The organism is Pseudorhizobium flavum (assembly GCF_044142885.1).
Classification (GTDB): domain Bacteria; phylum Pseudomonadota; class Alphaproteobacteria; order Rhizobiales; family Rhizobiaceae; genus Neorhizobium; species Neorhizobium flavum.
Genome location: NZ_JBIOKZ010000004.1, coordinates 56,704 through 169,760, shown reverse-complemented (window position 1 = coordinate 169,760; position 113,057 = coordinate 56,704). Strand labels below are relative to the sequence as shown.

General features: G+C 61.9%; 108 protein-coding genes (2 of these 108 only partly in view). 67 read left to right on the top strand and 41 right to left on the bottom strand.

From position 1 onward, the window contains the following. A protein-coding gene (gene glgX, locus ACEPP2_RS10290) for a glycogen debranching protein GlgX (RefSeq protein WP_152339391.1) crosses the window boundary here: on the top strand, positions 1–1,632 show its 3' portion. 447 nt of this gene lie to the left of the window's left edge; the window shows 1,632 of its 2,079 coding nt (coding positions 448–2,079); its start codon lies beyond the left edge, outside the window; its stop codon occupies positions 1,630–1,632. Positions 1,633–1,682: 50 nt separating this feature from the next. Here glgX and glgA read toward each other — a convergent pair whose 3' ends face one another. The 7 genes from glgA to ACEPP2_RS10255 all read right to left on the bottom strand — a co-directional run bounded on the left by glgA (position 1,683) and on the right by ACEPP2_RS10255 (position 6,341). After that, positions 1,683–3,161, bottom strand: a complete 1,479-nt coding sequence (gene glgA, locus ACEPP2_RS10285; RefSeq protein ID WP_395516647.1) for a glycogen synthase GlgA — start codon at positions 3,159–3,161, stop codon at positions 1,683–1,685. 255 nt (positions 3,162–3,416) lie between these two features. After that, the gene (locus ACEPP2_RS10280) at positions 3,417–3,689 is read right to left on the bottom strand and encodes a DUF2934 domain-containing protein (protein WP_142587355.1); all 273 of its coding nucleotides are present in this window, start codon (positions 3,687–3,689) and stop codon (positions 3,417–3,419) included. Positions 3,690–4,111: 422 nt separating this feature from the next. Next, the gene (locus ACEPP2_RS10275; protein WP_152339393.1) at positions 4,112–4,609 is read right to left on the bottom strand and encodes a YciE/YciF ferroxidase family protein; all 498 of its coding nucleotides are present in this window, start codon (positions 4,607–4,609) and stop codon (positions 4,112–4,114) included. An 81-nt stretch (positions 4,610–4,690) separates the two neighbouring features. Then, positions 4,691–4,876, bottom strand: coding sequence for a hypothetical protein (locus tag ACEPP2_RS10270; RefSeq protein WP_152339394.1), 186 nt, complete (start codon positions 4,874–4,876; stop codon positions 4,691–4,693). 21 nt (positions 4,877–4,897) lie between these two features. Further along, complete coding sequence (locus ACEPP2_RS10265) at positions 4,898–5,290, bottom strand: BON domain-containing protein (protein WP_395516541.1); 393 nt, start codon at positions 5,288–5,290, stop codon at positions 4,898–4,900. 61 nt (positions 5,291–5,351) lie between these two features. After that, positions 5,352–5,936: a cysteine hydrolase family protein gene (locus tag ACEPP2_RS10260; protein WP_395516540.1), complete on the bottom strand. Its 585-nt coding sequence runs from the start codon at positions 5,934–5,936 to the stop codon at positions 5,352–5,354. 204 nt (positions 5,937–6,140) lie between these two features. Next, positions 6,141–6,341, bottom strand: coding sequence for a hypothetical protein (locus ACEPP2_RS10255; RefSeq protein WP_395516539.1), 201 nt, complete (start codon positions 6,339–6,341; stop codon positions 6,141–6,143). A gap of 453 nt (positions 6,342–6,794) precedes the next feature. Between ACEPP2_RS10255 and ku (ACEPP2_RS10250) the strand changes: the two genes are divergently transcribed. Further along, positions 6,795–7,595 (top strand): non-homologous end joining protein Ku, encoded by an 801-nt coding sequence (gene ku, locus ACEPP2_RS10250; RefSeq protein WP_142587300.1) that lies wholly within the window; start codon positions 6,795–6,797, stop codon positions 7,593–7,595. Between the two features lie 4 nt (positions 7,596–7,599). On the opposite strand, the gene ligD is transcribed toward ku (ACEPP2_RS10250), so the two are convergent. Then, a complete protein-coding gene (gene ligD, locus ACEPP2_RS10245; RefSeq protein ID WP_395516538.1) occupies positions 7,600–10,140 on the bottom strand; it encodes a DNA ligase D in 2,541 nt (846 codons plus the stop codon). A 2-nt stretch (positions 10,141–10,142) separates the two neighbouring features. Continuing rightward, a complete protein-coding gene (gene ku / locus ACEPP2_RS10240) occupies positions 10,143–11,000 on the bottom strand; it encodes a non-homologous end joining protein Ku (protein ID WP_395516537.1) in 858 nt (285 codons plus the stop codon). Between the two features lie 172 nt (positions 11,001–11,172). On the opposite strand from ku (ACEPP2_RS10240), the gene ACEPP2_RS10235 reads away from it, so the two are divergent. Both ACEPP2_RS10235 and ACEPP2_RS10230 read left to right on the top strand, forming a co-directional pair. Beyond that, the gene (locus ACEPP2_RS10235; protein ID WP_082077705.1) at positions 11,173–11,679 is read left to right on the top strand and encodes a sigma-70 family RNA polymerase sigma factor; all 507 of its coding nucleotides are present in this window, start codon (positions 11,173–11,175) and stop codon (positions 11,677–11,679) included. 19 nt (positions 11,680–11,698) lie between these two features. Then, positions 11,699–12,208 (top strand): superoxide dismutase family protein, encoded by a 510-nt coding sequence (locus tag ACEPP2_RS10230; protein WP_395516536.1) that lies wholly within the window; start codon positions 11,699–11,701, stop codon positions 12,206–12,208. 16 nt (positions 12,209–12,224) lie between these two features. Here the strand turns inward: ACEPP2_RS10230 and ACEPP2_RS10225 are convergent, their stop codons facing one another. Both ACEPP2_RS10225 and ACEPP2_RS10220 read right to left on the bottom strand, forming a co-directional pair. After that, positions 12,225–12,947, bottom strand: coding sequence for a glutathione S-transferase (locus ACEPP2_RS10225; RefSeq protein WP_395516535.1), 723 nt, complete (start codon positions 12,945–12,947; stop codon positions 12,225–12,227). A 15-nt stretch (positions 12,948–12,962) separates the two neighbouring features. Next, positions 12,963–13,598, bottom strand: a complete 636-nt coding sequence (locus ACEPP2_RS10220; RefSeq protein ID WP_395516534.1) for a UdgX family uracil-DNA binding protein — start codon at positions 13,596–13,598, stop codon at positions 12,963–12,965. A 149-nt stretch (positions 13,599–13,747) separates the two neighbouring features. On the opposite strand from ACEPP2_RS10220, the gene ACEPP2_RS10215 reads away from it, so the two are divergent. Next, entirely contained in the window at positions 13,748–16,093 is a 2,346-nt protein-coding gene (locus ACEPP2_RS10215) for a glucose/quinate/shikimate family membrane-bound PQQ-dependent dehydrogenase (RefSeq protein ID WP_395516533.1), read from the top strand. Positions 16,094–16,143: 50 nt separating this feature from the next. On the opposite strand, the gene ACEPP2_RS10210 is transcribed toward ACEPP2_RS10215, so the two are convergent. From ACEPP2_RS10210 to ACEPP2_RS10200, 3 genes are all read right to left on the bottom strand, one after another. Then, the gene (locus tag ACEPP2_RS10210; RefSeq protein WP_395516532.1) at positions 16,144–16,419 is read right to left on the bottom strand and encodes a BON domain-containing protein; all 276 of its coding nucleotides are present in this window, start codon (positions 16,417–16,419) and stop codon (positions 16,144–16,146) included. Between the two features lie 55 nt (positions 16,420–16,474). Beyond that, the gene (locus tag ACEPP2_RS10205; RefSeq protein WP_395516531.1) at positions 16,475–18,391 is read right to left on the bottom strand and encodes a hybrid sensor histidine kinase/response regulator; all 1,917 of its coding nucleotides are present in this window, start codon (positions 18,389–18,391) and stop codon (positions 16,475–16,477) included. A 127-nt stretch (positions 18,392–18,518) separates the two neighbouring features. Further along, a complete protein-coding gene (locus ACEPP2_RS10200; protein ID WP_395516530.1) occupies positions 18,519–19,478 on the bottom strand; it encodes a LysR family transcriptional regulator in 960 nt (319 codons plus the stop codon). A 172-nt stretch (positions 19,479–19,650) separates the two neighbouring features. On the opposite strand from ACEPP2_RS10200, the gene ACEPP2_RS10195 reads away from it, so the two are divergent. From ACEPP2_RS10195 to ACEPP2_RS10145, 11 genes are all read left to right on the top strand, one after another. After that, positions 19,651–20,856: an ABC transporter substrate-binding protein gene (locus ACEPP2_RS10195; protein WP_142587291.1), complete on the top strand. Its 1,206-nt coding sequence runs from the start codon at positions 19,651–19,653 to the stop codon at positions 20,854–20,856. A 6-nt stretch (positions 20,857–20,862) separates the two neighbouring features. Next, positions 20,863–21,645, top strand: a complete 783-nt coding sequence (locus ACEPP2_RS10190) for an ABC transporter ATP-binding protein (RefSeq protein ID WP_395516529.1) — start codon at positions 20,863–20,865, stop codon at positions 21,643–21,645. A 1-nt stretch (position 21,646) separates the two neighbouring features. Continuing rightward, positions 21,647–22,348 (top strand): ABC transporter ATP-binding protein, encoded by a 702-nt coding sequence (locus tag ACEPP2_RS10185; protein WP_052639527.1) that lies wholly within the window; start codon positions 21,647–21,649, stop codon positions 22,346–22,348. Between the two features lie 2 nt (positions 22,349–22,350). Beyond that, positions 22,351–23,238, top strand: coding sequence for a branched-chain amino acid ABC transporter permease (locus ACEPP2_RS10180; protein WP_281976431.1), 888 nt, complete (start codon positions 22,351–22,353; stop codon positions 23,236–23,238). Position 23,239: 1 nt separating this feature from the next. After that, positions 23,240–24,238 carry a branched-chain amino acid ABC transporter permease gene (locus ACEPP2_RS10175; RefSeq protein ID WP_395516528.1) on the top strand — a complete coding sequence of 333 codons (999 nt, stop codon included), beginning with the start codon at positions 23,240–23,242 and terminating at the stop codon, positions 24,236–24,238. A gap of 99 nt (positions 24,239–24,337) precedes the next feature. After that, entirely contained in the window at positions 24,338–25,933 is a 1,596-nt protein-coding gene (locus ACEPP2_RS10170) for a GMC family oxidoreductase (RefSeq protein ID WP_395516527.1), read from the top strand. A gap of 16 nt (positions 25,934–25,949) precedes the next feature. Then, positions 25,950–27,011, top strand: a complete 1,062-nt coding sequence (locus ACEPP2_RS10165) for an enoyl-CoA hydratase/isomerase family protein (RefSeq protein ID WP_395516526.1) — start codon at positions 25,950–25,952, stop codon at positions 27,009–27,011. A gap of 171 nt (positions 27,012–27,182) precedes the next feature. Continuing rightward, positions 27,183–28,169: a thiosulfate ABC transporter substrate-binding protein CysP gene (gene cysP, locus ACEPP2_RS10160; RefSeq protein ID WP_395516525.1), complete on the top strand. Its 987-nt coding sequence runs from the start codon at positions 27,183–27,185 to the stop codon at positions 28,167–28,169. A 74-nt stretch (positions 28,170–28,243) separates the two neighbouring features. After that, positions 28,244–29,065 carry a sulfate ABC transporter permease subunit CysT gene (gene cysT, locus ACEPP2_RS10155; protein ID WP_395516524.1) on the top strand — a complete coding sequence of 274 codons (822 nt, stop codon included), beginning with the start codon at positions 28,244–28,246 and terminating at the stop codon, positions 29,063–29,065. Between the two features lie 2 nt (positions 29,066–29,067). Beyond that, the gene (cysW, locus tag ACEPP2_RS10150; protein ID WP_395516523.1) at positions 29,068–29,964 is read left to right on the top strand and encodes a sulfate ABC transporter permease subunit CysW; all 897 of its coding nucleotides are present in this window, start codon (positions 29,068–29,070) and stop codon (positions 29,962–29,964) included. Then, entirely contained in the window at positions 29,961–30,983 is a 1,023-nt protein-coding gene (locus ACEPP2_RS10145) for a sulfate/molybdate ABC transporter ATP-binding protein (RefSeq protein WP_395516522.1), read from the top strand. The genes cysW and ACEPP2_RS10145 overlap by 4 nt, the downstream gene beginning before the upstream one ends. A 63-nt stretch (positions 30,984–31,046) precedes the next feature. Here ACEPP2_RS10145 and ACEPP2_RS10140 read toward each other — a convergent pair whose 3' ends face one another. After that, entirely contained in the window at positions 31,047–32,483 is a 1,437-nt protein-coding gene (locus ACEPP2_RS10140) for an NAD-dependent succinate-semialdehyde dehydrogenase (RefSeq protein ID WP_395516646.1), read from the bottom strand. Positions 32,484–32,715: 232 nt separating this feature from the next. Further along, a complete protein-coding gene (locus ACEPP2_RS10135; protein WP_395516521.1) occupies positions 32,716–33,903 on the bottom strand; it encodes an acyl-CoA dehydrogenase in 1,188 nt (395 codons plus the stop codon). A 98-nt stretch (positions 33,904–34,001) separates the two neighbouring features. Here ACEPP2_RS10135 and ACEPP2_RS10130 point away from each other — a divergent pair, with 98 nt between their 5' ends. The 13 genes from ACEPP2_RS10130 (at position 34,002) to ACEPP2_RS10070 (ending at position 46,903) form a co-directional block, all read left to right on the top strand. Then, complete coding sequence (locus tag ACEPP2_RS10130) at positions 34,002–34,922, top strand: LysR family transcriptional regulator (RefSeq protein WP_395516520.1); 921 nt, start codon at positions 34,002–34,004, stop codon at positions 34,920–34,922. Positions 34,923–35,034: 112 nt separating this feature from the next. Then, positions 35,035–36,084, top strand: coding sequence for a dipeptidase (locus ACEPP2_RS10125; RefSeq protein ID WP_395516519.1), 1,050 nt, complete (start codon positions 35,035–35,037; stop codon positions 36,082–36,084). Positions 36,085–36,131: 47 nt separating this feature from the next. Continuing rightward, positions 36,132–37,772, top strand: a complete 1,641-nt coding sequence (locus ACEPP2_RS10120; protein WP_395516518.1) for an ABC transporter substrate-binding protein — start codon at positions 36,132–36,134, stop codon at positions 37,770–37,772. A gap of 18 nt (positions 37,773–37,790) precedes the next feature. Beyond that, the gene (locus ACEPP2_RS10115) at positions 37,791–38,852 is read left to right on the top strand and encodes an ABC transporter permease (protein ID WP_395516645.1); all 1,062 of its coding nucleotides are present in this window, start codon (positions 37,791–37,793) and stop codon (positions 38,850–38,852) included. Further along, positions 38,849–39,781, top strand: a complete 933-nt coding sequence (locus tag ACEPP2_RS10110) for an ABC transporter permease (protein ID WP_052639513.1) — start codon at positions 38,849–38,851, stop codon at positions 39,779–39,781. Before ACEPP2_RS10115 ends, ACEPP2_RS10110 begins: the two co-directional genes overlap by 4 nt. Continuing rightward, a complete protein-coding gene (locus ACEPP2_RS10105; protein WP_395516517.1) occupies positions 39,778–40,611 on the top strand; it encodes an ABC transporter ATP-binding protein in 834 nt (277 codons plus the stop codon). Before ACEPP2_RS10110 ends, ACEPP2_RS10105 begins: the two co-directional genes overlap by 4 nt. Then, on the top strand, positions 40,608–41,357 hold the full coding sequence (locus ACEPP2_RS10100) for an ABC transporter ATP-binding protein (RefSeq protein WP_395516516.1): 750 nt from the start codon (positions 40,608–40,610) through the stop codon (positions 41,355–41,357). Before ACEPP2_RS10105 ends, ACEPP2_RS10100 begins: the two co-directional genes overlap by 4 nt. 15 nt (positions 41,358–41,372) lie before the next feature. Beyond that, positions 41,373–42,281 carry a LysR family transcriptional regulator gene (locus ACEPP2_RS10095; RefSeq protein ID WP_281976444.1) on the top strand — a complete coding sequence of 303 codons (909 nt, stop codon included), beginning with the start codon at positions 41,373–41,375 and terminating at the stop codon, positions 42,279–42,281. Between the two features lie 117 nt (positions 42,282–42,398). Continuing rightward, positions 42,399–43,916 (top strand): ABC transporter substrate-binding protein, encoded by a 1,518-nt coding sequence (locus ACEPP2_RS10090; RefSeq protein ID WP_395516515.1) that lies wholly within the window; start codon positions 42,399–42,401, stop codon positions 43,914–43,916. Between the two features lie 159 nt (positions 43,917–44,075). After that, on the top strand, positions 44,076–45,026 hold the full coding sequence (locus tag ACEPP2_RS10085; RefSeq protein ID WP_395516514.1) for an ABC transporter permease: 951 nt from the start codon (positions 44,076–44,078) through the stop codon (positions 45,024–45,026). After that, positions 45,023–45,838, top strand: coding sequence for an ABC transporter permease (locus tag ACEPP2_RS10080; RefSeq protein ID WP_395516513.1), 816 nt, complete (start codon positions 45,023–45,025; stop codon positions 45,836–45,838). The genes ACEPP2_RS10085 and ACEPP2_RS10080 overlap by 4 nt, the downstream gene beginning before the upstream one ends. A 247-nt stretch (positions 45,839–46,085) precedes the next feature. After that, the gene (locus ACEPP2_RS10075) at positions 46,086–46,418 is read left to right on the top strand and encodes a DUF883 family protein (protein WP_052639506.1); all 333 of its coding nucleotides are present in this window, start codon (positions 46,086–46,088) and stop codon (positions 46,416–46,418) included. After that, complete coding sequence (locus tag ACEPP2_RS10070) at positions 46,418–46,903, top strand: hypothetical protein (protein ID WP_077549791.1); 486 nt, start codon at positions 46,418–46,420, stop codon at positions 46,901–46,903. The genes ACEPP2_RS10075 and ACEPP2_RS10070 overlap by 1 nt, the downstream gene beginning before the upstream one ends. Here the strand turns inward: ACEPP2_RS10070 and ACEPP2_RS10065 are convergent. Beyond that, on the bottom strand, positions 46,896–47,651 hold the full coding sequence (locus ACEPP2_RS10065; protein WP_077549790.1) for a Crp/Fnr family transcriptional regulator: 756 nt from the start codon (positions 47,649–47,651) through the stop codon (positions 46,896–46,898). The two genes, ACEPP2_RS10070 and ACEPP2_RS10065, sit on opposite strands and share 8 nt — an antisense overlap. Before the next feature lie 171 nt (positions 47,652–47,822). Here ACEPP2_RS10065 and ACEPP2_RS10060 point away from each other — a divergent pair, with 171 nt between their 5' ends. Beyond that, positions 47,823–48,143 (top strand): hypothetical protein, encoded by a 321-nt coding sequence (locus ACEPP2_RS10060; RefSeq protein WP_077549789.1) that lies wholly within the window; start codon positions 47,823–47,825, stop codon positions 48,141–48,143. Here ACEPP2_RS10060 and ACEPP2_RS10055 read toward each other — a convergent pair. Further along, positions 48,140–48,697 (bottom strand): RNA polymerase sigma factor, encoded by a 558-nt coding sequence (locus ACEPP2_RS10055; RefSeq protein WP_052642188.1) that lies wholly within the window; start codon positions 48,695–48,697, stop codon positions 48,140–48,142. The two genes, ACEPP2_RS10060 and ACEPP2_RS10055, sit on opposite strands and share 4 nt — an antisense overlap. A 2-nt stretch (positions 48,698–48,699) precedes the next feature. Continuing rightward, positions 48,700–48,879 (bottom strand): NepR family anti-sigma factor, encoded by a 180-nt coding sequence (locus ACEPP2_RS10050; RefSeq protein ID WP_077549788.1) that lies wholly within the window; start codon positions 48,877–48,879, stop codon positions 48,700–48,702. 167 nt (positions 48,880–49,046) lie between these two features. Between ACEPP2_RS10050 and ACEPP2_RS10045 the strand changes: the two genes are divergently transcribed. After that, entirely contained in the window at positions 49,047–49,841 is a 795-nt protein-coding gene (locus ACEPP2_RS10045; RefSeq protein ID WP_052639501.1) for a response regulator, read from the top strand. A gap of 313 nt (positions 49,842–50,154) precedes the next feature. Then, a complete protein-coding gene (locus ACEPP2_RS10040; protein WP_395516512.1) occupies positions 50,155–51,135 on the top strand; it encodes a sensor histidine kinase in 981 nt (326 codons plus the stop codon). Between the two features lie 226 nt (positions 51,136–51,361). On the opposite strand, the gene ACEPP2_RS10035 is transcribed toward ACEPP2_RS10040, so the two are convergent. From ACEPP2_RS10035 to ACEPP2_RS10025, 3 genes are all read right to left on the bottom strand, one after another. Further along, the gene (locus ACEPP2_RS10035; RefSeq protein ID WP_281976451.1) at positions 51,362–52,285 is read right to left on the bottom strand and encodes an ABC transporter permease; all 924 of its coding nucleotides are present in this window, start codon (positions 52,283–52,285) and stop codon (positions 51,362–51,364) included. Continuing rightward, positions 52,278–53,288, bottom strand: coding sequence for an ABC transporter permease (locus ACEPP2_RS10030; RefSeq protein ID WP_077549786.1), 1,011 nt, complete (start codon positions 53,286–53,288; stop codon positions 52,278–52,280). Before ACEPP2_RS10030 ends, ACEPP2_RS10035 begins: the two co-directional genes overlap by 8 nt. A gap of 148 nt (positions 53,289–53,436) precedes the next feature. Then, positions 53,437–55,146 (bottom strand): peptide ABC transporter substrate-binding protein, encoded by a 1,710-nt coding sequence (locus tag ACEPP2_RS10025; protein WP_395516511.1) that lies wholly within the window; start codon positions 55,144–55,146, stop codon positions 53,437–53,439. A 317-nt stretch (positions 55,147–55,463) separates the two neighbouring features. On the opposite strand from ACEPP2_RS10025, the gene ACEPP2_RS10020 reads away from it, so the two are divergent. From ACEPP2_RS10020 to recQ, 13 genes are all read left to right on the top strand, one after another. Then, positions 55,464–56,627: a M20 aminoacylase family protein gene (locus ACEPP2_RS10020; RefSeq protein WP_395516510.1), complete on the top strand. Its 1,164-nt coding sequence runs from the start codon at positions 55,464–55,466 to the stop codon at positions 56,625–56,627. 29 nt (positions 56,628–56,656) lie between these two features. Continuing rightward, entirely contained in the window at positions 56,657–58,504 is a 1,848-nt protein-coding gene (locus tag ACEPP2_RS10015; RefSeq protein WP_395516509.1) for an ABC transporter ATP-binding protein, read from the top strand. Between the two features lie 77 nt (positions 58,505–58,581). Beyond that, a complete protein-coding gene (locus ACEPP2_RS10010) occupies positions 58,582–59,532 on the top strand; it encodes a sugar-binding transcriptional regulator (RefSeq protein ID WP_077549782.1) in 951 nt (316 codons plus the stop codon). A gap of 144 nt (positions 59,533–59,676) precedes the next feature. Then, positions 59,677–60,990: an ABC transporter substrate-binding protein gene (locus ACEPP2_RS10005; RefSeq protein ID WP_077549885.1), complete on the top strand. Its 1,314-nt coding sequence runs from the start codon at positions 59,677–59,679 to the stop codon at positions 60,988–60,990. Between the two features lie 130 nt (positions 60,991–61,120). Then, positions 61,121–61,993: a carbohydrate ABC transporter permease gene (locus ACEPP2_RS10000; RefSeq protein WP_395516508.1), complete on the top strand. Its 873-nt coding sequence runs from the start codon at positions 61,121–61,123 to the stop codon at positions 61,991–61,993. Positions 61,994–62,002: 9 nt separating this feature from the next. Continuing rightward, complete coding sequence (locus ACEPP2_RS09995) at positions 62,003–62,827, top strand: carbohydrate ABC transporter permease (RefSeq protein ID WP_142587262.1); 825 nt, start codon at positions 62,003–62,005, stop codon at positions 62,825–62,827. Positions 62,828–62,838: 11 nt separating this feature from the next. Then, positions 62,839–63,837: an ABC transporter ATP-binding protein gene (locus tag ACEPP2_RS09990; protein ID WP_395516507.1), complete on the top strand. Its 999-nt coding sequence runs from the start codon at positions 62,839–62,841 to the stop codon at positions 63,835–63,837. Positions 63,838–63,856: 19 nt separating this feature from the next. Continuing rightward, entirely contained in the window at positions 63,857–65,338 is a 1,482-nt protein-coding gene (locus ACEPP2_RS09985; RefSeq protein ID WP_395516506.1) for a mannitol dehydrogenase family protein, read from the top strand. A gap of 10 nt (positions 65,339–65,348) precedes the next feature. Then, a complete protein-coding gene (locus tag ACEPP2_RS09980) occupies positions 65,349–66,059 on the top strand; it encodes an HAD family hydrolase (RefSeq protein WP_395516644.1) in 711 nt (236 codons plus the stop codon). A 46-nt stretch (positions 66,060–66,105) separates the two neighbouring features. Next, positions 66,106–67,686 (top strand): FGGY-family carbohydrate kinase, encoded by a 1,581-nt coding sequence (locus tag ACEPP2_RS09975; protein WP_395516505.1) that lies wholly within the window; start codon positions 66,106–66,108, stop codon positions 67,684–67,686. A 41-nt stretch (positions 67,687–67,727) separates the two neighbouring features. Beyond that, entirely contained in the window at positions 67,728–68,111 is a 384-nt protein-coding gene (locus tag ACEPP2_RS09970) for a YciI family protein (RefSeq protein WP_395516504.1), read from the top strand. Positions 68,112–68,179: 68 nt separating this feature from the next. Then, positions 68,180–68,914 carry a sulfate transporter family protein gene (locus ACEPP2_RS09965; RefSeq protein WP_152339440.1) on the top strand — a complete coding sequence of 245 codons (735 nt, stop codon included), beginning with the start codon at positions 68,180–68,182 and terminating at the stop codon, positions 68,912–68,914. Positions 68,915–68,993: 79 nt separating this feature from the next. Further along, positions 68,994–70,847, top strand: a complete 1,854-nt coding sequence (gene recQ, locus ACEPP2_RS09960; protein WP_395516643.1) for a DNA helicase RecQ — start codon at positions 68,994–68,996, stop codon at positions 70,845–70,847. Between the two features lie 3 nt (positions 70,848–70,850). On the opposite strand, the gene nth is transcribed toward recQ, so the two are convergent. Next, positions 70,851–71,630, bottom strand: a complete 780-nt coding sequence (gene nth, locus ACEPP2_RS09955) for an endonuclease III (protein ID WP_395516503.1) — start codon at positions 71,628–71,630, stop codon at positions 70,851–70,853. 43 nt (positions 71,631–71,673) lie between these two features. Here nth and ACEPP2_RS09950 point away from each other — a divergent pair, with 43 nt between their 5' ends. Next, entirely contained in the window at positions 71,674–72,150 is a 477-nt protein-coding gene (locus ACEPP2_RS09950; RefSeq protein WP_395516642.1) for a DUF2244 domain-containing protein, read from the top strand. A gap of 66 nt (positions 72,151–72,216) precedes the next feature. After that, positions 72,217–73,098 (top strand): methylated-DNA--[protein]-cysteine S-methyltransferase, encoded by an 882-nt coding sequence (locus tag ACEPP2_RS09945; protein ID WP_395516502.1) that lies wholly within the window; start codon positions 72,217–72,219, stop codon positions 73,096–73,098. A 143-nt stretch (positions 73,099–73,241) separates the two neighbouring features. On the opposite strand, the gene ACEPP2_RS09940 is transcribed toward ACEPP2_RS09945, so the two are convergent. Genes ACEPP2_RS09940 through ACEPP2_RS09930 form a run of 3 tightly spaced genes read right to left on the bottom strand, consistent with a single transcriptional unit; the run spans position 73,242 to position 74,820 of the window. Beyond that, on the bottom strand, positions 73,242–73,520 hold the full coding sequence (locus ACEPP2_RS09940) for a BrnA antitoxin family protein (RefSeq protein WP_395516501.1): 279 nt from the start codon (positions 73,518–73,520) through the stop codon (positions 73,242–73,244). Continuing rightward, on the bottom strand, positions 73,504–73,806 hold the full coding sequence (locus tag ACEPP2_RS09935; RefSeq protein ID WP_395516500.1) for a BrnT family toxin: 303 nt from the start codon (positions 73,804–73,806) through the stop codon (positions 73,504–73,506). The genes ACEPP2_RS09940 and ACEPP2_RS09935 overlap by 17 nt, the downstream gene beginning before the upstream one ends. A 30-nt stretch (positions 73,807–73,836) precedes the next feature. Continuing rightward, positions 73,837–74,820 (bottom strand): sugar-binding transcriptional regulator, encoded by a 984-nt coding sequence (locus tag ACEPP2_RS09930; protein WP_395516499.1) that lies wholly within the window; start codon positions 74,818–74,820, stop codon positions 73,837–73,839. A gap of 156 nt (positions 74,821–74,976) precedes the next feature. Between ACEPP2_RS09930 and tal the strand changes: the two genes are divergently transcribed. Further along, positions 74,977–75,936, top strand: a complete 960-nt coding sequence (gene tal / locus ACEPP2_RS09925; protein WP_395516498.1) for a transaldolase — start codon at positions 74,977–74,979, stop codon at positions 75,934–75,936. A gap of 56 nt (positions 75,937–75,992) precedes the next feature. On the opposite strand, the gene ACEPP2_RS09920 is transcribed toward tal, so the two are convergent. Genes ACEPP2_RS09920 through ACEPP2_RS09905 form a run of 4 tightly spaced genes read right to left on the bottom strand, consistent with a single transcriptional unit; the run spans position 75,993 to position 79,426 of the window. Then, positions 75,993–76,844: a metal ABC transporter permease gene (locus ACEPP2_RS09920; RefSeq protein WP_395516497.1), complete on the bottom strand. Its 852-nt coding sequence runs from the start codon at positions 76,842–76,844 to the stop codon at positions 75,993–75,995. After that, entirely contained in the window at positions 76,841–77,701 is an 861-nt protein-coding gene (locus ACEPP2_RS09915) for a metal ABC transporter permease (protein WP_142587249.1), read from the bottom strand. Before ACEPP2_RS09915 ends, ACEPP2_RS09920 begins: the two co-directional genes overlap by 4 nt. Continuing rightward, complete coding sequence (locus ACEPP2_RS09910; RefSeq protein WP_077549767.1) at positions 77,682–78,575, bottom strand: manganese/iron ABC transporter ATP-binding protein; 894 nt, start codon at positions 78,573–78,575, stop codon at positions 77,682–77,684. Before ACEPP2_RS09910 ends, ACEPP2_RS09915 begins: the two co-directional genes overlap by 20 nt. Continuing rightward, positions 78,572–79,426, bottom strand: coding sequence for a metal ABC transporter substrate-binding protein (locus tag ACEPP2_RS09905; RefSeq protein WP_395516641.1), 855 nt, complete (start codon positions 79,424–79,426; stop codon positions 78,572–78,574). The genes ACEPP2_RS09910 and ACEPP2_RS09905 overlap by 4 nt, the downstream gene beginning before the upstream one ends. 271 nt (positions 79,427–79,697) lie before the next feature. On the opposite strand from ACEPP2_RS09905, the gene ACEPP2_RS09900 reads away from it, so the two are divergent. Then, positions 79,698–80,930 (top strand): hypothetical protein, encoded by a 1,233-nt coding sequence (locus ACEPP2_RS09900; RefSeq protein ID WP_395516496.1) that lies wholly within the window; start codon positions 79,698–79,700, stop codon positions 80,928–80,930. A 55-nt stretch (positions 80,931–80,985) separates the two neighbouring features. Here ACEPP2_RS09900 and lysS read toward each other — a convergent pair whose 3' ends face one another. The 6 genes from lysS to ACEPP2_RS09870 form a co-directional block, all read right to left on the bottom strand. After that, positions 80,986–82,482: a lysine--tRNA ligase gene (gene lysS / locus ACEPP2_RS09895; protein ID WP_077549764.1), complete on the bottom strand. Its 1,497-nt coding sequence runs from the start codon at positions 82,480–82,482 to the stop codon at positions 80,986–80,988. Positions 82,483–82,501: 19 nt separating this feature from the next. Beyond that, on the bottom strand, positions 82,502–83,956 hold the full coding sequence (gene gltX / locus ACEPP2_RS09890; RefSeq protein ID WP_395516495.1) for a glutamate--tRNA ligase: 1,455 nt from the start codon (positions 83,954–83,956) through the stop codon (positions 82,502–82,504). A gap of 217 nt (positions 83,957–84,173) precedes the next feature. After that, a complete protein-coding gene (locus ACEPP2_RS09885) occupies positions 84,174–84,692 on the bottom strand; it encodes a hypothetical protein (protein WP_395516494.1) in 519 nt (172 codons plus the stop codon). Between the two features lie 155 nt (positions 84,693–84,847). Next, entirely contained in the window at positions 84,848–86,620 is a 1,773-nt protein-coding gene (locus tag ACEPP2_RS09880; RefSeq protein WP_077549762.1) for an SLC13 family permease, read from the bottom strand. A gap of 140 nt (positions 86,621–86,760) precedes the next feature. Continuing rightward, positions 86,761–87,504 carry a TerC family protein gene (locus ACEPP2_RS09875; RefSeq protein ID WP_210308248.1) on the bottom strand — a complete coding sequence of 248 codons (744 nt, stop codon included), beginning with the start codon at positions 87,502–87,504 and terminating at the stop codon, positions 86,761–86,763. A gap of 107 nt (positions 87,505–87,611) precedes the next feature. After that, positions 87,612–88,295, bottom strand: coding sequence for a TetR/AcrR family transcriptional regulator (locus ACEPP2_RS09870; RefSeq protein ID WP_077549760.1), 684 nt, complete (start codon positions 88,293–88,295; stop codon positions 87,612–87,614). A gap of 125 nt (positions 88,296–88,420) precedes the next feature. Between ACEPP2_RS09870 and ACEPP2_RS09865 the strand changes: the two genes are divergently transcribed. From ACEPP2_RS09865 to xylA, 5 genes are all read left to right on the top strand, one after another. Then, positions 88,421–89,608, top strand: a complete 1,188-nt coding sequence (locus ACEPP2_RS09865) for an HlyD family secretion protein (RefSeq protein ID WP_077549759.1) — start codon at positions 88,421–88,423, stop codon at positions 89,606–89,608. 36 nt (positions 89,609–89,644) lie between these two features. Then, positions 89,645–91,222 carry a DHA2 family efflux MFS transporter permease subunit gene (locus ACEPP2_RS09860; RefSeq protein WP_395516493.1) on the top strand — a complete coding sequence of 526 codons (1,578 nt, stop codon included), beginning with the start codon at positions 89,645–89,647 and terminating at the stop codon, positions 91,220–91,222. Between the two features lie 109 nt (positions 91,223–91,331). Further along, the gene (locus ACEPP2_RS09855) at positions 91,332–92,357 is read left to right on the top strand and encodes a LacI family DNA-binding transcriptional regulator (protein WP_395516492.1); all 1,026 of its coding nucleotides are present in this window, start codon (positions 91,332–91,334) and stop codon (positions 92,355–92,357) included. A 20-nt stretch (positions 92,358–92,377) separates the two neighbouring features. Beyond that, entirely contained in the window at positions 92,378–93,832 is a 1,455-nt protein-coding gene (gene xylB, locus ACEPP2_RS09850) for a xylulokinase (protein ID WP_395516491.1), read from the top strand. 27 nt (positions 93,833–93,859) lie between these two features. Continuing rightward, on the top strand, positions 93,860–95,170 hold the full coding sequence (gene xylA, locus ACEPP2_RS09845; protein WP_395516490.1) for a xylose isomerase: 1,311 nt from the start codon (positions 93,860–93,862) through the stop codon (positions 95,168–95,170). A gap of 39 nt (positions 95,171–95,209) precedes the next feature. On the opposite strand, the gene ACEPP2_RS09840 is transcribed toward xylA, so the two are convergent. Then, a complete protein-coding gene (locus ACEPP2_RS09840) occupies positions 95,210–96,082 on the bottom strand; it encodes an aldo/keto reductase family oxidoreductase (RefSeq protein WP_395516489.1) in 873 nt (290 codons plus the stop codon). Between the two features lie 109 nt (positions 96,083–96,191). On the opposite strand from ACEPP2_RS09840, the gene ACEPP2_RS09835 reads away from it, so the two are divergent. From ACEPP2_RS09835 to ACEPP2_RS09810, 6 genes are all read left to right on the top strand, one after another. Continuing rightward, positions 96,192–97,100 (top strand): LysR substrate-binding domain-containing protein, encoded by a 909-nt coding sequence (locus ACEPP2_RS09835; protein ID WP_395516488.1) that lies wholly within the window; start codon positions 96,192–96,194, stop codon positions 97,098–97,100. 185 nt (positions 97,101–97,285) lie between these two features. Then, on the top strand, positions 97,286–98,809 hold the full coding sequence (locus ACEPP2_RS09830) for a sugar ABC transporter ATP-binding protein (protein ID WP_395516487.1): 1,524 nt from the start codon (positions 97,286–97,288) through the stop codon (positions 98,807–98,809). Between the two features lie 4 nt (positions 98,810–98,813). Beyond that, positions 98,814–99,815, top strand: coding sequence for an ABC transporter permease (locus tag ACEPP2_RS09825; protein WP_281976477.1), 1,002 nt, complete (start codon positions 98,814–98,816; stop codon positions 99,813–99,815). A 64-nt stretch (positions 99,816–99,879) separates the two neighbouring features. Beyond that, positions 99,880–100,845: a substrate-binding domain-containing protein gene (locus ACEPP2_RS09820; protein ID WP_281976478.1), complete on the top strand. Its 966-nt coding sequence runs from the start codon at positions 99,880–99,882 to the stop codon at positions 100,843–100,845. Between the two features lie 80 nt (positions 100,846–100,925). After that, a complete protein-coding gene (locus ACEPP2_RS09815; RefSeq protein ID WP_395516486.1) occupies positions 100,926–101,978 on the top strand; it encodes a sugar phosphate isomerase/epimerase family protein in 1,053 nt (350 codons plus the stop codon). 13 nt (positions 101,979–101,991) lie between these two features. Beyond that, on the top strand, positions 101,992–103,164 hold the full coding sequence (locus ACEPP2_RS09810) for a Gfo/Idh/MocA family protein (RefSeq protein ID WP_395516485.1): 1,173 nt from the start codon (positions 101,992–101,994) through the stop codon (positions 103,162–103,164). Positions 103,165–103,216: 52 nt separating this feature from the next. On the opposite strand, the gene ACEPP2_RS09805 is transcribed toward ACEPP2_RS09810, so the two are convergent. Beyond that, positions 103,217–104,209 carry an HWE histidine kinase domain-containing protein gene (locus tag ACEPP2_RS09805; protein WP_395516484.1) on the bottom strand — a complete coding sequence of 331 codons (993 nt, stop codon included), beginning with the start codon at positions 104,207–104,209 and terminating at the stop codon, positions 103,217–103,219. Between the two features lie 270 nt (positions 104,210–104,479). On the opposite strand from ACEPP2_RS09805, the gene ACEPP2_RS09800 reads away from it, so the two are divergent. The 5 genes from ACEPP2_RS09800 to ACEPP2_RS09780 all read left to right on the top strand — a co-directional run bounded on the left by ACEPP2_RS09800 (position 104,480) and on the right by ACEPP2_RS09780 (position 109,479). Next, the gene (locus ACEPP2_RS09800) at positions 104,480–105,859 is read left to right on the top strand and encodes a GH1 family beta-glucosidase (protein WP_395516483.1); all 1,380 of its coding nucleotides are present in this window, start codon (positions 104,480–104,482) and stop codon (positions 105,857–105,859) included. A gap of 46 nt (positions 105,860–105,905) precedes the next feature. Beyond that, positions 105,906–106,649, top strand: coding sequence for an EAL domain-containing protein (locus ACEPP2_RS09795; protein WP_395516640.1), 744 nt, complete (start codon positions 105,906–105,908; stop codon positions 106,647–106,649). A 327-nt stretch (positions 106,650–106,976) separates the two neighbouring features. Next, a complete protein-coding gene (locus ACEPP2_RS09790) occupies positions 106,977–108,017 on the top strand; it encodes a methionine ABC transporter ATP-binding protein (protein WP_395516639.1) in 1,041 nt (346 codons plus the stop codon). Next, on the top strand, positions 108,007–108,675 hold the full coding sequence (locus ACEPP2_RS09785) for a methionine ABC transporter permease (RefSeq protein WP_281976482.1): 669 nt from the start codon (positions 108,007–108,009) through the stop codon (positions 108,673–108,675). Before ACEPP2_RS09790 ends, ACEPP2_RS09785 begins: the two co-directional genes overlap by 11 nt. A 27-nt stretch (positions 108,676–108,702) precedes the next feature. Then, positions 108,703–109,479 (top strand): MetQ/NlpA family ABC transporter substrate-binding protein, encoded by a 777-nt coding sequence (locus ACEPP2_RS09780; RefSeq protein ID WP_395516482.1) that lies wholly within the window; start codon positions 108,703–108,705, stop codon positions 109,477–109,479. A gap of 77 nt (positions 109,480–109,556) precedes the next feature. Here ACEPP2_RS09780 and trhO read toward each other — a convergent pair whose 3' ends face one another. The 3 genes from trhO to ACEPP2_RS09765 form a co-directional block, all read right to left on the bottom strand. Next, positions 109,557–110,495, bottom strand: a complete 939-nt coding sequence (gene trhO, locus ACEPP2_RS09775) for an oxygen-dependent tRNA uridine(34) hydroxylase TrhO (protein WP_395516481.1) — start codon at positions 110,493–110,495, stop codon at positions 109,557–109,559. A gap of 64 nt (positions 110,496–110,559) precedes the next feature. Beyond that, a complete protein-coding gene (locus tag ACEPP2_RS09770; protein WP_395516480.1) occupies positions 110,560–111,474 on the bottom strand; it encodes a CHAD domain-containing protein in 915 nt (304 codons plus the stop codon). Continuing rightward, positions 111,452–111,946 (bottom strand): CYTH domain-containing protein, encoded by a 495-nt coding sequence (locus ACEPP2_RS09765; protein ID WP_395516479.1) that lies wholly within the window; start codon positions 111,944–111,946, stop codon positions 111,452–111,454. Before ACEPP2_RS09765 ends, ACEPP2_RS09770 begins: the two co-directional genes overlap by 23 nt. A 152-nt stretch (positions 111,947–112,098) precedes the next feature. Between ACEPP2_RS09765 and ACEPP2_RS09760 the strand changes: the two genes are divergently transcribed. After that, on the top strand, positions 112,099–112,737 hold the full coding sequence (locus ACEPP2_RS09760) for a 2-dehydro-3-deoxy-phosphogluconate aldolase (RefSeq protein ID WP_142587225.1): 639 nt from the start codon (positions 112,099–112,101) through the stop codon (positions 112,735–112,737). 73 nt (positions 112,738–112,810) lie between these two features. After that, positions 112,811–113,057: the start of a tellurite resistance TerB family protein gene (locus ACEPP2_RS09755; RefSeq protein WP_077549738.1), read on the top strand. 455 nt of this gene lie beyond the right edge of the window; 247 of the gene's 702 nt are visible here — the first part of the coding sequence; it begins with the start codon at positions 112,811–112,813; its stop codon lies off the right edge, out of view.

Below are 113,057 nucleotides of genomic sequence, written 5' to 3'. Positions count from 1 at the left end.
AACGGTTTCGACTGGCATGAGGCGAACCGGCCCAATGTTCCCTGGGCATCAGCAATTGTCTACGAAACCCATGTGAAGGGCTTCACGCAACTTAATCCGGCGCTTCCTCAGGAACTGCGCGGCACTTTCGATGGCATGGGGCATGCTGCCTCCGTGGACTATATCAGAAGCCTCGGGATCACCTCGGTGGAACTGATGCCGGTTCACTACTTCCCGGACGACCAGCACCTCCTCGACAAGGGGCTTCATAATTTCTGGGGCTATAACACTCTTGGCTTCTTCGCGCCCGCATCCCGCTACTATGGACCGCGGGGGCTGGAAGGCTTCCGGGAGATGGTCAGGAATTACCATGATGCCGGCATCGAGGTGATACTTGACGTCGTCTACAACCACACGGCTGAAGGGAACGAGCTTGGGCCGACACTCTCCTTCAAGGGTATCGACAACTTCTCCTACTACCGGACGATGCCCGATCAGCATCGCTACTACATCAACGATACCGGGACCGGGAACACGGTCAACACGTCCCATCCGCGGGTACTGCAGCTGATCATGGATTCGCTGCGCTACTGGGTGCAGCACATGCATGTGGACGGCTTCCGCTTCGACCTCGGAACAATCTTGGGCCGCGAACCAGAGGGCTTCGACGAGCGAGGCGGATTTTTCGATGCGGTGACGCAGGATCCTGTCCTGTCGAAGGTGAAGCTGATCGGCGAGCCTTGGGACATCGGTCCGGGGGGTTACCAGGTTGGCGGCTTCCCGCCGGGCTGGGCAGAATGGAACGACAAATATCGAGACACCATCCGGGACTACTGGAAGGGCGACAACGTCGCGCCCGACTTTGCGGCTCGCCTGCTGGGGTCAGGCGATATCTACGACCTGCGCGGTCGCCGGCCCTGGGCAAGCGTCAACTTCATCGCCGCCCATGACGGGTTCACGCTGAATGATCTCGTCTCCTACAACGAAAAGCACAACGAGGCGAATGGCGAGGACAACAACGACGGCCATAACGACAACCGCAGCTATAACTATGGCGCTGAGGGCCCCACCGAGGATGAGGCCATCAATGGGGTTCGCGAGCGCCAGAAGCGCAACTTCCTGGCGACCCTCTTCCTTTCTCACGGAACACCGATGCTTCTCGGTGGCGATGAATTCGGCCGCAGCCAGATGGGAAACAACAACGGCTACTGCCAGGACAGCGAGATTTCCTGGGTCCGCTGGGAAGGGCTTCCGGAGACGAACGAGCAGTTGCGGGAATTCACCCGTCAGATCATCGCCTTGCGGAAGGAGCAGCCTATCTTCCGCCGTGAAAACTGGCGCGATGGAATGGAGGTTCGCTGGTTCAACGCGGGTGGGGGTGAGCAGCTTCCAGAACAATGGCAGGAAGGAACGACGCTCGGGCTGAACCTATGCCGGGCGGATCTCGATATGGAGGAAGGTCTCTGGTCCAATGTTCTCGTGCTTTTCAACCCGTTCGAAGGCACCGTCCCGTTCCACATTCCGCAGATGGGTGAAGGGCGTTGGATCCTGGAACTGACGACCGCGGATCCGTCGCTGCGAGGCGTGGAAGTAGAACAGGATCAGGAGTTCGAGCTCGAGGGCCGCACTCTGGTTGTCCTTCGGCGGGCCTGACTGTTCATGCAACTGATGCGAGTCAACCGCGCCCCGGGCGGTTGACTACTTCAGGAGACCGCTTTTGGCACAGGCCGCGAAGGCGACGTTTTCGATCGATTCATGAGCGAAGCGTAGACGGCGGCGTATTGCTGGGCACTGCGGTCCCAGGAGAACCTGGCCTTCATGCCCTGGTTCTGCAGTCTCGCCCATTGCTTCGGGTCCGCATAGGCTTCGATCGCGCGCCGCAGCGCCGTCCGCAGGCCATCGGTTGTGACCGGATGAAACTGGAACCCGGTGGCCACGCGTGCAGACATTGCTGCGTCATTCGCGTCGATGATGGTTTCAGAAAGCCCGCCCGTCCGGGAGACCACCGGCACGCAGCCGTACCGAAGCGCGTAGAGCTGGGTCAGGCCGCAAGGCTCGAAGCGCGACGGCTGGATGATCGCGTCGGCTCCGGCGTGTATGAGGTGCGCAATTGCCTCGGCATAGCCGATATGGACTGTCATCCGGCCGGGATGACGCCACGCAGTGTCCAGAAGCTGGCGCTCGATCTCCCGGTCTCCCTGTCCGCAGACTATGAGCTTGCCGCCACTGTTGATGATCTCGTCTGCGGTCTCTGCCAGCATGTCCATGCCCTTCTGCCACGTCAGGCGGCTGACCGCGGCGAAAACGGGCCCTGCGCCGTCTGTGTCCAGGCCGAATGCCTCCAGCAGATGTCGGCGGTTCTGGCGCTTGTTGCGAAGGCTGGCAGCGTCGTAGTTCACGGGTAGGTAGGGATCGGTGGCGGGGTCCCAGACCTCCAGGTCGATCCCGTTGACGATTCCACGAAGGACGTCGAGCCTTTGGTTCAGAATGCCATCCATGCCCATGCCAAAGCGAGGCGTCAGGATTTCCCTGGCATAGGTCGGACTGACCGTGGTGATGGCATCAGCCGTCTGCAAGCCGCCCTTCAGATAGCTGATGTCGCGGAAGTACTCGAGGCAGTCGGTCGCGTAGAGTTCGGGCCGCAGCCCCAGTGCAGGCAGAAGCGAGGCGGAGAATTGTCCCTGGAAGGCGAGATTGTGCACCGTGAGCACAACAGGAGTGGGTACCTCCAGTTCCCGCATGTAAACGGATGTCAGGGCGGTTTGCCAATCGTGAGTGTGAACAATATCGGGAATCCAGCCGGGGAGCGCTCCGCCCGCCACTTCGGCGGCTGCAAGGCTCAGCGCTGCGAAGCGTTTCCAGTTGTCGGGATAATCAACCCCCGTAGCGTCAACGTAGGGGCCACCGTCGCGTGCATAGAGGGCAGGGCAGTCAAGAACCAGCAGGCTGAGGTCTTCGATCCGCGCGTAGAGCAGAGAGGCCCGTTCGCCCAGCAGTTCATCGAAAACGAGCAGCGGCGGCGCCGTCCTGAGCTGCCTCATTACCGACGGATAACCCGGGACCAGTGAGAGTGTCTCGATGCCAAGTCGTTCGAGCGCCTTCGGCAGGGAGCCGGTGACGTCGGCGAGACCGCCGGTCTTAATGAGGGGGAATATTTCCGAGGTGACGGAAAGTACCTTGATGGCGCCAGAGGCACCTCTTCGCTTTACCCTGCCGGATGTTTCGGCCGTACTGACCGCGTCAGGATCCGCGAAAGAGAAGAATGCGTCCGTCATGCCAGCCTCCACCGTGCACTCGGCCGGTCCTGCCGAACGCGTGGATGGGGGCAAGCGTTCCAACGAAATGAGAGAAAGAGAGTCTTGTAGCGCACGGCACCCCACGCAGCAGGTAGAGCAGAGATTGCGGCGGCAGGTCTGCCGCAGCCGCATGTCAGGAGGTCAACTGCTGGTCGTCTTTTTCGTCCGCACAGCCTTCTTCTTTGGAGGAGGAGGCAGCGCCTCCGAACCCTTGCCTTCCGGCTTTGTGCTCGCCGGCTTCGCACTAGCCGCGGTGGACCGCGACGTCGCGCGTTTCATTCGGCCCGGCTTAAAGCTATCGAACTCTCGTTTCGCCCGCTCCCAGTGCTCCAGATCCTTTCCTGCCGGATATCCCTCCTCTTCCCAAAGTGAATAGGCGCGCTTGCGTACCCAGTCGTCCTCGTGATCCGCCATCAAGGTCTCCACTTATCGTGGACGAAGAACGATCACGGAAACTGAAAGTTCCTGCTGACGACGAATAATTCGAGGTCTCGGTTCAGGAAGGCGGAACCTTATGGGAGGTCGGGAGTTTAGGGCCCGCTGAAGGGAGCCGCCATGAACAATTTTTGCGATATCATACCTCACCCTGACGGGTGGACCTACGTCATGAACGGGATCGAGTCTCGTTGCTCATTTCATACCTATGAGCTTGCCGTCGCAGCCGCGAGGGTGGAGATGGCGAAGCGCAAGCACAGCCGCGTTTTTCGGCGTATGGAGCTTAATGGGGAGATGCTGCCAGTCCAGCCACCGCCGGGTTCCGGCCTGAATGCCTGACGGCACTGCAACGCCCAAGCAAAAGGCCCGGTTCAGCGTACCGGGCCTTTTCATTGCAGGGATCAGGCAGCCTTCTGGGCAGCGGAGTTGACCGCCGTCTTGGCAAGGCCCGTCAGCTTCTCGTCGGTCTTGCTTTCCTCCGCAAGCGTCTCCTCCAGAAGCTTTACTGCATCCTTCAGGCCAAGCTGCTGGGCCCAGGAGCGCAGCGTGCCATAGCGGCTAATTTCATAGTGCTCGACAGCCTGGGCGGCGGCAAGAAGGCCGGCGTCGAGGGCGGGCGTGTCCTTGAATTCTTCCATGATTTCTTCGCCCTCGGAGATGATCCCCTCAATGGCGTCACAGGTCTTGCCGCGAGCTCGTTTGCCGATGAGTTCGAAAACCTGCTTCAGGCGCTCGATCTGGCCCTCGGTTTCGTCCTTGTGGTCCTGGAAAGCGGCTTTGAGCTTCTCGTCCTGGGCGGCGCGCGCCATCTTCGGCAGCGCCTTCAGGATCTGACGCTCGGCGTAGTAGATATCCTTGAGCGTCTCGTAGAAAAGGTCGTCGAGGGTTTTCGTTGCCATGATTGCAAGTCTCCTGGGTGAATGTTCGGGGTTGATGTTTCCGCTGCAGATAACGAAGCGACCAGTTAAAAGTTCCGGGCCTCAGTTCTGCCTGTAGCTGGGTTCGCGACCACCTTCGGGCTTGTCGTACAGGCGCTCAACCGCCTCTTCCTGCCGAGCTTTCTCGACCGTCCCGATGCGTCTCTTACGCATCAAGCCAAAGGCGATGACGAGTCCCAGCAGGACAGGGCCTATCGCCACGATCACGAACCATAGTTTGTCGGCCATGTTCTTTCTCCTGGTTGATCCTCAGTGGTGCTCGCCAGCGATGTGCAGGTTGTTGGTGCATCCGTTCAGGCCATCGACCGAGCGACAGCAGTCCTCCGCGCGGCGGACATCATCGGCGCTTGCCACCGTGCCTTCCAAGGAAGCGATGCCGTCATTAACGGAGACCGTGATGCCGCGGGGATCCAGAAATGCGTCCTGCGTGAGAGCTTCGTTGACCGCGGTTTTGAGATCGCTGTCGGAGCGTTCGTATCCCTCCGGAGCGAGGCCACGTTTCTTCTCCTGGCCGCTGTCCTCGGCAAAGATATTCGCTTCTCCCTGCAGGTAGCCGCTGGGGCGGTTTTCGGCAGGTCCTTCCCAGCGCGGCCACTGCGAGGTCTCGCCGGGGCGTCCGGATTTTGGCTGTTCGTTCTTCATCGGAGTTTCTCCTTCGCAACGTCCATGCCGAGACAACCGGATTCCCCTCGCGAAGGTTCCTTCATGCCCACCAGTCGAGGACTTCCGGGACGCTTGAGAGGCGCAGCTGGGTCGAGAACCGGGACGCATAAACGCCGAGTGTTGCATCGTGCGTCGCGTCCGAGGTGCTGCAGATTGCATCCTTCAGAAGGATGATCGAGTATCCCAGATCGACCGCACCCATCACGGCAGCAAGGACGCAGACATCAGTTTCTCCACCGGAGATGACGAGGGTGGTGACATCCTGCCCGCGAAGATATCGATGCAGGCGGCCATCCAGCCATGGGGAATAGATGGGCTTGTCAAAGACCGTCGCGGGAGGAGCAAGCTCGCGCAGTTCCGGCAGTATGTCGACCATCTCGTCGCCCAGGACCTCGCGGGTCATCATCGGCCATTTCTGGTAGTATTCAAGCCAGGTCCCGGTGACATCGGCGGGATGAACGGGCGGTATGAAGCGAGTGAAAATGGTCTCAGCCGCGTGGGCCGAGGATAGTATGGCGACCGGGTCGCGGACCTTCTGCATCCATGGGACGTTCCAAGGGGTATCTTCGGCAAACAGCCTCTGCATGTCGACGCAAAGATGGCGGCAACGTCTCGGATCTTCCATTCTCTCCTCCGGATCGGACTGGCTCCGAACGAAGCGGACGGATCAAGGTTCCGAGCGGCTAGGGCGGTCACTCAAGAGAGAGAGAGAGAGAGAGAGAGAGAGAGAGAGGCTGCCGCGCCAAGGGACGAGCCGGTGTGAGGCCGCAAAGCCAAACGTCGTGGAATGAGAGATCGCTTGCCACGCGACCAGGCCGATAAAGGTCAGCTACTGCTCGTATTTCTCCCCGAGCGCCTTTTGAAGCTGCTGAGCGAGTTCCAGAAGACGATCGGGAACAGGCTCCTTCTCGATCTCGTGCAGGAGAACCGATACTTCGCGGCTGACGCGCCGCCCCAATCGAATTTCCGCCTCTGTACTGGGATCGATCTTTTTTTCCATTCCGACCTCGGACGATGCTGTGACGGTCATCGCCCACCTTCTGCACTAGAGCTTATCTCAGTCCTCCTTACAGCAATATTCCAATCTTCGGAAATCCCGAAAATGTCACAGGTGACAAAATGCAAAAAGGCGATCCACGGGAGTGAATCGCCTCGAGAAGCAGATCGCAGTGCCTCACCTGCGTGGGGGAGGAGGTGTTCCCGCTGGAATGGACGTAACCGTCGTGGCTACGGGGTCGCTCGCGGGGAAGGTATCTTCTAGTCCTTCCTCAAGTTGTTCTTCTAGATTTGCCGCGTCGTCCTTTTCGCGCGCCGAGGGGGTCGTGCGCTGTCCTTTGTCCGGCATCTTCTGCATATCTTGTTCTGTAGTCATAGCATGTCCTCCGTGCCTACTTGCTCCAGGGGAAACGTTGGCGTGCGATCTTGGTTCCGGAGGGAACCTCCGGTACCCACACGACGTTTGCGCAGCGCGTAGGAGACTGTCATGGCGCCCCGTTCGTTCTGGAAAGGCTATCTCAAGCTGTCACTGGTGACGTGCCGGGTAAGCATGACGCCGGCGGTTTCCGAATCCGGCAAGGTCCGTTTCCACAATCTCAATCGTAAGACGCACAACCGGGTGATGAGCCAGTATGTGGACGCAGTCACCGGAGAAGCGGTGGAGGACGAGGATCAGGTCAAGGGATACGCCAAGGGAGAAGATGACTATGTCCTGATCGAGGACGAGGAGTTCGACGATGTCGGCCTCGAAAGCACTCGAACGATCGACATTTCCACCTTCGTGCCGGTCGAGTCGATCGGCTGGATCTGGTACGACCGCCCGCACTACCTCGCGCCTGATGACGAGGTGAGTGCGGAAGCTTTCGCGGTCATACGTGAAGCGATGGCGAAGACCGGTACGGCCGGTATCGCGCGCCTCGTCATGTATCGCCGCGAGCGCGCTGTCCTTCTCATCCCGAAGGACAAGGGGATCGTCGTGTGGACGCTTCGCTACGGTGACGAGGTGCGCGATGCAGACTCCTATTTCCATGACGTCGGGAAGGAGAAGCCGTCTTCGCAGCATCTCACCATGATGAAGAAGTTGATCGGAGAGCGTACTGCGCGCTGGGACCCGAGCATGGCGGACGACCCTGTTCAGGATCGCCTGCTCGATATCATCGCTGCCCGCAAGAAGGGCAAGAAGGTGAAGAAGCCAGCGGAACCGAAGCAGGAAGCGCCCAGCAACGTCATCGACATCATGAGCGCGCTGAAGAAGAGCCTCGCTGCGGAACGCAAGGCCCCCAGGTAAGAGACTATCGCTTCTGGCGTTTTGTCCGAGACGTCTTGATCTCCGCCTCTGCTTCCCTGAAGTCGGCCCATGGATCCCTGTCCAACTGCTCCAGGCGGCTAGTCGCGTTGTTAACGGTGAAGTAGGCCGGGCCGATTGCCTGCTCCAACTCCTCCCAGGCGATCGGCATGGATACGGGAGCGCCGGGGCGGGCCCGCGTCGAATAGGGGGCCACAGCCGTGGCGCCTCGCCCATTGCGCAGGTAGTCGATAAGGATCTTTCCCTTCCGCTTTGACTTGGTGATCGTGGAGACATAGCGGTCGGGGCTATCGCCGGCCATGCTGTCGGCAAGAGCCTTCATCGCGGCCTTCACGTCCGGCCATTCCGCGTTGGGCTTTACAGGGGCGACGACGTGCAGCCCCTTGCCACCAGAAGTCTTGACGAAGCCGGAAAGGCCCATCGCCTCGAAGCGTTCGCGAACCTCATAGGCGGCTGCGATGACGTCCTCCCAGGTCGTTCCGTCGCCGGGGTCGAGGTCGATATTGACCATGTCCGGCTTTTCCCACTGGTCGATGGTCGAGCCCCAGGGATGGATCTCGAGCGTGCCGCCCTGGACGAGACCGAGCAAGCCGTCGAGGTCCCGGATGATGATATCCTCTTCGGAAGGATCGGCGGGATCCTTCGCCGTGCCGATATGCTTGTTCATGCCCTTCCAGGCATGCTTCTGGAAGAAAAGAGGTTTGCCGATGCCATCGGGACCTCGCACCAATGCAAGGGGGCGGTTGACCACGAACGGAGCCATGTGCCGCCAAACCTCGACGTAGTAATCGGCAAGGCCAGCCTTGGTCACGCCGGCATCCGGCCAGTAGATGCGGTCCGGGTGGGTGAGCGTTACCGTCCGGCTCCCCGGTTCCTTTTGGTCATCGCTGCTTGCCATGGCTGGACCGGCCTCTCGCACCACATCCCTTGCCTGCTTGTCCTCCCTCATACCACGAAAGGCGGCGTGTCTGATGTGAGCATCAGCAGTCCAGCCACGGAACTCGACTTCCGCCACCAGTTCGGGTCTGAGGAAGACGACATCCTTACGCTCGACCGCCGTCAGTTTCTCCTCGAACGGGCTCTTCGTGACCTTCAGCTCCTGCATCTGGCGGAACAGCGTCTGGGCGACCTTGTTGCTGTAACCGGTGCCCACCCGGCCAGCATGCTTCAGCTTGCCGTCCTGGTAATAGCCCATCACCAGCGAGCCAATGGCGCTGCTGGAGACAGAGGAGGGGACATAGCCGGCGACAACGAACTCCTGCCGCGCCGAGCATTTCGACTTCACCCAGTCTTTTCCCCGCCCGCCGCGGTAGGGCGCATCTCCGATCTTGGAGATGATCCCCTCGAGGCTGAGGCGGCAAGCGTGCTTCAGCACAAGCCCTCCTTCGTCATCGAAATGCTCGCTGTAACGCACGGCGTCGCTGCTGCCTGACAGGATGCCTTCCAAGGCCTGCTTGCGATCCACAAGCTTGGAGGCGGTCAGGTCGGCCCCATCGAGATAGAGGAGGTCGAAGGCGAAGAAGACCAGCCGATCCGTTCGCCCCTCGCTCAGATCCTGCTGGAGAAGCGAGAACTCGCTAGCGCCCGATCCGCCGTTGACCACCACTTCGCCATCCAGCACGGCCTGCTGCACCGGCAGGCGCTTGAGTGCATCCACGATCGCATCGCCGAATTTGTGGGTCCAGTCGAGGCCGGTCCGGGTCAGGAGCTTGGCGTCGCCACCGTTGATACGCGCCTGGACACGGTATCCATCCAGCTTGATTTCGTGGATCCATCGCTTTCCGGAAGGCGCACTCTTCACGAGCGTCGCAAGCTGAGGTGTCACGAAGTCAGGCAGCTCTGCCTTCTTCGCTCCCTTCAGCTTCGGTGAGTTGTTATTCTTGACGGGTCCATTCAGCGCCTCGTCCGAAGGAGAAGGGTCGGATGTCTTCGGTGGCGTTTTTCGCTTGGCCTTCGCCTTCGTGCCGCCCTGCAGTTCCTCGAGAAGCCGTCCGGTCTTCACGGACTTGGGAAGCTCCTCCAGGATGTCGGCATCGCCTTCGGCTCGCGCGAATTCGTCTTCCCCTTTGATGAGGAGCCAGTTCTCGCGCTTTTCACCACGGCGGTTCGCCATGCGGACGAGATGCCATCGACCCTCGAGCTTCTCCCCCTTGAGTTCGAACTCCATGTGTCCCTTGCGGTAACCGCGTTCCTGATCCCCGATCGGATGCCAGGTGCCGCGATCCCAGAGGAGGACCGAGCCTGCACCGTAGTTTCCCTGCGGGATCGTTCCTTCGAAATCGCCGTAGTCGAGCGGATGATCTTCGACATGGACGGCAAGCCTCTTCTCGCCCGGCACAAGGCTCGGGCCACGCGTGACCGCCCAGCTCTTCAGCACACCGTCCATCTCCAGCCGGAAATCGTAGTGAAGCCGGCGGGCTGCATGCTTCTGGATGACGAAGCTGTTTCCCCCGGACTTGACCTTTCTGCCCTTCGGCTCGGGCGAAGCCTTGAAGTCGCGCTTATCGTTATAGGTCTCGAGTGCCATGGTCAGCTCGCTTTCCTTTGCGGGGCGCGGGTCTTCGGCTTGCGGGCAGACTTGCTCTCCGCTGCTGTTTTCTTCTTTGTGCCTGAGCCGGAGCCGGCGCTCTGACGCAGCGCGTCAAGCAGGCTGGAGACCTTCTTGGGTTCGGGCTTCGGCTTCTTCGGCAGCTTGCGGCCTTCTATCTTCGCCTGGATGAGCTCGGTGAGCGCCGTCTCGTAGCGGTCGTCGAACTCAGTCGGATCAAATTCGCCTTTCTTGGTGGAGATGATGTGGCGGGCGAGGTCGAGCATCTCGCCTTCGATCTTGAACTCCGGGATGTCGGAGAAGATCTCCTCGGCGGCGCGAACTTCATAGTCGTAGTTGAGCGTGCTGGCGATGAGGCCCTCATCGCTCGGACGGATCAACAGCGTCCGCAGCCGGCGGAACAGCACGGTGCGGGCGAGGGCGGCGACGTTCTTCTCCTCCAGCCCCTTCCTGATCAGCGCATAGACATCCGCTGCGGTCTTGTCGGCAGGGGCGAGGTAGTAGGGGCGATCCAGGAAGATCGTGTCCACCTCTCCGCAGGGGATGAACGTTTCCAGTTCCAGCGTCTTGTCGCTGTTCGGCACGGCATCCTTTATCTCGTCGGGTTCGAGTATGACGTATTCTCCGCTCGCCACCTCATAGCCCTTGACGATGTCGTCATTGGCGACTTCCTTGCCGGTGTCGGCATCGACCAGCTGACGATGGACGCGGTGGCCGGTCTCGCGGTTTATGATGTTGAAGCTGACGCGGTCTGCAGTCGATGCCGCCGTGTAAAGCGCGACCTGGCAGCTCAACTCCCCGACCTTCAAGTAACCCTTCCAGTTTGCACGCGGCGCCACGACTCAAACTCCCCGAAAACCCTATCAACAGGGGCGGTGGAACTTTGTTCCGTTCGTCAGGTTTGCCGCGAGAAAGCGACGATCAAGCCCGATCCCATTGCGGAACCAAAGCCATAACGGTGCGTTTGCCACCATCATCCCGCCCAGTGATACGACGGAGAGGTAGGCCACGGTGTCTGAATCACAGTTGAAACGTGATCCTGCACGCGCAGATATTGTAAAACTCATCCCCGCTCTCCGCGCGTTCGCCCGCACCTTCTGCCGCAATCCGACGGACGCGGATGATCTCGTTCAGGAGACATTGATGAAGGCGCTGGCGAACCTGGACAAGTTCGAGCCCGGCACGAAGCTTAAATCGTGGCTGTTCACCATCATGCGCAACACCTTCTACACGCGGTCGAAGGTGCTGGGACGTGAGGCGCCTGGGCTGGACGAGCCCGTATCCGGTGATACGCCGATGCCGGCCACACAAGAGGTGAGCGCCCGAGCAAAGGAAGTGCAGCGCGCGCTGCAGAAGCTGCCGCCGCACTACCGGGAGGTACTGACCCTCGTCGCGATTCTCGGCGAGAGTTATGAGGCGACCGCAGAGATCTGTGACTGCGCAGTGGGAACAGTAAAGAGCCGGCTCAACCGCGCAAGGCATCAGATACTGCTTGAACTCGGCGAAGAGCCGGCCTGAGAAACAAAGGGAGGAACCTATGATTTCGCGACTTTGCACAGCAGCTTTCGTATTCGCGGCACTTTCGGCGAATGCCGGGGCGCAGGAAGCCACGGCAAATGCGTCGTTCGTCGGCGTCGACGGCGCCGAAGCGGGTGCTGCGACTTTGACCTCGACGCCCGGCGGCGTCCTCATCGACGTGGAGGTGTCCGGCCTGCCGGCCGGGCAATGGGTAGGCTTCCACTTCCATGAGACTGGGCAATGCGACCACACCGGCGGTCATGAAAGCGCCGGTGGCCACTTCAATCCGGGTGGGAAGGAGCATGGATTCAACGCTGCCAACGGGCCACATGCCGGGGATATGCCGAACCAATACGTGGGCTCCGATGGAACCCTGCGGGCGCAGGTGCTCAACACCTTTGTCTCCCTCGCCGAGGGAGAGAATTCCGTAAAGGGCAGGGCCCTGATGGTACATGGCGGCGCCGACGACTACGAGAGCCAGCCCTCGGGCAAGGCCGGCGAGCGATTGGCGTGCGCTGTCGTGGAGTAAGCGGCCGGCGCTAGCCTCAAACCTCTACGTCCAGCTCCGGATAGTGGCGGAAGATGCCGGATTCGTTGAACGGAAGCCGCCGCTGTGAGGACAGGTAGCCCCGAAGGCGGGGGCGCTCCTTCACTCTCGCCTGAAGTGCGGTGATCCCGGGCCAGCGATTGCCGCTGTCACGCATGGCGCTGGGAAATGCATACTGCAGTCCCTCTATCACCTGAAAAAGCGAAAGATCGATGTAACCGATTTGGCCTCCGACCAGATTTCCCTCCTTTCCGTGGTTTGCCGATAGCACGGTCTCGAAGTAGTCGAGGAACTTCGGAAGCCTTGAGGAGAGAAAGCGGGCTGTGCGGCCTTGCGCCTCCACCTTCTGATCCTCGTAGTAGGCGTCCACACCTAGCGGATGATGAGTATCGTGGATCTCGGTGAGGAAATCCGTCAACGTCAGTTGCAGCCCGTGGGCAAAAAACCGGGATGCCTTATCGGCCGGTACGAGTCCGAGCTTCGGGCCGAGATATCGAAGAATGTTGGCAACATGGGATATGACGAGGTCGTCATCCTTCAGGAATGGCGGCGCAAACGGGACATGCGGGCCGCGTTTGCCGTTCAGGAACGCCATCATCTCCCCCATGCCGCCGGGCTCACGCGCCACGTCACGATATTCTGCCCCGGCATCCTCCAGCGCCAGCCTGACGAATTCACCGCGGCCCGGAATGCCGTCCCAGTAGTAGAGTTCATAGGTCATCAGAATCTCCAAGGGTCAAAGATAATCCTCGATCTGGCGCAGTTCGTTGACAAAACGCTGGCGATCCTGTGCTGCGTCGGGTCGGCCCCGCGTCCTTAACAATGCCGAAGGGTGGATGGTGACGAGAACCGGTGGCAGGTCCTGCGCCGAAAGGATGCGCCCCCTGTCTCGGGTAACTTTCGCATCCTTTCCGAGAAGCGCATGAAGGGCGGTGGCCCCGAGTGCTACCACGAGTGACGGCTGGATCAGGCGAAGCTCGGCCGACAGCCACCATGCGCATGCTCTGATCTCACCCAGGTTTGGTTTAGAGTGGATGCGCCGCTTGCCCCGCACCGTGAACTTGAAATGCTTGACTGCATTGGTGACATAGCAGCGCGTGCGGTCAATGTTTGCCTCCTCAAGGCAATCGTCAAGGAAGCGGCCTGCGGGTCCAATGAAGGGTCTGCCGGCGAGATCCTCCTTGTCGCCCGGCTGCTCTCCGACAAGAACGACGTTGGCGTCAGCGGCGCCTTCACCAAAAACAAGATGTGTCGCAGTCCTGTAGAGGTCGCAACGGGTACAGTTTTCGGCGGCACTCCTGATCGCGCCCAGGTCCTTCCCCGGCTCTCCACCTGACTCGAATTCCGGACCTGACCCAGCTGTTGCCGCCATCGCTGCCTCCAGCCCCGCAACCGTATCTGGCCGGATTGGTTCCCGCATCTGTTCCCGAAGGGAACTTTCGCAACTGCGATGTGTTGAGGCCCGGGGGGTTGCGGTGCCGAGCCGCAGCCCGATGACGTAATCGGGACAGGACCAACAGCATGGCTATTTTGATCACGACAATCTTGTTCGGCCTGGTCGGGCTTGCGCTCGCCGTGGGCGGAGGGCAGTTGCTCGCGCTCGGTGGCAGTATCTACTATCTGATCACCGGCATCGCATTCATCGTGACGGCCGTGCTGCTTTACCTGCGCCGGTCAACGGCCCTGACGCTTTATGCCCTTATCGTGCTCGGGTCGCTCGCCTGGGCGATCTGGGAGGTCGGCTTCGACTGGTGGCAGCTTGGTCCGAGGGGCGGGGTCATCATCCTGCTCGGACTCTGGTTGCTGACGCCTTGGATACGCAAGCCACTTGGTTTCCAGAGCCCAACGGGCGCGCGTTATCCAGTCGGCGCGGCACCGCTTGCCGCGTCTGTTGCGTTGGCGATTCTGATCGCCGTCATCTCCATGTTCACGGACCCATATGACGTCGAGGGGGAACTGCCAAAGGAAGCTGTGGCGGCGGCCCCGGCCATGGGCAATCCTGTTCCTCCGGGTGAGTGGCACCAGTATGGTCGCACGAACTACGGCCAACGCTATTCGCCGCTCGATCAGATCAATGTCGAGAATGTCGATGAACTGGAGGAGGTCTGGCGGTATCAGACCGGCGACGTAAAGCTCCCGGAAGATGTCACCGAGACGACCTATCAGGTCACGCCGTTGAAGGTGGGCAACAGCCTTTTCATCTGCACGCCTCACAACTGGGCCATCGCGATCGACGCGACGACGGGTGAGGAAAAGTGGAAGTACGACCCCAATGCAGGCCTCAATCCCGATCGACAGCACCAGACGTGCCGCGGCGTCACCTATTACGCGGATCCGCAAGCGCAGGCGGATGCGCCTTGCGCGGAGCGGGTCTATCTTCCGACGTCCGATGCGCGGTTGATCGCGCTCGATGCTGCGAGTGGTGAAGTCTGCACGTCGTTTGCAGATCAGGGGGTTCTACGCCTCGAAACCGGGATGCCCTATAATCCGGCGGGTTACTATTATTCCACCTCTCCGCCTGTAATTGCGGCCGGCAAGATCATCATCGGCGGCGCCGTCAATGACAACTACTCCACGCAATCCCAGTCCGGTGTCATCCGCGCCTTCGACGTCAACAGTGGCGAACTGGTCTGGAACTGGGATTCCGGAAATCCCGAACAGACCGAACCGCTGCCGCCGGGGCAGACCTATACTGCCAATTCCCCCAACAGCTGGTCCATATTCAGCGTCGATGAGGAGTTGGGGCTCGTCTATATCCCGCTTGGAAACCAGGTTCCCGATCAGCTCGGCATGGGGCGCAGCGAGTCCGTGGAGAAGTATTCCTCCTCTATCGTCGCGCTTGATATCAATACCGGCGCCGATCGGTGGGTCTTCCAGACCGTCCATCACGACCTGTGGGACATGGATGTGCCGGCACAGCCGGTTCTCCTTGATCTTACCCAGGATGACGGCACGGTAGTGCCGGCGCTGATTGGGCCCACCAAGCAGGGCGATATCTATGTGCTCAATCGCGAGACGGGCGAGCCCATTATCGATGTGACGGAGGAGCCGGCGCCTGGCGGTGCCATACCCGAAGACTTCACCGCCCCGACCCAGCCCACCTCGGCGCTGACCTTCAAGCCCCAGCCGCTGCAGGAAAAGGACATGTGGGGCATTTCGATGTTCGACCAGATGGTCTGCCGCATCCGGTTCCACGAGTTGAACTATGAGGGTCGATACACACCTCCGTCGATCAACGGTACGCTGGTCTACCCCGGCAATTTTGGCACGTTCAACTGGGGTAGCGTGGCCATCGATCCCGAGCGTCAGGTGATGTTCGGCATGCCGACCTACCTGGCCTTCACGGTACGTCTCGTGCCGCGGGAAGAGATTCCCCCGAAGGGTGCCGACGAGAAGGCGAGCGAGCAGGGGCTGAACCGCAATGAAGGCGCGCCCTATGGCGTCTACATGGGGCCCTTCCTCGGACCGCTGCAGATCCCGTGCCAGGCGCCGCCGTGGGGTTATGTCGCCGGTGCCGACCTCAGGACCGGCGAGATCGCCTACAAGCACCGAAATGGCACCGTCTACGACATGACGCCGTTGCCGCTGCCGTTCAAGTTGGGTGTGCCGGGTATCGGTGGTCCGATGATCACGAAGGGCGGCGTGGCTTTCCTCGGTGCTGCCGTCGACAATTATCTCCGCGCCTATAACCTCACCACCGGTGAGGAAATCTGGCGTGCGCGCCTGCCGGCTGGAGGTCAGGCAACGCCGATGACCTATGCTGTTGAGGATGGGCGGCAGTTCGTGGTCATGGTCGCGGGTGGTCACGGTTCGGTCGGAACGAAGCCCGGCGACTATGTTATCGCATACGCTCTGCCGAGGGATTAACTGGGCGGGCAGAGGCGGTGGTTGGCAACCTCCGCCTCGCCGTTGCTCGATCAGGCAATCCTGCCGGACTTGATGTCATTGCGCACATTGCTGACGCCAGCGACGCTTCGGGCGATCTCCTCTGCGCGAGCGACTTCGGGTTCCGACATGACTGATCCTGTCAACGTGATCGTGGAACCTTCAGCGATGACGTGAACGCCGGTCGCGTCGATGCCGCCGGCCGCCGCCAAGGCATCGGAGACGGCCCCTTCCAAAGCGGCCGCCGGTGGAAATTCGTTTTCAACCGTTGGGGGATGTTCGTGGAAGCTTTGATGCTTGAAGACCATGATCGTATTTCTCCGGATTGAAACCCCGGATCAACGCATGGCTATACCGTTTTGTTCAGCGCCCCGGCAGCGCCAAGGCGAGTATCTCGGCCAGCTGGCTCTGGGAAAACGGCTTTGAGAGCTTCGGGAGCTTTCCGCCTTCTCCCGAGGGGAGTTCAGCATAGCCGGTCGCGAGAACGACCGAAAGGCTCGGCCAGCGCTCATGGATGCGCGTCGCTAGCTCAGCACCCGTCATCTTGGGCATGGAGTGATCTGTTAGCACGAGATCGAACCTCTCGCCCTTTTCCAGAACCTCGAGGGCTTGAGCGCCGTTGAACGCCTCAACGACCTGATGCCCGAGATCCTCCAGCATCAGCGTCGTGTTCATGAGGACCAGAGCATCGTCATCGACAGCAAGTATTTTCAGCGAAGCCGGCAACTCAGGCAATGCCTGCTTGGGTGTTGCTTCCGGAGAAGGCTGGGCGGATGCGGTCGGGTGCGCCAGCGGGAGGAGGAGCGAGATAGTCGTTCCTTCGCCCTTACAGCTCTCGATAAGCAGCTTGCCTCCGGACTGCTCGACAAGCCCCTGAACCATGGAGAGGCCAAGGCCGGTCCCCTTGCCGACGCCCTTGGTCGTGAAGAAGGGCGTAGCCGCCCGCTCCAGCGTCTCCTCGTCCATACCCTCGCCGGTATCGCTGACGGAGAGGCGAAGAAATCCGGGGGGCCGGGGCTCGGAGGGATCCGCTGGAGCCTGCATTCGAGCGGCACCTATCGTGATCGTGCCACCATTGGGCATGGCGTCGCGGGCGTTGACGATAAGGTTCAGGAGAGCGGTTTCCAGCTGGACCGCGTCGGTCAGGACGGCGGGAAGGCCTTCTTCGAAAACCGTCTGGATCTGGATTGCCGCGCCGACGGATCGCTGCACGAACTCCATCATGCCGGCCACGACCGAAGGGATGTCGACGGCCGCCACATGCAGATCCTGTCTTCTCGAATAGGCGAGCATGCGCTGGATCAGCGCGACGCCCCGGTCGGCGCCCTGAATTGCATTGTCGAGGAGAGGCATCATCGACGGGTCGTCTGGAAGCCGTTTCTTGAGGATTTCCAGACTGCCGAGGATCGCCATGAGCAGGTTGTTGAAGTCATGGGCGATGCCGCCGGTCAGTTGTCCGATCGCCTCCATCTTCTGGGCCTGGAAAAGCTCCTCACGAGCTTTGTTCAGCGCATTCTGGGCCTCGACCTTCTCGGTAATGTCGTGAGTGACCTTCGCAAAGCCGAGGAGTTCCCCCGTTTCGTCGCGGATGGCGTCAATGGTCACTTGGGCGAGAAACCGCGACCCGTCCTTGCGCACCCGGGTGCCTTCCTTCTCGAACCGGCCCTCCCGCCGGGCCGTCTCCAGACCGAATTCAGGTAAGCCGGAAGCCCGGTCTTCGTCGGTGTAGAAGCGCGAGAAGTGGGAGCCGACAATCTCCTCGGCGCTGTAACCCTTGATGCGTTGTGCGCCGGAGTTCCAGTTGGTGATGTGGCCCGTCGGATCGAGCATGTAGATCGCATAGTCGCTGACAGCCTGCACCAGCAGCTGAAACTTCTGCTCGCTCGATCTCAGCTCTAGTTCCGCCTGTCGGCGCTCCGTCAGGTCGCGTGTGATCTTCGCAAAGCCGAGGAGGCCGCCCGAGGGACTCCAGATGGGATCGATGATGACGTGGGCCCAGAAACGGCTCCCATCTTTCCTTACCCGCCATCCTTCGTTCTCGAAGCGACCTTCCGTCCTCGCACGATACAATGCTGTCGCCGGAAGACCGCGCGCCCTGTCCTCAGGCGTGTAGAACCGCGAGAAGTGGTGGCCGAGGACCTCCGGCTCACGGTAGCCCTTGACGCGTTCCGCCCCGGGGTTCCAGCTGCTTATCCGCCCCTCGGGGTCGATCATGTAGATTGCGTAGTCAGTGATCGCGTCGACGAGGAGACGATATCGCTCGTCCTGAATTGCGGTCACGGGTGACTCATGTGGCATCGAAAATCTGTTTCCCCCTCAGATTCGGCCTTACATCGATCAGGAGTGACAAACGTCAAGTGGTGGCCGTGGTTCCAGTTCGAAAGGAGCAGTCTGCGCAGGCGCATGTTCAGGTCGCCCTGCGCGAAGTTCCGGTACCAGGAGCCGTTTCCGCGGTCGATGGGGGACGCAGGAAAGCATCCTGGCTTGCCCGCACTGCAGCGTAGATGAAGTCCGACACGGACCGCACTCGCGGCACATTGCTGAGGTCGCGGTGGCAGGCGAGCCAGTAGTTGCGAGTGAGGGTTATCTCGTGCGGCAGGACGATCTGGAGATCCGGCTGCCGACGGGCGATGAAATGGGGTAGCACACAAAGGCCGAGCCCGTTCTTCGTTGCAGTGAGCTGGGCAAATATGCTGGAGCTCTGGAATTGCGGCTTGATTCCCGGGTGGACGTCGCCGAGGTAATCCAGGCCCGGCGCAAAGATCATGTCCTGGATATAGCCGATAAACGGATGCGCCAGGAGATCGTCACGTTCGCGAATCGGTCCCGCCTGGGCGAGATAGTCGCGTGAGGCATAGACGTTCAGCGTGTAGTCTGTGATCTTCTCGGTGCGATAGGGGCCGGCCTTTGGCGGGTCAAGGGTAACTGCAATGTCGGCCTCCTTGCGGGAGAGCGACATGATCTGCTGGATTGTCACCAGTTCCAGCGAGATATTCGGATGGTGTTCGAAGAAGGCTCCCATCTGCTGCGAAAAGAAGAAGTTGGCAAAGCCTTCCGGGGCGCTCAACCGAATGACGCCGCGCTGGATCATCGCGCCGGCGGCGACATCCGCCTGCAGGCGATCGGTCTCGGCCTCGATCTTCTCCGCGGTTTCGACGAAGCGCTGGCCGACGGTCGTCAGCACATAGCCGCGCGGGTTGCGCTCGAAGAGCTTCACCTTCAGCACGAATTCCAGCCTGTCGATCCGGCGCGAAACAGTCGCGTGGCTCGTTCGCAGGTGACGGGCGGCGGTGGATAACTGCCCGGTCCTGGCAACCGCCAGGAAGTACTGCAAGTCGTCCCATGTGAAGCTCGGATTGGTTGACATTGCCTCTTCTGTTCAAAAATGCACAGACCTTGTTTGCAATTAGATGCCCATATCGCCTTGCGTCAATCACCGAATTCCGGAACGATGCGCCGCGGTAAGGGTCGCCTTGAGGAGGGCGATCTTCCAAAATTGAACAGACTCACAATCTGGCTTTCTCTGGGAGGAGAACATCATGCGGAAGAACATCGTCACGTCGCTCGCAATCCTGCTGGCGGGTAGCACCGCCGCACTGGCGCAAAGCGCCTCGGACGGCAAGGTCAAGATCGGCATCCTGAACGATCAGTCCGGCGTTTATGCTGATTTCGGCGGCAAATCGTCTGTCGAAGCCGCGAAGATGGCAATCGAGGATTTCGGCGGAAAGGTACTGGACGTTCCGGTCGAACTGGTCGATGCCGACCACCAGAACAAGCCCGACATCGCGTCCAACATCGCTCGCCAGTGGTATGATACGGAGCAGGTCGACGCGATCATGGAGCTGACGACATCGTCGGTTGCGCTCGCTGTACAGGCGCTCAGCAAGGAAAAGAAGAAGATCAACATGGTCACGGGTGCCGCGACGACGGACCTGACCGGAAAGCAGTGCAGCCCCTACGGCTTCCATTGGGCCTATGACACGCACGCACTCGCCGTCGGCACCGGTGGCGCGCTCGTGAAGCAGGGCGGCGACAGCTGGTTCTTCCTGACTGCGGACTATGCCTTCGGCTACTCGCTTGAAGAGCAGACGGGTACTTTCGTGAAATCAGCTGGCGGTAACGTGGTCGGTGCCGTTCGTCATCCGCTCGCCACGAATGACTTCTCGTCATTCCTGCTGCAGGCGCAGTCCTCCGGCGCAAAGGTCATCGGCCTCGCCAACGCCGGTCTCGATACCGCGAACGCGATCAAGCAGGCTGCCGAGTTCGGCATCACCGCGGGTGGTCAGAACCTCGCTGCCCTGTTGTTTACGTTGGCGGAAGTTCATGGTCTCGGTGTAGAGGCAGCGCAGGGGCTGACGCTGACGGAGGGCTATTACTGGAACCTCGATGACCAGAGCCGCGAGTTCGGCAAGCGCTTCTTCGAGCGGACCGGCAAGATGCCGAACATGGTCCATGCAGGCACCTATTCCTCCGTGATGCAGTACCTGAAGGCCATCGAGAAGGCTGGAACGGATGAGACTGAAGCGGTTGCCAAGGCTCTTCACGAGATGCCGGTCGATGACTTCTTTGCTCGCAACGGCAAGGTCGGCGCCAATGGCCGTATGATCCACGACATGTATCTGCTCCAGGTCAAGAAGCCGGGCGAAAGCGACGAGCCGTGGGACTACTTCAACGTTCTGTCGACGATCCCGGGCGACGAAGCCTATATCGACCCGGCCAAGAGCGGCTGCGAGTTGGTGAAGTAAGCCGTCATGGCGATTAGTGCGGTTCAGACGCATGAGGAGCCGCGGGTGGTGCTTTCCGCCCGCGGCCTCACCAAGGTGTTCGGCGCGTTCGCGGCGGTGAAGGATGTCGATCTCGATGTCCATCACGCCCGGGTGCACGCGCTGATTGGGCCGAACGGCGCCGGCAAGACAACCGTCTTCAACCTTCTCACCAAGTTCCTCCAGCCTTCGGCCGGCACGATCAACCTGCTGGGAACGGATATCACCAACACCGCGCCTGACAAGGTGGCGCGCATGGGGCTGGTGCGCTCGTTCCAGATTTCCGCGGTCTTTCCGCACCTGACGGTGCTGGATAACGTGCGGGTGGCGCTGCAGCGGCCCAACAATCTGGCAACGCAATTCTGGCTGCCGATGTCGTCGCTTAATCGCCTCAACCAGCGCGCCGAGGAACTCCTTGCGGCGGTTGGGCTGGCCGACGCCCGCAACACGGTCGCGGCGGATCTTTCCTATGGCCGGAAGCGCGTGCTCGAAATCGCCACCACATTGGCGCTCGATCCCAAGGTCCTGCTGCTTGACGAGCCCATGGCCGGCATGGGGCAGGAGGACATCGGCACCGTTTCCGGCATCATCCGCAACGTCGCCAAGGAGCGAGCCGTGCTGATGGTCGAACACAATCTTTCAGTCGTCGCCGATATCTGCCATCACGTGACCGTCCTGCAGCGCGGCGAGATCCTTGCCGAAGGCGATTACGCGACGGTCAGCCAGGACCCGCGGGTTCGCACCGCCTACATGGGCACCGAGGAGGCCTGACATGAAACCGCTGCTTCAGGTTTCCGGCCTCAATGCCTGGTACGGAGAGAGCCATGTCCTGCACGGCGTCGACATGACGGTCGGCGAAGGTGAGATGGTCACCATTCTCGGCCGCAACGGCGTCGGCAAGACGACGACCCTGAGGACGATCATGGGCATCGTTCGCGAGCGCAAGGGCCAGATCCTTTTCGACGGCCGGGACATGATGGAGGTGCCGCTCCATCGCACGGCCCATGCGGGAATTGGCTTCGTGCCGGAGGAGCGGGGAATATTCGCGACGCTGACTGTCGAGGAGAACCTCATGCTGCCGCCGGTCGTCGCCGGTACCGGCATGGGGCTCGACGAGATCTACGAACTCTTCCCCAACCTCCTCGAGCGGCGGACGAGCCCTGGCACGAAGCTTTCCGGCGGTGAACAGCAGATGCTGGCGATCGCCCGCATTCTTCGCACCGGTGTCCGGCTGCTGGTCCTTGATGAACCGACGGAGGGCCTCGCGCCCGTCATCGTCCAGAGGATCGGCGAGGTTCTGAAGAAACTCAAGGAACGGGGCATGACCGTGCTTCTGGTGGAGCAGAACTTCCGCTTTGCCAGCCGTGTCGCCGATCGTTTCTATCTCATGGAGCATGGCCAGATGGTGGCCGACTTCCCCGTCGGCGAACTGCCCGAGCGGATGGACATGCTTCATAAGGTTCTGGGGGTTTAACCATGACGATGATCTTCGGTATTCCGATCCAGGCATTTCTCGGGCAGTTGCTCATCGGACTGATCAACGGCTCCTTCTATGCCCTTCTCAGCCTCGGGCTGGCGGTGATCTTCGGCCTCTTGCGGGTGATCAATTTCGCTCACGGGGCGCAGTACATGCTGGGTGCCTTCGTAGCGCTGCTCCTCCTCCAGTATTTCGGCATCAACTACTGGATCGCTCTCTTCGTTGCACCGATCATCGTTGGAGTTGTGGGTGCCGCGATAGAGCGGACGATGCTGAGCCGGCTCTACAAGCTAGACCATCTCTACGGCCTGCTCTTCACCTTCGGACTGGCGCTCACGATTGAAGGAACCTTCCGCTACCTTTACGGCGCAGCCGGACAACCCTATTCGGTTCCGGCAGCCTTGGCCGGCGGCACCAATCTCGGCTTCATGTTCCTGCCGATCTATCGCGGCTGGGTCGTGGTCATCTCTCTTGTCGCCTGCATCGCCACATGGCTACTGATCGAGAAGACCAAGCTTGGTTCCTATCTCCGGGCTGCCACCGAAAATCCGGTGCTCGTGCAGGCCTTCGGCGTCAACGTGCCCTTGCTACTGACCTTCACCTACGGGCTCGGGGCGGCACTGGCGGCCTTTGCCGGCGTGCTTGCGGCTCCGATCTACCAGGTCTCGCCGCTGATGGGTACGAACATCATCATCGTCGTCTTCGCCGTCGTCGTCGTCGGTGGAATGGGCTCGATCATGGGCGCCATCATCACGGGCTACATGCTTGGCATTGCCGAGGGACTGACCAAGGTCTTCTATCCGGAAGCCTCCAACATCGTCATCTTCGTCATCATGGCGATCGTGCTGCTCATCAGGCCGGCAGGCCTCTTCGGACGGGATGCGTGACATGAGCCATACCACCCACACGACAACCGGCATACGGAACGAAAGGGCGCCGGTGGCATCGTCCACCTATGCGGCGTTCCTTCTGGCGGGGCTTGCCTTCCTGCTGTTCGCGCCGATGTTCTTCTACCCGATCTTCCTGATGAAGCTGCTCTGCTTCGCCCTCTTTGCCTGCGCCTTCAACTTGCTGCTGGGCTATACGGGTCTTCTCTCCTTTGGCCATGCCACCTTCTTCGGTGGTGCGGCCTATTTCACCGCACATGCGGTGAAGGAATGGGGCTGGACACCGGAACTGGGCGTGCTGCTCGGCGTGGCGGGCGCGGCCGTGCTCGGGCTCATCATGGGCTTCGTCGCTATCCGCCGCCAGGGCATCTACTTCGCGATGATCACGCTGGCCTTGTCGCAGATGTTCTTCTTCTTCTGCCTTCAGGCGGAATTCACGCGCGGCGAGGATGGCATACAGCAGGTGCCGCGCGGACATCTCTTCGGCTTCATCGATCTCAATGTAGCGACGAACATGTACTACTTCGTGCTGGCCGTCTTCATCATCGGCCTCGCCGTCATATGGCGCTTCGTCAACTCGCCCTTCGGCATGATCCTGAAGTCGATCCGCGAGAACGAGGCACGGGCGACGTCGCTCGGTTACTCGGTGGCCCACTACAAGCTCGGTGCCTTCGTCATGTCGGCAGCGCTCGCCGGGCTCGCCGGCGGCGTGAAGTCGCTCGTCTTCCAGTTCGCGACGCTGACGGACGTGACCTGGCAGATGTCGGGCGAGGTGATCCTGATGACTCTGCTTGGCGGCATCGGCACCCTGATCGGACCGATCTTTGGTGCTGGTCTGGTGGTGACGCTACAGAACTATCTGGCTACCTCCGATTTCCCGGTCACGATCATCACCGGCGTCGTCTTCATGGTCTGCGTGCTCGTCTTCCGCCGCGGCATCATCGGCGAGTTCTACGCCTCGCGGCTCGGTCGCAGGCTGGGGTTTGAACACAGGCAGTAGGCGGACCGGACGCGCCTGGGCGCGCGTCCATCGCACAAAATCGAGGCAACTGGACTGCAGGCTTCGTCTGTGGTGACGGCGAGCCTTTGGAGACGCGGAATGGAACAGTACGACTACATCGTCGTGGGGGCGGGAAGCGCGGGATGCGTGCTCGCCAATCGGCTGTCGGCCGACAGCCGCAACCGTGTGCTGCTCTTGGAAGCCGGCGGCACCGACAATTATCACTGGGTGCACATCCCCGTCGGCTATCTCTACTGCATCAACAACCCGCGCACCGACTGGTGCTTCACCACCGAGAAGGAAGAGGGGCTGAACGGTCGCTCGCTCTCCTATCCGCGCGGCAAGCTGCTGGGCGGCTGCTCATCCATCAACGGCATGATCTACATGCGGGGCCAGGCGCGCGATTATGACCTCTGGCGTCAACTGGGCTGCGATGGCTGGGGGTGGGACGATGTGCTGCCCTATTTCAAGAAGTCGGAGGACCATTACCGTGGCGCCGACGACCTCCACGGCGCCGGCGGTGAATGGCGGGTGGAGAAGTCGCGGGTGCGCTGGGCGGTGCTCGATGCCTTCCAGAAGGCGGCCGAGGAGGCCGGCATCCCGATCACCGAAGACTTCAACCGCGGCTCCAACGAGGGTTCTGGCTACTTCGACGTAAACCAGCGGTCGGGGATACGCTGGAACACCTCCAAGGCCTTTCTCCGCCCCGCCAAGGGAAGGCGGAACCTGACTGTCCTGACCAAGGCCCATGCACGGCGGCTGATCGTCGAGGACGGCGAGGTGAAGGGGATCGACTTCCAGCATGGCGGTGTGGCAAAGCGAGCCTTAGCCTCCCGCGAAACCATCCTGAGTGCCGGTTCCATCGGCTCGCCACAGATCCTCGAGCTTTCCGGGATCGGCCGCGGAAACGTGCTGCAGCAGGCGGGCATCGAAGTCGTCAAGGAGGTGAGGGGCGTTGGCGAGAACCTGCAGGATCACCTGCAACTGCGCATGGTCTACAAGGTGACAGGAGTTCCGACACTCAACGAGAAGGCATCCCGCCTCATCGGCAAGGCGGCGATCGGTCTCGAATACGCCTTCCGCCGCTCAGGGCCGATGTCCATGGCGCCGAGCCAGCTTGGGATCTTCACGCGATCGGGCCCGGATAAGGAGATGCCCGACCTGCAATACCACATCCAGCCTGTCTCTCTCGACAAGTTCGGCGATCCTGTCCATGGCTTCCCGGCCATGACCGCCAGCGTGTGCAACCTCAGGCCGGAAAGCCGCGGCTCGGTTCATGTGAAGAGCAGCGACTTTGCCGCAGCGCCGGCGATCAAGCCGAACTACCTGTCGTCACCGGCCGACCGCGAAGTTGCGGTCAAGGCGATCCGGCTGACGCGGGAGATCGTCCGCAAGCCGTCCTTCGCGCGCTACTATCCGGAGGAGTACAGGCCGGGGCCGAGCTACGAGAGCGACGCCGATCTCGAAAAGGCGGCGGGCGAGATCGGGACGACCATCTTTCACCCGGTCGGCACCGTGCGCATGGGAGCCGATCCTGACAGCGTTGTCGACCCGCGCCTGAGGCTGCGAGCAGTCGGACGGCTGCGCGTAGCGGATGCGTCGATCATGCCGAATATCGTTTCCGGCAACACCAATTCCCCGACTATCATGATTGCCGAGAAGGCGGCGGAGATGATTCTGGCCGACAATCGATGAACAGGGAGGCAGGGCGATGAGCGACGAAGTCATTCTCGACAGGGTGGGATCGGCTGCGGTGATCCGACTCAATCGGCCTAAGGCGCTGAACAGCCTCAATCTGCCAATGGTTCGCGCGATCCGGGAGGCGATGGAGCAGTATCTGGACGATGCGTCCATTCAGGCTGTCATCTTGAAGGGAGAAGGCGAGAGGGGCCTCTGTGCCGGCGGCGACATCCGCGTGCTCTATGACATGGGAAAGCGTAGCGATCCCGAAGCGACCCGTTTCTGGCGCGAGGAATTTCCGCTTAATTATGCCATTTCGCACTATCCCAAACCGTATGTCGTTCTGATGGACGGCATCACCATGGGGGGCGGCGTCGGACTTTCTGCCCATGGCCGTCATCGCATCGTGACGGAGCGGACGCGGCTCGCCATGCCCGAGACCGGTATCGGCTATTTCCCGGATGTGGGTGCCACCTGGCTCCTTCCGAAGGCACCGGGGGAAGTCGGAACCTGGATGGGGCTGACCGGCATCGAAGTCGACGCAGCCGGTGCGATCTATGCGGGACTTGCCGATACTCTTGTACCGTCGGATCGACTGGATGCGCTGGTGGAAGCGATTGGGGCGCTCTCTGGAGAAGCAGACGACGGAAGCGTCGAAGCGACGATTGCTCGTTTTTCAGTTCAGACTACAGAGAGCGCACCCGAGAAGAACCGGCCTGTGATCGATCGCTGCTTTGGCTTCGATCGTGTCGAAGACATCCTTGAAGCACTCGCCGATGAGGATGGGGAGTTCGCCGCCACCACCCGCGACACAATGCTCAAGCGTTCGCCGACCAGCCTAAAGCTGACATTGCGCCTGCTGCGCGCCGGACGCCAGAGCTCGGGGCTCGTGGAATGCCTCGAACGGGAGTTCGGCGCGGGCGTGGAGATTCTGCGCAATCACGACTTCTACGAAGGGGTGCGTGCGGCAATCATCGACAAGGACCGCAACCCGCAGTGGTCGCCCGCAAGCCTCGACGAGGTGCAGGCGGAGAGCATCGACGCCTATCTCGGCGGCAAGCACGGCAGCCTGTTTCCCGACCATCGCCTCTGAGTATCGTGTTCCCAAGGTGGGCTTATCTCTTGGCGGTGGGAGATATCTGTCGTGCGACTACCGATAAAAAGAAAAGATTTCCCATGCGGGCCGCGGCGTGGGGCGCCGGTTCCTCGCAGTCGCAAGGATCAATCGGTACCTTCCGGACATCAACGAATTCCGGAGACCTCCATGAACCGCCTCCTCGTCCTTGGCACTGCTCTCGCCGCCCTGTTTGCCGCGCCGGCCTTTGCTCAGTCGCCGACTACCCTCCTCAACGCGTCCTATGACATCGCCCGCGAAATTTTTGCGGCGGAGAACGAAGCCTTTGTGAAGCAGAACCCCGGCGTCACCATCGACCAGTCGCATGCCGGTACGTCGAAGCAGGCCCGTGCGATCGTCGAGGGACTGGAAGCGGATGTCGTCACCTTCAACCAGGTCACGGACATCGACTTCCTGGTGAAGCAGGGTTTCGTCTCGGATGACTGGCAGCAGGATTTCCCCAACAGCGCCTCCCCCTTCTACTCCTTCCCGTCCTTCCTGGTGCGCGAGGGCAACCCGAAGAACATCAAGGACTGGAACGATCTGGCGCGCGACGACGTGCAGGTGATCTTCCCGAACCCGAAGACCTCGGGCAATGCCCGCTACACCTATCTCGCGGCAACCGCTTACGCGAAGGAAGCCTTCGGTGGAGACGAGGAGAAGGTCGAAGCGTTCATCAGCAAGATCTTCGACAACGTCCCGGTCTTCGACACCGGCGGCCGCGCCGCAACGACCACATTCGTCGAGCGCGAGATCGGCGACGTGATCATTACTTTCGAGGCCGAGACCCGCGCCATTGCCAAGCAGTATGGCGAAGACAAGTTCGACGCGGTCGTGCCGTCCGTCAGCCTGCTTGCGGAGTTCCCGGTGGCGATTGTCGACAAGGTGGTGGACAAGCGCGGCTCCCGCGATCTCGCAAAGAGCTATCTCGACTTCCTCTACACGGAAGAAGGGCAGCGGATTGCCGCCGAATTCGGTCACCGTGTCCACAACGAAACGGTTTCCGCCGAATTCAAGGACCAGTTCCCGGATATCCGTCTCGTCAACGTCGATGATGTCTTCGGTGGCTGGAGCAAGATTCAGGAGGAGCACTTCGCCTCCGGCGCCACGCTCGACACGCTGTACGGCAGCCGCTGATCCGTCTCCCAGGACGACCCTCCCGGCGGTCGAAAGACCGTCGGGTTTCGCATTCCAAGAACAGGGGAATACGCTTGAGACGCAATGTCCTGCCGGGACTGTCACTTTCGCTCGGCGTCACGCTCTTCTATGTCGGCCTGATCGTGGTGCTGCCCCTCACGGCACTGATCTTCAAGGCGGCCAGCCTTGGTCCTGCCGATTACTGGTCGATCATTTCGTCGCCGCGCGCGGTTGCGAGCTACCGCGTGACGGTGCTCACTGCACTGGGCGCGACGGCGTTCAACCTGGTCTTTGGTCTGGCGCTGGCCTGGGTCCTGACCCGCTACCGCTTCCCTGGCTGGCGGCTCGTCGATGCCATGGTCGACCTCCCTTTCGCCTTGCCCACTGCCGTTGCGGGGATTTCGCTGACCGCGCTGTTCGCCAGTAACGGCTGGTTCGGCTCGGTCCTTTCCGACCTGGGTGTCAAAGTCGCCTACACCCCGCTCGGCATCATGATCGCCATGTGCTTCACGTCGCTGCCGTTCATCGTGCGGACGGTGCAGCCGGTGCTGGAGGATCTCGGTCCGGCGCTGGAAGAGGCTGGTCAATCCCTGGGCGGCTCGGACTGGACGATCTTCCGGAAGGTGATCTTTCCCCTGCTGAAGCCGGCGCTCTTGGCCGGGCTGTCGCTCTCCTTCGCGCGCTCGCTGGGCGAGTTCGGTGCCATCATCTTCATCGCGGGCAATCAGCCCATGTCGACGGAGATCACGGCGCTTCTCGTCTTCATCCGCCTGGAGGAATACGACTACCAGGCCGCCGCCGCCATCGCCTCCGTCCTGCTCTTCACGGCCTTTGCAATGCTGGCGATCACCAACCTGCTGCAGGCGCGGGCCTTGCGCTACACCGTGAGGAACTGAGGATGTCTGCCGTCCATCCCGGCCGCAAGCCGCCGCGCGTCGGCGACCAGCCACTATTCCGCCGGTCCCTGATCGCACTTGTACTGATCATCGGCGCGCTCCTGATCCTGGCCCCGCTCATCGTCATCGGGTTCGAAGCCTTCTCGGAAGGCTGGCGCGTCTATGCCTCGACGCTCGTCCATCCCGACACGCGCCACGCCATTTTCCTGACGGTGGTGACTGCGCTGATCGCTGTCCCGATCAATACGATCTTCGGGGTGGCCGCAGCCTGGGCGATCACCAAGTTCGACTTCCCCGGTCGCCGTTTCCTGCTGGTTGTGATCGAGATCCCGTTCTCGATCTCACCGATCGTCGCTGGTGTCGCCTACCTCTTCGTTTACGGTTTGCAGGGTTATCTCGGGCCACTCTTCGACGCCTACGATGTGAAGGTGCTGTTCGCGCTGCCCGGTATCGTGCTTGCCTCCATGTTCGTCACCGCACCCTTCGTGGCGCGTGAACTCATCCCGCTGATGCAGGCGCAGGGGCGGGATCTTGAGGAAGCTGCGACCTCGCTCGGCGCATCGGGCTGGCGAACCTTCTTTTCCGTCACGCTTCCGAACATCAAGTGGGCCCTGCTCTACGGGGTGGTGCTCTGCAATGCCCGCGTGATGGGCGAGTTCGGTGCCGTGTCCGTGGTGTCCGGAAATATCCGCGGCCAGACGAACACGCTGCCGCTGCACATCGAGCTGCTCTACCATGACTACCAGGCGGCCGGCGCCTTCGCCTCGGCCTCCATACTGGCGGTCATCGCCGTATTCACCATCATCGCCAAGGTCGCGCTGGAGCGGCAGGGTGCGGGACGTGTTCGTCGTCCCGCCTTGTCTGCGCCGGTTGTGCCTGCCGTGGAGCCAAAGCAATGAAGATCCGCCTCGAGCACGTCGTCAAGACATTCGATACCTTTCGCGCCGTCCGGGACGTCTCGCTGGACATCGAGAGCGGTGAGCTGGTCGCCCTGCTCGGACCCTCGGGTTCCGGCAAGACGACGATCCTGCGCATGGTCGCCGGGCTCGAATACGCCGATGGGGGGCATATCTATTTCGGGGAGCAGGATGCGACCGACATTCCGGTGCGTGAGCGCGGCGTCGGCTTCGTCTTCCAGCACTATGCGCTCTTCCCGCACATGACCGTGGCGGAGAACATCGCCTTCGGGATGAAGGTCTCGAAGGTCAAACGCGAGAAGGCGGTGATCGCCCAGCGCGTCGAGGATCTGTTGCGGCTCGTGCGGCTGGAAGGTCTGGGGGAACGCTTCCCGGCACAGATCTCCGGCGGGCAGCGTCAGCGTGTCGCGCTGGCCCGGGCGCTTGCCGTTGATCCGAAAGTGCTGCTGCTCGATGAACCCTTTGGCGCACTCGATGCCGCCGTTCGCCGCGATCTGCGGCGCTGGCTGCGAGAGATCCACGACGAACTCGGCATTACCACGCTCTTCGTGACCCACGATCAGGAAGAGGCGCTCGATCTAGCGGACCGGGTGGTGATCCTGAACGAGGGGACGATCGTCCAGGAGGGAACACCGGAGACCGTTTGCCGCGATCCGAAGTCTGCCTTCGTGACCCGCTTCCTTGGTGACGCCAACCGGTTTTCGGCGGAGGTGCGCGGCGGCATCGCCTATTCAGGAGGCGCCTCGGTGCCTGCTCGTGGCGTGGAAGATGGCGCGGCGGAGGTCTACGCGCGTCCCGGTGATCTTGATTGGTCACCTACGGGGCCGGGTATCGCTGCGACCATCACGCGTATCCTCGATCGGCCTGGCGGACGTCGCGTCATGGCGATCACGGTCGAAAGCGAACATCTGGAATTCGACGTGGAGCCCGAACTGGCGATCCGAGCGGGCGAGCAGGGTTTCGTGACGCTGCGGCGGGCGCAGGTGTTTGCTGCCGAGTAGGCGAGATACGTAAAAAGGCCGGCGGATCGATACGCCAGCCTTTCTGCATAGCGCGAGGACGCCTCAGTTCATCTGGGTGACGAAACGGGTCTCCAGATAGGCCTCGACTGCTTCCGAGCCGCCTTCCGTGCCGTATCCGGAATCCTTGATGCCGCCGAAGGGCACTTCCGGGATCGACAGTCCGTTGTGGTTGATGGTCAGCATGCCGGCCTCCATGTTGCGGCTCAGCGCGTGCGCCGTCTTCACAGAACCCGTGAAGGCATAGGAGGCGAGCCCGAAGGGCAGGCGGTTTGCTTCCTCGAGCGCGTCCTCGACCGACGAGAAGCGGTTGATGATGGCGAGTGGACCGAACGGCTCGTCGTTCATCATCTTGGCCGAAGTCGGCACGTTTGCGAGGACGGTCGGCTCGAAGAAATGCCCCTTGTTGCCGATCCGCTTGCCGCCGGTCTTCAGCTCCGCGCCGTGGGAAACGGCGTCTTGGATCATTTCCTCCATGGCGGGGATGCGGCGCTCGTTCGCAAGCGGACCCATGGTCACGCCTTCTTCCAGCCCGTTGCCCACCTTGATCGCCTGGGAGGCCTTGACGAAACCTTCGAGGAAGCGATCGGCGATACCGTCCTGCACCAGGAAGCGGGTGGGTGCGACGCAGACCTGGCCTGCATTGCGGTACTTTGCGGCCGCGGTCACCTCAATTGCCTTTTCCAGATCGGCATCGTCGAAGATGATCGCCGGGGCATGGCCGCCGAGCTCCATCGTGGCGCGCTTCATGTGCTGGCCTGCCAAGGCTGCCAGGTGCTTGCCCACCGGAGTGGAGCCGGTGAAAGAAATCTTGCGGATGACCGGATGCGGGATCAGGTACTCAGAGATCTCGGACGGAATGCCGTAGACGAGGTTCACGACGCCCGCCGGCACGCCGGCGTCTACGAAGACGCGGATCAGTTCGGCAGGGGAGGCGGGCGTTTCCTCGGGGGCCTTGACGATGATCGGGCAGCCGGTGCAGAGCGCTGCGGAGAGCTTGCGGACGATCTGGTTGATCGGGAAGTTCCAGGGCGTGAAAGCGGCGACCGGGCCGACAGGAAGCTTCACCGTCATCTGCGAAACGCCGCTGAAGCGCGACGGGATGACCTGCCCGTAGGTGCGACGGCCCTCTTCGGCAAACCAGTCGATCGTGTCGGCCGCGCCGAGGATCTCGGCCTTGGACTGCGCCAGCGGCTTGCCCTGTTCGCGGGTCATCAGCCAGGAGACGTAGCCGACGCGTTCGCGTAGCAGCTGGGCGGCCTTGCGCATGATCTTCGAACGCTCGAGGGGAGAGGTTTCCCGCCAGGTCTTGAAGCCGCGTTCAGCCGCTTCAAGCGCCAGATCGAGATCCGCCTGACGGGCGTGCGCGATCTTCCCGATCACCTCTTCCGTAGCCGGATCCGAAACGGGAATGGTCTCGCCGCCGGCGGCGTCGCGCCAGGTGCCATCGATGAAGAGCTGAATGTCGGGATAGGAGTGCATCGTGTAAACCTTCGTGATCTGAAAGACCGGAGCCGGTGGGGCCGGAGCGGACATGCCGGCAGCCGATCCTGCTGGCTGGACGCCGGAGGAGCCCCGGGAAATGGCGTGAACAGCGGCAAGATCGCTCTTTCCGCTTCCTTCACATAGGCCTTCCTGCAGATCGATCCAAGGCCCCCGACGACACCGGCGACCTATGCCGGCGCCAAGCAGCCGCCGGCATAGGCGCAGTGTATCAGAAGAATGCCTGGATGCCGGTCTGGGCGCGGCCAAGGATCAGGGCATGGACGTCATGCGTGCCCTCATAGGTGTTGACCGTCTCGAGGTTCTGCGCGTGGCGCATGACGTGGTACTCGATCTGGATGCCATTGCCGCCGTGCATGTCGCGCGCCTGGCGGGCGATGTCGAGCGCCTTGCCGCAATTGTTGCGCTTGACGATCGAGATCATTTCCGGCGCCATCTTCTTCTCGTCCATCAGGCGGCCGACGCGGAGCGATGCCTGCAGGCCGAGGGCGATCTCGGTCTGCATGTCGGCGAGCTTCTTCTGGTAGAGTTGGGTGCCGGCGAGCGGCTTGCCGAATTGCTTACGGTCGAGGCCATACTGGCGGGCGCGGAACCAGCAGTCTTCCGCCGCACCCATGACGCCCCAGGAGATGCCGTAGCGGGCACGGTTGAGGCAGCCGAACGGCCCTTTAAGTCCGGAGACATTCGGAAGCAGTGCATCTTCACCAACTTCGACGCCCTCCATGACGATCTCACCCGTGATCGAGGCACGCAGCGACAGCTTGCCGCCGATCTTAGGCGCCGACAGGCCCTTCATGCCCTTCTCCAGCACAAAGCCGCGGATCTCGTTGTTATGGGCTTCCGATTTTGCCCAGACGACGAAGACATCCGCAATCGGCGCATTTGAGATCCACATCTTGGAGCCGCGCAGGCGATAGCCGCCGTCGATCTTCTCGGCGCGGGTTTTCATGCCGCCGGGATCGGAGCCGGCATCCGGCTCCGTCAGCCCGAAGCAGCCAATCAGTTCGCCGGAGACCAGCCCGGGCAGGTACTTGTCCTTCTGCTCCTCGGAGCCATAGGCGTAGATTGGATAAATCACCAGCGAGGACTGGACGCTCATCATCGAACGATAGCCGCTGTCGACACGCTCGACTTCGCGCGCAACCAGCCCGTAGGCGACGTAGCTTGCATCCGCCGCCCCATATTTCTCCGGCAGCGTCACACCCAGAAGTCCGGCTTGGCCCATCAGGCGGAAGAGTTCCGGCTCGGTCGTTTCGTTGAGATAGGCTTCCTGAATGCGAGGCAGGAGTTCCGACTTGCCGAAAGCGGCTGCCGCGTCGCGGATCATGCGCTCTTCATCGATCAACTGGTCGTCGAGAAGGAAGGGGTCTTCCCAGGAAAATGCTGCACGTCCGCTCACGGTAAGCCTCCAATTGTTGTTGCCGGATTATCGGTCAGCGCCTTTGACACGGCAAGGCGCGTTTACTCATTCTCCCATGACTGATAGTAATACTGGACATGACCAGCCTCAGTCGACGACTGCTTCCCTCCACTGCTGCGCTTGCGGCATTCGAATCCGTTGCGCGCCTCCGCAGCTTTTCGGCGGCCGCGGAGGAGCTCGCTCTGACGCAAGGCGCAATCAGCCGGCAGGTTTCCGGGCTCGAAGACCTGTTGGGCATTCTCCTCTTCGAGCGAACGAGCCGCGGCGTCGTGCTGACATCGGCGGGGGCGGAATACGCGAAATCGGTCGGTGCCGCCTTATCGCAGATACGGTCTGCCTCGCTGCAGGCCATGACAAAACGGCATAGCGACACCCTGAACCTCGCGATCCTTCCGACCTTCGGCACCCGCTGGCTGATGCCCCGCATTCCAGGCTTCGTCGCCCGGCATCCGGAGATCACTCTAAACTTCGCGACCCGCATCGGTGTCTTCGACTTCGATCGGGACGGCATCGACATGGCGATCCATATCGGCCAGCCCGACTGGCCGGGCGCCGACTGTACCTTCCTGATGGAGGAAATGGTTGCGCCGATCTGCAGCCCCGCCTTCCTTGCGGAGCACCCAATCACGCGTCCGGAAGATATCCTGAACCTGCCGCTGTTGCATATGGCTTCTCGGCCCGGTGCCTGGGTTCACTGGTTCCAGAGCATGGGCATTGCCGGCGGACCTGCACAGGGCATGCGGTTCGAACAGTTTGGCAGCGTCGCGCAGGCCTGTGCGGCCGGACTGGGCGTCGCGCTGATGCCGCTCTTCCTGATCGATTCAGAACTCGCGACAGGCCAACTGGTGCAGGCCTATCCGCATCAGGTGCGCAGCCCGAGCGCCTATTATGCGGTTGCGCCCCTCACCAAGACGGACTTCCGTCCCGTGGTCGCCTTCCGCTCCTGGCTTCTGGAGGAAGTGGAACGCTATCGCGGTGGCGAGGTGATCGCCTGGTAGCTTTGCTCAACTGTTCAGCATCGCGAAATTGGGCTTGCGGCCATAGGCGTGCTGGATAGGATTGGCGAGACATCCGCCCCCGACTCCCCTTTCAAGCCTCTCAGGACATTCCATGGAACTCGTGTTCGACGGCCACAACGACGTGCTCTTGCGGCTCTGGCGAACGATGAAGGCGGGCGGTGATCCGATTGCCGAGTATATCGGCGGGGTGACCAACGGACATATCGATTCCCCGCGCGCCAGAGCGGGTGGGCTGGCGGGTGGCTTCTGCGCCATCTACATCCCGTCCGGCGACCTGATCCTCAAGGAGCCGGGCGCATCCGGCCACTACGACACGCCGCTGGCCGCGCCGCTAGTGCTCGAACCCTCGCTTGAGATCGCTCTCGAAAAGACGGCAATCGCGCTACGACTGGGAAGGGCAGGGGCGTGGCGCATCTGTCGCTCCACGGCGGACATCCGCCAGGCGATGGCAGACGGGGTGTTTGCATCCGTTCTTCACATGGAGGGATGCGAGCCGATCGATGCCGATCTCGACAACCTAGAGGTCTTCTATGCGGCGGGGCTGCGGTCGCTTGGCCCGGTCTGGAGCCGCAACAATATCTTCGGTCACGGTGTTCCGTTCTCCTATCCGAAGTCGCCGGACGCGGGGCCGGGGCTCACCGAGGCGGGCTTCGAGCTGGTGCGCGCCTGCAACCGGATGGGCATCCTCGTTGACCTTGCGCACATAACCGAACGGGGCTTCTGGGACGTCGCGAAGATCACCGACCAGCCGCTGGTCGCCAGCCATTCGAATGCGCATGCCCTGACACCCGTCGCCCGCAACCTGACCGACCGGCAACTGGATGCCATACGGGAGACGAAGGGGATCGTGGGGCTGAACTACGCAGTGACCATGTTGCGGCCCGATGCACGCGACAGTGCCGATACCCCGATTTCGGACATGGTCCGGCATGTGGACTACCTGGTGGAGCGCATGGGAATCGAGCATGTCGCCCTCGGATCCGACTTCGACGGGGCCACGATTCCAGCGGCCATAGGGGATGCCGGAGGCACTCAAAATCTGGTTGCGGCCCTCCGGGGCGCGGGATACGGTGACGATGATTTGAAGAAGATCTGCCGGGAGAACTGGCTCAGGATCCTGGCGTCGGCCTGGCGCGAATAGCGGGCCGACTGCCGGAAAAGCAACTGATCAACAGGGGAACAAGAACAATGATCGACTTGCTGAACAAACGCGTGCGCCTGATGGCAACGAGTGCCGCAATGGCGCTGCTTCTGGCCGGGACGCCGCAGGCATTTGCCGCAACTCCGGCCGACACGCTGGTGCAGGGCTGGGCCTTCGACGACATCATCACGCTTGATCCCGCGGAAGCCTTCGAGATCTCGACGGCCGAAGTGACCGCCAACACCTACAACAAGCTCGTCGGGCTTGACCTCAACGACACGTCGAAGGTCGTGGGAGAGCTTGCCGACAGCTGGACCGTCTCCGATGATGGCCTGACCTACACGTTCAAGCTGAAGCCTGGCCTCACCTTCGCTTCGGGCAATCCGATCACGGCGGAAGATGTTGCCTTCTCCTTCGAGCGTGCTGTCAAGCTCGACAAGTCCCCCGCCTTCCTGCTGACCCAGTTCGGGCTCACCGGGGACAACGTCACAGAGAAGGCGAAGGCTGCCGACGAAAGCACGTTCGTACTCACCGTGGACAAGCCCTATGCACCGAGCTTCGTCCTTAACGTGCTGACCTCGACTGTGGCGTCGGTCGTCGACAAGAAGCTGGTCATGGAGAACGCCCAGCCGGTCACTCCGAGCGAGGACTACAAGTACGACAGCGATTTCGGCAATGCCTTCCTGAAGACCGGCTATGCGGGTTCGGGCGCGTTCAAGCTGCGCGAATGGCGTGCGAACGAGGTCGTCGTGCTGGAGCGGAACGACAGCTATTTCGGCGAAAAGGCCCCCCTGGCACGGGTCATCTACCGCCACATGAAGGAAAGTGCAGGCCAGCGCCTTGCGCTCGAGAACGGCGATATTGATGTGGCGCGTAACCTTGAGCCCGGAGACATCCAGGCGATCTCCGACAAGGAAGGTCTCGACACCACATCTGCGCCGAAGGGCACGATCTACTATTTCAGCCTGAACCAGAAGAACGAGAACCTGGCGAAGCCCGAGGTGGTGGAGGCTTTCAAGTATCTCGTCGACTATGACGCAATCGGCGAGACGCTGATCAAGGGCATCGGCACGATCCACCAGACATTCCTTCCCGCCGGCCAGTTGGGAGCATCGAACGACACGCCGTACAGCCTGAACGTCGAGAAGGCCAAGGAACTGCTTGCCAAGGCAGGACTTGCCGACGGCTTTTCGGTGACGATGGACGTGCGCAACACGCAGCCGGTGACGGGCATTGCGGAGAACGTGCAGCAGACGCTGGCCCAGGCTGGCATCAAGCTGGAGATCATCCCCGGCGACGGCAAGCAGACGCTGACCAAGTACCGCGCGCGCCAGCACGACATCTATATCGGTCAGTGGGGTTCGGACTACTTCGATCCGAACTCCAATGCCGAGACCTTCACCTACAATGCGGACAATTCGGATGAGGGCACCAACAAGACGCTGGCCTGGCGCAATGCCTGGGATCCGCAGGATCTGACTGAGAAGACCCAGGCCGCCCTTCTCGAGAAGGACAGCGACAAGCGCGCGGCCATCTACGAGGAGCTTCAGAAGGAAGTCCTGGAGCGGGGTCCTTTCGTGATTATCTTCCAGCAGACGGAAGTCGCCGGCTATTCGGACAAGCTGAAGAACTACAAGCTCGGTCCGAGCTTCGATACCAACTTCCTCCATAGCGTCTCCAAGGAATAGTCGGGTCGAACCTTGGCTATTTCTGACACCAATGCGACGCTCCGGCACGGCGAGAGCCGCGCCAGGCGTCGCGGGCTGGCGATCCTCGGCTTCCTGCTGACGGTCGCCACCACATTCCTCGGCCTGCTTGCCGTCACCTTCTTCATCGGCCGCGTCGTGCCGATCGATCCGGCGCTCGCGATCGTCGGTGATCGTGCGCCGGCGCATGTGGTCGAACGGGTAAGGCTGGAGCTCGGCCTTCACCTTCCGCTCTACCAGCAGTTCTGGATCTACCTGAAGCAGGCGCTATCCGGCGATTTCGGCACCTCGGTCCTGACCACCAACCCCGTGCTCACCGACATCAAGCGGGTGTTCCCCGCGACGATCGAGCTTGCGACGGTCGGCACGATCATCGGTGCGGTCCTGGGCGTGCCGCTTGGCGTGCTCGCGGCGGTCAAGCGTGGCTCCATCATCGACCAGATCGTCCGGGTGATCGGCCTCGTCGGATACTCGGTGCCGATCTTCTGGCTTGGCCTGCTCGCACTGCTCCTCTTCTACGCGAAGCTCAACTGGGTCGCCTATCCAGGCCGCGTCGATATCGTCTACGAATACAGCTTCACCCCAGTCACCGGGTTCTTCATCCTGGATGCGGCCATGCAGCGACAGTGGGACGTGCTCTGGGACCTGTTCCGGCACATCATCCTTCCCGGCTCGCTGCTCGGCTATTTCTCGCTCGCCTATATCAGCCGCATGACCCGGTCGTTCATGCTGAACGAGCTCTCACAGGAGTATATCGTTGCCGCGCGGGCGAAAGGCCTGTCAGAGGCGAGGATCATCTGGTTCCACGCCCTACGCAACGCGGCGGTCCCCCTCGTCACCGTAATCGCACTCTCCTATGCAGGTCTTCTCGAAGGCTCTGTACTGACGGAAACGATTTTCGCCTGGCCGGGGCTTGGGCTCTACATCACCAATTCACTGCAGAATGCGGACATGAACGCCGTGCTCGGCGGGACCGTGGTCATCGGCTCCGTCTTCGTCGGCATCAACCTTCTGTCCGACCTCCTCTACCGGACGCTCGACCCAAGGACGCGCAGCCGATGAGCATTGCCGAGACACCTCCCAGACCCTACAGCCGCGAGTGGCTGCTGTCGGACAGGCCGTCGTCGCGCCGGCAGGCGCGGCTCGGTCGCGCCTATGTCATCTGGCGGCGCTTTTCGGAAAACCGCCTCGCCCTTCTCGGTCTGCTGATCCTGCTCGCGCTGCTGTTCGTGGCGGCGTTCGCGGATGTCCTTGCTCCGCACAATCCGTTGCAGGGCGATCTGCGAAACGCCCGGCTGCTGCCGCCGGGCGCCGATGGCTATATCCTCGGCACGGACGACCAGGGCCGTGACATCCTCTCGCGCCTGATCCACGGTTCGCGCCTGACGCTGCTGGTGGTGGTGCTGGTCGCGGTCATCGCGGCACCTGTCGGACTGATCGTCGGTACGGTCTCCGGCTATGCCGGCGGATGGGTGGACGCCGTACTGATGCGGATCACCGACATCTTCCTCGCCTTTCCGAAGCTGGTGCTGGCGCTTGCGCTCGTTGCGGCGCTCGGACCCGGCATCGAGAATGCGATCCTGGCGATCGCCGTCACCTCCTGGCCACCCTATGCACGCATCGCCCGGGCGGAGACGATGACCTTCCGCAACTCTGAGTTCATCTCCGCCGTGCGGCTGATGGGAGCATCGCCGTCGCGGATCGTCCTGCGTCATGTCATGCCTCTCTGCCTCTCGTCACTGATCGTCAGGGTGACGCTCGACATGGCCGGGATAATTCTGACGGCCGCCGGCCTCGGTTTTCTGGGACTAGGCGCCCAGCCGCCGCTGCCGGAATGGGGGGCGATGATCGCCTCCGGCCGCCGGTTCATTCTCGACCAGTGGTGGGTGGCCGCCATGCCCGGATTTGCCATCCTGATCGTCAGCCTCGGCTTCAATCTGCTCGGCGACGGACTGCGTGATGCGCTTGATCCGAAGGAGGCAGGGCAATGACGCCGCTCCTGAGCGTGAAGAACCTGCAAGTCAGCTTTCCAACGCGCGCCGGACTGGTCAAGGCCGTTCGCGGGGTCTCCTTCGAACTCGGCCGTGAGCGCCTGGGGATCGTCGGGGAATCGGGCTCCGGAAAGTCGCAGACCGGCCGCGCCATCATGGGGCTGACGGCGCCGCAGGCGGTGATCAGCGCGGACCGATTGACCTTCGCGGACGAGGACCTGCTGCGGTTGTCGCTCAAGGAGAGGCGTCGACTGCGCGGCAGGCGAATGGCCATGGTCCTGCAGGATCCGAAATACTCGCTGAACCCGGTGATGACGATCGGACGCCAGATCGTCGAGACCCTGCAGACGCACGAGGATATCGGCCGGTCGGACGCGAAGGCGAGGGGGCTCGCCATGCTGGAGGCAGTACAGATCAATGATCCGGAGCGGGTCTTTACCCTTTATCCACACGAGGTCTCGGGCGGGATGGGCCAGCGGGCGATGATCGCCATGATGCTGATCTGCGGGCCGGAACTGCTGATCGCCGACGAGCCCACGTCCGCACTCGACGTGACCGTCCAGATCGAGGTGCTCGGTATCCTGGACAAGCTTGTGGCCGAGCGCGGTATGGGGCTGATCTTCATCAGCCATGACCTGCGCCTGGTCTCAACCTTCTGCGACCGGGTACTCGTCATGTATGCGGGGCGGGTCGTCGAGGAGCTTTCGTCGGCCAATCTGCATGCGGCGAAGCATCCCTATACGCAAGGCCTGCTGAACTGCCTGCCACAGATCGGCGAACGTCGCCATCCACTTCCCGTACTGGAGCGAAAGCCGGAGTGGGCACTATGACGACGGCCCTTTCCGTACGCGACATGACAGTCGTCTATGACGGGTTCGCGGCTCTCGACCGGGTGAGCGTCGACGTCAGTCACGGCGAGTCCTTTGGCATCGTCGGGGAGTCGGGGTCGGGGAAATCCACCCTGCTGCGGGCGGTCACCGGGCTGACCCGCTTCCAGGAGGGAAGCCTGACGGTGGATGGCCGCAGCTATGACGGCCGGAAACGCGACGCGGGTTTTTACCGCACCGTCCAGATGGTGTTCCAGGATCCCTACGGCTCACTGCATCCGCGTCAGACGGTGGACAGGCTGTTGCTGGAGCCGCTGGTGATCCACGGTTTCGACGAGGTCGACCGGCGTATTGCAAGGGCCCTGGATGAGGTAGGGCTCGGATCCGGTTTCCGCTTCCGGTATTCGCACCAGCTTTCAGGCGGGCAGCGGCAGCGCGTCGCCATCGCCCGGGCGTTGATCGTCGAGCCGAAGATACTGCTTCTTGACGAGCCCACCTCGGCGCTTGACGCGTCCATTCAGGCGGAGATCCTGAACCTGCTCGAACAGGCCCGCCGCGACCGGCACCTCACTTTCGTCATGGTCAGTCACGATCTCGGCGTCATCAGCCACATGTGCGAACGGGTAGCGGTGATGAAGGGGGGAGAAGTCGTGGAAACAGTGCCTGTGGAGGCGCTGGAAAGGCGCGAATTCTCGCAGGACTATACACGCCGGCTGTTGACGGCGAGCGAGGGCTTTCGTCGTGACTGACGGGAGGCCAAGGGAATGAACCTTCGCGCCCTCATGTACTTCGACGAAGTCGTCCGTACCAACTCGATGCGCGCGGCCGCGGAGAACCTCAATGTTGCCGCGACCGCGGTGAGCCGCCAGATCGAAAACCTGGAAGAGCATTTCGGCGCCCCACTCGTCGAAAGGAACAATCGCGGTATCCGGCTGACGGCGGCCGGCCGGCTGCTCGCGGATCGAGCAGGAAGGACCTTGCGCGAACTGGAACATGTCCATCAGCTCATCAACGACCTGCAGGGTCTGGAGGGTGGTAAGGTCGTCATCTACGCCAACGGCGCCACGGTCGCCAACGTCATCGCGCCGGTGCTGGCGCAATTCAGTCTTCGTCATCCGAAGCTGAGGTTCGAAGTAGCAATCACCAGCGCCCGGCAGGCGATCGAGGCGCTTGGCTCCGGCGATGCCGATCTTGCAGTCTCCTTGTTTGCCCCATCGACCGCCGGGGTGAAGCTCCGGCTGCGTTCCGAGATCGTCTATGATGTCATTATCAACGCCAACCACCCTTCAGCAAAGGCGAGCGACATCACCCTGGAGCAACTGGCGCGAATGCCGCTCGCCCTGCCCGAACGCGGCTTTGCGGCTCGCCAGGCGATCGAGGATATCTTCGGCCACGAGAAGATCGATCTCGATCCGGTCTTTGTCAGCAGTTCTGTCGAGATGCTGAAGGAACTGGTCCTGCGCGGCGCTGCGGTGACCTTGCTCCCTGCGCTCTCCGTCCAGCGGGAGATAGAAGGTGGCCTGCTGGCTGCGGTGCCGGTCGCGGAGGGGAAGGCCGTCCACACATCGATTGATCTCTGCGTGTCCTCCGATCGGCAGCTGTCTCACGCGGCCAACGCGCTGGTTGAGTTCATAGAGGAATACATGGCTCAAGCCCGACAAACCCAAATCTAGCATCGGACGCTATGCTGTGTAGCCATTTTGGCAACGCCTGTGCTTCTTTCTTACTATTGTGTGTTCGCTGGCGAAATGTCATATGCCTCTGGTTCTTTCCAGTTGGAGGCTTGACCAATGCCTACTCGTTCCAAGATCGTCGCAGCGACGATCAGCGCCTGCATCGCAACGGCAGCATTGGGCGCGGGTGCGCCCCGTGATGCGCTTGCCGCTCCGAAGACATCGGTCACCATCGGCATGTCGGTCGAGCCGACGGGTCTTGATCCGACCATTGCCGCACCTGTCGCGATCGGACAGGTCACCTGGCAGAACATTTTCGAGGGGCTGACGACCATCGACCGGGACGGGCAGGTCCAGCCCCAACTGGCCGAAAGCTGGGAAATCTCCGAGGACGGGCTGACATATACATTCAAGCTGCGGACGGGCGTCACCTTCCATGACGGCGAAGCCTTCGATTCATCCGTCGCCAAGTTTACGATCGAGCGGGCGCGCGGGGAGGATTCCGTCAATCCGCAGAAACGCTATTTTGCGACGGTCGAATCCGTCGAAACGCCTAATGCGCAGACGCTTGTGCTGAAGCTTTCGAAGCCCACCGGCAGTCTTCTCTACTGGCTGGCATGGCCGTCCTCCAGCATGGTTGGCACCCGCTCAGCCGAGAACAACAAGACGACGCCGATTGGCACTGGCCCGTTCAAGTTCGTCAGCTGGGCTAGGGGGGACAAGGTAGAGCTGGCGCGCAATCCGGACTATTGGAACCCCGAAGCCGCAGCCCGGCTGGAAACGGCTGCCTTCCGCTTCATGTCGGACCCCCAGGCGCAGGCAGCAGCGCTGAAGGCAGGGGATGTGGACGCATTCCCTGAATTCGCGGCACCTGAACTGATGCAGAGTTTCGATGGCGATGAGCGGCTGACTACGGTCATCGGCAATACGGAACTGAAGGTCGTCGCCGGCATGAACAATGCCCGCAAACCCTTCGATGACAAGCGCGTGCGTCAGGCCCTGATGATGGCGCTCGATCGCAATATGGTGGTGGAGGGCGCCTGGTCCGGCTTCGGCACGCCGATCGGAAGCCACTATACGCCCAATGATCCGGGCTATGTCGACCTGACCGGCACTCATCCCTATGATCCCGAGAAGGCAAAAGCCCTGCTGGCGGAGGCGGGGTTCGCAAACGGCCTGAGCTTCACGATCAAAGCGCCGCAGATGGCTTATGCGCAGCGGACCTCGCAGATCATGCAGGCCATGTTTGCCGAGATCGGCGTGACGATGAACATCGAAACCACCGAGTTTCCCGCCAAGTGGGTGTCAGACGTGCTGAAGGCGGCGGACTACGAGATGACGATCGTCGCCCATGCCGAGCCGATGGACATCGACATCTATGCCCGTGACCCATACTACTTCAACTACAAGAACCCGGCCTTCAACGCGGTGCTGGACAAGGTACAGCAGACCAGTGACGCCAGCGAACAGGCAGCCCTCTATGGAGAGGCGCAGACAATCCTGGCGGAGGACGTCCCGGCGCTCTATCTCTTCGTGATGCCGAAGCTGGGCGTCTGGGACCGCAAGCTCAAGGGCCTGTGGGAGAACGAGCCGATCCCTTCGAATGTGCTGGCGGAGGTCTATTGGGAGGAGTGAGTGCCGAGGTTCCGGAATGACTGACAGCCGCTCCGTGGTGCTTCAGATTAGGCAGGTGGCTGGATTTCATTCACCTGGCTCTGCGTGGGGGATGTTTGGGGACAGCACCTTCAGCGTCAGGAGCGATCTCGGTGCCAGACGGCTGGCCGCCCAGCGATCATGACCGGCCTTGTCGCCCGCCGCTTTGCCGGCCTGATCCTGACGCTTGTTGTCGTGTCGGTGTTCATCTTCACGGTGATGGACCTGCTTCCGGGAGACCCGGCCTCGATCATGCTCGGCACCTCGGCGAGCCCCGACACGCTGGCGGCACTACAGAGGGAGCTGGGACTGGATCGACCGCTTCCGCTCCGCTATGTGGAGTGGCTTGGTGGTGTGCTTCAAGGCGATCTCGGCGTCTCGTACACCTATGGGGTGCCGGTCGCCGGCCTGATCGGCGAACGCCTTGCGGTGACGCTGCCGTTGGCATCCATGGCCATCCTCGTGTCACTGGTCATCGCCATCCCGCTCGGGGTGCAGGCAGCACGGAACCACCATCGATCCGTGGACCTCGCGGTTTCCCTGTTTTCCTATGCCGGCATTGCAGTTCCTTCATTCTGGTTCGGGCTGCTGCTGATCATGTTCTTTGCGACTGGCCTCGGATGGTTTCCGGCGGGCGGGTTTCCGGGTTGGAGTGACGGCTACGCGACCGCCTTCCGGGCGCTCCTGCTGCCGGCACTTGCGCTCGCCCTGCCGCAGGCCGCAGTGCTGACGCGCGTAACCCGTTCGGCGATCCTCGATGTGCTTGCCGAGGATTACATCAGGACGGCCCGCGCCAAGGGGTTGAGCGAGCGGGCGGCCGTCTGGCGGCACGCCCTCCCGGCTTCGCTCGTGCCGATCGTCACCGTCCTCGGCCTGCAGTTCACCTTTCTGGTTGCGGGTGCTGTCCTGGTGGAGAATGTCTTCAATCTCCCGGGCCTCGGCCGTCTCGCCTTCCAGTCACTGTCCCAGCGCGACGTCATCGTCATGCAGGATGTGGTGCTGTTCTTCGCGGCACTCGTCATCATCGTCAACTTCCTCGTGGACATCCTTTATCTCGTCATTGACCCCAGAATGCGGGTGGCAAGCCAATGAGCCGTGCCATGCTTCGTCGACCGCTGCTCCTTGCTGGGCTGGTGTTGACCACGGCTTTGTCGCTGGTTGCCATCCTTTCTCTGTTCTGGACGCCGTTTTCTCCGGCCAAGATGCAAATCGCGTCGAGGCTGAAATCTCCCTTGGAGTATGGCTTGCTTGGCACCGACCAGTTCGGGCGTGATGTTGCCTCCCTGCTAATGGCAGGAGCGTGGAACTCCCTTTCTACGGCGGCTGCGGCGGTCGCAATCGGAGCCAGCATTGGAACCTTGGTTGGACTTACCGTCGCGGCACGCGGCGGGTGGCGGAGCGCCGTCGTGATGCGGGGATGCGACATCATCTTCGCGATTCCTCCGATCCTGTCGGCGATGATGCTGGCGGCTTTCCTTGGGGCAGGGCAATTTACAGCCATCATCGCCATCGCCGTCTTCATGGTCCCGGTCTTCGCCCGCCTGACGCTCGGTGCGGCGACGCAGATCTGGACATTGCCATATGTCAGTGCAGCCATCGGCATGGGTCGGGCGGAGTGGAAGATCACGCTCGTGCATGTGCTTCCCAATATCGCGGGGCAGATCATTGTACAGGTGACGATCCAGTTGGGGCTCGCGATCCTTACGGAAGCCGGCCTCAGCTTCCTGGGGCTCGGCATGGCGCCACCCGCTCCGAGCTGGGGAAGGATGCTGGCAGATGCCCAGACCTATGTCGGCCAGGCGCCGTGGCTGGCGTTGCTCCCGGGATTGGCGATCTTCCTCTCGGTTCTCGGATTCAGCCTTCTTGGGGACGGCCTACGGGATCATCTCGATCGCCGCTCTTGATGGTCGGGAACTTTTTCTGGAACAAAACCGCCTTGAGCCCATTCACCGCTTGCAGCGCGGAGGGGGCGAGCCGCGCGTGCCACGGTTGCGTTCGCCTCAGGAGGTTCCTATGAAAGGGTATTCTTCTGTGGCTGGTTGGGTTTCCCCATCCCCGCGATAATCTTGCTCTAGCTCTTCGGCTTTCGTCGAGACGGCCGAAGAACTGCGCCGAATGATTTTCTTGCCGAGACGATAACAGGAGTAAGTGATGGCACCCGTCAATACCCCGAACGAGCCGATGGGCTCTTCCGCATCCCGGAGCGATATCGAGGCCCAGCTCCAGCAGCTTCGCGATGATATCGCAAATCTCGCACGTACCGTTGCTGCGGTAGGCTCCGACAAGGCCGGCGATTACCGCAATCGCGTGCGGAAGGCGACCAATGATGCCACAGATGTCTCCATGCAGATGGTAGAAGCCGCGCGCGACCAAGCTCTCTCCCTTGAGAAGGACCTTGAAGGCAAGATCCGCACGAACCCGCTGCAGGCGGTGGCCATGGCCGCGGGCGTAGGCTTCCTGATCGCTCTGCTGGTCCGCCGCTGATGCTCTCCGGACTGGCACCGCTTCTGGCATCGGTGGCAGCGATCGATGCGGCGGCCTTCGTGAACCGTCTGCGGCGCAATGCCGTTTTGTACGCGCTGATGCTGCTCTTCGTGCTGACGGCCTATGGTGCCCTGGTAGCAGCAGCGGCTCTTGCGATCGCGCAGCACCTCGGGACGGTGGGGGCGTTGCTCACCATCGCCGGAGGCGGTCTCTTCGTTGCACTGGTCATCTTCCTCATCGCAGGATCCATGGCACGCGCAGAAGAGAGACGAAAGCGGGAGGCTGCCGCAAACAGCGGTGGTCGCGCTCTGATGATCACGGCGGGGCTCTCTGCCTTGCCGATCCTCGTTCGCTCGCGTCCACTGGCCGCGCTTGCAATTGCAGGCGGGTTGGGTTTTCTCGCGATGCGCAGCATGGACATGATTGCGCCAATGATGGGCAAGCGCGAGGGAAACCCTCCGCGCCACGACATGCCGCCTAGATGAAAGGCCGGGCTCCCTCCTTCGGAGGGCGCCATTCCGCCGCTCGATAAAGACCTGCGGCATCGATGATCTCGCAGCCGCGGTCGAGCCAGCGCACAAGCCCCTGATCCATCAGCTTTCTCAAGGTCTTGTTGGTGTGGACGAGTGACAGGCCCAGTGTATCCGCCACATGCTGCTGGGTCAGCGGCAGTTGGCGAAGCTCTGTGTGGGAGGCTACAGCCGCCTGCGCGCGTGCATCCAGGAAGGCAAGAAGATAGGCGGCGCGCTCGTATGCGCTGCGCCGGCCGACGCTCAGCAGGTGCTCGTCCAGCATGGACTCCTCACGCGCGGCAATCCAGGTGATGTCGAAAGCCAGTGTCGGCTGGCTGCGAAAAAGTTGCGGGAACCGTTCCCTTTCGAAGGTGCAAAGCGTCATCCGGGTCAGTGCTTCCACCGAATGCTGCATCTCCTTCATGACGTTGCCCTGCAGGCCGATCATGTCACCCGGCAGAACATAGTTAAGGATCTGGCGCCTGCCGTCCTCAAGGATCTTGTAGCGAAAGCCCCAGCCACTCAGCACGGTGTAGAGCGAGGGATTACGCTCCCCTTCAACCATGATCGCCATGCCCGGCTCGGCTGGCGTCTCCGCGACCTTGAAGCTCGCGACGAAATCAAGCTCGTCTTCGGTAAAGTCCCGGAAAGAAGGGCGTGGCCGCAGCGGACACTGCTGGCACGGGATGCGCGGCGGTACGGCAGGCTTGGATATGGCCATGATGAATCACGTGTGGCGAGGTAACCGCTCCTAGCTTATCGCGGACCGACGCACTGTGTCTTTTTTAAATGACCGTGATTTTTCCTGCTCCCATAGAGGTTCTTTCGGAAGGAGAGGGCGATTCCGTCGATCCCGACTATCCTGATTGCAGAACGGGAATATCTTGTCGCGATGGAGGCCGAGCGCATCCTCGCCGAGGCGATGCCGTGCGAGATCCGGATCGCAACGCCGACCGAACTCGGCACTCTGCTCGACCAGGACCTGTTCGAACTGCTGGTGCTGGATGTCGACCTGCTGGGAGAGGTTGCGCCATTGGTCAGACGCCGGCAGGACTCCGGCACCCGGGTCATCCTGACCACGCTCATGGCAGAGGATCTTGCCCGGGTGGACGAGTTACCGGGTTCCGCGGCGGTCGCGAAACCCTTCTTCGGGGACGAGCTTGCGGCAGCGGCACGCGCCGCCTTCCCGCTGGTACCGGAGCTGGATCACTAACTCCCGAACGCACGAGCCGTGATTGCGGCGTGCCCAGCGTCAGGGCCGAAGTCACCCTCGCCCGAAACGCCTAGCAGTTCCTGCAGACGGGTACGCGCCCGGCTGACGCGGCTCTTGATGGTACCGACGGCGCAGCCGCAGATGGTTGCCGCTTCTTCGTAGGCAAATCCCGCTGCACCGACGAGGATGATTGCCTCGCGCTGGTCGTCTGGAAGAGTATCGAGAGCCTTGCGGAAGTCCTGCAGATCCAGCCGTCCGTACTGTTCCGGGTGAACCGAAAAGCGTTCGCTGAACAGCCCGTCAGTGTCCTGAACCTCGCGACCGCGCTTGCGCATCTGGCTGTAGAACTCGTTTCGGAGAATTGTGAAGAGCCATGCCCGCATGTTCGTACCGGCCGTGAAGCTGGTCTGGTTGGCCCAGGCCTTCATGATCGTGTCCTGAACCAGATCGTCCGCCTTGTCGTGGCGCCCCGTCAGGGAAACTGCAAAGGCACGGAGATTCGGCAGGGATGCGAGAAGGTCGCGCTTGAATCCGCGATCATCGTTCTCGGTCATCGTCATTTCACCTTAACCGACTGCGCGTTGCGCTCAGCAGTCTCAAGCTTCTCGAGAAGATCGAGAAACCTATCAGGAATGCCCTCTTCCTGCACAGCGTCGTAGAACTCACGCAGCTTCCGGGAGATCGATGCGTTCGGCGGCATCGATCCGGGTTTCATGTCATGCGGGGAAAGGGTCATGTCTTGCTTTTTTCTGTTGTCGTCACTCATCACGCCGGCAGCCTGTTGCGATATCGTGAGGAAACAATGCGGCAACGGAAAAAAAGTTCCACCCCTTGCGGAACTTTTTTTCCGGCACCACGTTCTTCCCACGTAATTGCCCGCCGGGCGACAGGGGAGAATTCTGTATGTCACTTACTACACGCGTTGCGTCACACCTTCCGTACTTGCGCCGTTATGCACGTGCCGTCACCGGATCCCAGACTTCCGGAGACGCCTATGTGGCCGCCGTACTGGAAGCGTTGATCGCGGATGTCTCGATCTTTCCCGAAACGTCCAAGGACCGTGTTTCGCTTTACAAACTATTTGTCGCGATCTTTGGTTCCACATCGATCGAAATCCGGCCCATCGAATCCCCCTTCGCCTGGGAACAGCGTGCGGCTGCGAATCTTTCTTCGCTGCCGTCGATGGCTCGCCACGCCTTCCTTCTCGTTTCCGTAGAAGGCTTCACAATTGAGGAAACGGCGGAAGTTCTGGATGTCAGCGTCCAGAAGGCCACCGAACTTCTCGATGAAGCATCGAGAGAGATCTCCCGCCAGGTCGCGACCGACATCATGATCATCGAGGACGAGCCGCTTATTGCGCTCGACATCGAGCAGATGGTCCAGGAACTCGGCCATCGCGTCACGGGTATCGCCCGTACCCACAAGGAAGCAGTCGACCTCTTCCAGAGCTCGAAACCGAAGATGGTGCTGGCCGATATCCAGCTTGCCGACGGAAGCTCCGGGATCGACGCGGTCAACGAGATCCTGAAGACCTCCACGGTGCCGGTCATCTTCATCACCGCTTTCCCGGAGAGGCTGCTGACTGGCGAGCGTCCGGAGCCCGCCTTCCTGGTGACCAAGCCCTTCAACCCGGACATGGTAAAGGCGCTGATCAGCCAGGCTCTGTTCTTCAACGAGACCGTCAAGGCGGCTGCTTGAGCAGGTGCCGAGATCTGCCGCTCGCCGATTGGTGATGCGTCTGCCGGTGGAATTCCTCCGGCAGCAGATTTCCAGCCTTTTTATTTTTTGAGCGTAAATCATTTGAGTGGGGAACCCATCGAGCGTCTCCCCATTCACCCCTGGCTCCTCGGAGACAGATTGGCGGGTTGTTGCCCCGGTTGCCAGTCTCTATAAGGACAAAGGCAGGTCGGGAAAGTGCGCGGGTGTTGCCGGTTCTTTCCTTCAAGTTGGACGAGGTGAGAAATTGGTGCATCCGCTGACATGGCAGCGAGCTGGTCAGAGTGATGACAAGTTGCGAGAGTTTCTGCTGCCTGCGTTGGTCGATCTCGGCGCCAGCGTCATCATCCAGGATGCTCGCCACGATTATCTTCTCGTCGCTAACCTTCCAGAGGTATGGCTTCCGGATGGCTGGGAGAGCGGCACGCTCGCCTCACCCACCGACAACAATCTCTTCGGAGCAGAAGTTGCCGCGCGCCTGACGTCGCTGAAGGCGGAAATGCTCGAGGCCGGCCAGAAAGGCCAGCTTGAGGTGATGGTCGGGGCGGAGCAATTTTTCGAGTTCCGGATTCAGGCCGTGGAATTCGCTCATGGCGGGCTTCACCTGGTGACGACCATCGTGGACCGCTCGGAAGAGCGGCATCGCGAGCGTCTCCTGCGGGCGCTGTTGCGCGAGGTGAGCCACCGGTCGAAAAACCTGCTCGCGATCATCCAGAGCATAGCGCTGCAGACTGCGCGCTATTCGGGATCGTTAGATCTCTTCCTTCACAAGTTCCGCGGACGGCTCTATTCGCTGTCGCAGTCACAGGACCTGATCACGGATTCGAGTTGGCGCGGGGCGTATTTCTTCGACCTCGTGCAGCAGCAGACCGAGAAGTATCTTCCGGAGAATCGGGATCTGGTGAGCGTCAGGGGGGCCAATCTTCTGCTGAGCCCCAATGCGTCGCTTCATCTGGGGCTGGCGCTGCACGAATTGATCGTCAACGCAGTCAGCCACGGCTCGCTGTTGCGCAGCAGCCTGCCAATCGAAGTGTCCTGCACGCGAAAGCGCATTGACGGCCATGACATGGTGCAAATGGTCTGGAATGAGCCGCTTTCGCTCGCCGCAGACGAGAAAAATGACCCGCAGGACATGAAGGCGCATTTCGGCAGCACCGTCCTTGAGCGCGTGGTTCCCGCATCGGTCAACGGGAAGGCCGAATATATCATCGCTAAAGACCGCATTTCCTACCACCTGACCTTCCCGCTGGAACTAGGCGTGACCGACGAAGGCTGAAGTCGCTCATACAGGAGAGGGTGTCCTGAGCCAGATGCAGAATTGGCCCGGTTCCAGGGGAACCGAGCCAACTCATCTCTTCGAGGGGGACTGAAGAGTATGTCTGGAAGCTTTGTAGGGCGGGGGACGGGGGGTGCTTCCAGACATCCACATAACGACCATCTCTCCGGAACGTTCCTCTCGTCTGAAGATATTTTCGTTTTTTTTCGGCGGGCCCGGAATCTCGTCAGCGCTTGAGCGTTCGAGGGTCAAGCGCGTCACGAATTGCGTCACCCATGAAGTTGACGCTCAGGACCGTCAGCGAGATAGCCAGCCCCGGCCAGAGTACGCGTGAGGGTGTGAGCTGCATGAAGTTGGCACCGTCATAGAGCAACCGCCCCCAGGTCGGAAAATCGGACGGAAAGCCGAGACCGAGGAAACTCAGCGCCGATTCGGTGATGATCGCCGATGCGATGCCGAGGGTGGCAGAGACCATGATGGAGCTCAGCACGTTCGGCAGGATGTGACGTAGGATGATGCGATGTTCGCGCATCCCGCTGCTCTTGGCGGCAGTGACGAATTCCTGGCTCTTCACCGCCAGCACGTCGCCGCGGACGATGCGGGCGGTGTGCATCCAGCTGGTGATGCCGATGACGAAGACGATCAGGATGAATATGCCGGTCTCCGGTCCGAACGAGGCCCGCAGCGTATCGCGAAAAAGCATGATGATGACGAGCAGCAGTGGCAGTAGCGGCAGGGCAAGGAAGAGATCGGTCACCCGCATCAATGGTCCGTCCAGCCGCCGGAAGTAGCCGGAGAGCAAGCCGACCAGCGTTCCGAGAAATAGGGCCAGCAGCATTGCGGTGATGCCGACGGCGAGGGATATGCGCCCGCCGGCGAGCACCTGTGCCAGCATGTCCTTGCCGAGATTGTCGGTTCCAAAGGGATGCGCCAGAGAGGGCCACTGGTTCTTGTCGCGGATGTTGATCGCGTTCGGTGCGACGGTGTGGATATAGGGTCCGACATAGACCGCCAGGACGATGAAGACGAAGACGCCAAGGCCGATGACACCGCCCCTGTGGGCGCGGAACTGTCTCCATATGTCGCGGGCGGCGGAGCGGGCCGGGCTTTCGGCCTTTGCCGGAACTGCAGGGAGTACCGTGTCAGTCATACCGGATCCTCGGATCGAGAATGCCGTAAAGTACATCGGCAATCAGGTTGAAGAGGACGATCAGCACCGCGAAGATGAAGGTCAGTGTCTGGACCAGCGGAATGTCTGCGCCCTGAATGGCGATGATCAGCAGCTGGCCGAGGCCGTTCACGCGGAAGATCTGTTCGGTAATGATGGCGCCGGAGAAGATAGTCGGCACGCCGAGCGCAATGACCGTCACTACGGGTATCAGGCTGTTGCGGAGCACGTGTACAAGCAGCACCGCCTTTTCCTTCACGCCCTTGGCGCGGGCGGTTCGCACGTAGTCCTGATGCAGGTTGTCCAGCATCGAGGCGCGGACGAAGCGGGCGATCTGGGAGGCGTTGTAGAGCGCCAGTACGGCGACCGGCAGCGCCATCTGCCGCATCTGCGCGACGAAGCTCGAGAAGTCCGTGACCCGGAGATTGGTGTCGTAGACGGAGGGAAACCACTGCAGGTAGGAGGAGAAGATGACGATCAGCAGGACGCCGGTGAAGAAGGTCGGCACGGAATAGCCGACCATGGAGACGAAGGTGCCGATCTGGTCGAAGATGGAATACTGCTTGTAGGCGGAGATCACGCCGATCGGAATGGCGATCAATATGCCGAAGAGATAGGCGAGGCCGACCACCCACAGCGTCTGCGGCAGGCGCTGGACGATGAGATCGACGACCGGGCTTCGCGTCGCCCATGAAAGGACCCGCATGCGCTCGCCATCGCCGAATTGCCAGCCGGTCATGCTTTCCAGGATGTTCAGCGGTTCGTTGATGAAGAACTGCTGCAGCCAGCGGAGGTAGCGAACAAGGAAGGGCTGGTCGAGGCCGAGCGAGGCGCGGATCTGCTCGCGAACTTCCGGCGGGATGGTGAGTGGCAGGTCGCCTGTAGGGTCGTTCGGTGCAAGGTCGAGCAGCGCGAAAATGACAAAGCTGATGACCAGCAGGGTCGGGATCGCAAACAACAATCGCCGCAGCGTGTATGTGAACATCGATGCTCCCCGGACTGCAACTTGGTGCCCGCTTCGGGGTCTTCAAGGCTGCAGGTTTTCTGAAACTGCGACCATCGCCGGGGCGCTCCGGCGATGTGCCAGCGCAGAAGGGATGCCGGGGGCTCATGCTGGAAACCCCGGCCGCTCCTTACTTCTTGCGATGCCAGTCGGCGATGTTCCAGACCTGGGAGTCCCAGGAATTCATGAGGATGCCGTCCAGGGTAACCGCGAATGACGACTGGTCGCCGCGATGGACAAGCGGAATATGGGCGCCTTCTTCGGTCAGCATGTCGTTGAGCTGCTTGGCAAGTTCCGCCCGCTTGTCGAGATCCGATGTCCGGGACAGTTCGCCGACGAGCTTGTCGTACTCGGGATTGCAGTAGCGGGGGATGTTCTGACCCTGCCAGCCATTCTCGGGCGACGGCATCTTGTCGCACAGCCACTCTGCCAGATATTTCTCCGGATCAGTTCCGTCGAAGTTGTTGGTATACATTTCGACGTCGGCATAGAACTTCTGGAAGGTGTCGGGGCTTGCTGGGTCGCCGCCGAAGAAGACCGAGGCGCTGGCATTGCGGAGTTCCGCATCGACGCCGATCTCCGCCCACATCGCCTTGACCAGTTCCTGCGTCGCCTGACGGACCGAGTTCGTGGAGGTCTGGTAGAGGAAGGAGAGGCGGACGCCATCCTGGGCGCGGATGCCATCGGGACCGCGGGCCCAGCCGGCATCGTCGAGCAGCTTGTTGGCCGCTTCGATATCCTGCTTCAGGCACCAGCTGTCATTCTTGGTGGAGGCGACTGCTTCGGGCGCCGGCACAATGTTGCAGGTGGGCTTGCCCGACTGACCGTAGCCCGCTTCGACGATGATGTCGCGGTCTATCGCCAGCGACAGCGCGCGGCGGACGGCGGGATCGCTCAACGACGGATGCGGACCGGCTTCCTTCGTCGAGCGCTTGTCGCCGAGGGCGGGATCCGGATTGGTGAAATTGATGTTGATGCGTTCGACCTGGGTGCCGAAGGAGATCTCCAGTCGGCCCTTGCCGGCGGCCATCATCGCCTCCAGCACTTCCGGCTCGACCTGGGCGTTCCACGCATAGTCAAACTCACCGGTTTCGAGCACGGCGCGCGCGGCTGAAGCTGCGTCGCCTCCGCCCTTCAAGGTAACGGAAGCAAAGGCCGGCTTGTCCGGATCGCGATAGTTCGGATTGGCTTCGAACGTGATCACGTCGTTTGGCTTGAAGTCCGTGACGACGAAGGGGCCGGTGCCGACTGGCTTGAAGTTGTCATCCGTGCAGCCGGGGGCTTTGGCTCCAAGGCAATCCTTGAACTGCGCGGCCTGGATGATGGGTGACTGGGCGCCGACAAAGGCGCTGTAGGGATAAGGCTTCGGTTCTTCGAAGGTCACCTTGACCGTCTGAGGATCGACCGCTTCGACGTTCTTCACCCCTTCATACTGGGCGCGCTGGGCACAACCGCCATCCGGTGCCGTGCAGTATTTCCAGGTAAAGACGACATCATCGGCCGTGAAGGCAGACCCGTCCGACCATTTCAGGTCGGGCATCAGCTTCCATGTCATGCTGAGCAGGTCTTCCGAAATGCCGCCGTTCTCCAGCGTCGGGATCTCCGTCACCAGCCAGGGAACGAGCTCGCCCTTCTCGTCGTAGCGGGCCAGCGGCTCGATCACCATCGACGAGGCATAGACTTCCTTGGTGCCTGCCGACAGGAAGGGGTTCATGGTGGACACTGCCTGCCAGAACAGGATCTTGAGCTCACCGTCGGCGCCTCGCTCCGCATGGGCAAGCGATGTCGAAAGTGCCAAGCATGCTACAGTCCCCGCAAGCAGGGTATTGAAGGTCTTCATGCTGCTGTCCCCTTATGTTTATCGTTAGGGTTGTGATCGGTCCGGCCGCCAGTTCCCGGCTGGTATCACTGCCGCTGCAAATTCGATCTTATAAGTCGTTGGTTTCGCAGACGGCGGTCTCGTATCCTCCTTGAGGTAGAGCTGATGGTCGCGTGGCTGGTCATGCACTCCCAGTTGTGCCTGACCAAATTTTGGGCCATCTAAGCATAGGCCTATTTTGCGTTCAAGCGCGAAAATTGACGCTTGCCAAGACCCGGTCTGGCTGCACAGTATCCACCACGAACAGTCGGAAATGATCAAACAAGAACGGGGTTTGCATGCCTGTCCTCAATCGCGCCGCTGAAATGCAGGAAGTCGTTGCGAGTTGGCGGCGTCATCTGCACGAGCACCCGGAGATACTCTACGACGTGCACCAGACGGCAGCGTTTGTCGCTGACAAGCTCCGGTCGTTCGGGTGTGATGTCGTCGAGACCGGCATCGGCCGCACGGGCGTCGTCGGTATCATCAAGGGACGTTACGGTGAGGGGAACGTGATCGGTTTCCGAGCCGACATGGACGCGCTACCGATCCTGGAGACGAGCGGGAAGCCATGGACATCGAAGACGCCGGGAAAGGCACATTCCTGCGGCCATGATGGCCATACCGCCATGCTCCTTGGGGCGGCGCAATATCTGGCAGAAACCCGCAACTTCAGGGGCTCCGTGGCAGTGATCTTCCAGCCTGCGGAAGAGGGCGGCGCGGGAGCGCTCGCCATGGTCCAGGACGGCTTCCTCGAGAAGCACAACATCAGCCAGGTCTACGGGATGCACAACTCGCCCGGCCTGCCTCTCGGGCAGTTTGCGATCCGCAAGGGCTCGGTCATGGCTGCGGCCGATACATTCGAAATCACCGTCACCGGGCGCGGCAGCCATGCGGCGCAACCCCATCTTTCCGTCGATCCGGTGCTGACGGCTGGTCATATCGTGGTGGCATTGCAGTCGATCGTGTCCCGGCAGACCGATCCGCTGAAGTCGCTCGTAGTCACCGTCGCCTCCATCCATGGCGGGGATGCCAACAATGTCATCCCCGATACCGTCAGCCTGGGCGGGACAGTACGCACGCTTCTGCCCGAGACGCGAGATTTCGCAGAAAAGCGGCTGAAGGAACTGGTCCAGGCGACGGCGCTTGCGCATGGTGCAACGGCCGATATCGCCTACCGCCGCGGCTATCCGGTGACCTTCAACCACGAGGCGGAAACGGAGTTCGCAACCGGGATCGCCGCAAAAGTCGGCGGGCCGGGCTCGGTGGACACGGATATGGCGCCGCACATGGGTGCCGAAGACTTTTCCTACATGCTTGAGCGGAGGCCAGGCGCGTTTATCTTCATCGGCAACGGCGATACTGCCAGCCTCCACAATCCGGCCTACGACTTCAACGACGAGGCGCTCCCCTACGGCATCAGCTACTGGGTCAACCTTGCCGAGACGGCGCTGGCCGCCTGACGTCGCAGCCCCCTGACAGGGAGAGTGGAATGTCTCTCGCGGAAACCTCCACGGAAGGACCCGGCGAAGCAGCGGGGACGGTGCTTTCGGTGCGTGACCTCAGCACCTCGTTCAAGGTCGAGAACCGGTGGCAGACCGTTGTCCGCAACGTCTCCTTCGACGTTGGTCCGCGGGAGACGGTCGCCATTGTCGGCGAATCCGGATCTGGCAAGAGCGTCACCTCGCTGTCGATCATGCGCCTTCTGCCGAAGGCTTCCAGCCGGATCGAGGGCAGCGTCCGACTTGCGGGCCGTGAGCTGTTGACGCTGCCTGACGAGCAGATGCGGCAGGTTCGCGGCAATGAGATCTCGATGATCTTCCAGGAGCCGATGACCTCGCTCAACCCGATCTTCCCGATTGGCAAGCAGATCGCTGAGGCACTGACGGTTCACAGAGACATCAGCAGGGCAGATGCGAAGTCCGAGGTCGTCCGGCTACTCGAAAAGGTGCGAATCCCGAATGCAAAGAGTCGTTACGACGAGTTTCCGCACCAGTTCTCGGGAGGCATGCGCCAGCGCGTGATGATCGCGATGGCGCTGGCGTCGAAGCCGAAGCTGCTCATCGCCGACGAGCCGACGACGGCGCTGGACGTGACCATCCAGGGACAGATCCTTGATCTCATCAAGACACTGCAGGACGAGGAGGGGATGTCTGTCCTCTTCATTACCCATGACATGGGTGTCGTTGCCGAAGTCGCGGATCGGACCATGGTCATGTTCCGTGGCGAAGTGGTGGAGTCCGGCGCGACCGGCGACATATTCCACCGAGGCCAGCACCCGTATACGCGAGCGCTGCTTTCGGCTGTACCGCGTCTCGGTTCCATGGTGCAGCGGACGCTCCCGCAGCGGTTTCCGCTCATCGACGTGAAGACGGGAGAGCAGCAGATCCAGGTGGATGTGACCGACACCGTCTCGCGTCGCAAGACTCCGATCCTCCAGGTGCGCGACCTCACCACCCGTTTCGATATCCATTCCGGGCTTTTCGGCCGCAAGACAGGTGCTGTCCATGCCGTCGAGAAGGTGTCCTTCGACCTCCTCGAGGGCGAGACGCTGTCGCTGGTGGGCGAGTCGGGTTGCGGCAAGTCCACCACCGGAAGATCGATCACGCGGCTGATTACCCCCACGAGCGGCCAGATCATGATTGACGGCTTCGATGTGATGAGCCTCGACAAGCACGCGCTGCGGACGATGCGGCGGTCGATCCAGATGGTTTTCCAGGATCCCTTCGCAAGCCTTAATCCGCGCATGAGCATCGGCTCGGCGGTCATGGAGCCTTATGTCGAGCATAGCCTCGGTTCCAAGCAGCAGGCACGCGACAAGGCGGCGGATCTTCTGGAGAAAGTGGGGCTGTCGGCCGAGATGATGCGGCGCTTCCCGCACGAATTCTCCGGCGGGCAGAGGCAGCGTATCGCGATTGCGCGGGCGCTGATGCTCGATCCGAAGGTGATCGTCGCGGACGAGGCGGTTTCGGCGCTCGATGTCTCCATCAAGGCGCAGGTCTGCAACCTGTTGCTCGACCTGCAGCAGAGCCTGAAGCTCGCCTATCTGTTCATCAGCCACGACATGGCCGTCGTCGAGCGGGTCAGTCACAGGGTCGCCGTGATGTATCTCGGCGAGATCGTCGAGATAGGCCCCCGGGCCGCCGTCTTTGAGAACCCGCAACATCCCTATACGCGCAAGCTGATGGCGGCAGTGCCGATCCCCGATCCTTCTCGGCGGGGTCTCAAGCGAAACATATCCACCGATGAGATCAAGAGCCCCATACGCCCGGTAGACTACGTGCCCCCTGCCCGACATTACAGGGAAGTTTCGCACGGACACCTGGTGCAGGTTTCCTGATTGCTGGTCTCTCCTTGCCGTTTGGCGGGGGATCGGCAAACATGGGAGCATTGATTGCGCCGGGGAGGGGTTCGAAAGTGGCGAGACGATCCGATGTGCATGGGCGGCTGGATGATGCGGCAAGGGCCGGCTGGCTCTATTACGTCGCGGGCCGCACCCAGGACGAAATTGCCGCTTCCATGGGAATTTCCCGGCAGTCAGCGCAGCGACTGGTTTCGCTCGCCGTGGCCGAACGTCTCATCAAGGTCCGGCTGGACCATCCGATTGCCGCCTGTCTGGAACGCGGCGAAGCGCTCAAGCGCAGGTTCGGCCTTCGTCAGGTCGAGGTCGTACCCATCGACCCGATGGGAAGTTCCACCACGGTTGGCATCGCAGAGGCCGGTGCCGCCGAGATCGAGCGCTGGCTGAAGCGTCAGGAACCCACCATCCTGGCGATCGGCACGGGCCGCACGTTGAAGGCTGCCGTCGATCAGTTGCCGCCGATGGACTGCCCCCAGCATCGGATCGTTTCGTTGACGGGAAATATCGGACCCGACGGTTCGGCGGCCTACTACAATGTCATCTTCTCCATGGCCGACGCGATCAAGTCACGACATTTCCCCATGCCCTTACCGGTTCTCTGCTCATCACCGGAAGAACGCGAAACGCTTCATGAGCAGGCGCTGGTGCGGTCTACTCTTGCGTTGGGCGCGCAGGCGGACGTCACCTTCGTCGGCATTGGCGAACTTGGCCCGGAGGGGCCGCTTTGCGTCGATGGGTTCCTCGGGCGGGAGGAAATGGAGAACCTCGTATCGGAAGGGGCCGCGGGGGAGATATGTGGCTGGATGTACGATCACGAAGGCCGGCTTCTATCCGATTCGATCAACGACCGAGTTGCCAGCGTCCCTATCCCCTCCATCGAAACCTGCTGCGTCATCGGATTGGCTCAAGGGCCCCGAAAGCTCACGGCGCTAAAGGCGGCCTTAAGAGGCCGGTTGATCAACGGCCTGATCACGGACGAGAAGACAGCCGAGCAACTGCTCATGTAGCAAGCAGAATTTTCTCTAGATTTTCATCTACTTGTGGATTTCCGTTGCGGTGCAGCACGGAATCCGAATTGACTTCGCCGCCTGTTCAATGAGTAATTGCCCATGGGCAAAGCGAATGCTCAACTCAATCTTCGGGAGGAAGATATGACTTTGAAGACGATCTTGCTGAGCGCGTGCTCGGCGCTGGCTCTCGCCGGCATGGCTTCGGCCGAAACGCTCACCATCGCAACCGTCAACAACGGCGACATGATCCGCATGCAGGGGCTGACGGAGGATTTCACGTCGAAGAACCCAGACATCCAGCTCGAATGGGTGACGCTGGAGGAAAACGTCCTTCGGGAGCGCGTGACGACGGATATTGCGACTTCCGGCGGCCAGTACGACATCATGACGATCGGCAACTACGAAGTTCCGATCTGGGCAAAGCAGGGCTGGCTGACCGAGCTCAGCGGCCTTGGCGACAACTACGATATCGACGACCTGCTTCCTGCCATCCGTGGCGGCCTCACCGTCGATGGTAAGCTCTATGCGGCACCCTTCTACGGCGAGTCGGCGATGATCATGTATCGCACCGACCTGTTCGAGAAGGCTGGCCTGGAAATGCCGGAAAGCCCGACGTGGGAGTTCATCGCAGACGCCGCGCGCAAGATCACCGATCGTGATGCCGACATCAACGGCATCTGCCTGCGCGGCAAGGCCGGCTGGGGCGAGAACATGGCCTTCATCACGGCGCTGACGAATTCCTTCGGCGGACGCTGGTTCGACGAGAACTGGCAGCCGCAGTTCGACCAGCCGGAATGGAAGGAAGCTCTGCAGTTCTATGTCGACCTGATGAAGGACGCAGGCCCGGCCGGTGCCTCTTCCAACGGCTTCAACGAGAACCTGACGCTCTTCCAGCAGGGCAAGTGCGGCATGTGGATGGATGCCACGGTGGCGGCGTCCTTCGTTTCCAACCCCAATGACTCGACGGTTGCCGATAAAGTCGGCTATGCGATCTTCCCGTCCAAGGAAGGTGTCGACAATCATGGCCACTGGCTGTGGTCCTGGAACCTTGCCATCCCGGCGAGCTCGCAGAAGGCGGAAGCGGCACAGAAGTTCATCGCCTGGGCAACCAGCAAGGAATACACCGAGCTCGTGGCTTCCAAGGAAGGCTGGGCCAACGTTCCTCCGGGTACCCGCACCTCGCTTTATGAGAACGAGGAATACAAGAAGGCTGCCGCCTTCGCAGAACCCACTCTTGCAGCCATGAACGCCGCCGACATCACCAAACCGTCGGTGAAGCCGGTGCCCTACACGGGTGGCCAGTTCGTAGCGATCCCCGAATTCCAGGCGATCGGCACGAATGTCGGCCAGCTGTTCTCGGCAGTGGTCGCGGGCCAGTCTTCCGTCGATGATGCGCTGGCCCAGGCGCAATCCGCGACCGTGCGCGAGATGACCCGCGCCGGCTACATCAAGTAAGCTCCTCCCGAGCAGTTGCCGCCCGGCTTGACGTCGGGCGGCCTTTTTCCAGTCTGCCTCGTTAAGCGAAGAACATGCCGCCTCGGTCCTCGACGATCGGAACCCGCGGCATTTGGAGGAGGGCGCCAGGATGGCAACACAGAATACGAGAGGGCTGGCCCGCCTGATGATGGCGCCGTCCGTCATCCTTCTTCTGGTATGGATGATTGTACCGCTATCGATGACGCTGTGGTTCTCGTTCCAGAACTACAACCTCCTCAATCCGGCCAATGTCAGCTTCGCCGGTCTTTTCAACTACCGCTTCTTCTACACGGATCCCGCCTTCTTCCAGTCGGTCTGGAATACCCTGATGATCGTCGGTGGCGTGCTGCTGATCACGGTGGTCGGTGGAACGTTGATTGCACTTCTGATCGACCAGCCGGTCTTCGGGCAGGGGATCGTGCGCATCCTGGTGATCTCGCCCTTCTTCGTCATGCCGCCGGTTGCGGCGCTGGTGTGGAAGAACATGATCATGCATCCCGGTTATGGGGTGCTGGCGGATATCAATCGCCTGCTGGGTCTGCAGCCTGTCGACTGGTTTGCCCAGTACCCACTGCTGGCCATCATCATCATCGTTGCCTGGCAGTGGCTGCCCTTCGCGACGCTCATCTTGCTGACCGCTCTTCAGTCGCTCGACAGCGAGCAGAAGGAGGCGGCCGAGATGGACGGCGCCAACGTCCTCAACCGCTTCATCTATCTGACCCTGCCGCATCTCGCCCGGGCGATTACGGTCGTCATCCTAATCCAGACGATCTTCCTGCTGGGCGTCTACGCGGAAATCCTCGTTACGACCAATGGCGGACCCGGCTACGCCTCCACCAACCTGGTCTTCCTGATCTACCGCACCGCGCTGCTCGGCTACGACGTCGGCGGTGCGTCTGCGGGCGGCATCATCGCCATCATCCTCGCCAACATCGTCGCCATCTTCCTGATGCGCGCGGTGGGCCGAAACCTGGACCGATAGGGGAAGACCATGGCACGCGCAGTCACCACCCGGCACAAGATCATCGCCACCGCCGCCGCCTGGGCCGTTGCCCTCGTGATCTTCTTTCCGATCCTCTACACCCTGATCACCAGCATCAAGACCGAGCCTGAAGCGATCGCCGGCTTCAACCTGATCCCCTCCTTCACGTTCGAGAACTACGTGACGGTGCAGACCCAGCGGGACTACATCAAGCCGTTCATGAACTCGGTCATTCTCTCCGTCGGCTCCACCATCCTGGCGCTGGTCATCGGCATCCCGTCTGCCTGGGCCATGGCGTTCTCGCCCACAAAACGCACGAAGGACGTGCTGATGTGGATGCTATCGACGAAGATGATGCCGGCTGTTGCCGTGCTGGTGCCGATCTACCTGATGTTTCGCGACTTTGGGCTTCTTGATACGCGCATCGGCCTGACGATCATGCTGACGCTGATCAACCTGCCGATCGTTATCTGGATGCTCTACACCTATTTCCGCGAGATACCGGGCGAGATCCTCGAAGCCGCGCGGATGGACGGAGCGGGGCTGTGGCAGGAGATCGTCTACGTGCTGACGCCCATGGCCGTTCCGGGAATTGCCTCGACGCTTCTCCTCAACATCATCCTCGCCTGGAACGAGAGCTTCTGGACGATCCGCCTCACCACAACCAGCGCAGCGCCGTTGACGGCCTTCATCGCCTCCTTCTCCAGCCCACAGGGCCTGTTCTGGGCGAAGCTGTCGGCCGCCTCCACCATGGCGATCGCGCCAATCCTGATCATGGGCTGGTTCAGCCAGAAGCAACTCGTTCGCGGCCTGACCTTCGGCGCGGTTAAGTAAGGAAGACGGACATGGGCAGCATCACGCTCAGCAAGGTGTCAAAGTCATTCGGCGAAGCAAAGGTCATCCCGTCCATCGACCTCGAGATCCAGGACGGCGAATTCGTCGTCTTCGTCGGACCCTCCGGTTGCGGCAAGTCGACTCTGTTGCGCCTGATCGCAGGTCTGGAAGACGTCAGCGGCGGCCAGATCCTGATCGATGGAAAGGATGTGACGCAGAAGGCGCCGGCGCAACGGGGCCTTGCCATGGTGTTCCAGTCCTACGCCCTCTATCCGCACATGAGCGTGCGCAACAATATCGCCTTTCCGCTCAAGATGGCGAAAGTGGACAAGGCCGTGATCGACCAGAAGGTTCAAGATGCCGCGAGCATCCTGAACCTCACCGACTACCTCGAACGCCGCCCGTCGCAGCTTTCGGGCGGGCAGCGGCAACGCGTCGCAATCGGTCGCGCGATCGTTCGCGAACCTTCGGCTTTTCTTTTCGACGAGCCGCTCTCCAACCTCGACGCCGCTCTTCGCGGCACGATGCGGCTCGAAATCAGCGAGCTGCACAACCAGCTTAAGACGACGATGATCTACGTCACGCACGACCAGATCGAAGCCATGACCATGGCGGACAAGATCGTCGTCCTGAACCGCGGCAACATCGAGCAGGTGGGTTCGCCTCTGGAACTCTATTCCAGGCCACGCAACCTCTTCGTCGCAGGCTTCATCGGTTCCCCGCGCATGAACCTGATCGAAGGTGAGTTCGCTCGCGCGAAGGGCGCCAAGACGGTCGGCATCCGCCCGGAGCATTTCACGCTGTCGCACGAAAGCGGCCTATGGAGCGGCACCGTAACTGTCGCCGAGCACTTGGGGTCCGATACCTTCCTTCACGTCAACGTCGAAAGGATTGGGCAGATCAACGCCCGTTGCGACGGTGAGTTTGGGGCACGCCATGGCGACCGCATTTATCTGACGCCGAACGAAACGAAGCTTCATCGGTTCGACGAGCAAGGCCTGACGATCTAGCGTCGGAATGGAGCAAGCTATGACAGTGAAACTATCCTCAGCGGCACTGGGTGAGATCGCCCATACGGCCGCCGTTCCGGCCTATGATCCCATCATGCTGACGCCCGGCATCCTCCATTTCGGGGTTGGCAACTTTCACCGCGCCCATCAGGCTGTCTACCTTGATGACTTGTTCAACAAGGGTCATGGGTTGGACTGGGCGATCGTTGGCGCCGGCGTGATGCCATCCGACGCTCTGATGCGAGAGAGGCTTGCTGCGCAGGATTTCCTGACCACGGTCGTCGAGCAGGACAACAACAAGACTGCAGCTCGTGTCACGGCGCCGATGATCGACATCATCGCCCCCGACGATACCGACAAGCTCATCGCAGCACTTGCCGACCCGCGGATCCGGATCGTCTCGATGACGATCACCGAGGGCGGCTACTTCATTGATGCGTCTGGTGCATTCAACCCCGGCCATCCAGCGATTTTCCAGGACGGCCAGAATCCGGATCGGCCCAAGACGGTCTTTGGGCTCATCGTCGCCGGACTGAAACGCCGAAAGGCTGCGGGCATTCCGCCCTTTACCATCATGTCCTGCGACAACATTCCCGGAAACGGGGAGGTGACGGAGAATGCCGTCGTCGGGTTGGCGGCGCTGTCGGATCCGGCCTTTGCGCAATGGATCGCCGATAACGTTGCCTTCCCGAACTCGATGGTCGATCGCATCACGCCTGCGACGGGCCAGCGGGAGATCGACTTCCTGCGCGATACCTTCGGCATCGAGGACAAATGGCCGGTCTTCTGCGAAGAATTCAAGCAGTGGGTGATGGAGGACGATTTTCCCGCCGGCCGTCCGCCGCTCGAGGAAGTCGGCGTCCAGTTCGTGCCGGATGTAGCGCCGTACGAACACATGAAAATCCGCATTCTCAACGGTGGACATGCAGCCATCGCCTATCCGGCAGCACTCCTCGACATCCATTTCGTGCATGAGGCGATGGAGCATCCACTGATCCGTGCCTTCCTGGAAAAGCTCGAGAAGGAAGAGATCATCCCGATCGTGCCGCCGGTGCCGGATACGGATCTCAACCAATACTACGACCTGATCGAGCGCCGCTTCTCCAACCCGAAGATCGGCGACACCATCCCGCGCCTGGCGCAGGACGGTTCCAACCGACAGCCGAAGTTCATCCTGCCGTCCACGGCGGACCGGTTGCGCGAGGGCAAGGACATTGTCGGACTTTCACTCGTCTCGGCGCTCTGGTGCCGCTACTTCGAAGGCACCAGCGACAGCGGCAAGCAGATCGTCTTCAACGATGCAAGCGCTGACAAGCTGCATGCAGCGGCGAAGGAAGCACGGGACAACCCGGACGCCTTCCTTGTCTTCGAGGAGATCTTCGGCGAGGTTGCCGGATCGGAGCTCTTCCGCCAGCGGTTCTCGCATGCGCTGAAGACGCTCTGGGCCGAGGGGACGGCGAAGACGCTGGAGCTCTATCTTCAGGATGCTCTGGTCAAATGACGGGGTGAGGGTGGTGCAAGGGACGCGGCCGCTGGTGATTTTCGATTGCGACGGCGTGCTCGTCGATAGCGAGCCCTTGTCCGTCCAGGTCTTGGTGGATGCGCTCAATCGACGGGGCGTCGAGATCGATGAAGACGAGGCCTATGCCCGCTTTCTCGGCCGGAGCCTATCCACCCTTGCCCAGATCCTGCACGACGACTTCGACCACAGCATCGACGCCGCCTTTCTCGAAGATCTCCGCCATGAACTCTATGATCGGTTTCGCCTGAGCCTGAAGCCGATGCCGGGAATCGCAGAAGTGCTGGATGCGCTCGACTGCACCAGATGCGTCGCATCCTCCAGTCAGCTGGAGCGCATCCGCCTGTCTCTCTCGCTGACCGGTCTGCTGGAGCGCTTCGAGCCAGGCATTTTCAGTGCCAGCATGGTCGAGAACGGCAAGCCTGCTCCCGATCTTTTCCTTCACGCGGCACGCGCCATGAAGACCGATCCGGCGGACTGCATCGTGATCGAGGACAGCCCGGCGGGGATTGAGGCCGCGCAGCGTGCAGGGATGGCGGTGTTTGTCTTCACCGGCGGGTCGCATGCCGGTGCGCCTGGGTACCGCGAGCGCATTGCGGCCCTGGCCCCCGATGTCGTGTTTGACGCCATGCCGGATTTGATCCACCTTGTCCGCCAACACATGGAAGGCCCGGACAGGCATCGGTCTCCTCGCGCCGGCTAGCGGCGGAGAGCGATGGAAGGGCCCGCGGGGCAGGGAACACGTCCAGATGCGAGATCACGTCGTTGCTGTCGATATCGGCACGACCAGCGCCCGCGCCGGTGTGTTCGATCGTAGCGGGCGGCTGCTCGCGCGCGCCAAGCACCCGATCGCCATGCAACGACCGCTCGAAAATCATGCGGAACATGACTCGGAGGACGTATGGCGCGCCGCCTGCCGGGCCGTTCGCGCGGCGATGATGGAGGCAGGGGTCGCCGCGGACCGTGTCGCGGCACTGGGTTTCGACGCCACCTGCTCGCTGGTGGCGCGGGATCGCGATGGCCGGCAGATCACTGTTTCCACCACCGGAGACGATCGCTTCGATACGATCGTCTGGCTCGATCACCGGGCCATTGCGGAGGCCGATGAGCTTTCGGCGACCGGCCATCCCGTGCTGGACTATTCCGGAGGCTCGCTTTCCCCCGAAATGGAAATGCCGAAGCTCATGTGGTTGAAGCGCCGCCTGCCGATGACCTGGGAGCGGACAGGTTATCTCTTCGACCTCGCCGATTTCATGACATGGAAGGCAACAGGATTGCCTGTGCGATCCCGCTGCACGCTGACCGCGAAATGGAACTACCTCGCCCATCGTGACGACGGCTGGCAGGAGGATTTTCTGGCGCTGGCGGGCCTGGAGGACCTCCTGGAGCGGGGCGGCCTGTCCGCCGAGACCGTTCCGGTCGGTCAGGCGATAGGCGTATTGTCGATGGAGGCTGCACTGGAACTGGGGCTCGATACCGGTTGCGGGGTGACAGCAGGACTGATCGACGCCTATGCGGGTGCCTTCGGCGTTCTCGGCGGCGTCGACGATGGCACGGCGCTTGAGCGATCGGTTGCACTGATCGGCGGCACGTCTAGCTGTATCGTCTCCTTCGCAACGGACGCCAAGCCCGGCCGCAGCATCTGGGGTCCCTATTACGAGGCTGTCCTGCCGGGCCGCTGGCTGGTGGAAGGTGGCCAATCGGCGACCGGTGCTCTGCTCGATCACGTCGTGCGAATGCACGCGGCCGGCGGAGAGCCCGAGGCGGATCTCCACGCCAGGATCGCGGCTCGCGTGCAGCAGTTACGTTCGGAGCAAGACGCTGATCTCGCCGGCGATCTCAACATCCTGCCCGACTTCCACGGTAACCGGTCGCCGCTGGCGGACCCCCATGCCAGGGGCGTCATCAGCGGACTTACCCTCGACACATCCTTCGACGGCCTCTGCCGCCTCTATTGGCGAACCTGCGTGGCTATCGTGCTCGGCATACGACACATCCTGGAAGCCATGGAGCAGTATGGCTACCGGTTCGAGACGCTGCACCTCACCGGAGGACATGCCCACAACCCGCTTCTCCTCGAACTATATGCCGATGTCACGGGCCGCAAGGTGGTTGTCCCGCAGACTGAGGACGCTGTCCTCCTCGGGACCGCAATGACGGCGGCAGCAGGAGGTGGCCTCTTTCCGGATCTGAACTCGGCCGGACGGAGCATGGCCGCCGCCGATCGGGAGTACCATCCTGATGCCGGGCGGAGCGAAACCTATGACCGTGACTATCGACGTTTTCTGGCGATGCTCCGCCACCGGAACGAACTGAATGAGATCCACTAGCTCCGCCCCACGACATCGCGGCACACACCGGAGGTCTGACTATGTATTTCGCAATCCTCGCCTATCATGCAGAAGGCATTGTCCAGTCCTGGAGCGAGGAGGAAGATGCCGCCCTAATGACCGAGTTGCTCAGGATCAACGACCGGCTGGTGGAAGAGAAATCCCTTGGCCCCGCGGCGCGCCTCGGCCCCACGTCGGAGGCCGTGACGCTCCGCGGCAAGGGCGACGGAATGGTGATTGACGGTCCATTCGCCGAGACGAAGGAGCAGTTGCTCGGCTTCTACGTTGTCGACTTTCCAGACATCGACGGCGCAATCGCGGCGGCGCGAGAACTTCAACGCGCCAACCCGACTGCTGTCTACGAGATCCGGCCCATCCTGCTCTACCTGCCGGGCGCACCGCTGGCCACCGACGGCCAAAGCTGACGCGGTCGGGCGGCGCTTGTTCCAATGGCCTGAGGAACCTACATGCTTCCGGCAAACGGAGACCCTACATGATCCTCGACGCCGCCCGCCTGTCGCTCATAAACCTGTTTGCGCCGGAGACGCGCTCCGTCTTCTGGAAGGTCCTCGGGCTCACCATCCTCGTCCTCGTCGGTCTTTGGCTGGCGCTGCGGCAGACGTTCGTCTCCGTGGTCTGGCCGTGGTTTGCCGTCTACATGCCCGATGTGCCCGACTGGGCGGGCTGGCTTACCCTTGTCGCCGCCATCTTCGCCGGTGTGGGGCTGGCGCTTGCGCTTGCGCTTCTGATCGCGCCGATTACGGCTCTGATTGCGGGGCTCTTCCTCGACGACGTCGCCGAGGTGGTGGAGAAACGTGACTATTCCGGCGATCAGGCCGGGCAAGCCATGCCGCTTGGCCAGGCCATCATCGGTTCGCTGCAGTTCCTGGGCGTGGTGATGGCAGGCAATCTCCTTGCCCTGCTGCTGCTCTTCGTGCCGGGGATCAACCTGATCGCCTTCTTCCTCGTGAATGGCTACCTGCTCGGCCGCGAGTTCTTCGAGTTCGCTGCGATGCGCTTCCGCACGCCACCGGAGGCGCGCGCTTTCCGGTCGAAGCATCGCGGCACCGTCTTCCTGGCGGGTCTGCTGATCGCAGGCTTCCTGGCGGTCCCGATCGTCAACCTGCTGACGCCGCTCTTTGCCGCCGGGCTGATGGTGCATCTCCACAAGAAAATCTCCCGTCGCGACCCGACTTTCCGCCTGGAGCCCACCGTCGCCGGCCGATGATCTGTTGACGGGCCGTGCCGCCCTTGCGAAGGCGGTGCAGGGTGTGGGAGAAGAAGGCCTCTCCCGCGAAAGCCATGTCATGCCGCAACCCAGCACCATCAGTTCTGCCCTGTTCGACACGCCCCCGACACGTGATCCATTGGCGGTGCTGCGGCACGTCTATGGATATGACAGCTTTCGGGGCAAGCAGGCGCCGGTGATAGATCGGGTGGTGTCGGGCGGTGACGCCGTGGTGTTGTTCCCGACCGGTGCCGGCAAGTCGCTCTGCTTCCAGGTTCCGGCGCTGTGCCGGGACGGTATCGGCATCGTCGTCTCGCCATTGATCGCGCTGATGCGCGACCAGGTGGAGGCGCTGAGGCAGCTCGGGGTGCGTGCTGCCGCCCTCAATTCATCCCTGTCGCCGGATGAGTTCTCCGAAGTTCGCCGCCTGCTCACCCAGGGCGCCCTCGATCTGCTTTACGTCACGCCGGAGCGGATCGTGATGCCCGGCTTCCGCGACATGGTGGCTTCGGCAAAGATTGCCTTGTTCGCGATAGACGAGGCCCATTGCGTCAGCCAGTGGGGGCACGACTTCCGCCCGGAGTACCGGGAACTGGGGCAACTGGCGGACCTCTTCCCCGGCGTGCCGCGCATGGCGCTGACGGCGACTGCCGATCCGCATACCCGCGACGACATCATCGAGCGACTGGGGCTGCATTCGGCGGAGGTCTTCACCACCTCCTTCGATCGGCCCAACATCGCCTACGAGATTGTCGAGCGTGACCAGCCGCGCCAGCAGCTCCTGCGCTTCCTGTCTCGCCACAAGGGCTCGAGCGGGATCGTCTATTGTCTCTCGCGGGCCAAGGTCGAGGAGACAGCAGACTGGTTGAACGAGCAGGGCGTGAGGGCGCTCGGCTATCACGCAGGAATGGATCGCGCCGTCCGCGATGCGAACCAGGATGCCTTCCTGAAGGAGGAGGACCTCTGCCTCGTCGCGACCGTTGCCTTCGGCATGGGCATCGACAAGCCGAACGTCCGTTATGTCGCGCATCTCGACCTGCCAGGCTCGGTCGAAGCTTACTACCAGGAGACAGGCCGGGCCGGGAGGGACGGGCTGCCGTCGGAGGTCTGGATGGCCTATGGAATGACGGACGTCATCCAGCGCGGCCGGATGATCGATGGCGGCCAATCGAGCGACGAGGTCAAGCGGGTCGAACGGGCGAAGCTGAATGCGCTGCTGGGGATCTGCGAAACCGCCGGCTGCCGGCGGCAGGCGATCCTGGCGCATTTCGGCGAGGCTCATCCAGGCGGCTGCGGCAACTGCGACACCTGCCTGAAGCCGGTCGAGACCTGGGACGGCACGGAGGCGGCGATCAAGGCATTGGCCGCCGTTTACCGCACGGGCGAGCGTTTCGGTACGGGGCACCTGATCGACGTATTGACCGGCAACGAGAACGACAAGACCATCCGCTTCGGCCATGTTGATATGCCGGTCTTCGGCGCCGGAAAGGACCTGCCCGCGAGGACCTGGCAGTCTGTCTATCGTCAGCTTCTCGCGGCCGGTCTTGTCAGCATCGACCACGAAGCCTTTGGCGCCCTAAAGCTTGGGCCAGATGCGCGGTCTGTCTTCCGGCGCGAGCGTGAGGTCCGCTTCCGCAAGGACCGGACCAAGGCGGGCCGATCCTCGAGAAGCTCCAGCACCGGCGCAAGCCGCTCGGCACTGGAGGGCGCGGATGCGGAGCTGTTCGAGGCGCTTCGTCAGGCGCGGCTGGAGATCGCGAAGTCCCTCGAAGTTCCACCCTACGTGGTCTTTCCGGATACCACCCTCGTGGCTTTTGCAACCAACCGGCCCACCACGCGAGAGGCCCTGCTCGGCATCTCCGGCGTCGGTCAATCCAAGCTCGAGCGCTACGGGGATGATTTCCTGGAGGTCATCCGGACACACACGCAGTAGTCGCTACTTCTCCATCTCTCCGATGCGCTGCGGCGGCAGCTCCACCAGCGCGGCCGGGATATCGCAGGTTTTCTCTGGAGACTTGCAGAGATCGGCGATGACGCAATGCTCGCATTCGGGTCTGCGTGCCTTGCAGGTGTAGCGGCCATGCAGGATCAGCCAGTGGTGGGCGTGGAAGAGATACTGCTTCGGGATCACCTTGAGGAAGCGCTCTTCCACCTCGTCCGGCGTCTTTCCCGGCGCCATCAGCAGCCGGTTTCCGATGCGGAACACATGGGTGTCGACGGCGAGCGTGGGTATGCCGAAGGCCATGGACATGACGACATTCGCGGTCTTTCGTCCGACGCCCGGCAGCGTCACCAGCTCCTCCCGCGTCCTCGGGACTTCACCACCGAACTGTGCAATCAGCTTCTGCGACAGGGCAATGACGTTCTTCGCCTTGTTGCGGTAAAGGCCGATCGTCTTGATGTACTGGATCACGCCATCCTCGCCGAGCGCCAGCATCTTCTCAGGTGTGTCGGCAACCTTGAACAGGGCGCGCGTCGCCTTGTTCACGCCGGCGTCCGTTGCCTGTGCCGACAGGGCTACAGCCACCAGCAGGGTGAACGCGTTCGTATGCTCCAGTTCCCCCTTCGGTTCCGGCCGCTGGACGGAGAAGCGGCGGAAGATCTCCTCCATTTCCGCCTTGGAATAGCGACTGCGGATATGCCTGCGGGCGCGGGCGCCGGCGGAGCTTGATTTTTGTGAAGAAGCCGTGCTGGACTTGGATTTCGGAATGGCCATATCGTCTCTATATCCAGCGCACGCGAAGAAAGGCAACGTGCAGATGACCGATGAGCAGCCCGTTTTTGCCGCGGAACTCACTCCTTACCGCTCGCTCGGCCGGAAGGGGTTTCACGTCCTGCTCATCCTCACCGGCGGTATCTGCCTCATCTACGGCGTATTCTTCCTCGTCACGGGTGCCTGGCCGATCGGGCTGTTTCTCGGGCTCGATTTTCTCGCCCTCTATATCGCCTTCAAGCTGAGCTATCGCTCCGGTCGCGCTCGCGAGGAGGTGACGGTTACCCGGACAAATCTCTCCATTCGCAAATTCTCACCGGCGGGCCGCGTGGTAGAGCACCGCTTCAACCCCTTCTGGGCTCGTTTCCGCGTCAACCGCCATGACGAGTTTGGCATCACCTCCATGTATGTGACCGGAGAGGGACGCCGCACGGACGTGGGCTCGTTCCTCAATCCTGACGACCGGGAGAGTTTTGCGAAGGCGTTCCGCGGGGCGCTTGCGACCGTGACGCAGAGGCTCTGACAACCGCAAGAATCGGGTGGTCTCGCGCTCGTGACTGCGTCATTCTGCAGGCAAAGGAGACGACCGATGAACGCACTTGCCCAGTTTGCCGAGCCCGCATTCGACGCCACACCACAGGGCGAGGATTACGAGATCGTTCGCAAGGTCATCGAACGGATTACCCTCGACTACCGTCAGCAGCCGTCGCTGGAGGCGATCGCTTCCGAGCTTGGCCAGTCTCCAACGCAGTTGCAGAAAGTATTCACCCGCTGGGCCGGGCTGTCGCCCAAGGCATTCCTGCAGGCGGTAACGCTCGATCACGCCAAGCGACTGCTTGGACGGGAGGGGCTGCCGCTGCTCGACACCTCATATGAACTCGGTCTTTCCGGGCCCGGACGCCTGCACGACCTCTTCGTAACGCATGAGGCGATGTCGCCCGGGGAGTGGAAGGCCAGGGGCGGCGGACTCACCATCCGCTACGGCTTCCATCCGTCACCATTCGGCGTCGCCCTGGTGATGGCCACCGATCGCGGTCTCGCGGGCCTGGCATTCTCCGATCTCGGTGGCGAGCGGGCGGCGCTCGACGACATGACATGTCGTTGGCCGATGGCGCAATATGTGGAAGATCTGGAGGCGACGGCGCCCTATATCCGCCGCATCTTTGACCGCTCGCAATGGTCGTCGGAGCAGCCGCTGAAGGTCGTGCTGATCGGCTCGGACTTCCAGGTACGCGTCTGGCAGAGCCTCCTGAAGATCCCCTTTGGCAAGGCGGTCACCTATTCCGATGTCGCTCGCGACATCGGCCAGCCATCGGCCAGCCGCGCCGTCGGCGCCGCGATTGGCCGAAACCCCATCTCCTTCGTAGTCCCCTGCCACAGGGCGCTCGGGAAGAGCGGTGCACTTACCGGCTACCACTGGGGGCTGACGCGCAAGCGGGCTATCCTCGGCTGGGAAGCGGGCAACGTCTAGTTCTTCGCCGGCAGGATCTATCAGAGTGCGCCGGATCAAGCCGCTGATCGCGGACGCACCGAGCTTGCCGGCCCTCTTCCTCCCTCAACGAGCGGGATGATCAGGCGCCGACTTGTCCCGCGTCCTGCCGTGATCTGCGGAGCTTATCGCTTACCGCCAGGCGTCTCTAGCTTCTCGGCTAACCAGATCTTGATCAGCGACTGATAGGGAACGTCACGCTTGCCGGCGGCAACCTTGATCTGGTCCAATAGCGAGTTTGGCAGGCGCAGCGAGATTGAGGTGGAGGATGGCTTCAGGTTTGGTAACCGCACCTTTGCAGCCTTGGTCCACTCGACATGATTGGCCGAATCGTTATGTTCCCAGTAGGCCCGCTCTTCTGCTTCGGTGCTGAAGTGTGGTACGGGCTCAGGCTTCCTGCTCATAATAGCTCCGCTCCTTCCGGCTCATGTCTCGGGCGGATATTACCCGGATTCGTGTGTTGTCTGTCCGAAGCGTGAAGGTAATATGGAGCAGCCTTCCAGCGTCGGTACGACCAAGCGCATGGACGCGCTTTTCGCTTGAACTATGCCTGAGATCGGGCACCATCAGCAGTGGCTCGTTGAAGAACACCTGCTCCGCCTCACTCTGGCTGACATCGTGCTTCTCTGAGTTCTTTCGGGCGTTTCCCTCGTCCCATTCGAACCCGAGGATCCGTTCCCAGTCAATCATGAATGTATATTGTCATGATATACACTCAGATCAAGAGGGATTAACCAGCCGCAACAGCTCTTGGGCCGCGCCTTCGTCGGTGATCAGCGTGTTGCAGCCGATGCGGCGGATGGTGGCGCGGATGGCGAGGGCACGGTGGGCGCCGCCGGAGGAGAGCACGATGTGCTTTGCCTTCTTCAATGTGTCGAGATCGACCGACATCACCCGCTCGTTGATCAGATGGTCGACCGAGCGGCCGTCGGCATCGAGGAAGTTGAACATGGTGTCGCAGACGCAGCCGGCGTCGATCAGTTCAGCCAGTTCCGCCTTGGAGATGAAGCCCTCCGAGAGCGACGTGGAGTGCTGCCCGATATCGCCGCAGCTGACGACGGCGAGATCCATTTCCTCCGCGAGATCATAAATCGCTTTCAGCCCGCACCTCTCGATGAGGGCGCGTTTGGTCGCGCTGGAATCGACGAGCAGCGGCGCCAGGAAGAGGTAGCATTCGGCTCCGAGCTGGCTCGCCAGCCGCCATGTATAATCAATCGGGTTGGTCCGATGCACGGCGACAATGCCGCCAAGCAGCGAGACCACCTTGCAATTCTGGCGGCGTGGCGGCCGGAAGCTTGCCAGCGAGGCCGTCATCGTGCGGCCCCAGCCGACACCGATGGTCATGTCCTCCTGGATCACTTCCGACAGGAACTGGCCGAGCGCCAGGCCGACGGCCTTTGCCTGAGCCTCGGCACTCGCGTCACGCGGTTGTGGCACAACGATCGCTTCATCGAGACCGTATGCCTGCTCCAGTTGGGTCGCTAGCGCTAGGCAGTCGTCGACACCGGCATCGATCCAGATCTGGACCTCCGACCGCTTCATGGCCTCGTCCAGCATGCGGATCACGGTGGAACGGCTGACGCCGAGGCGCTCCGCGACCTCCTTCTGGGTCAGTCCCTGATTGTAGTAGAGCCATGCTGCCCGCAGTCGCGTCGAGGAGGCTTCGGTTATGCCGGGATGGGTTTCGCGCCTAAGCTTTGCCAAGAAAACACCGTCTGAGGTCTTTGTCGAATGGCATGATACTTATGTCGATGCGAATGAGCAAATGTCTTGACTTGGCCATGTTCGGCTGTTGATAGTCGATGTGAGGTCGGCCATATGGTCGTCCAGTCGCCTACTCACCATCCGAAGGATTGCGGCATGACGTCGAAACTAGAACAGCTCCGTTCGATGACCACGGTCGTCGCCGATACCGGCGATATCGAAGCGGTCACACGCCTGAAACCGGTGGATTGCACGACCAATCCGACGATTGTCCTGAAGGCGCTCGGCACACCCATGTTCGCCGATGCGGTCAAGGAGGCGATAACCTGGGGCAAGACGCAGAACGGTGGCTCGGATGCAGTGATCGCCGCTGTCGCGGATCGCCTCGCCATTTCGGTCGGCGCAGCGCTTGCCAACATCGTGCCGGGCCGCGTCTCGACGGAGGTCGATGCCGATCTCTCCTTCGATACGGAAGCCTCCATCGCCAAGGCCCGCGGCATCATCGCAGCCTACAAGGAACGCGGCATCGAGCGGGACCGCATCCTGATCAAGCTGGCCTCCACATGGGAAGGCATCAAGGCAGCGGAAGTGCTACAGACGGAGGGTATCGACTGCAACCTGACGCTGCTCTTTTCCAAGGCCCAGGCCATTGCCTGCGCCGATGCCAAGGTCTTCCTGATCTCGCCCTTCGTCGGCCGCATCCTCGACTGGTACAAGAAGTCGACTGGAGACGACTATACCGCCGAGACGGACCCGGGCGTCATCTCGGTCCGCCAGATCTACAACTACTACAAGGCGAACGGCATAGAGACGATCGTCATGGGCGCCTCCTTCCGCAATGCCGGGGAGATCGAAGCGCTGGCCGGCTGCGATCGCCTGACGATCAGCCCGGCGCTGCTCGACGAACTGGACAAGGACCAGGGAAAGCTGGAGCGCAAGCTTTCGCCCGACAACATCACCGAAGATCCCTTCCAGCCGATCGACGAAAAGAGCTTCCGCTGGATGCTGAACGAGGATGCCATGGCGACGGAAAAGCTCGCCGAGGGCATTCGTTCGTTCGCCAAGGACCTCGTCGCACTCCGCACCATGGTGAAGAAGGAATTGGCTGCGGCCTGATTATCGCAGACGTCGGAATGAAGAGCGGCTTCTCGTCGAGAGGCCGCTCTTTGCGTTCAGGTTGCCGAGGTGCGGCCTTTCTCGGCAAGCGTCGTTTTCGCGAAGGCGACGATGAACATCGCGGTCATCACCAGCACGATCGTGGGTGCCGGGGCGCTGTCGATGAAGAAGCTCAGATAGATGCCGGCGAGCGTGGCAGTGACGGCAACAGCGGTGGCGGCGAGCAGCATCGCCGAAAAGCGTCGCGTGAGCAGGAAGGCGATGGCCCCCGGGGCAACCAGCAGCGCGATTGCCAGGATGATGCCGACCGCCTTCAAGGCGCCCACGACGACCAGCGACAGCACCGCGAGCAGGCCGTAATGCAGCAGACGGGTCGGGAGGCCGATGGCTCGGGCGTGCTGTTCATCGAAGGACTGCAGGAGAAGGTCCTTGCGCAGGATCACCAGGAAAAGCGTTGAGGCCAGCGCAATCAGGCCTGTTTCTCCCATGTCGTAGGGTGTGATGCCCAGCATGTCTCCGAAAAGGATGTGGTCGAGGTGCACGTCGCTCTGTACCTTGACGTAGAGGACGAGGCCGAGGCCGAACATGCCGGAGAAAACGATGCCGAGCACCGTGTCCTCCTTGATGCGGCTGTTCTCCTTCAGGAAGCCGGTTGCCAGCGCGCATGTCATCCCCGCCGCAAAGGCGCCGAGGGCAAGGGGAATGGAGAAAATGTAGGCGAGCACCACGCCGGGAAAAACGGCGTGCGATACTGCGTCGCCCATCAGCGACCAGCCCTTCAGCACCAGGAAGCATGAGAGAATGGCCATCGGCACGGCAATCATCAGCGTCACCAGGAAGGCGCGCTGCATGAAGTCGATCTGGAAGGGGAAGGTGGCGAGGTCGATGAAGTCGAGAAAGCCGCTCATGCCGTCTCCTCCAGCGTCGTGCGAAGCCTTCGGCGCGCCGCCAGCATGCCGTGCTTCGGAGCGAACAGGAAAGCGAGGAGGAAGAGCCCCGTCTGGAGCACGACGATGATCCCGCCGGTCGCGCCGTCGAGGAAGTAGCTGAGATAGGCGCCGACAAAGCTGGTCACTGCGCCGATGGCGAGGGCAAGCGCTATGACCCGCTGGAAGCGATCTGTCAGCAGATAGGCAGTCGCACCAGGCGTCACCACCATGGCGACCACGAGAAAGGCGCCGACCGTTTGCAGGGCGGCGACGGTGGATGCGGAAAGCAAGGTGAAGAACAGCAGACGAAGGAGGTCCGGTCGGAGGCCGATGGTGCGCGCATGGTTCTCGTCGAAGAAGGCAACCATCAGGTCCTTCCACTTGAGCGCCAGGATCACGAGGCTGACGCCGCCGATGATGACGAGCTGGAGCGTGTCCGCTGGCGTGATCGCGAGGATGTTGCCGAGGACGATCGTCTGGATGTTCACCGAGGTCGGCGAGAGCGAGACCATGAACAGGCCAAGCCCGAAGAAGGAGGTGAAGATCAAGCCGATGATGGCGTCCTCCTTCAGCCGGGTGCGCTGGTTGAGGAACAGCATGGCGCCGGCGGCAAGCCCACCGGACAGGAAGGCGCCGAGCGCGAAGGGCAGGCCCAGCATATAGGCTCCGGCGACGCCCGGCACGATGGAGTGGGAGAGGGCATCGCCGATCAGCGACCAGCCCTTCAGCATCAGATAGGCGGACAGGAAGCCGCAGACAGCCCCCACCAGCGCGCTGACCCAGATGGCGTTGCGCATGTAGTCGTAAGTGAACGGCTCAAGAAGCGTCTGGAGCATCGTCTCTCGTCTTCTGCTTCTGCTGCCGGTCGCCATAGACGACGAAGGGCCGCTCGTCGTCGCTGATGACCTTGAGATGGCGTGGATCGGCATCGTCGTGCAGGTCAGTTCCGCTGAGGATGAAGTGGCGCAGCACGCCGCCGAAGGCCCTTTCCAGGTTCGCCTCCGTAAAGGTGTCCTCCGTCCTGCCATAGGCGAGCACGGTGCCCTTGACGAAGACCGTCCGGTCGCAGAAGTCCGGGACACTGCCAAGGTTATGGGTGGAGACCAGCATGATCCGCCCTTCGTCACGCAGGCTCTTCAGCAGTTCGATGATCTGCTCCTCGGTCGTGACGTCGACGCCGGTGAACGGTTCGTCGAGCAGGATGATCTGGCCCTCCTGGGCGAGCGCGCGGGCAAGGAAGACGCGCTTGCGCTGGCCGCCGGACAGTTCGCCGATCTGGCGCTTGCGGTACTCCAGCATGTTCACCCGCCGCAGGGCCTCCGTCACCATGTCGTGGTCGCGGCGTGAAGGGATGCGCAGGAAGTTCATGTGGCCATAGCGCCCCATCATCACCACGTCCTCCACGAGGACTGGAAAATTCCAGTCGACCTCCTCGGCCTGTGGGACATAGGCCACAAGGTTTCGGCGCAGGGCGTCACGCGCAGGCATGCCGAGGATCTCCACCGACCCATTTGTGAGCGGAACGAACCCCATGATCGCCTTGAAGAGGGTGGACTTGCCGGCCCCATTGACGCCCACGAGCGCCGTGATCGTTCCTTTGGGAACGGTGAAGCTTGCGTGGCGCAGGGCTGTCAGGCCGTTGCGATAGGCTACCGTGATGTCATTGACCCGGAGCCCGGCGGGTGCAGGCTTCGCCCTGCCCATCATCATGAGGCGAGACCCTTCGCAATCGTATCGACCGTCACTGTCAGCAGATCGAGATAGGTGGGCACCGGTCCGTCTTCTTCACTCAGCGAGTCGACATAGAGGACGCCGCCATAGGCAGCGCCGGCTTCACGCGCCACCTGTTCCGCGGGATCGGAGGATACGGTGCTCTCGCTGAAGACGATCTTGATCCTGTGTTCGCGCACGGCGTCGATCACGGCGCGAACCTGCTGCGGCGTACCTTGGCTATCGGCATTGACCGGCCAAAGATAGAGCTCCTTCAGCCCGAAATCGCGGGCGAGATAGGAAAAGGCGCCCTCACTGGTGACGAGCCAGCGTTGCTCTTCCGGAAGTGCGGCGAGCTGGTCGCGGATCGGCTGCACGGCTGCCTTCAGCTTTTCGGTATAGGCTGCCGCATTGGCTGCATAGGTCTCGGCATTGTCCGGATCGACCTCGCTCAGGCCCTTGCGTATATTCTCCACATAGATCACGGCGTTCTCCAGAGACATCCAGGCATGTGGGTTTGGCTTGCCCTCATAGCTTCCCCCGGCGATTGCCATGGGCTCTACTCCGTCGGAGACCGTCACGCTGGGGACGTCGCCGAGGTTGGCGAGAAACTTCTCGAACCAGAGCTCCAGGTTGAGGCCGTTGCGCAGGATGAGGTCGGCGTCCCGGGCACGCAGCAGGTCGTGCGGTGTCGGCTGGTAGTTGTGAATCTCGGCGCCCGGCTTGGTGATGCTTTCGACATCAGCAACATCTCCCGCAACATTGCGAGCCATGTCGGCAATGACCGTAAAGGTCGTGACGACCTTCACCTTGTCCTCGGCAACGGCAGATGCCGTGGGCGCGATGACCATTGCTGCGAGGAAGAGACCGCGAAAAAGAAACCGGGATGCCGTCATGTCGATAGTCAACCTCTTTTGCAATTAAGTTGCAATAACAATATTTACGCGAGATCCTGCTGTCAACGCTAATGAAAATCATTCGCATAATGGCCGGAACTGCAGGGAGAACGACAGCTCGCATCTGAAGGTTCCGTTTAAAACTTCCTCAACGACCTTGAGGCACTGTCACTCCCGCCGTCCCTTGAGTGTTGCGTAGTGAGGTTGGAATGCCGGAGCTTTGCGGATGAAATCGATCGTGTCCCGCATCCCGCGAAAGCTCCTCCTGATCCTTGCAGGGGTGACCGTCCTCGGCGGCGGCAGCGGCGCGGCGGCCGTCTACATCGGTGCCGACAGGCTGCTTGGGCCCTCCTATGGGGATCTCAACGGGCTCTCCTGCACGACGATCGAGACGGTGAGGATCAAGAAGGCCGACCGCCACTGGATCCGCAAGTATGTCATCACCGACAAGCCGGGCGATGGAATTGCCAGGCTGAAGACGGCCCTGCGGGTGGCGCGCTCTGTCCAGCAGGCCGAACATTCCGATCTCGTTCAGGTCACGGTGCTGGATCCTGCGGGCCCTGCCGATCGCTCAAGAATGCGCGGGCGTGCAATTGGGGCACAAGTCGTCTATGTCCCGGATACGAGCAGGCTGCCTGCGGGCAGCCGCGACCAGGCCATCAGCGCGTATTACGTCGACGGCAGCGCCAGCGCCACCGGCGAGTTCTGGGGGCTCAGGATCGACCTGCCGCTGGAGGACGCGCAAGCCATGTCCGCCTCTCTTACGGACGATGCCGATTGCGTCGATCCGGTGATCGAGGGCGGCGACGGCCACGGCACGGCTGCCGATCACGGGAAGACGAAGGAACAGGAAGAGGCCGCCGGTCACGGCGAGACCCCTGACGCCGGTCATGGGGGCGCCGACGAAGCGCATGGCTCAGAAACGCCTGCCGTGGAGCATGGCAAGGATGACGGCCAGGGTCTCGTCGCGTCCCTGATGGGAATGGTCGGTCTCGGTAGTGAGGAATTACCTGTCGGGACACAGAGCGATGACCACGCCAGCGAGGCTGCGCCTGCCTCCAAAGGTTGGCTCGATTCAATCAAGGGCATGGCTGGTTTCGGCACGGATGCCGAGCATTCGGAGCAGGTAGCGCCGGCACATGAGGCCGAGCATCCAGCCAAGGATGTAACGGAGACGGGCGCCGGACCCGCTGAACATGGCGCGGAACAGGCGGTCGTGCCAGTGCCGCATGATAGCGCGGAGACGCCGGTCAACGCGGCTGGGGATGATCACGGCGCAGCCTGGCTCGCCAAGCTGCGGGCCCAGCCGATCACTTCAGAAGCAGCAAACCACCAAGAGCCAGAAGGACAGGAGGCAGCGGCGGCGCCTGCCGCCGAGGCGTCGCATGCGCCTGTGGTGGCGGAGGACGACGATCCGGAAAAGCATCGCAGGAAGCCGAAGCCGCAAGAAACCCATTGAGGTAGTCGGATAGCAGGCATCAAAAAAGGCGGCTCGAAGCCGCCTTTTCATGAGATCAGTTCGTCCGGCTCCGTTGAGCGGGGAAGAGGATCACGTCTCGGATCGACGGAGCATCCGTCAGCAGCATGATGAGACGGTCGACTCCGATACCGAGGCCGCCCGCCGGAGGCATGCCCTGATCGATGGCGTCGAGGAACTCGTCGTCCAGTTGCTTGTCCTTCTCGCCGCGCGCATGCGCCTGCTCGAGCTGCTCGACCATGCGGGCACGCTGTTCCTCGGGATCGTTCAGTTCCGAGAAGGCGTTGCCGATCTCCCAGGTGTTGCAATAGGTCTCGAAGCGCTCGACCAGGCGCGGCTCACCCGGCACTTCCTTGGCGAAGGGCGAGATGTCCTTCGGGAAATGGGTGACGTGGGCCGGCTGGATCAGCGTCGCCTCTACCTTCTCCTCGAAGATGAAGGCAAGGCATTCGCCCCAGGTCCAGTCCTTCTCAACCTCGAAGCCGGCGGCCTTGGTGGCAGCGCGTGCCTCCTCGTCCGTCTTGATCGCCAGGAAGTCGATGCCGGTGGCCTCCTTGACGGCGTCCGGCATAGGCACGCGGCGGAACGGTCCCTTGAAGGAAAGCTCCCTGTCTCCGTACTTGAATTCCGTGGAGCCATGGATGGTCATTGCAAGCCGCGCGAAGAGGCGCTCGACGAGGTCCATCATGTCCTCGTAATCGGCATAGGCCCAATAGCACTCCATCATGGTGAACTCCGGGTTGTGCCGCGTGGACACGCCTTCATTGCGGAAGTTCCGGTTTACCTCGAAGACCTTGTCGGACAGGCCGGAGACCAGCGTGCGCTTGAGGAACAGTTCCGGCGCGATGCGCAGGTACATGTCGAGCTTCAGCGTGTTGTGGTGAGTCTTGAAGGGTTCGGCCGTCGCGCCGCCGTAGATCGACTGGAGCATCGGCGTCTCGACTTCCATGAAGCCGTCGTCTTCCATGAAGCGGCGAATGCCGGACAGGATCCGGCTACGCTGCTGGAAGCGAAGCTTGGACTCCTCGTTCGACAGGATGTCGAGGTGGCGCTTGCGGTAGCGCATCTCGATGTCGGCGAGACCATGATACTTCTCCGGCATGGGCAGGAGAGACTTGGTCAGCATGGTGATCTCTTGCGCGTTGATCGTCAGTTCACCGCGCTTGGTGCGGCGGACGACGCCGGTGACGCCGATGATGTCGCCGAGGTCGATCATCGGCAGCATGTCGCGAGCCTCCTCGGGCGTCGTATCCTTGTGGCTGAAGATCTGGATCTTGCCGGAAGCGTCGCGCAGGTCGATGAACATGCCGGAATTGCGCATGGAGTAGACGCGGCCGGCCACAGTCACGACGTCCTGCGTCTCAACGTCGGCCTCGAGGTTCTCGTATTTCTCCGCCAAATCCGCGTTGGTCATGGTCCGGTGGAAATGCGCCGGGTAGACGTCGCCGATCTTCTCGCGCAACAGCTTCAGCTTCTGCGCGCGGACTTCCGTGGCGTCGGAGGAGAGGGCGGTTTCGTTCTTGGTATCGGCCATTCTGCGGGACCTTCCTTCTTTACTGGGCGCCGACCATGGAAGCCACCACGGTGGCCGCGATCTTCAGGCGCTGGCGCACGACCGAACGGCCAAGGAGCGCCATGGAATCGAAGAGCGGCAGAGAGCGCGACGAGCCCGACATGGCAACAAAGAGCGGCGGCGTGACGACGCGCAGTTTCTTGCCCAGCTTGTCGGCAACATTGCGCAGTTCCTGGTCGATCGTCTCGACATTCCATTCGAGGATCTTCTCGAGATCCGCCTGGACCGTATTGATGATCTCCAGCGTCTCCGCCGGGCTGGTCTTCAGCCCCGAGAAGGATGCGGGCGCCAGGCCGACGTCGTTGGCGAGCAGGAAGCCAGCCAGGTTCGGCAGTTCGCCGAGCTTGGAGATGCGGCTCTGCGAGAGCTTCAGACCTTCGGTCAGCCGCTCGTTCTCCGATGCCCAGTGAAGGGTGCGGGAGATGAACTCCTCCGGCGTCAGCTTCTCGCGGATCCAGCGACCGTTCAGCCAATCGAGCTTCTGGATGTCGAAGATGGCGCCGGCCTTGGAGAGGTTGTCCGGATCGAACTTCTCGATCAGTTCCTCCATGGACAGCAGTTCCTCGCCCTCGGCGATCTGGATGAAGAACAGGCCGAGGAAGTTCATCAACGCTTCCGGAAGGTAACCGAGCGCCGAATAGTAGGAGATCGAGGTCGGGTTCTTGCGCTTCGACAGCTTCGACTTGTCGGCGTTGCGCATCAGCGACAGGTGCATCCATACGGGCTCCTCCCAGCCGAAATAGCGGTAGAGCAGGATGTGCTTTGGAACCGACGCCAGCCATTCCTCGCCGCGCGCCACATGGGTGATCTTCATCAGATGGTCATCGATGACGTTTGCCATATGGTAGGTCGGCATGCCGTCAGCCTTGATCAGCACCTGCATGTCGACCGAGTCCCACGGGATCGAAACATCGCCGTAGACGCCGTCGGTGAAGTCGCAGGAACCCTCGGTCGGGATCTTCATGCGGATGACGGAAGCTTCGCCGGCTTCTATGCGGGCGGTGACTTCCTCGGCCTTCAGGTTGAGGCAGAGCCCGTCATACTTCGGCGGCTTGCCGGCGGCGCGCTGCGCCTCGCGCATCTGCTCAAGCCGTTCGGGGGTGCAGAAGCAGCGGAAGGCGTGACCCTTGTCGAGCAGTTTCTGCCCATAAGGCTGGTACATCGCCTTACGTTCGGACTGGCGGTAGGGGCCGTAGGGGCCCCCTACATCCGGACCTTCCGACCAGGTGAGGCCCGTCCACTTCAACGCGTCCAGGACCTTCTGCTCGAATTCCAGCGTAGAGCGCGTCGCATCGGTGTCCTCGATGCGCAGGATGAACTCGCCGCCGTGCTTCTTTGCAAAGAGATAGTTGAAGAGGGCGATGTAGGCGGTGCCGACATGGGGCTCGCCGGTCGGCGAGGGTGCGATGCGGACGCGGGGACCGGAAGTGCTCATGGATAATGCTCGATTTGGCGCCGGATGCGGCGCGGACCTGCGTGTCTCGGGATTGCTGGGCCTTAGCGCATATTCGGACCCGAGCGTCAAGACACTAAGGCCGTTGGGCGCCGAGCCACGCAAGGTCGCCCCCGGGGCTCCACCGGCAGTATCGAGATTGTTCCTGTTCGTGAGGAAACCGACCGTGCCCACAGCAGCGAGGCCGGTCGGTGAGGGATCAGCGGCTATCGCGGCGTGCCTGGCCCTGCTTGACGAATTGCGAGACGCGGCCAACCTCCATCGGGTCTGCGAGGTCCTGGGCCTTCCGGTTTGGTACCGCCCGCATGCCTTCGTTGGCGGTCCGCCCGGCCGACGGATGGTGCTGGCGCATGCTGGCGCGGCGCATCTCCAACGCCTTTTCGGCGTTCTTCTTCAGCGTTTCCCTGGCTGCGAAACGACGCCGCCGCGCAGCTTCCTTGTTGGCTCTCTGAACCGCCGACGATAGCAGCGAGAGCTTTTCGCGCGTGCCTGCGTCATCGGCTGCAGGGCGAGCTCCTGCCGGAGCGGATTTCCCGCGCATCTCGCGTCGTTGCCGCTTGGCGATGTCTCGAGCCCGGTCGCGTCGGCTGCGAAGATTGCTCTTCAGGCGGGCAAGGTCCTCGTCAGACATATCGCCGAGGTTCGGATAGCGTGACGCTGCCACCAGTTCGCGCTCGCCCTCGTCCAGCAGCCGGTCGATCTGAGCTTTCTGGGCCATCTGGTAATTCTCCTTTCAGTTTACCGAGGAGAACTGACTGTGATGGGCGACCGTTCCGCCACGTTCAAGTGAACCATTGTTGATATGCGGGCGACGTCCTTGTTCCACAACGCTCGAAGGCGCGCGACGTCGATGCGTACGCCCTCGTTTCCAAGCTAGCTTACCGGCCAGATCCAGAGCAGCACCGGAACGCTGACGATCACGATGATGATGGATAGCGGAAAGCCAAGCCGCGGATAGTCGCTGAACTTGTAACCCCCCGGACCCATGACCAGCGTATTGCACTGGTGTCCGACTGGCGTCAGGAAGTCACAGCCGGCCCCAATCGCTACGGCCATCAGGAATGCTTCAGGCTTGTATTGCAGGGCGGTCGCGAAACTGGCCGCGATTGGCCCCATGACCAGCACCGTGGCCGCATTGTTCAGGAAGGGCGTCACGCCCATCGCCGTCAACAGGATCATCATCAATGCCGCATAAGCGGGCATGCCGCCGGCAATCTGCCCCAGCCAGGCGGCGATCAGCTCACTCGCGCCGGATGTCCGCAAGGTGTCCGAAACGGGGATCAGCGCCGCCAGCATGACGAGGATCGGGCCGTCGACAGCCTTGTAGACATCGGTCAAGGGGATGGCGCGGAACACAGCCATGCCGAGGGCGGCTGCGAAGAAAGCGACCGCGACCGGCGCCCAGCCCACTGCCGTGGCAATCATTGCGGCAGCGAGAATGGCGAGCGGGATAAAGGCTCGCCGCTGCGTGCCCAGCATCACTTCCCGCTGGGCCAGCGGCAAAAGGGCGAAGTCCTGCATCACGCCGGGCAGTGCGTTGCGATTTCCCTGCAGCACGATCACGTCGCCTGCCATCAGCGTCAGATCTCTCAGGCGTTCGCTCAATCGCTGCCCGCGCCGGCTGACCGCCAGGAGGTTGACGCCGCGGGTATAGGAAAGGGCGAGTTCCCGGGCCGAAAGACCGGACAGCGGCGATTCCCGCGAGATGATGGCCTCGATAGAGACCAGGTCGTCACGCTGCTGGCCCTTGCCCTTCAGCGGCTTGCCGGACAGCTGAAGCTTGGCGCTGGATACGACGCGATCGATCGCTGCTGAGCGACCTTCCAGGATCAGCGTGTCGAACTCGCGGAGCGCCAAGTCGGGGAACGGCGACATGCGCGTCGTGCCGCGGAGGACAGCGGTCGCCAGTACCTCGCCATCGCCCAGCTTCAGCAGTTCGCTCAACGGCCTGCCCGCAATCGGGGACTGGGCCGGGACCGTTGCCTCGGACGTATAATTGGCAATCTCAACTGCATCCTCGATGGAACTGTTCTGCTTGGTGCGGGACGGTACCAGCCAATGGAAGAACATGAGGAAGGTCACGCCCACCAGCGTCAGGATCACCCCGACCGGGGTGAAGTCGAACATCGTGAACGGGGTGCCGGTGAGGTCGGCGCGGAGCTGCGAGACGACGATGTTAGGCGAGGTGCCGATTTGCGTCATCAGGCCGCCGAGCAGCGCCGAGAAGGCCATCGGCATCAGGTACTTCGAGGGAGAAACGCCCGATCGCCGGGAAAACTGGAACGCGACCGGCATCATGATGGCCAGCGCACCGATGTTTTTGATGAAGGCGGACATCACGGCGACTACGATCATCAGCAGCGCCAGCTGAGCCCGTACCGAGCTCAGGTTCGGGAAGAACTTCTTAATGGCGATATCGACTATGCCGGAGCGAGCGACCGCCGCACTCACCACCAGCGCGCTGCCGACGATGATGACGATGTCGTCGGAAAATCCGGAGAAGGCCTCCTCTATGGGGACGATTCCCACCGCCACTGCGGCAACGAGGGCGCAGCAGGCGACGATGTCATAGCGGAATCTGTCCCAGATGAAGACGGCCATCATCACGCCGATGACGGTGAAGGCGAGGATCTGATCAGTCGACATATGGCCCCGGAAATAAGGTGAAGTGCGTCGTCTGGAAGAGACGCCGCACCGCGAGGTATCCATAACACCGGGAGTACCAGAAGGTATCCCCGGACATGAAAATAAAAATGGCCCGGACTAAGCCGGGCCAAGAGATACAGTCAGTGGAGTGTCGTTTCCGCCTTCTTCCGCCGCCGCGCATTGCGGGCAAACATATTGAGAACCTCCACGAGCGCCGAAAAGGCCATTGCCGCGTAGATGTATCCCTTAGGCACATGGAAGCCCATGCCCTCGGCAATCAACGTGGTGCCGATCATCAGCAGGAAGCCGAGCGCCAGCATGACGATCGTCGGGTTTTTCTCGATGAAGTTCGCCAGGGGCGTGGCGGCGATCAGCATGACCGTTACCGCCGCAATGACTGCGATGATCATGATCGGCAGGTGAGGCGTCATTCCCACCGCGGTGATGATGCTGTCCACCGAGAAGACCAGGTCGAGAAGAAGGATCTGGGTGATGGCGGAGCCGAAGGTGATCGTCGCAGCGCCCCCTACCATGTCCTCCTTGTGATCCACCGGGTCCACCGAATGGTGGATTTCCCGTGTCGCTTTCCAGACGAGGAAGAGGCCGCCGGCGATGAGGATCAGGTCCTTCCAGGAGAAGGGGTGGCCGAAGGCTTCGAAAAGAGGGTTGGTCAGCTGGACGATCCAGGCGACGGTGCCCAGAAGCGCAAGCCGCATCACCAGCGCAAGACCGATACCGATCTTGCGCGCCTTTTCGCGGTTCTCCTGGGGCAACTTGTTGGTCAGGATAGAAATGAAGATGAGGTTGTCGATGCCGAGCACGACTTCCATGACGACAAGCGTCACTAGAGCGACCCAAGCTGTCGGGTCCTGAATTAGCCCCATTATATCCTGCACGTTAAGCCCCTTGAATCGGCGTGAATTTCCTCTGCGATTTAAGCTGTCGGGGCGCAAAGGCAAGAGGAGCAGCGGCAGGTGATGCCGCTGTTCTCTCAAACCTTGCCGGCGATGGAGCCCGATCGGCCATAGGTCGCCATGAACATGCGGATCGCGCTCCTGACCGTCCGATCGAGGTCGGCTACCGGCGGAACATCGTCCAGATCGCCGAATAGGCGCAACTTGAAGAAGGTGCCGCTGGCAAGTTCGATGAACTGGCGAGCCGCAAGATCGGTATCCTCCACGTCCAGATTGCGCAGCGCCACGTGGCGCTTGATAAAGTCCTCCAGGACCGTTCGGACATTCGCCGGGGAGTGGAAGAAGCGGCTGCACAGCTTCGGCATTCGCGTCGTCACCCCGATCAGGGTCCGCATCGCATTGATGGTCTGTGGCGCGGTGATGTGGGTCGCAAACTGAATGCCGAAGCGGTAGAGGCCGTCCTCCACTTCCTCGCTGCCGGCCAGGATATCCTTCAGCATGAGCGTGATGCGCTGGCGTTCCTGCTCGATGATTGCGCCGAAGAGGTCTTCCTTGTTCTCGAAGTAGACATAGATCGTCCCCTTCGAGACGCCGGCCTCGCGGGTGATGTCGTTCATGCTTGCGGCGTCAAAGCCCAGCCTCATGAACACACGCTTTGCGCCTTCGATAATCTGCCCACGCTTGGCTGGGTCAGCGCCCGCAGCGAAGCGGCCCTGCTGGTGGGGAATTGAACAGCGCTCGTCGGTTTTTTCCTCGGTCATCTCAGTTCTTCTTAACTTTCCGAACCAATCGGTTCGATTTGACCTTGATATGCGCAGCGACACGATCTATGTCAAGCACACTGAACCGATCGGTTCGATCAGCCGGCGCAACAATGGTAACTTTCATGACCGCATCCTCCTCTGCAAGTGCACTTCGTGCCGTAGCGACAGACGGCGAAGCCGAACAAGGCAAGGCGGGCGACGCGCCATCGGCGCCGCCGGCAGCCGAGCAGGTACACGCTCCGGAAAAGAAGAAGCGCCGTAGCCCGGTCCTTCCCCTGATCCTTGCGGCATTGCTGGCCGGAGCTGGCTGGTATGGTTATGGCTGGTGGACGGACGGTCGCTTCCTGATCTCGACGGACGACGCCTATATTGAAGCGGACATCGCAATCGTCTCGCCCAAGGTCGCCGGCTACGTCGAAAAGGTGAATGTGGTCGAGAACCAGCAGGTGAAAGCAGGCGATCCGCTCGTGACGCTCGATGGGCGGGATTACCAGATCGCACTGGAGCGGGCGACCAACGCGATCGAAAGCGCCAGGCTCGCCGTCAAGCGGATCGACGCACAGATCGTCGGCGCAGAGGCGGCGTTGAGGCAGGCGGGGGCGCAGCGCGGCGCCCTGGAAGCAGCATTGCGCGGCGCGGAGATCACCGAGCGCCGCGCGGGCGAACTGGCGTCGAAGTCGATTGGTACGGCGGCGGACCTCGACAATGCGCGGGTGGCTCTCGACCAGGCACGCGCCAATCTGGTCGCCGGTGAAGCCAGCGTCGCCTCTGCAGAGGCCAATATCGGGCTCCTGCGGGCGCAACGCGACGAAGCCCTGAACAGCATCCGTGCACAGGAACTGGCGCGCGACCAGGCCCAACGCGATCTCGACTTTACGGTGCTGAAAGCGCCCTATGACGGCGTGATCGGCAATCTCGCGGTCCAGACCGGCGATCTCGTATCGGCCGGGAAGAGGCTGGCGGCTCTTGTCCCGCTCACCGAACTTTATGTCGAGGCGAATTTCAAGGAAACTCAGATCGGCAATCTCGAACCCGGCTCCAAGGTGCGCGTCCATGTGGATGCCTACGAGGAGCATGATCTGGTCGGGACGGTCACCTCGCTTGCTCCGGCATCCGGCTCGGTCTTCTCCATGCTACCGGCGGAAAACGCCACGGGCAACTTCACGAAGGTGGTGCAGCGGGTGCCGGTTCGCATCGCACTTCCGGAGGAGGCGCTGGCGCAAGGGCGCCTGCGGGCAGGCCTGAGCGTCGTGGTCGATGTCGACACCCGCACCGCCCCTTCGGGCGATGCCTTGGCTGCTGCCGACTAACGGCAGACCACTCGAGCCTCTTCAAGGAGAACGGCCATGGCAACAGCGGCCGCAACGGCAGGTGCCATTCCTGCCGATCAGCCCATGGACAAGCGCAAGCTCATCGCCTTCTTCGCGATGGTCTTCGGCATGTTCATGTCGATCCTCGACATTCAGATCGTCTCCGCGTCGCTCGCCGAGATTCAGGCCGGCCTCGGGGCGGGGTCCGACGAGGTCGCTTGGGTGCAGACCTCCTACCTGATCGCGGAAGTGATCATGATACCGCTGTCCGGCACGCTGGCGCGGATCCTCTCGACGCGCGTCCTGTTCAGCATCTGCGCAGCCGGCTTCACGATCGCCAGCGGCCTGTGTGCGACCGCAACCAGCATCGACCAGATGATTATCTACCGCGCGATCCAGGGGTTCATCGGCGGCGGTATGATCCCGTCGGTCTTCGCGGCTGCGTTTACGATCTTCCCGCCCTCCAAGCGGGCGATCGTCTCGCCTATCATCGGTCTGGTGGCGACGCTGGCGCCGACCATCGGTCCAACGGTCGGCGGCTATCTCAGCCATGCCTTCTCCTGGCACTGGCTCTTCCTCGTCAACATCATCCCGGGCATTCTGGTGACGGCCGTTGCCTGGAGCATGATCGATTTCGACGAGCCGCAGAAAAGCCTGTGGAAGAAGTTCGACTGGTGGGGCCTGCTTTCGATGGCCTTGTTTCTGGGTTCGCTCGAATACGTGCTGGAAGAGGGCAACAACAAGGACTGGTTCAACGACGAGCATATCCTCGTCGGTTCACTGGTGATGGTTGCCGGGGCGGTCGTCTTCTTCTGGCGCGCCTTCAGGGTCGATTTTCCCGTCGTCGATCTGAAGGCCTTCGCCAATCGCAACTTCGCATTCGGCTCGCTGTTTTCCTTCGTCATGGGCATCGGGCTCTACGGCCTGACCTATCTCTATCCCCTCTATCTCGGCCGCATCCGGGGCTATGACTCGCTGATGATCGGCGAGACGATGTTCGTTTCCGGTCTGGCCATGTTCTTCACCGCGCCGGTTGCCGGTATGCTGTCCAACCGGCTCGATCCACGGGTCATGATGGCAATCGGCTTCTTCGGCTTTGCGCTCGGCACCTACATGATGACCGGGCTGACCGGCGACTGGGACTTCTACGAACTCCTCATCCCGCAGATCCTGCGTGGCTGCTCGATGATGCTGTGCATGGTGCCGATCAACAACATTGCCCTGGGCACCCTTCCGCCGGCACGTATCGGCAACGCCTCTGGCCTGTTCAACCTCACCCGCAATCTCGGCGGCGCGGTCGGCCTCGCCATCATCAATACGATGCTCACCCAACGCTCAGACGAGCATTACGCGCGGCTTTCGGAACATCTGAGCTACACCAATCCTGAAGCGATCGACTGGCTCGGCAGCGTTGGGGCGAACTATGACAGCTTCGGGCTCGATGGTGCTGCTGTTGCGCTGCAGAAGCTGTCGGGCCTGGTCACGCAGCAATCCTGGCTGTTGTCGTTCATCGACGTGTTCACCGCGCTGACAGCGCTGTTCGCAAGCCTGATTCTGCTGGTCATGCTGATCGCCAAGCCGTCCGGCCAGGCGGGTGGTGGCGCCGGACACTAGCGGCGTCCTGCAGGTCGGCGAACCTCCCAAATTGCCGCAGGCTGCCGGTCTGGAACATTTCTGATTTACGTACCTCAAGAATTCCGCTACCACGAAAGCGGGAGGACGTATGAAGCCGACGGTCCATGACATTGCGCGCATCGCGGGCGTCAGCCTTGCCACGGTCGATCGTGTCCTGAACGGCCGGCCGGGGGTGCGGGGTGTCACGCGCGAGAAGGTGGAGAAGGCGATCGCATCGCTCGGCTATGTTCGTGATCTCGCCGCGGCCAACCTCGCCAAGGGCAGGACATATCGCTTCACCTTCATCCTGCCGTCGAACGACAATTCCTTCATGATCGGCCTGGGGCGGGAGGTCGAGGCGGCAATGCAGCGCTCGTCGGTGGAGCGCACGCGCATCGAGATCCTCCGGGTTCCCGCGTTCGATGCCCCGGCGCTTGTTGCGGCGCTCGAGGCGGTCGGTTCCGCCCCGCCTGACGGGGTGGCTCTCGTCGCCATCGACGAGCCGGGCGTGCGGGCGGCGGTGGAGAAGCTTGCGGAGGCCGGTATCGCAGTCGTAACGCTCGTTTCCGACCTCAGCGGCTCCGCCCGCCACCATTATGCAGGCATCGACAACATCGCGGCAGGACGCACCGCGGCCAATCTCATGGGGCGCTTCCTCAGCAAGGTCGATGGCCGAGTCGGCGTCCTCGCCGGTTCGATGATGGTCCGCGACCACCGCGAGCGGCTCGAAGGCTTCCTTTCCGTCCTGTCGGAAGATTTTCCGCAGGTGGCGATCCTGCCTGTGATGGAAGCACGCGACGATGCGGCCGCTGCAGAGGCGCTGGTGCGTGAGGCGCTTCGCCGTCACGTTGGGCTGAACGGCATCTACAGCCTGGGGGCCGGCAATCGTGGCCTCATCCGCGCGCTTCGCGAGGTGGCACCGGAGAAGCGGCCGGTGGTGATCGCCCATGAACTGACCCACTCGACCCGTGAGGCGCTTCTCGACGGCATGATCGACGCGGTTCTCAACCAGGATGCAGGCCATGAGGTGCGTAGCGCCATTCGCGTGCTGAAGGCGAAGGCCGACGGCTTGCCGGTGCTCGCCGCCCAAGAGCGGATCCGCATAGACATTTTCCTCAAGGACAACCTGCCCTGAGGCGGAAGGAAGGAAACAGCATGTATCTCGGTCTCGATCTCGGAACGTCAGGCGTCAAGGCGATGCTGATCGACGGCGATCAGCGCATCATCGGTTCGGCCAGCGGAGCGCTCGACGTTTCGCGTCCGCACCCAGGCTGGTCGGAGCAGGATCCGGCACACTGGATACGCGCGACGGAAGAGGCGGTTGCCGGCTTGAAGGCGAAGTTCCCGAAGGAGCTTGCGGCGGTGAAGGGCATCGGGCTTTCCGGCCAGATGCATGGGGCAACCCTGCTCGACGCAGACAACAAGGTTCTGCGGCCCTGCATCCTCTGGAACGATACGCGCTCCTACGAGGAGGCTGCGAAACTGGATGCCGATCCGCGCTTCCGCAGGGTAACGGGTAACATCGTCTTCCCCGGCTTCACGGCACCCAAGCTTGCCTGGGTGAAGAACAACGAGCCCGAGACATTTGCGAAGGTTGCGAAGGTGCTGTTGCCGAAGGACTATCTTCGCCTGTGGCTGACGGGCGAGCATATTTCCGAGATGTCGGATTCGGCCGGAACCTCCTGGCTCGACACCGGCGCGCGCAAATGGTCCGCTGAACTGCTGGCTGCGACGGATCTCTCCGAGGATCACATGCCCTCGCTCGTCGAGGGAACGGAGCCGGGTGGAAGCCTGCGCAGCGAACTGGCCTCGCGGTGGGGCATGGGTCATGGCGTCGTCGTGGCCGGCGGGGCAGGGGACAATGCCGCCTCTGCCTGCGGCATGGGAACCGTTGCGGAAGGTCAAGCCTTCGTCTCGCTCGGCACGTCCGGCGTGCTCTTCGCCGCCAACGGCTCCTACTTGCCGAAGCCGGAAAGTGCGGTGCATGCCTTCTGCCACGCGCTGCCGAACACCTGGCACCAGATGGGCGTCATCCTTTCTGCCACCGATGCACTGAACTGGCATTCGCATGTCACGGGCAAGAGTGCCGCCGAGCTAACCTCGGAGCTTGGCGAGACGCTGAAGGCGCCGACCGGCGTAACCTTCCTGCCCTACCTGTCCGGAGAGCGTACACCGCACAATGACGCGCAGATCCGCGGCGCCTTTATCGGCCTCGGTCACGAATCGGAGCGTGCCGTGCTGACGCAGGCGGTGATCGAAGGCGTGACCTTCGCCATCCGTGACAACCTTGAGGCGCTGAAATCCGCCGGTACCTCGATCTCCCGCGTTACCGCGATCGGCGGCGGCTCGCGCTCGCGCTACTGGCTCGCCTCCATCGCCACGTCCCTTGGCGTTCCCGTCGACATCCCCGCAGATGGCGACTTCGGTGCTGCCTTCGGCGCGGCCCGGCTTGGCCTTATCGCTGCAACGGGCGCCGACCCCATCGCGGTCTGCCAGCCGCCCAGGACGGCTGAGACGGTTGATCCCCTCTCGTCGCTCACGCAGGCCTACGAGGCCGCCTACGCACGTTACCGCGCCGCCTATCCGGCGATCCGCTCCCTCACGCACTAAGACAGATCAGGCTCCCAGGAGGAACACATGAGCACAGGCTTTTTTGGAGACATCCAGAAGATCAAGTATGAAGGCCCCGACAGCACCAACCCGCTGGCCTTCCGCCACTACAATCCGGACGAGATCGTTGACGGCAAGCGGATGGAGGACCATCTGCGGTTTGCCGTCGCGTACTGGCACACCTTCACATGGCCGGGGGGGGATCCCTTCGGCGGCCAGACCTTCCAGCGCCCCTGGTTCAAGGACACCATGCAGGCGGCGAAGATGAAGGCGGATGTCGCCTTCGAATTCTACCAGCTGCTCGGCGCCCCCTTCTACTGCTTCCACGATGCGGATGTGCGTCCGGAAGGCAACTCCTTTGCCGAGAACACGAAGAACCTCAACGAGATCGTCGACTATTTCGAGAAGAAGCAGGCCGAGACGGGCGTGAAGCTCCTCTGGGGGACGGCGAACCTCTTCTCGCATCGTCGTTTCATGGGCGGCGCCTCTACCAATCCGGATCCGGACGTCTTCGCCTTCTCTGCGGCGACAGTGAAGACATGCATGGACGCAACCAAGCGCCTCGGCGGCGTGAACTATGTCCTTTGGGGTGGCCGCGAAGGCTACGAAACCTTGCTCAACACCGACCTTTCGCGCGAGCTCGACCAGATGGGCCGCTTCCTCAACCTCGTGGTCGAATACAAATACAAGATCGGCTTCGGGGGCACGATCCTGATCGAGCCAAAGCCGCAGGAGCCGACCAAACACCAGTACGACTACGATGTCGCGACCGTTTACGCCTTCCTGCAGAAGCATGGGCTGGAGAAGGAAGTGAAGGTCAACATCGAGCAGGGCCACGCCATCCTCGCCGGCCATTCCTTCGAGCACGAGATTGCCATGGCGAACGCCTTCGGCATCTTCGGCTCGATCGACATGAACCGCAACGACTACCAGTCGGGCTGGGACACCGACCAGTTCCCCAACAACGTGCCGGAAATGGCGCTCGCCTATTATCACATCCTGCAGGGGGGTGGCTTCCGCAACGGCGGCACCAACTTCGACGCCAAGCTGCGCCGCCAGTCGCTTGATCCGCAGGATCTGCTCATCGGCCATATCGGCGGCATGGATTGCTGCGCCCGTGGCCTGAAGGCAGCAGCCCGGATGATCGAAGACGGCGCGCTGTCGAAGCCGCTCGAGGAGCGCTATTCCGGCTGGGAAAGCCCCGAGGCACAGAAGATGCTGCGTGGCGAATACAAGCTCGACGACATCGCAGCGATGGTGGAGCGGGAAAACATCAATCCGGAGCCACGTTCAGGCCGCCAGGAATACCTGGAGAACGTCGTCAACCGCTACGTTTAAGCCTAGAAGGGGGCCGCGAAAGCGGCCCCCACTACTTGTTCAGACGGCTGCGGCGATGCGGTCCAGTTCCGCCACGACCTCCGGTGACAGCTGGAGTTCGGCGGCCGCAAGGTTCTCCTGCAGGTGCGCGACCGACGACGTGCCAGGGATCAGCAGGATGTTCGGCGAGCGCTGCAGAAGCCAGGCGAGCGCAACCTGCATGGGAGTTGCCCGAAGTCGGGCCGCGACCTCATTGAGGGTCGCAGACTGCAGTGGGGAAAAGCCGCCGAGTGGGAAGAACGGCACGTAGGCGATGCCTTCGTCAGCCAACATATCGATCATGGCATCATCCGTCCGGTTGGCGATGTTGTACATGTTCTGCACGCAGACGATGTCGCAGATCTTGCGGCTGTCAGTTACTTGCCTGGCAGTCACGTTGGAAAGCCCGATGTGGCGGATGAGGCCCTGCTGCTGGAGCTCAGCCAGCACAGTGACCTGTTCCTCGATCGAGCCTTCTGCGGGTCCATAGATATCGAGCATCGAGCGGAAGTTCACGGCGTCGATGACCTCCAGCCCCAGGTTGCGCAGGTTGTCATGAACGGCCGATCTGAGTTCCTCTCGTGACATTGCCGGAAGCCATTCCGCATTCGGCCCACGCCTGGCGGACACTTTCGTGACAATCGTCAGCCCGTCCGGATAGGGATGAAGGGCGTCGCGGATGATCTGATTGGTGATGTGCGGGCCGTAGAAGTCGCTGGTGTCGATGTGGTCGACGCCTGCTTCGATGGCAGCGCGGAGCACGTCAATCGCTTGAGCGCGATCCTTGGGAGGTCCGAAGACGCCGGGACCTGCAAGTTGCATGGCGCCGTAGCCCAGTCGCTTCACCGTGCGGTCGCCCAGTTGGAAGGTGCCTGCGCTTGAAATGTTGACCATGATCTTTCTCCTTGAAGTGAGGCTGTGAATGACTGCGCCATGAGATACGCGCTGTTGTGCCTGACGATAATCCGATACAGTCAGTACGGGCTGTGCGGAGGAGCGAACAATGGCCGTGGAGTTTGGAGATCTTGCTGCCTTCGTGACGGTGGCAAGGGCGAAGGGATTCCGTGAAGGTGCCCGATTGAGCGGGACCAGTCCGTCAGGCTTGAGCGAGGCGGTGAGGCGGCTCGAGACTGAACTCGGCGTTCGGCTTCTCAACCGGACAACCCGCAGCGTCGTCCCAACCGAAGCCGGGCAGAGCCTGCTCGAGCGCCTTGCGCCAGCGCTGAGCGAAATGGAAGCCGCGCTCGATGCCGTGAACGGCTTTCGCGATCGACCGGTCGGTACGTTGCGGCTGAACGTTCCCGTGAGTGCGGCGAGGCTGGTCCTGCCGAGAATCGTGCCGGCCTTTCTTGCAGCCTATCCCGACATACGGCTGGAGGTGATGACGGATGAGAGTTTCGTCGATGTGCTGACGGTCGGTTGTGATGCTGGCATCCGCTACGGCGAGCGTCTGGAGCAGGACATGATCGCGGTGCCCATCGGCCCGCGGACGCAGACCTATGCCTTTGCTGCCGCTCCGGCTTATCTTGAACGGCATGGCCGTCCACAGCATCCTCGGGACCTGCTCGACCATTCCTGTCTTCGCCACCGCTTCCCGAGTGGCAACATGCCGAACTGGGAGTTCGAGCGGGACGGGGAATTGGTGGTCGTCGAACCCAAGGGTCCGCTCATCGTCCAGGCAGGAGGTGCGGTCGATCTCGCAGTTGACGCCGCAGTAGCCGGTATCGGTATCGTCGGGCTCTTCGAGGAGTGGTTGCGCCCGCAACTGGAGAGCGGAGCGCTGGAGCCGGTGCTCCAGCCTTGGTGGCAGGAATTTCCGGGGCCGTTCCTCTATTATCCGGGCCGGCGTCTGGTGCCAGCGCCGCTTCGGGCCTTCGTTGATTTCGTAAAGTCCCGCCCCTCCACGCCCTGACGTATCCGTCACTGCTGTTGACGAGAGCATTCTGCACGCAAAGCTGCTTTACGTACCTCAAAATCTTGGCTAGCCTGAAATCGGGAGGAAGTTCAGGTGCATCTAGTACTATCAGTATCTGCTGGCGCTGGTCGCGCGGGCGCGATCGCCATGACCTCCGGGCTGCGAGCTGCGGGTGATGCCCCATGACACCCCAACCCTCTTCCAACCGCCTGCCGATCCTGAAAGCGCAAAGCCTTTCCAAGGCCTTCGGGCCTGTCGAGGTTCTGCGCGACGTCAGCCTCACGGTACTGCCGGGTGAGGTGCATGCCATCATCGGAGAGAACGGCGCCGGCAAGTCGACATTGATGAAGATCCTCGCCGGCAACCATCAGCCGACGCGAGGCGATATCCTCATCGACGGGCAGCCGATACACCTGACCGGTCCGGTCGATGCGGAAAAACGTGGCATCGTTCTGGTGCACCAGGAAATCCTGCTGGCGCCGGATCTCACCGTTGCCCAGAATATCTATCTTGGCCGTGAGCTGCCGAAGGGCCTGACACTCGATGACCGCGCAATGAACGAGGGTGCTGCCAAAGGCCTTCGGGAGCTTGGCGCCGACATCGACCCGAAGGCCATCGTCGGCACCCTGTCGATCGCCCAGCGCCAGCTGGTCCAGATCGCCCGCGTGCTGCTCGTCCCGCACAGGATCGTCATCTTCGATGAACCCACCGCGTCGCTGACGCCGTTCGAGACGGAAGCGCTGCTGAAGGTCATCAAGGACATTCGCGCCAAGGGGGTTGGCGTACTCTACATCTCGCACCGCCTGCCGGAGGTGAAGGAGATCGCCGATCGCGTGACAGTGCTTCGCGATGGCCGGCTCGTTGGCACCCACCAGGCATCCGAACTCGAGCCTGCCGACATGGCGCGGCTGATGGTGGGGCGCGACGTCGCAAAGCTCTACCCCGACCGACAGTCGGGGGCCGCGCGTGAAACGGTGCTCGAGGTCGAGAACTTCGACGTGCCGGGCTATGCGAAGAACGCCAGCTTCCAGCTGCGCAAGGGAGAGATCCTGGGCTTTGCAGGTCTTGTCGGCGCCGGGCGCACGGAACTGATGGAAGGCCTCGTCGGCGTCAGGCGCGCGAGCGGAACCGTTCGCCACAACGGCGAGGCGGTTCATTTCCGGGATGCCAGCCAGAGCATGAAGGCAGGTATCGTCTACCTGTCGGAGGATCGCAAGGGCAAGGGCCTCTTGCTGCTGAAAGACCTCGCCACCAACCTGACGCTTGCCTCCATCCGCCGCTTCGTGCGCGCTCTCCAGATCGACCGGAAGAGGGAGGCCGAGGCGCTTGATGGGGCAATCCGCGAATTCGATATCCGCACCGGCCGCAAGGATCTGCTCGCAGGCCAGCTCTCGGGCGGCAACCAGCAGAAGCTGCTGATCGCGAAGATGATGATGCTCGATCCGTCGATCGTCATTATCGACGAGCCGACGCGCGGTATCGACATCGGCACGAAGCAGCAAATCTACAAGTTCATCGCCCGGCTGGCGGAAGAGGGACGGTCGATCATCGTCGTCTCCTCCGAGATGCCGGAGCTGATCGGCATCTGCGACCGCATCCTCGTCATGCGGTCAGGGCAGATCGTCGGCGAAGTCACGGGGAAACACATGAACGAGAATGAAATCGTGGTGCTTGCCACGGGCGTGAAGACCGGGGAGGCTGCCTGAGGCCATGACGACTGCCGCAACTGAAACGGCCAAGCCGAAGACCTCGCGCGACTGGGATCTGCGCGCTGTGGCGCCCTTCGTCGCGCTGGCCCTGCTGCTCGTGCTCGGGGCGCTGGCCAACGATAACTTCATCTCGGTCGCCAACCTGTCCAACGTTATCACCCGCAGCGCCTTCATCGCGATCATCGCCCTTGGCGCCACCTATGTGATCTCGTCCGGCGGTCTCGATCTTTCCGTCGGCGCCATGGTGGCTTTCGTTGCCAGCCTGATGATCATGTTCCTGAACTCGGGCGCAATCGCCGATCCCTTGCTGCTGCTCATTGCGGGGATGGCGCTCGCCGTCGCGATCGGTGCCGCCTGCGGCCTGTTCAACGGCCTCATTACCACGGTCGGCCAGATCGAGCCCTTCATCGCGACGCTCGGCACGATGGGCATCTATCGCGGCCTGACCACCTGGCTCAGCCAGGGCGGGGCGATCACGCTGCGTGACCGCGAGCTTCAGTCGCTCTACCGGCCGGTCTATTTCGGCGACGTGCTCGGGGTGCCTGTGCCGATCATCGTCATCTTCGTGACCGCAGCCATTGCCGCCTTCGTGCTCTACCGCACGCGCTACGGTCGGCACCTGATCGCGGTCGGTTCGAACGAGGACGTGGCTCGCTATTCCGGCATCTCCGTTAAGCGCGTGCGCACGATTGCCTATGTCGTGCAGGGGCTTTGCGTCGCCATCGCGGTGCTGCTCTACGTACCGCGCCTCGGTTCGACCTCTGCCACCACCGGTATCCTCTGGGAGTTGCAGGCGATCACGGCCGTCGTTGTCGGCGGCACCGCCTTGCGAGGCGGTGTCGGGCGTATCTGGGGTACGCTCTGTGGCGCCTTCATTCTGGAGATCGTCGGCAACATCATGCTGCTGTCGAACTTCGTCAGCGAATACCTCATCGGCGCCATTCAGGGCGCGATCATCATCATCGCCATGCTCGTGCAGCGCTCGCTGTCACGGCGGTCGTGAGAACCGGCCGGGCTCATGGGTCGCGCCCGGCCGAAATCAAAGACCCAAACTTGGGAGAGAGAATATGCGTAGAAGAACTTTCGGCATCGCCGTCGCGGCCCTTGCAGCGTCGGTTGCCATTGGTCCAAGCCTTGGCTGGGCGCAGGAGGAGAAGAAGGCAACCATCGGCGTGTCTATCCCGGCAGCCGATCACGGCTGGACCGCGGGCGTCGTATACCATGCCGAGCGCGTGGCAAAGCTCTTGATGGAAGAGCATCCGGGTCTCAACGTTATCGTCAAGACGTCGCCTGATCCGGCAAGCCAGGCAAATGCCGTGCAGGACCTCGCGGTCCAGGGCATTGATGCGCTGGTCATCCTGCCCACGGATCCGGATCCGCTCGTCAACGCCATCCAGCAGGTCAAGGATTCCGGCACCTTCGTCGCGCTCGTGGACCGCGCGCCTTCGAATAACGACAACTCGGTGCGCGACCTCTATGTGGCGGGCAACAACCCGGCGCTCGGCGAAGTGGCCGGCAAGTACATCGCCGAGACGACGCCGGACGCAGAAGTCGTCGTCATCCGCGGCCTGCCCATCCCGATCGACCAGCAGCGCCAGGACGGCTTCGACAAGGGCATCGAAGGGTCGAACGTCAAGGTGCTGGAGCGCCAGTACGGCAACTGGAACCGCGACGATGCCTTCCGCGTGATGCAGGACTACCTGACCAAGTATCCGAAGATCGACGTGGTCTGGGCGCAGGACGACGACATGGTCGTCGGTATCCTTGAAGCGATCGAGCAGTCCGGCCGCACGGACATCCAGTATGTCGTCGGTGGTGCCGGCTCCAAGGACATGGTCAAGCGCGTCATGGATGGCGACAAGATGGTGCCGGTCGACGTGCTCTATCCGCCGGCGATGATCGCAACCGCGATGCAGCTTACCGCCGACGGCCTGCTCGACCAGGTTCCGGTGAACGGCGAGTACATCCTCGATGCGACGCTCGTCACCAAGGACAATGCGGAGCAGTTCTACTTCCCGGATTCGCCGTTCTGATCAACCAGCGGCGCGCGCTTTCCATGGCGCGCGCCTTTTTCATGTCCGCCACACCGAGGGATCATCGAAGGAGCAAGCTCATGAAGACCATCAAGGGACCGGCCATTTTCCTCGGCCAGTTCGCTGGCCACGAGGCGCCGTTCAACTCCTGGGACGCGATCACCAAGTGGGCGGCCGAAAAGGGTTATGTCGGCGTGCAGGTGCCGACCTGGGCCGCCCAACTCATTGATCTGAAGAAGGCGGCTGAATCCAAGGATTACTGCGACGAATTCGCCGGCGTCGCCCGCCAGAACGGCATCGAGGTGACGGAACTTTCCACCCACCTTCAGGGCCAACTGGTTGCTGTCCACCCGGCCTATAACGAGGCCTTCGATGGCTTTGCCGCTCCGGAAGTCCGCGGCAATCCGAAGGCGCGGCAGGAATGGGCGGTTAACCAGGTCAAGATGGCTCTTTCGGCTTCCAAGCACCTCGGCATCAAGGCGCATGCGACCTTTTCCGGGGCGCTCGCCTGGCCCTTCATCTACCCCTGGCCGCAGCGCCCCGCCGGCCTTGTCGAAACCGCCTTCGATGAACTCGCCCGCCGCTGGACGCCGATCCTCGACCATGCCGACTCCTGCGGGGTCGACGTCTGCTACGAGATCCATCCGGGCGAGGACCTGCATGACGGCGTCACCTTCGAGATGTTCCTCGAGCGGGTGAAGAACCACCCGCGCGCCAACATGCTCTATGACCCGTCGCACTACGTGCTGCAGTGCCTGGACTACCTGGACAACATCGACATCTACAAGGACCGAATCAAGATGTTCCACGTCAAGGATGCCGAATTCAATCCGACCGGCCGACAGGGCGTCTATGGCGGTTACCAGGGCTGGGTACAGCGTGCCGGCCGCTTCCGTTCTCTGGGCGACGGCCAGGTGGATTTCGGCGCCGTCTTCTCCAAGCTCACCGCCAACGACTTCGACGGCTGGGCTGTGGTGGAGTGGGAATGCGCGCTGAAGAATTCCGAAGACGGTGCGCGTGAAGGTGCGGAGTTCGTCAAGGCGCACATCATCCGGGTAACGGAGAAGGCATTCGACGACTTTGCCGCCGGCGGCACGGACCAAGCCGCAAACCGCCGGATGCTAGGACTGTAAGGGAGAGAAGACGATGGCGATCGAAGGCAAGGACGAACAGGCACGTGAGCCGCGCATCCGGCTCGGCATGGTGGGCGGCGGTACAGGCGCCTTCATCGGCGCGGTTCACCGCATGGCGGCAAGGCTCGACGACCAGTTCGATCTGGTTGCCGGTGCTCTCTCCTCGACGCCGGAAAAGGCGATGCAGTCCGGGCGCGATCTCGGGCTCGATCCGGCCCGCACCTATGGCTCCTATAAGGAGATGGCGATCCGGGAGGCGCGGCTGAAGAACGGCATCGAGGCCGTGTCCATCGTGACGCCGAACCATGTGCACTATGAAGCCGCCAAGGAGTTCCTGCGCCGCGGCATCCATGTCATCTGCGACAAGCCGCTGACATCGAACCTGGTAGACGCAAAGAAACTGAAGAAGGTGGCGGACGAGAGCGACGCGCTGTTCATCCTGACCCATAACTACACCGGCTATCCGATGGTGCGGCAGGCGCGCGAGATGGTACAGAACGGCGACCTCGGCGCGCTCCGCGTCGTGCAGGTGGAGTATCCGCAGGACTGGCTGACGGAAGCGGTCGAGCAGACGGGTGCCAAGCAGGCGGTCTGGCGCACCGACCCCGCCCAGTCGGGCGCCGGCGGCTCCACCGGCGACATCGGCACGCATGCCTATAACCTTGCCTGCTTCGTAACCGGCCTCACGCTCGAGAGCCTCGCAGCCGATCTCGACAGCTTCGTCGAGGGCCGGCGGCTGGATGATAATGCCCATGTCATGCTGCGTTTCCAGGGCGGTGCCAAGGGCATGCTCTGGTGCAGCCAGGTCGCGCCAGGCAACGAGAACGGGCTTAGGCTGCGTGTCTACGGTGAAAAGGGCGGGCTCGAATGGAGCCAGGAGAACCCGAACTACCTCTGGTTCACCCCGTTCGGCGAACAGAAGCGGCTCATCACCCGCAACGGCGCCGGGGCAGGGAGTGCGGCTGGTCGCGTGTCTCGAATTCCATCCGGGCATCCGGAGGGCTATCTGGAAGCCTTTGCAACAATTTACACGGAAGCAGCCCGGGCCATTAATGCAGCCAAGAAGGGCGCGAAGCTCGACAAGGACGTCGTCTATCCCACCGTCGACGACGGCGTGAAGGGTGTTGCTTTCGTCGAGGCCTGCGTGGCTTCGTCGAAGAAGAACGGCGCCTGGGTGAAAGTCTGAGGCCAGTAGACCGGGCCCTCTCCCTCGTGGCGAGGGTCTGGCCCTGCCGGGCTCATGCTCCGACCCGGCTCGTCATCCGCCAGACAAAGCCTTCGGGCGGGAAGTCGATCATCACCTCTGCTTCCAGGCCGCTCCTGACCATGTCGACGATGACTGTCTGACCAAATCCCTTCCGTTCCGGTGGGGCAGGCGGCGTGGAAGCTTCTTCCCTCCACTCCATTCGCCAGGCTCCCCTGCCGGTCCGCTCCCAGCTCAACCGCACCTTGCCCCTGTCGTCGGAAAGCGCTCCGTATTTAAGGCTGTTCGTGCAAAGCTCATGTAGCGCCATGCTCAGCGTCTGTGCCTCGCGAGAGCCGATGCGGATGGTGGGACCCGAGGCAAGGATACGACCCTCGGCAATGCCGGAAAGGTGAGACATCTGCGCTGCGACCAGTTCGTCCAGCAGCACGCCCGACCAGTCGGTGCGCAGCAGCAGGTCGTTGCACGCAGAGAGAGATTGCAGACGCTCCCCGAAAGACCGCAGGAAGTCCTTGGGATCCCGAAAGATCGTGCTGCGGGCGATCGCCTGGACGACCGCAAGGATGTTCTTGGTCCGGTGGTTCAGTTCCGCCATGAGGAGGCGGGTATGCTCCTCCGCGGCAAGTTCGTCCGTTACGTCGATATTCACCCCGGTCATGCCGAGGAACGCGCCGTTCTCGCCAAACCTCGGGTTGGCGAGCGTCCTCATCGTCCGGTAGGCGCCGTCCGCCCTTTTGTAGCGGGCTTCCACGGTGAACGATGTGTGGTCCGCCATTGCTCGGCCGAAGGGTCCGGACAATTTCTCCACGTCGTCCGGATGCACCGTCGTACTCCAGTCGAATTCCGCCAGGTTCTCCGGATCCACTCCCCAGAACGAGCGCAGCGCGCGGTTCAGGAAGACGCACTTGCCGACTTCGTCGCCCATCCAGAGCATGGCCGGTGAAGTCTCTGCCATGGCCCGGACGAATTCTAAACGGGCGTTGCCGGCAGGTTCTGCTCGATCATCGGACGCGGCCGGTGATGCCATTACGGTACGCCTTTCCACTACGCATTTCGGGGGGAGGATTGCATATCCTCCGCATAGCCACAATGTCTGCAAGAGATCACGCGTGGTGGCATAGGCATCTGGTGTGCTTGCTGCCAATAGCCCCTGTCGCGGAGCACGAATACTCACCTCCTGTAACGTTGCAGTTTTTTCCCGCAGCGATCTTTCCTGCCTCGAAGCTTTGGTCTAAACCGCACCCCGCACGAAAGCGCATCCATCAAGTACTCGGCCTAGCGACCAGAGGACCGTAACATGTCTGATCCCAAGATCCTTGCCGCCCGCTTTCCCGGCGACTTCATCTTCGGCGTTGCCACCGCCTCCTTCCAGATCGAAGGAGCGACGAAGGAGGACGGCCGCAAGCCTTCGATCTGGGACGCCTTCTCCAACATGCCCGGTCGCGTCTATGGCCGTCACAACGGCGATGTCGCCTGCGACCATTATCATCGGCTGGACGAGGATCTCGACCTGATCAAGGCGATGGGCGTCTCAGCTTACCGTTTTTCCATCGCCTGGCCGCGGATCATTCCCGAAGGGGTCGGACGGGTGAACGAGAAGGGGCTTGATTTCTACGACCGGCTGGTCGACGGCTGCAAGGCGCGCGGCATCAAGACCTTCGCAACGCTCTACCACTGGGACCTGCCGCTCGCCTTGATGGGTGATGGAGGCTGGACGGCCCGCTCCACGGCCTATGCCTTCCAGCGCTATGCCAAAGTCGTGATGTCTCGGCTCGGCGACCGGCTGGATGCCGTCGCGACGTTCAATGAGCCCTGGTGCTCCGTCTGGCTCAGCCATCTGTACGGCGAACACGCGCCGGGCGAGCGCAACATGGAAGCATCCCTTCACGCCATGCACTACACAAACCTCGCCCACGGCCTCGGCGTCGAAGCCATTCGCGAGGTCACCCCGAACGTGCCCGTCGGGCTGGTTCTCAACGCGCATTCCGTCATTGCCGGTTCCGAAAGCACCGAGGACAAGGCTGCCGCCGAGCGCGCCTTCGATTTCCACAACGGCGCTTTCTTCGGGCCGGTGTTCAAGGGAGAATACCCGCCGGCGCTTCTCGAAGCGCTGGGGGACCGCATGCCGAAGATGGAGGAGGGTGATCTCGCCACGATCAGCGGAAAGCTGGATTGGTGGGGGCTCAACTACTACACCCCAATGCGGGTGACTGATGATCCGGCACGAAGCGGCGACTTCCCCTGGACGAAGGACGCGCCGCCGAAGAGCGATCAGAAGACGGACATAGGTTGGGAGATCTATGCGCCGGCCCTGAAGCTGCTCGTCGAAGACCTCTACCGGCGCTACGACCTTCCCGAAATGTACATCACGGAGAACGGCGCGGCCTACAACATGGGCGTCGGTGCAGACGGAGAGGTGGATGACCAGCCGCGGCTCGACTACTACGCCGACCACCTGTCGGTCTGCGCGGATCTCATCTCCGACGGCTTTCCCCTCCGCGGCTACTTTGCATGGAGCCTGATGGACAATTTTGAATGGGCGAAGGGCTATCAGATGCGCTTTGGCCTCGTCCATGTCGACTACGAGACGCAGGTCCGCACCATCAAAAAGAGCGGCAAGTGGTATAGCGCGCTTGCATCCGAGTTTCCCAAGGGCAACCACAGGATGAAATCTTAACCTCTCTCGTCTCTACTGGCGGCCTTCTCGAACGGAGGCTTTGGTGATGAGTTGTGCGGGCTGCAGGGACGGAGAAAAGTTCGAGCTTCCTTTCTCGATGGCGTTCCAGCCGATCGTGGATGTATCGAGGGGCAACGTCTTCGCCTACGAAGCCCTCGTCCGAGGGGGCAATGGAGAAGGTGCCGGTAGCGTTCTTTCTGCCGTCAACGAGGCCAATCGCTACGCCTTCGACCAGAGCTGCCGCCAGAAGGCTATCGAGCTTGCCTCCCGTCTCAGGAGCGACCGGGATGCCAGCCTCTCCATCAACTTCATGCCCAACGCCGTCTACGAGCCGCGCGCCTGCATACGCGTCACGCTTGCCACCGCGTCGCGCGTGTCCTTCCCGCTGAACCGCATCATCTTCGAGTTCACCGAAGCCGAGCAGGTCGATACCAACCATCTTCTCAACATCCTGCGGACCTACAAGGGCATGGGCTTCAGGACCGCGATCGACGATTTTGGTGCTGGTCATTCGGGGCTCAATTTGCTGGCCAAGTTCCAACCCGATATTGTCAAGCTCGACATGGACCTGATCCGCGGCATCGATCTCGACCGCGCGAAGCGCGTCGTCGTGCAGCACACATTGGCGATGCTTGCGGACCTTGGCGTCACGACGGTGTGCGAGGGAATCGAGACCTCGGCGGAGATGGCGGTGCTCCGTGACCTGGGGGTAACGCTGATGCAGGGCTATCTCTTCGGTCGCCCCGCCTTCGAGGCTTTCTCGCCCCCGATGTTCGACCTCGCAGCCTGAGGCTGCGGCACGGTTATTTCCCTTTTTACGCCATAACTGGAAAGCCATGCCTCGGCGCCGCTGGTGGTGCAGTGCGATAAGCATGAGGCGAGCAGTCATGCCGCAGCAGGCAAGGGTTTGATCAGGTGAATGCAAAGATGCTAGAGCGGTGCCAAACCGTCCGAATGTGTATGCGGAGCTGACGTTCCGGCACTCGTTCGTCTATTCCGCATTTGCGGCATTCACCACAGAGAAGTTCATGACCTACCTGCCCCTATCCCGTGAAGCCTCCGTGCGAGGCCTCCGATGAAGCGCGTCGATATCCATCAGCCTCCGGCTGCCGTCCCCATGGTCAGGTTCGAGGACGTCACCAAGCGCTTCGGTGGAACCGGGAACCAGCCTGCATTCATCGCCCTCGACGGCGTGAGCATGATCGTCCCGCGGGGCGCGATCACCGGTATCATCGGCCGGTCGGGCGCAGGCAAGTCCACGCTCATCAGGCTGGTCAACGGTCTGGAGAAGGCGACGTCCGGACGGGTTGCCGTCGACGGCGTCGAAGTGTGCAGCCTTTCGGAGACGGGCCTGCGTGACCTGCGCCGACAGGTCGGCATGATCTTCCAGCACTTCAATCTCCTCTCGTCGCGTACGGCCTTTGACAACGTGGCGCTGCCGCTCGAGATCGCCGGCATGGACCGCAAGGCGATCCGCGACCGCGTTGCGCCGCTTCTCGATCTCGTCGGCCTCGGCGACAAGTCCGGCCGCTATCCGGCGGAACTCTCCGGCGGGCAGAAGCAGCGTATCGGCATTGCCCGGGCGCTGGCGACGGAACCCAAGCTCCTGCTGTCGGACGAGGCAACCTCCGCACTCGACCCGGAGACGACGCAGTCGATCCTGGAACTCCTCAAGACGATCAATCGCGACCTCGGCCTTACCGTCCTGCTCATCACCCACGAGATGGAGGTGGTGAAGACGATCGCGTCGCAGGTCGCGGTCATCGACAAGGGCAAGATCGTGGAAAATGGCCGGACATTCGACGTGTTCACCGCGCCGCAGCACGAGACCACCCGTTCTCTCCTGTCGGCGGCGGTCGGCGCGAAGCTGCCGGAATGGATCAGTTCCGACCTCAAGCGGGAACCGGCAGCGGGAGACCGCGCACTGGTACGGCTGATCTTCTTCGGGGCGACGGCCTTCCAGCCGCTGACCGCGCGCCTGGTCGCCGAGATCGGGCCCGACGTCAACATCCTGGCCGGCGCGATCGACGAGATCGCCGGCGAACCTTATGGATCGCTTGTCGTCTCCTATCCGGCCGATCCGGATACACTCACAAGGGCAGGTAACTTCTATCGCCAGACCGGTCTATCCACGGAGGTGCTCGGCTATGGCGCCTGACATGCTTTTTTCCCTTCTCTGGAAGGCCCTCCTGCAGACCATGTACATGGTTGCCGTCGCGGGCTTCATTGGCTCGCTGATCGGCCTGCCCATTGGCATCTTCCTTGCCACCAGCGGGAAGGGCGAGTTATTCCCTGCGCCGACCGTCAACAAGATCGTTGGCGCGATCGTCAATGCGACGCGCTCCACGCCGTTCATTATCCTCGTCGTGGCGATCATTCCCTTCACGCGGCTGATCGCCGGAACCTCGATCGGAACCGCCGCGGCCATCGTGCCGCTGACGATCGCGACTATTCCCTTCGTCGCACGGCTGATCGAATCCTCGATCCGCGAGGTCGACAAGGGCCTGATCGAAGCGGCTAGGGCCATGGGCGCGACACCCCTGCAGATCGTCACCAAGGTCCTGCTGGCGGAAGCTCGCCCGGGTATTGTCCTTGGCCTGACGCTGACGCTCGTCAGTCTGGTTGGCTATTCCGCCATGGTTGGCGCAGTCGGCGGCGGTGGCCTGGGAGACCTCGGCATCCGCTACGGTTACCAGCGCTTCATGCCGGAAGTCATGCTCGCCGTCGTCGTCGTGCTGATCGTCGTCGTCCAGGCAATCCAGAGCGCCGGCGACATGCTTGCGCGCCACTTCGACAAGCGGACCCGCAAGAACTGAATTCGTGAACCCAAGAAGGAGAGAACCATGAAGAAGATCATCCTGGCAGCCGCCATCGCTGCCTTTGCCGCCGGCTCGGCGCTTGCCGAGGACATCAAGATCGGCGTCACCCCTGGCCCGCATGCCCAGATCATGGAGAAGGTCAAGGAAATCGCCGCGACCAAGGGCCTCAACATCGAGATCCTCGAGTTCTCAGACTATGTCGTGCCGAACCAGGCGCTGGCCGATGGCGATCTCAACGCCAATTCCTTCCAGCACCAGCCCTATCTCGACAACCAGGTCGCAGACCGCGGCTTCGACATCGTCAGCGTTGCCACGAACGTCAACTTCCCGATGGGCATCTATTCCAAGAAGGTAAAGAGCCTCGACGAACTCCAGGACGGCGCTTCCGTCGCCATTCCGAACGACCCGACGAATGGCGGTCGCGCGCTGCTGCTGCTCGCGGACAAGGGGCTCATCAAGGTCGACGAGGCCAAGGGCGTCAAGGTCACTATCGCCGACGTCACCGAAAACCCGAAGAACATCCAGCTCGTCGAACTGGACGCAGCGCAACTGCCGCGCTCGCTCGATGACGTCGACGCTTCCGCCATCAACACCAACTACGCCATCGAAGCGGGCATGAACCCGAAGACGGACTCGATCGCGCTTGAAGGCGAGAAGGCTCCCTACGTGAACGTCATCGCCGTTCGCTCGGAAGACAAGGATGCAGAGTGGCTGAAGACGCTGATCGCTTCCTACCACAATGACGAAGTGAAGGCGTTCGTAGCCGAAGAGTTCAAGGGCGCTGTGATCCCCAGCTGGTAATAGCTGCCCAGGAGTTAGAGAAAAGGCCGCGTCCCCCTGGGGCGCGGCCTTTTGCGTAAGGACCTCTAGAACGAACGTCACCCGCCGATATGCTTCTGCCCGCGCTGCTTCGCCAGCGCGATCTGGTGCTGGCGCTGACGGTAGCGTTCTCTATCGGCTTCCGTGCGCGTCTCGTAGCAATGGCTGCAGGAAACACCTTCCTCGTAGTAGGGGGAATTCACCTCTTCCGCCGTGATCGGATTGCGGCAGGCGTGGCAGAGTTTGTGGTTGCCTTCCTTGAGGCCGTGCTCGACGGAGACACGCTCATCGAAGACGAAACAGGCGCCCTCCCACAGGCTCTCTTCGGCGGGCACTTCTTCCAGATATTTCAGGATGCCGCCCTTGAGGTGATAGACCTCATCGAAGCCCTGCTCCTTCATGAAGGCCGTCGCCTTTTCGCAGCGGATGCCACCGGTGCAGTACATGGCAATCTTCGGCTTGTTGTGCAGGCCGGTGTGGTTCTTCACCCAGTCGGGGAATTCCCGGAAGGTCTTCGTCTTCGGATCGACCGCGCCTTTGAAGATGCCGATCGCCGTCTCGTAGTCGTTGCGGGTGTCGATCACGATCGTCTCCGGGTCGGAGATCAGCGCGTTCCAATCCTTCGGATCCACATAGGTACCGACGATCTTCTTGGGGTCGATGTCTTCGACGCCCATGGTGACGATTTCCTTCTTCAGGCGGACCTTCATGCGCAGGAAGGGCATCTTGGAGGCGCGGCTTTCCTTGTGCTCCAGCTTTGCGAATTCCGGCTGGGCGCGCAGGAAGGCGAGAAGGCGCGCGATCCCCTCGTCTGTGCCGGCGACGGTGCCGTTGATCCCCTCGCGGGCGATCAGCAGCGTGCCCTTGATGCCGTTCTCGTCGCAGACGGCCTGAAGCGGCGCGCGGAAGGTCTCGTAGCGCGTGAAGGTCGCAAAGTGGTAGAGCGCGGCCACGCAAGTGGTGCCTGCTGCCGGCCGGTTTGTCGTGTTGTCGGTCATGGCGGGGAAATACTACCAGACGGTCGGCCACGCAACGCGCTTTCTGTCGCTGTCGGGCCCTCCGCTACCTGCGCGATGCCGCCTCCTGCCAGAGGAGCGCGATGCGGGTGGCTTCCGTATCCGCATCGTCGGCGAAGACAAGCCTTGCCTGTTCGATCGCCCGCTGACGCAGGTCCTGCTGGCGGGCAATGATCGCGCCAATCAGCCTTGCCAGGGTATCGCTGTCGCCGAAGCGGTCCGGGTTCTCGTTCACCACCTGGGTCAGGACCGAAAGGTCGTGCTCATGGCCGAGCACATCCACCAGTGCCTTCGCCTCCCTCTGCTTGGCCTGCATGGCCGAAGACCAAAGGTCGGAAAGGAGTGCCAGGTGCATCCAGTAAGTCTGGCCGACCTTGCGGAGGTCGTGGAAGGCTTCGGCATCCGCGCCTTCCTCACAGGCGACAAGATCAGCCGCCGCGCGCGCCAACTGCTTGCGCCAGGCTTTGGCAAGCCGGCGCGAGGTCTTGCGGGGACCGTCATCGAGATCCAGTTCGTCCAGGGCATCGATTGCCTCGCGGCATGTCCGGATCGCGGCGGCGATCTTGTCGGCCAGGTCCAGCTCCTCCGATGCGATCCGGTCGAGCCGCTCAATCAGGGCCTGGGAGGCGAAGGCAAGCGCCGACATCTCGTCCGGTGATGTCGCTTCCGAAGAAAGGTGGTCGACCGTCTCGACCAGCGCGGTTGCGTCGCGTACCGCCGAAAGCGTCTTCGCCATGTCGCGGATGCGTGCGTTCTCGCGCTGTCGGAATTCCTTGGCATCCGGCTGGATCAGGCGGTAGAGGGCGCGGACGCGCTTGAACTTCTTGCGCGCCCCATGGATCGCCTCGTGGGGGCCGTCGGGCTGGTTCTCAAGGAAATGGATCGCCTTTTCCAGCTGCGCCCGGGCAACCTTCCTGAACTCGGCGGTGAATGGACGGTCAGGCCGAATGCGAAACGCCACCGCAAAGCTCCTCGCTCAGGTCCTCGGTCGCCATTACCAGATTGGAGAACCGGCGGTCCCCCGTTACCTCCCGCCCGACCCAGGAGGGCAAGGGGGGCTGCTGGTCTTCATGTTCCATCTCCACCTCGGCCACGACTAGGCCTTCATAAGCCCCGGCATAGACGTCGACCTCCCAGGTGAAACCTTCGTGCTCCACCTCATGGCGCGTCTTCTCCAGCACGATGCCGAGGGCACTGCCGATCAGTTCGCGGGCATCCTCGACGGGGATGTCGTATTCGAACTCGTCGCGGCTGATGAGTTGCCGGCCGATCTTGATCGTCAGCGTCGCACGCTTGTCGTTGATCAGCCGCACGCGTAGCGACCGGTCCTCCTGCGTGGCCACGTAGGCCTGGATGAAGGTGGACGCCGAGACCGCTTCTGCGCGCCAGGCGTCGTCCTTCACCAGAAACTTCCGCTCAATTTCCTTGGCCATGCGCGTCCCCGTTCCCGGTCGTGCTGAAACCTATTGCAAAACCGGCATTTGGCAAACATTCACAGTGACGGAAGGTTTATTTTTCCTCGACAAGTCGGGGGGAGGGGGATAATCGGAACAGATCAGTTCAATCGTTTGAAACGGAAGCGCCGATGACCGCCAAGACCGAAAAACTCCTCGCGATCCTGAAGGCCCAGCCGGTGGTTCCGGTGCTGATCGTCGATGACGCAAAGTCGGCGGTACCGCTTGCGCGGGCGCTCGTTGCGGGGGGATTGAAGGCGATCGAGATCACCATGAGGACGCCGGCCGCACTCGATGCAATCCGTGCCGTCGCCGCTGAGGTGGAAGGTGCCAATGTCGGCGCCGGCACCATTCTCAGCGCCAAGGACTGGGACGCAGCCGTTGCCGCCGGTTCCACCTTCATCGTCAGCCCGGGCGTAACCCGTGGCATCCTCGATGCTGCCAATGCTTCCGACGTGCCGATCCTGCCGGGTGCGGCTACGGCGAGCGAAGTCATGGCCCTGCGTGAAGAAGGCGTCGAGGTCATGAAATTCTTTCCCGCCGAGCAAGCCGGCGGCGCTGCCTACCTCAAGGCGCTCTCGTCGCCGCTCGCCGGCACGCTGTTCTGCCCGACCGGCGGCGTCTCGCTGAAGAATGCGAAGGATTACCTGTCACTGCCGAACGTCGTCTGTGTCGGCGGCTCCTGGGTTGCGCCCAAGGAACTGGTTGCCGCCGGCGACTGGGCGGGCATCACGAGGCTCGCCAGGGAAGCCGCGGCGCTCAAGGCATAACTTCTCCGTTGCCGCTTTTGTAATTTGGCCCTTCCCACCCTATCTCCCTGTCATCATTAACAGGGAGATCACGATGTTCGACGCCAAGAAGCTTCTTGACCAGTTCCTCGGGCCGCAGATGGGCGGCAAGTCGGGGGATATACTCGGCCGGGCCGGCCAGTTCGGCGACATCGCGAAGAACAACCCCTGGAAGACGGCGGGTATTGCTGCGGCACTGCTTGGCACGAAGACGGGGCGAAAGCTCGCCGGCAATGTTGCCACCGTGGGCGGGCTCGCGGCAATCGCGGGTCTCGGCTATATGGCCTACAAGAACTACCAGT

Excerpts from the sequence above, each read along its gene's own strand:
- ACEPP2_RS10280 (WP_142587355.1), bottom strand. The coding sequence starts at position 3,689 with ATGGCGGATCACGAGGACGACTGGGTACGCAAGCGCGCCTATTCACTT.
- ACEPP2_RS10275 (WP_152339393.1), bottom strand. The coding sequence starts at position 4,609 with ATGGCAACGAAAACCCTCGACGACCTTTTCTACGAGACGCTCAAGGAT.
- ACEPP2_RS10270 (WP_152339394.1), bottom strand. The coding sequence starts at position 4,876 with ATGGCCGACAAACTATGGTTCGTGATCGTGGCGATAGGCCCTGTCCTG.
- ACEPP2_RS10265 (WP_395516541.1), bottom strand. The coding sequence starts at position 5,290 with ATGAAGAACGAACAGCCAAAATCCGGACGCCCCGGCGAGACCTCGCAG.
- ACEPP2_RS10260 (WP_395516540.1), bottom strand. The coding sequence starts at position 5,936 with ATGGAAGATCCGAGACGTTGCCGCCATCTTTGCGTCGACATGCAGAGG.
- ACEPP2_RS10255 (WP_395516539.1), bottom strand. The coding sequence starts at position 6,341 with ATGACCGTCACAGCATCGTCCGAGGTCGGAATGGAAAAAAAGATCGAT.
- ku (WP_142587300.1), top strand. The coding sequence starts at position 6,795 with ATGGCGCCCCGTTCGTTCTGGAAAGGCTATCTCAAGCTGTCACTGGTG.
- ligD (WP_395516538.1), bottom strand. The coding sequence starts at position 10,140 with ATGGCACTCGAGACCTATAACGATAAGCGCGACTTCAAGGCTTCGCCC.
- ACEPP2_RS10230 (WP_395516536.1), top strand. The coding sequence starts at position 11,699 with ATGATTTCGCGACTTTGCACAGCAGCTTTCGTATTCGCGGCACTTTCG.
- ACEPP2_RS10225 (WP_395516535.1), bottom strand. The coding sequence starts at position 12,947 with ATGACCTATGAACTCTACTACTGGGACGGCATTCCGGGCCGCGGTGAA.
- ACEPP2_RS10220 (WP_395516534.1), bottom strand. The coding sequence starts at position 13,598 with ATGGCGGCAACAGCTGGGTCAGGTCCGGAATTCGAGTCAGGTGGAGAG.
- ACEPP2_RS10215 (WP_395516533.1), top strand. The coding sequence starts at position 13,748 with ATGGCTATTTTGATCACGACAATCTTGTTCGGCCTGGTCGGGCTTGCG.
- ACEPP2_RS10210 (WP_395516532.1), bottom strand. The coding sequence starts at position 16,419 with ATGGTCTTCAAGCATCAAAGCTTCCACGAACATCCCCCAACGGTTGAA.
- ACEPP2_RS10200 (WP_395516530.1), bottom strand. The coding sequence starts at position 19,478 with ATGTCAACCAATCCGAGCTTCACATGGGACGACTTGCAGTACTTCCTG.
- ACEPP2_RS10195 (WP_142587291.1), top strand. The coding sequence starts at position 19,651 with ATGCGGAAGAACATCGTCACGTCGCTCGCAATCCTGCTGGCGGGTAGC.
- ACEPP2_RS10190 (WP_395516529.1), top strand. The coding sequence starts at position 20,863 with ATGGCGATTAGTGCGGTTCAGACGCATGAGGAGCCGCGGGTGGTGCTT.
- ACEPP2_RS10185 (WP_052639527.1), top strand. The coding sequence starts at position 21,647 with ATGAAACCGCTGCTTCAGGTTTCCGGCCTCAATGCCTGGTACGGAGAG.
- ACEPP2_RS10180 (WP_281976431.1), top strand. The coding sequence starts at position 22,351 with ATGACGATGATCTTCGGTATTCCGATCCAGGCATTTCTCGGGCAGTTG.
- ACEPP2_RS10175 (WP_395516528.1), top strand. The coding sequence starts at position 23,240 with ATGAGCCATACCACCCACACGACAACCGGCATACGGAACGAAAGGGCG.
- ACEPP2_RS10170 (WP_395516527.1), top strand. The coding sequence starts at position 24,338 with ATGGAACAGTACGACTACATCGTCGTGGGGGCGGGAAGCGCGGGATGC.
- ACEPP2_RS10165 (WP_395516526.1), top strand. The coding sequence starts at position 25,950 with ATGAGCGACGAAGTCATTCTCGACAGGGTGGGATCGGCTGCGGTGATC.
- cysP (WP_395516525.1), top strand. The coding sequence starts at position 27,183 with ATGAACCGCCTCCTCGTCCTTGGCACTGCTCTCGCCGCCCTGTTTGCC.
- cysW (WP_395516523.1), top strand. The coding sequence starts at position 29,068 with ATGTCTGCCGTCCATCCCGGCCGCAAGCCGCCGCGCGTCGGCGACCAG.
- ACEPP2_RS10145 (WP_395516522.1), top strand. The coding sequence starts at position 29,961 with ATGAAGATCCGCCTCGAGCACGTCGTCAAGACATTCGATACCTTTCGC.
- ACEPP2_RS10140 (WP_395516646.1), bottom strand. The coding sequence starts at position 32,483 with ATGCACTCCTATCCCGACATTCAGCTCTTCATCGATGGCACCTGGCGC.
- ACEPP2_RS10130 (WP_395516520.1), top strand. The coding sequence starts at position 34,002 with ATGACCAGCCTCAGTCGACGACTGCTTCCCTCCACTGCTGCGCTTGCG.
- ACEPP2_RS10125 (WP_395516519.1), top strand. The coding sequence starts at position 35,035 with ATGGAACTCGTGTTCGACGGCCACAACGACGTGCTCTTGCGGCTCTGG.
- ACEPP2_RS10120 (WP_395516518.1), top strand. The coding sequence starts at position 36,132 with ATGATCGACTTGCTGAACAAACGCGTGCGCCTGATGGCAACGAGTGCC.
- ACEPP2_RS10110 (WP_052639513.1), top strand. The coding sequence starts at position 38,849 with ATGAGCATTGCCGAGACACCTCCCAGACCCTACAGCCGCGAGTGGCTG.
- ACEPP2_RS10105 (WP_395516517.1), top strand. The coding sequence starts at position 39,778 with ATGACGCCGCTCCTGAGCGTGAAGAACCTGCAAGTCAGCTTTCCAACG.
- ACEPP2_RS10100 (WP_395516516.1), top strand. The coding sequence starts at position 40,608 with ATGACGACGGCCCTTTCCGTACGCGACATGACAGTCGTCTATGACGGG.
- ACEPP2_RS10095 (WP_281976444.1), top strand. The coding sequence starts at position 41,373 with ATGAACCTTCGCGCCCTCATGTACTTCGACGAAGTCGTCCGTACCAAC.
- ACEPP2_RS10090 (WP_395516515.1), top strand. The coding sequence starts at position 42,399 with ATGCCTACTCGTTCCAAGATCGTCGCAGCGACGATCAGCGCCTGCATC.
- ACEPP2_RS10085 (WP_395516514.1), top strand. The coding sequence starts at position 44,076 with ATGACCGGCCTTGTCGCCCGCCGCTTTGCCGGCCTGATCCTGACGCTT.
- ACEPP2_RS10080 (WP_395516513.1), top strand. The coding sequence starts at position 45,023 with ATGAGCCGTGCCATGCTTCGTCGACCGCTGCTCCTTGCTGGGCTGGTG.
- ACEPP2_RS10075 (WP_052639506.1), top strand. The coding sequence starts at position 46,086 with ATGGCACCCGTCAATACCCCGAACGAGCCGATGGGCTCTTCCGCATCC.
- ACEPP2_RS10070 (WP_077549791.1), top strand. The coding sequence starts at position 46,418 with ATGCTCTCCGGACTGGCACCGCTTCTGGCATCGGTGGCAGCGATCGAT.
- ACEPP2_RS10065 (WP_077549790.1), bottom strand. The coding sequence starts at position 47,651 with ATGGCCATATCCAAGCCTGCCGTACCGCCGCGCATCCCGTGCCAGCAG.
- ACEPP2_RS10060 (WP_077549789.1), top strand. The coding sequence starts at position 47,823 with ATGGAGGCCGAGCGCATCCTCGCCGAGGCGATGCCGTGCGAGATCCGG.
- ACEPP2_RS10055 (WP_052642188.1), bottom strand. The coding sequence starts at position 48,697 with ATGACCGAGAACGATGATCGCGGATTCAAGCGCGACCTTCTCGCATCC.
- ACEPP2_RS10050 (WP_077549788.1), bottom strand. The coding sequence starts at position 48,879 with ATGACCCTTTCCCCGCATGACATGAAACCCGGATCGATGCCGCCGAAC.
- ACEPP2_RS10045 (WP_052639501.1), top strand. The coding sequence starts at position 49,047 with ATGTCACTTACTACACGCGTTGCGTCACACCTTCCGTACTTGCGCCGT.
- ACEPP2_RS10035 (WP_281976451.1), bottom strand. The coding sequence starts at position 52,285 with ATGACTGACACGGTACTCCCTGCAGTTCCGGCAAAGGCCGAAAGCCCG.
- ACEPP2_RS10030 (WP_077549786.1), bottom strand. The coding sequence starts at position 53,288 with ATGTTCACATACACGCTGCGGCGATTGTTGTTTGCGATCCCGACCCTG.
- ACEPP2_RS10025 (WP_395516511.1), bottom strand. The coding sequence starts at position 55,146 with ATGAAGACCTTCAATACCCTGCTTGCGGGGACTGTAGCATGCTTGGCA.
- ACEPP2_RS10020 (WP_395516510.1), top strand. The coding sequence starts at position 55,464 with ATGCCTGTCCTCAATCGCGCCGCTGAAATGCAGGAAGTCGTTGCGAGT.
- ACEPP2_RS10015 (WP_395516509.1), top strand. The coding sequence starts at position 56,657 with ATGTCTCTCGCGGAAACCTCCACGGAAGGACCCGGCGAAGCAGCGGGG.
- ACEPP2_RS10005 (WP_077549885.1), top strand. The coding sequence starts at position 59,677 with ATGACTTTGAAGACGATCTTGCTGAGCGCGTGCTCGGCGCTGGCTCTC.
- ACEPP2_RS10000 (WP_395516508.1), top strand. The coding sequence starts at position 61,121 with ATGGCAACACAGAATACGAGAGGGCTGGCCCGCCTGATGATGGCGCCG.
- ACEPP2_RS09995 (WP_142587262.1), top strand. The coding sequence starts at position 62,003 with ATGGCACGCGCAGTCACCACCCGGCACAAGATCATCGCCACCGCCGCC.
- ACEPP2_RS09990 (WP_395516507.1), top strand. The coding sequence starts at position 62,839 with ATGGGCAGCATCACGCTCAGCAAGGTGTCAAAGTCATTCGGCGAAGCA.
- ACEPP2_RS09985 (WP_395516506.1), top strand. The coding sequence starts at position 63,857 with ATGACAGTGAAACTATCCTCAGCGGCACTGGGTGAGATCGCCCATACG.
- ACEPP2_RS09975 (WP_395516505.1), top strand. The coding sequence starts at position 66,106 with ATGCGAGATCACGTCGTTGCTGTCGATATCGGCACGACCAGCGCCCGC.
- ACEPP2_RS09970 (WP_395516504.1), top strand. The coding sequence starts at position 67,728 with ATGTATTTCGCAATCCTCGCCTATCATGCAGAAGGCATTGTCCAGTCC.
- ACEPP2_RS09965 (WP_152339440.1), top strand. The coding sequence starts at position 68,180 with ATGATCCTCGACGCCGCCCGCCTGTCGCTCATAAACCTGTTTGCGCCG.
- recQ (WP_395516643.1), top strand. The coding sequence starts at position 68,994 with ATGCCGCAACCCAGCACCATCAGTTCTGCCCTGTTCGACACGCCCCCG.
- nth (WP_395516503.1), bottom strand. The coding sequence starts at position 71,630 with ATGGCCATTCCGAAATCCAAGTCCAGCACGGCTTCTTCACAAAAATCA.
- ACEPP2_RS09950 (WP_395516642.1), top strand. The coding sequence starts at position 71,674 with ATGACCGATGAGCAGCCCGTTTTTGCCGCGGAACTCACTCCTTACCGC.
- ACEPP2_RS09945 (WP_395516502.1), top strand. The coding sequence starts at position 72,217 with ATGAACGCACTTGCCCAGTTTGCCGAGCCCGCATTCGACGCCACACCA.
- ACEPP2_RS09940 (WP_395516501.1), bottom strand. The coding sequence starts at position 73,520 with ATGAGCAGGAAGCCTGAGCCCGTACCACACTTCAGCACCGAAGCAGAA.
- ACEPP2_RS09935 (WP_395516500.1), bottom strand. The coding sequence starts at position 73,806 with ATGATTGACTGGGAACGGATCCTCGGGTTCGAATGGGACGAGGGAAAC.
- tal (WP_395516498.1), top strand. The coding sequence starts at position 74,977 with ATGACGTCGAAACTAGAACAGCTCCGTTCGATGACCACGGTCGTCGCC.
- ACEPP2_RS09920 (WP_395516497.1), bottom strand. The coding sequence starts at position 76,844 with ATGAGCGGCTTTCTCGACTTCATCGACCTCGCCACCTTCCCCTTCCAG.
- ACEPP2_RS09915 (WP_142587249.1), bottom strand. The coding sequence starts at position 77,701 with ATGCTCCAGACGCTTCTTGAGCCGTTCACTTACGACTACATGCGCAAC.
- ACEPP2_RS09910 (WP_077549767.1), bottom strand. The coding sequence starts at position 78,575 with ATGATGATGGGCAGGGCGAAGCCTGCACCCGCCGGGCTCCGGGTCAAT.
- ACEPP2_RS09905 (WP_395516641.1), bottom strand. The coding sequence starts at position 79,426 with ATGGTCATCGCGCCCACGGCATCTGCCGTTGCCGAGGACAAGGTGAAG.
- ACEPP2_RS09900 (WP_395516496.1), top strand. The coding sequence starts at position 79,698 with ATGAAATCGATCGTGTCCCGCATCCCGCGAAAGCTCCTCCTGATCCTT.
- lysS (WP_077549764.1), bottom strand. The coding sequence starts at position 82,482 with ATGGCCGATACCAAGAACGAAACCGCCCTCTCCTCCGACGCCACGGAA.
- gltX (WP_395516495.1), bottom strand. The coding sequence starts at position 83,956 with ATGAGCACTTCCGGTCCCCGCGTCCGCATCGCACCCTCGCCGACCGGC.
- ACEPP2_RS09885 (WP_395516494.1), bottom strand. The coding sequence starts at position 84,692 with ATGGCCCAGAAAGCTCAGATCGACCGGCTGCTGGACGAGGGCGAGCGC.
- ACEPP2_RS09880 (WP_077549762.1), bottom strand. The coding sequence starts at position 86,620 with ATGTCGACTGATCAGATCCTCGCCTTCACCGTCATCGGCGTGATGATG.
- ACEPP2_RS09875 (WP_210308248.1), bottom strand. The coding sequence starts at position 87,504 with ATGGGGCTAATTCAGGACCCGACAGCTTGGGTCGCTCTAGTGACGCTT.
- ACEPP2_RS09870 (WP_077549760.1), bottom strand. The coding sequence starts at position 88,295 with ATGACCGAGGAAAAAACCGACGAGCGCTGTTCAATTCCCCACCAGCAG.
- ACEPP2_RS09865 (WP_077549759.1), top strand. The coding sequence starts at position 88,421 with ATGACCGCATCCTCCTCTGCAAGTGCACTTCGTGCCGTAGCGACAGAC.
- ACEPP2_RS09860 (WP_395516493.1), top strand. The coding sequence starts at position 89,645 with ATGGCAACAGCGGCCGCAACGGCAGGTGCCATTCCTGCCGATCAGCCC.
- ACEPP2_RS09855 (WP_395516492.1), top strand. The coding sequence starts at position 91,332 with ATGAAGCCGACGGTCCATGACATTGCGCGCATCGCGGGCGTCAGCCTT.
- xylB (WP_395516491.1), top strand. The coding sequence starts at position 92,378 with ATGTATCTCGGTCTCGATCTCGGAACGTCAGGCGTCAAGGCGATGCTG.
- xylA (WP_395516490.1), top strand. The coding sequence starts at position 93,860 with ATGAGCACAGGCTTTTTTGGAGACATCCAGAAGATCAAGTATGAAGGC.
- ACEPP2_RS09840 (WP_395516489.1), bottom strand. The coding sequence starts at position 96,082 with ATGGTCAACATTTCAAGCGCAGGCACCTTCCAACTGGGCGACCGCACG.
- ACEPP2_RS09835 (WP_395516488.1), top strand. The coding sequence starts at position 96,192 with ATGGCCGTGGAGTTTGGAGATCTTGCTGCCTTCGTGACGGTGGCAAGG.
- ACEPP2_RS09830 (WP_395516487.1), top strand. The coding sequence starts at position 97,286 with ATGACACCCCAACCCTCTTCCAACCGCCTGCCGATCCTGAAAGCGCAA.
- ACEPP2_RS09825 (WP_281976477.1), top strand. The coding sequence starts at position 98,814 with ATGACGACTGCCGCAACTGAAACGGCCAAGCCGAAGACCTCGCGCGAC.
- ACEPP2_RS09820 (WP_281976478.1), top strand. The coding sequence starts at position 99,880 with ATGCGTAGAAGAACTTTCGGCATCGCCGTCGCGGCCCTTGCAGCGTCG.
- ACEPP2_RS09815 (WP_395516486.1), top strand. The coding sequence starts at position 100,926 with ATGAAGACCATCAAGGGACCGGCCATTTTCCTCGGCCAGTTCGCTGGC.
- ACEPP2_RS09810 (WP_395516485.1), top strand. The coding sequence starts at position 101,992 with ATGGCGATCGAAGGCAAGGACGAACAGGCACGTGAGCCGCGCATCCGG.
- ACEPP2_RS09805 (WP_395516484.1), bottom strand. The coding sequence starts at position 104,209 with ATGGCATCACCGGCCGCGTCCGATGATCGAGCAGAACCTGCCGGCAAC.
- ACEPP2_RS09800 (WP_395516483.1), top strand. The coding sequence starts at position 104,480 with ATGTCTGATCCCAAGATCCTTGCCGCCCGCTTTCCCGGCGACTTCATC.
- ACEPP2_RS09795 (WP_395516640.1), top strand. The coding sequence starts at position 105,906 with ATGAGTTGTGCGGGCTGCAGGGACGGAGAAAAGTTCGAGCTTCCTTTC.
- ACEPP2_RS09790 (WP_395516639.1), top strand. The coding sequence starts at position 106,977 with ATGGTCAGGTTCGAGGACGTCACCAAGCGCTTCGGTGGAACCGGGAAC.
- ACEPP2_RS09785 (WP_281976482.1), top strand. The coding sequence starts at position 108,007 with ATGGCGCCTGACATGCTTTTTTCCCTTCTCTGGAAGGCCCTCCTGCAG.
- ACEPP2_RS09780 (WP_395516482.1), top strand. The coding sequence starts at position 108,703 with ATGAAGAAGATCATCCTGGCAGCCGCCATCGCTGCCTTTGCCGCCGGC.
- trhO (WP_395516481.1), bottom strand. The coding sequence starts at position 110,495 with ATGACCGACAACACGACAAACCGGCCGGCAGCAGGCACCACTTGCGTG.
- ACEPP2_RS09765 (WP_395516479.1), bottom strand. The coding sequence starts at position 111,946 with ATGGCCAAGGAAATTGAGCGGAAGTTTCTGGTGAAGGACGACGCCTGG.
- ACEPP2_RS09760 (WP_142587225.1), top strand. The coding sequence starts at position 112,099 with ATGACCGCCAAGACCGAAAAACTCCTCGCGATCCTGAAGGCCCAGCCG.